The 115,343-nt window shown below is 37.7% G+C and carries 62 protein-coding genes, 3 tRNA genes and 1 pseudogene (2 of these 66 cut by a window edge); 14 read left to right on the forward strand and 52 right to left on the reverse strand.

All coding sequences use genetic code 11. From position 1 onward, the window contains the following. The 19 genes from M2372_RS21210 to M2372_RS21300 form a co-directional block, all read right to left on the reverse strand. A protein-coding gene (locus tag M2372_RS21210) for an SDR family NAD(P)-dependent oxidoreductase (RefSeq protein ID WP_185018937.1) crosses the window boundary here: on the reverse strand, positions 1 to 10,925 show its 5' portion. It extends 3,586 nt beyond the left edge of the window; 10,925 of the gene's 14,511 nt are visible here — the first part of the coding sequence; its start codon is at positions 10,923 to 10,925; its stop codon lies off the left edge, out of view. Positions 10,926 to 11,159: 234 nt separating this feature from the next. Further along, positions 11,160 to 25,085 carry an SDR family NAD(P)-dependent oxidoreductase gene (locus M2372_RS21215; protein ID WP_123321251.1) on the reverse strand — a complete coding sequence of 4,642 codons (13,926 nt, stop codon included), beginning with the start codon at positions 25,083 to 25,085 and terminating at the stop codon, positions 11,160 to 11,162. Positions 25,086 to 25,087: 2 nt separating this feature from the next. Beyond that, positions 25,088 to 30,199, reverse strand: coding sequence for a type I polyketide synthase (locus M2372_RS21220; RefSeq protein WP_123321250.1), 5,112 nt, complete (start codon positions 30,197 to 30,199; stop codon positions 25,088 to 25,090). A 5-nt stretch (positions 30,200 to 30,204) separates the two neighbouring features. Next, positions 30,205 to 30,954, reverse strand: a complete 750-nt coding sequence (locus M2372_RS21225) for a polyketide synthase (RefSeq protein ID WP_123321249.1) — start codon at positions 30,952 to 30,954, stop codon at positions 30,205 to 30,207. A 28-nt stretch (positions 30,955 to 30,982) separates the two neighbouring features. Next, complete coding sequence (locus tag M2372_RS21230; RefSeq protein ID WP_123321248.1) at positions 30,983 to 31,774, reverse strand: enoyl-CoA hydratase/isomerase; 792 nt, start codon at positions 31,772 to 31,774, stop codon at positions 30,983 to 30,985. Further along, positions 31,762 to 33,021, reverse strand: coding sequence for a hydroxymethylglutaryl-CoA synthase family protein (locus M2372_RS21235; protein ID WP_123321247.1), 1,260 nt, complete (start codon positions 33,019 to 33,021; stop codon positions 31,762 to 31,764). Before M2372_RS21235 ends, M2372_RS21230 begins: the two co-directional genes overlap by 13 nt. 327 nt (positions 33,022 to 33,348) lie before the next feature. After that, complete coding sequence (locus M2372_RS21240; RefSeq protein WP_123321246.1) at positions 33,349 to 34,587, reverse strand: beta-ketoacyl synthase N-terminal-like domain-containing protein; 1,239 nt, start codon at positions 34,585 to 34,587, stop codon at positions 33,349 to 33,351. Further along, a complete protein-coding gene (locus M2372_RS21245; protein ID WP_123321245.1) occupies positions 34,565 to 34,813 on the reverse strand; it encodes an acyl carrier protein in 249 nt (82 codons plus the stop codon). The genes M2372_RS21240 and M2372_RS21245 overlap by 23 nt, the downstream gene beginning before the upstream one ends. Positions 34,814 to 34,825: 12 nt before the next feature. Then, entirely contained in the window at positions 34,826 to 52,576 is a 17,751-nt protein-coding gene (locus M2372_RS21250; RefSeq protein ID WP_123321244.1) for an SDR family NAD(P)-dependent oxidoreductase, read from the reverse strand. Between the two features lie 407 nt (positions 52,577 to 52,983). Next, positions 52,984 to 61,263: an SDR family NAD(P)-dependent oxidoreductase gene (locus M2372_RS21255; RefSeq protein ID WP_123321243.1), complete on the reverse strand. Its 8,280-nt coding sequence runs from the start codon at positions 61,261 to 61,263 to the stop codon at positions 52,984 to 52,986. Positions 61,264 to 61,269: 6 nt separating this feature from the next. Then, positions 61,270 to 61,824, reverse strand: a complete 555-nt coding sequence (locus M2372_RS21260) for a chorismate pyruvate-lyase family protein (protein ID WP_185018935.1) — start codon at positions 61,822 to 61,824, stop codon at positions 61,270 to 61,272. A gap of 179 nt (positions 61,825 to 62,003) precedes the next feature. Then, positions 62,004 to 65,297 carry an ACP S-malonyltransferase gene (fabD, locus tag M2372_RS21265; protein ID WP_123321241.1) on the reverse strand — a complete coding sequence of 1,098 codons (3,294 nt, stop codon included), beginning with the start codon at positions 65,295 to 65,297 and terminating at the stop codon, positions 62,004 to 62,006. Between the two features lie 588 nt (positions 65,298 to 65,885). Beyond that, positions 65,886 to 66,557 carry an MBL fold metallo-hydrolase gene (locus M2372_RS21270; protein ID WP_185018931.1) on the reverse strand — a complete coding sequence of 224 codons (672 nt, stop codon included), beginning with the start codon at positions 66,555 to 66,557 and terminating at the stop codon, positions 65,886 to 65,888. Between the two features lie 155 nt (positions 66,558 to 66,712). Then, positions 66,713 to 67,996: a cytochrome P450 gene (locus tag M2372_RS21275; RefSeq protein WP_123321239.1), complete on the reverse strand. Its 1,284-nt coding sequence runs from the start codon at positions 67,994 to 67,996 to the stop codon at positions 66,713 to 66,715. Positions 67,997 to 68,189: 193 nt separating this feature from the next. Then, on the reverse strand, positions 68,190 to 68,783 hold the full coding sequence (locus M2372_RS21280) for a hypothetical protein (protein WP_123321238.1): 594 nt from the start codon (positions 68,781 to 68,783) through the stop codon (positions 68,190 to 68,192). A 182-nt stretch (positions 68,784 to 68,965) separates the two neighbouring features. Continuing rightward, a complete protein-coding gene (locus M2372_RS21285; protein ID WP_123321237.1) occupies positions 68,966 to 69,655 on the reverse strand; it encodes a 4'-phosphopantetheinyl transferase superfamily protein in 690 nt (229 codons plus the stop codon). Positions 69,656 to 69,802: 147 nt separating this feature from the next. Beyond that, positions 69,803 to 70,669, reverse strand: coding sequence for an SDR family oxidoreductase (locus M2372_RS21290; RefSeq protein WP_123321236.1), 867 nt, complete (start codon positions 70,667 to 70,669; stop codon positions 69,803 to 69,805). 200 nt (positions 70,670 to 70,869) lie between these two features. Continuing rightward, on the reverse strand, positions 70,870 to 71,685 hold the full coding sequence (locus M2372_RS21295) for a class I SAM-dependent methyltransferase (RefSeq protein ID WP_123321235.1): 816 nt from the start codon (positions 71,683 to 71,685) through the stop codon (positions 70,870 to 70,872). Between the two features lie 224 nt (positions 71,686 to 71,909). Continuing rightward, positions 71,910 to 72,416 (reverse strand): UpxY family transcription antiterminator, encoded by a 507-nt coding sequence (locus tag M2372_RS21300; protein WP_123321234.1) that lies wholly within the window; start codon positions 72,414 to 72,416, stop codon positions 71,910 to 71,912. A gap of 370 nt (positions 72,417 to 72,786) precedes the next feature. Between M2372_RS21300 and M2372_RS21305 the strand changes: the two are divergent. After that, a pseudogene (locus tag M2372_RS21305) lies at positions 72,787 to 73,336 on the forward strand (integrase core domain-containing protein); the annotation flags it as partial. Positions 73,337 to 73,360: 24 nt separating this feature from the next. Here the strand turns inward: M2372_RS21305 and M2372_RS21310 are convergent. The 24 genes from M2372_RS21310 to M2372_RS21425 all read right to left on the reverse strand — a co-directional run bounded on the left by M2372_RS21310 (position 73,361) and on the right by M2372_RS21425 (position 92,614). Then, positions 73,361 to 74,056 (reverse strand): site-specific integrase, encoded by a 696-nt coding sequence (locus M2372_RS21310; protein WP_310473130.1) that lies wholly within the window; start codon positions 74,054 to 74,056, stop codon positions 73,361 to 73,363. A 9-nt stretch (positions 74,057 to 74,065) separates the two neighbouring features. Beyond that, a complete protein-coding gene (locus M2372_RS21315; protein WP_259081180.1) occupies positions 74,066 to 74,197 on the reverse strand; it encodes a hypothetical protein in 132 nt (43 codons plus the stop codon). 570 nt (positions 74,198 to 74,767) lie between these two features. Continuing rightward, positions 74,768 to 74,841 (reverse strand) — tRNA-Asp (locus M2372_RS21320). 34 nt (positions 74,842 to 74,875) lie between these two features. Then, positions 74,876 to 74,949 (reverse strand) — tRNA-Asp (locus M2372_RS21325). A 31-nt stretch (positions 74,950 to 74,980) separates the two neighbouring features. Continuing rightward, positions 74,981 to 75,054: transfer RNA gene (locus M2372_RS21330), tRNA-Asp, on the reverse strand. 133 nt (positions 75,055 to 75,187) lie between these two features. Further along, a complete protein-coding gene (gene trxA, locus M2372_RS21335; RefSeq protein WP_047099031.1) occupies positions 75,188 to 75,505 on the reverse strand; it encodes a thioredoxin in 318 nt (105 codons plus the stop codon). 83 nt (positions 75,506 to 75,588) lie between these two features. Beyond that, positions 75,589 to 76,764 (reverse strand): cysteine desulfurase family protein, encoded by a 1,176-nt coding sequence (locus M2372_RS21340; RefSeq protein ID WP_115973550.1) that lies wholly within the window; start codon positions 76,762 to 76,764, stop codon positions 75,589 to 75,591. 2 nt (positions 76,765 to 76,766) lie between these two features. Then, positions 76,767 to 77,240: a hypothetical protein gene (locus M2372_RS21345; protein WP_123321232.1), complete on the reverse strand. Its 474-nt coding sequence runs from the start codon at positions 77,238 to 77,240 to the stop codon at positions 76,767 to 76,769. Between the two features lie 24 nt (positions 77,241 to 77,264). Beyond that, positions 77,265 to 77,852, reverse strand: a complete 588-nt coding sequence (locus tag M2372_RS21350; RefSeq protein WP_115973548.1) for an HAD family hydrolase — start codon at positions 77,850 to 77,852, stop codon at positions 77,265 to 77,267. 3 nt (positions 77,853 to 77,855) lie between these two features. Next, positions 77,856 to 78,581, reverse strand: coding sequence for an SDR family NAD(P)-dependent oxidoreductase (locus M2372_RS21355; protein ID WP_115973547.1), 726 nt, complete (start codon positions 78,579 to 78,581; stop codon positions 77,856 to 77,858). After that, positions 78,581 to 79,900, reverse strand: a complete 1,320-nt coding sequence (locus tag M2372_RS21360) for an FAD-binding oxidoreductase (RefSeq protein WP_123321231.1) — start codon at positions 79,898 to 79,900, stop codon at positions 78,581 to 78,583. The genes M2372_RS21355 and M2372_RS21360 overlap by 1 nt, the downstream gene beginning before the upstream one ends. Continuing rightward, positions 79,897 to 80,784: a decaprenyl-phosphate phosphoribosyltransferase gene (locus tag M2372_RS21365; protein ID WP_115973545.1), complete on the reverse strand. Its 888-nt coding sequence runs from the start codon at positions 80,782 to 80,784 to the stop codon at positions 79,897 to 79,899. Before M2372_RS21365 ends, M2372_RS21360 begins: the two co-directional genes overlap by 4 nt. Before the next feature lie 108 nt (positions 80,785 to 80,892). After that, the gene (locus M2372_RS21370; protein WP_089732520.1) at positions 80,893 to 81,582 is read right to left on the reverse strand and encodes an OmpA family protein; all 690 of its coding nucleotides are present in this window, start codon (positions 81,580 to 81,582) and stop codon (positions 80,893 to 80,895) included. A 25-nt stretch (positions 81,583 to 81,607) separates the two neighbouring features. Then, positions 81,608 to 82,099 (reverse strand): lipocalin family protein, encoded by a 492-nt coding sequence (locus M2372_RS21375; protein WP_115973543.1) that lies wholly within the window; start codon positions 82,097 to 82,099, stop codon positions 81,608 to 81,610. 226 nt (positions 82,100 to 82,325) lie between these two features. Further along, the gene (locus M2372_RS21380) at positions 82,326 to 83,999 is read right to left on the reverse strand and encodes a S8 family serine peptidase (RefSeq protein ID WP_123321230.1); all 1,674 of its coding nucleotides are present in this window, start codon (positions 83,997 to 83,999) and stop codon (positions 82,326 to 82,328) included. A gap of 80 nt (positions 84,000 to 84,079) precedes the next feature. Continuing rightward, a complete protein-coding gene (locus M2372_RS21385) occupies positions 84,080 to 84,697 on the reverse strand; it encodes a WbqC family protein (protein ID WP_409013150.1) in 618 nt (205 codons plus the stop codon). 57 nt (positions 84,698 to 84,754) lie between these two features. Further along, complete coding sequence (lepB, locus tag M2372_RS21390; RefSeq protein WP_123321229.1) at positions 84,755 to 86,404, reverse strand: signal peptidase I; 1,650 nt, start codon at positions 86,402 to 86,404, stop codon at positions 84,755 to 84,757. A gap of 123 nt (positions 86,405 to 86,527) precedes the next feature. Beyond that, positions 86,528 to 87,229: a 4-hydroxy-tetrahydrodipicolinate reductase gene (gene dapB / locus M2372_RS21395; RefSeq protein WP_123321228.1), complete on the reverse strand. Its 702-nt coding sequence runs from the start codon at positions 87,227 to 87,229 to the stop codon at positions 86,528 to 86,530. A 58-nt stretch (positions 87,230 to 87,287) separates the two neighbouring features. Further along, positions 87,288 to 87,929 (reverse strand): DUF5683 domain-containing protein, encoded by a 642-nt coding sequence (locus tag M2372_RS21400; protein WP_115973539.1) that lies wholly within the window; start codon positions 87,927 to 87,929, stop codon positions 87,288 to 87,290. After that, entirely contained in the window at positions 87,930 to 88,820 is an 891-nt protein-coding gene (locus M2372_RS21405; RefSeq protein WP_115973538.1) for a ParB/RepB/Spo0J family partition protein, read from the reverse strand. It abuts the gene before it with no gap. Positions 88,821 to 88,890: 70 nt separating this feature from the next. Further along, on the reverse strand, positions 88,891 to 89,664 hold the full coding sequence (locus tag M2372_RS21410; protein WP_115973537.1) for a ParA family protein: 774 nt from the start codon (positions 89,662 to 89,664) through the stop codon (positions 88,891 to 88,893). 163 nt (positions 89,665 to 89,827) lie between these two features. Continuing rightward, positions 89,828 to 90,679 carry a hypothetical protein gene (locus M2372_RS21415; protein ID WP_123321227.1) on the reverse strand — a complete coding sequence of 284 codons (852 nt, stop codon included), beginning with the start codon at positions 90,677 to 90,679 and terminating at the stop codon, positions 89,828 to 89,830. Between the two features lie 197 nt (positions 90,680 to 90,876). Further along, positions 90,877 to 91,137 carry a hypothetical protein gene (locus tag M2372_RS21420; RefSeq protein WP_148060818.1) on the reverse strand — a complete coding sequence of 87 codons (261 nt, stop codon included), beginning with the start codon at positions 91,135 to 91,137 and terminating at the stop codon, positions 90,877 to 90,879. A gap of 190 nt (positions 91,138 to 91,327) precedes the next feature. After that, positions 91,328 to 92,614, reverse strand: a complete 1,287-nt coding sequence (locus tag M2372_RS21425; RefSeq protein WP_115973534.1) for an adenylosuccinate synthase — start codon at positions 92,612 to 92,614, stop codon at positions 91,328 to 91,330. A 149-nt stretch (positions 92,615 to 92,763) separates the two neighbouring features. Here M2372_RS21425 and M2372_RS21430 point away from each other — a divergent pair, with 149 nt between their 5' ends. From M2372_RS21430 to M2372_RS21455, 6 genes are all read left to right on the forward strand, one after another. Beyond that, complete coding sequence (locus tag M2372_RS21430; protein WP_123321225.1) at positions 92,764 to 93,996, forward strand: AAA family ATPase; 1,233 nt, start codon at positions 92,764 to 92,766, stop codon at positions 93,994 to 93,996. 14 nt (positions 93,997 to 94,010) lie between these two features. Further along, positions 94,011 to 94,679: a hypothetical protein gene (locus M2372_RS21435; RefSeq protein ID WP_185018927.1), complete on the forward strand. Its 669-nt coding sequence runs from the start codon at positions 94,011 to 94,013 to the stop codon at positions 94,677 to 94,679. A 352-nt stretch (positions 94,680 to 95,031) separates the two neighbouring features. Next, positions 95,032 to 95,964: an alpha/beta fold hydrolase gene (locus M2372_RS21440; protein WP_123321223.1), complete on the forward strand. Its 933-nt coding sequence runs from the start codon at positions 95,032 to 95,034 to the stop codon at positions 95,962 to 95,964. A 148-nt stretch (positions 95,965 to 96,112) separates the two neighbouring features. Next, complete coding sequence (locus M2372_RS21445; protein ID WP_123321222.1) at positions 96,113 to 96,793, forward strand: YafY family protein; 681 nt, start codon at positions 96,113 to 96,115, stop codon at positions 96,791 to 96,793. A gap of 235 nt (positions 96,794 to 97,028) precedes the next feature. Further along, positions 97,029 to 97,292, forward strand: coding sequence for a zinc ribbon domain-containing protein (locus tag M2372_RS21450; protein WP_115973530.1), 264 nt, complete (start codon positions 97,029 to 97,031; stop codon positions 97,290 to 97,292). An 11-nt stretch (positions 97,293 to 97,303) separates the two neighbouring features. After that, the gene (locus M2372_RS21455; protein WP_123321221.1) at positions 97,304 to 97,822 is read left to right on the forward strand and encodes a HEAT repeat domain-containing protein; all 519 of its coding nucleotides are present in this window, start codon (positions 97,304 to 97,306) and stop codon (positions 97,820 to 97,822) included. 184 nt (positions 97,823 to 98,006) lie between these two features. Here M2372_RS21455 and M2372_RS21460 read toward each other — a convergent pair whose 3' ends face one another. After that, positions 98,007 to 99,596: an ABC-F family ATP-binding cassette domain-containing protein gene (locus M2372_RS21460; protein WP_123321220.1), complete on the reverse strand. Its 1,590-nt coding sequence runs from the start codon at positions 99,594 to 99,596 to the stop codon at positions 98,007 to 98,009. A 195-nt stretch (positions 99,597 to 99,791) separates the two neighbouring features. Between M2372_RS21460 and M2372_RS21465 the strand changes: the two genes are divergently transcribed. The 5 genes from M2372_RS21465 (at position 99,792) to M2372_RS21485 (ending at position 104,397) form a co-directional block, all read left to right on the forward strand. Continuing rightward, a complete protein-coding gene (locus M2372_RS21465; RefSeq protein WP_115973526.1) occupies positions 99,792 to 100,346 on the forward strand; it encodes a phosphoribosyltransferase in 555 nt (184 codons plus the stop codon). A gap of 123 nt (positions 100,347 to 100,469) precedes the next feature. After that, positions 100,470 to 101,048 (forward strand): adenylate kinase, encoded by a 579-nt coding sequence (locus tag M2372_RS21470; protein WP_115973525.1) that lies wholly within the window; start codon positions 100,470 to 100,472, stop codon positions 101,046 to 101,048. Positions 101,049 to 101,113: 65 nt separating this feature from the next. Continuing rightward, the gene (gene obgE / locus M2372_RS21475; RefSeq protein WP_115973524.1) at positions 101,114 to 102,097 is read left to right on the forward strand and encodes a GTPase ObgE; all 984 of its coding nucleotides are present in this window, start codon (positions 101,114 to 101,116) and stop codon (positions 102,095 to 102,097) included. 175 nt (positions 102,098 to 102,272) lie between these two features. Beyond that, positions 102,273 to 102,761 carry a DUF6438 domain-containing protein gene (locus tag M2372_RS21480; RefSeq protein ID WP_123321219.1) on the forward strand — a complete coding sequence of 163 codons (489 nt, stop codon included), beginning with the start codon at positions 102,273 to 102,275 and terminating at the stop codon, positions 102,759 to 102,761. Positions 102,762 to 103,095: 334 nt separating this feature from the next. Next, positions 103,096 to 104,397 carry a DEAD/DEAH box helicase gene (locus M2372_RS21485; RefSeq protein WP_115973522.1) on the forward strand — a complete coding sequence of 434 codons (1,302 nt, stop codon included), beginning with the start codon at positions 103,096 to 103,098 and terminating at the stop codon, positions 104,395 to 104,397. A 47-nt stretch (positions 104,398 to 104,444) separates the two neighbouring features. On the opposite strand, the gene M2372_RS21490 is transcribed toward M2372_RS21485, so the two are convergent. The 8 genes from M2372_RS21490 to M2372_RS21525 all read right to left on the reverse strand — a co-directional run bounded on the left by M2372_RS21490 (position 104,445) and on the right by M2372_RS21525 (position 112,665). Then, entirely contained in the window at positions 104,445 to 105,602 is a 1,158-nt protein-coding gene (locus M2372_RS21490; RefSeq protein WP_123321218.1) for a hypothetical protein, read from the reverse strand. Then, on the reverse strand, positions 105,602 to 106,372 hold the full coding sequence (locus M2372_RS21495; RefSeq protein ID WP_123321217.1) for a TatD family hydrolase: 771 nt from the start codon (positions 106,370 to 106,372) through the stop codon (positions 105,602 to 105,604). The genes M2372_RS21490 and M2372_RS21495 overlap by 1 nt, the downstream gene beginning before the upstream one ends. Positions 106,373 to 106,375: 3 nt before the next feature. Beyond that, a complete protein-coding gene (locus M2372_RS21500; protein ID WP_123321216.1) occupies positions 106,376 to 106,903 on the reverse strand; it encodes a DUF4269 domain-containing protein in 528 nt (175 codons plus the stop codon). Continuing rightward, positions 106,900 to 107,853: a GSCFA domain-containing protein gene (locus M2372_RS21505; protein ID WP_123321215.1), complete on the reverse strand. Its 954-nt coding sequence runs from the start codon at positions 107,851 to 107,853 to the stop codon at positions 106,900 to 106,902. The genes M2372_RS21500 and M2372_RS21505 overlap by 4 nt, the downstream gene beginning before the upstream one ends. Before the next feature lie 74 nt (positions 107,854 to 107,927). Beyond that, complete coding sequence (locus M2372_RS21510) at positions 107,928 to 108,899, reverse strand: polyprenyl synthetase family protein (protein WP_123321214.1); 972 nt, start codon at positions 108,897 to 108,899, stop codon at positions 107,928 to 107,930. 103 nt (positions 108,900 to 109,002) lie between these two features. Next, entirely contained in the window at positions 109,003 to 110,145 is a 1,143-nt protein-coding gene (locus M2372_RS21515) for an inorganic phosphate transporter (protein ID WP_123321213.1), read from the reverse strand. A gap of 23 nt (positions 110,146 to 110,168) precedes the next feature. After that, the gene (locus tag M2372_RS21520) at positions 110,169 to 110,807 is read right to left on the reverse strand and encodes a DUF47 domain-containing protein (RefSeq protein WP_115973515.1); all 639 of its coding nucleotides are present in this window, start codon (positions 110,805 to 110,807) and stop codon (positions 110,169 to 110,171) included. 151 nt (positions 110,808 to 110,958) lie between these two features. Beyond that, positions 110,959 to 112,665 (reverse strand): DEAD/DEAH box helicase, encoded by a 1,707-nt coding sequence (locus M2372_RS21525; RefSeq protein WP_115973514.1) that lies wholly within the window; start codon positions 112,663 to 112,665, stop codon positions 110,959 to 110,961. Between the two features lie 227 nt (positions 112,666 to 112,892). On the opposite strand from M2372_RS21525, the gene M2372_RS21530 reads away from it, so the two are divergent. Together M2372_RS21530 and M2372_RS21535 are read left to right on the forward strand one after the other, a co-directional pair. Further along, positions 112,893 to 114,203: a TolC family protein gene (locus tag M2372_RS21530; protein ID WP_123321212.1), complete on the forward strand. Its 1,311-nt coding sequence runs from the start codon at positions 112,893 to 112,895 to the stop codon at positions 114,201 to 114,203. Between the two features lie 3 nt (positions 114,204 to 114,206). After that, positions 114,207 to 115,343: the 5' portion of an efflux RND transporter periplasmic adaptor subunit gene (locus tag M2372_RS21535; protein WP_123321211.1), read on the forward strand. The gene runs 132 nt beyond the window's last position; the window shows 1,137 of its 1,269 coding nt (coding positions 1–1,137); the start codon lies at positions 114,207 to 114,209; its stop codon lies beyond the right edge, outside the window.

Here is a 115,343-nt window from a genome sequence, read left to right on the forward strand (position 1 = left end):
TGTTGAGCTACTAAAGCCGGGAACTCGATGTCATAAAATCCTTCATTTTTCATTGCCAAACTCCACATTTTAGATGACAATATCGGAGATCCTGAAATTCTCAGCTCATTGTCTTCATAGCGCCACCATCCTTCTAATAAACCAAACGTAAGGTGCGAAAATAGTGTATTGCTACCAAGTTCATTCAATAGTAATTGTCCCTTACAATGTAATACGGCCTTCGCATTTCGCAAAGACTGGCGTATGTTTTTTGTTGCGTGTAACACATTGGTGGCAATTACGAAATCGTAGCTATTGGCGGCTATTCCTTGTGAAGCTATCGGCTTTTCAACATCAAATAAACGATACTTAATATAGGAAGGCTCTGCCTCAAACGTTTTTTCGGCATAGAGTAGAAAAGCTTTTGAAATATCGGTATAGCAATACTCTTCTATGTTGTTTTGATACTTTTTCAACTTATCAAAAACAAGTATGCTCGTCCCTCCGGTTCCTGCACCAATTTCTAGTATTCTTATTTTTACCTGCGGATCTTTAGCCATTTTCGCTTCTATTAAAAGGAGCAATTGATTTGCTAAAATTTCGTTGAAATAGTCGGCTACTAAGTTATCTCGATATACTCCCTCGACCATTTTCATGGATGATTCCGGGAACATAACGTCTGTTGCAAGACGCTCTCCTTTCATTATACCGGAAAGTGCCTTTAAGGTAGTTTCTACTAAAATTACCTGGGCTTTTAAATTTGGATTTGATAGCCAGGCCTTTTTCTTTGAATCCCAGTCATTCCAAATCTTACTTGAGCTTTCTATCTCTTGCAATTCTTTTCCTGTGGGACTTAGGTAATTTCTTTCTACCAACAGGTTGATGCTGTGCTCCATCCAATGATTATATCGATCATCGACAGCATCTTCATTGCGATTAAGAAAATCGCTTTCCTTTAAAACTGCAAACAGCAGGCGCCCTAATAGTTCGTCCATTTCCATTGCTGGTGGTACCAGATTCGTTTCTATGGAGGCAATGGTATCGCGGTCTATAAAAACCGTGGCTTCTTTTTCTACCATTGGGTTTGAAGGACTTAAATATGCTGTTAAACAACCTAATGAAGTATATTCTATTAAATTGAACGGTTTATCTACAGTATCAAATTGCTTATGTAGATATTCTTCAAATTCTATTTGCTTTAATGGATCTAAACCATATTCGCTCCAGGTTGTTGATTCATCAATATCATCGATACTTACTGCTAGAAAATTGGCTATTGCAGCTTTTAGTTTACCCGTTAACGGCACTCTATTTGGACTTTGTGAGCCGCCTGTTTCGGTTGAAGGCAGGTAACTTGTAATTGCTTCATCTGTTTTCAGTCCCATTGTTCCTATCGGCCTATTTATTTTGATAAAGGCTAGCTGATTTACAGGTTCAGCCAATAGCACTTTTATAGCCTCTATACCATCTTCTGGCTCAATTGACGCAAATCCTGCCATTGCCATTCGTTCTTTATATTGTTCGGAAGCAACAATTCCGACGCTACCCCAATAGCCCCAGTTAATTACTTTAACCGGGCATGTCCATTGCTTTAAAAGTTGTTGGGCGTAGCTATCTTTAAATGTACATCCTGCTGCATAATTACTTTGTCCGGCGGCCTTTGTAAACGAAGTCATCGACGAAAAGAACAAAGCAAAATCCAGGTGTTCATTTTTAAAAATTTTCGCAATATTAATACTCACATCGGCTTTTGCGGTTAAGCCTGCACGGAAAGTAGCTTCGTCCATCTTAGCCAGCCTTTGATCGCACAAATCTATTGCTGAATGAATGACTGCATTTATGGCTGAAAACTGCTTTTTAATCTTCTTATAGGCTTCTTGTAGTAGTTTTTCGTTTGTCGCGTCTGCTGCTAAATAGATTGGTTTGGTTCCCAATTTGCCTAAAGTATCTATCTTGTTCTGTATTTCATCATCAAGTTGTCTACGTCCTATCCATATTACCTGTGCATGGTAAGTAGTTATTAAAAACTTGCTTACAATTTCACCTATACCTCCTGCGCCCCCAATGATTACATAAACACCCTTCATTTTAAGTAAATTAGGTACTGCCCCGGAAGGTATGTACGACACCAACTGGCTAGAAAGCCATTGTTGATTTCGATATAAATAGGCGTTCCCTTGTGTCTCGTATGGTAACTTAAACACCTGTTCCAGTGGGCATTCAAGAATATTTTCTACATCAACCAATCTGATTTTCCAATTGGTATATTCCTTCGCCATTGAGCCGATAAGCCCATGAATTGCCGCTTGTGCGGGATCAGCTTGTTCATCATCAAGCACTGCCTGTGCCCGATTAGTAAATATGGTCCAAGCTAAAGGCTGTGTATCGTAACCGTGTTGCAAGAGTGCTTTAATAAAGCGGAAGCAGGTAATAACCGGATTGATTTGTTCTTCTGATGTGGCAACTTCGCAGTTCAACAGCTCTGTTGTATTCCAGTAAATTATCTCCTCCACCTTAAATTCTGAGAACTTATCTACCATTTCAGTTACCGTATTCTCGCTTGATATTTGAATGAATTGGGCTTCCGGATAATACTTTTGGATTGCCTTTTTATCTGCTTCATCTATACTGACTACCAATACTTTTGATTCTTTTGTGTAGTTAACTTCTTCTCCTGTAAAGGTATCCCATACCGGTTTAAGGTATACTTTACCGCTGTCATCTAAGATTGATAAAGAATTTAGTTTACTTCCTGCGCTTGTTGCTCCCAGTTCGTTTTCCAATGACCTTGTTGCAAATTCCTTAAATTGAACACATACTTTTCCATTTTCGTCGCAGATGTCTACATCAAATTTTTGTACGTTTTGTTTTTGGTCTGTTCCTTCGCAGTACCTAACAAAGGCGAACATCTTAGAACTACACTTATGGTGGATGACGAGTTCTCGAAGTGCAAAAGGTATTTTTGGTTTTAATATGGCTCGGTTTTGTGGCAAGGATATATCTACTGATGCTAATAAAAACCCAACAATACCTTGTAGTGCAGCGTCCAATATTCCGGGGTGCAATGTATACTCGTCAAGTTGCCCTTTCAATGATTCTGGCAATGAAAGTTCCACTAATAGTTGGTTATTTCCTACGTAAACCTGTTCTATCAATCTATGGGAAACACCATAGCTTACTTCCATTTCTTCGAAAACGTCATAGCATTGCTTGCCTGAAAGAATGGTTTGAGCGCATTGTTCTTTTACTTCTGGAATCGTGATATAGCGCTCCTCTAGATTCTCCAACAAGCTTGCTGTTCCCTGACAATGAACGATGGCCTCCTGTTCGTCGGTAATCATTTCAAAGTCTATTTGATCTTCATCGTTTAGAAATAATTTCGTTCGAATTTCAGGAGCAGAAACACCTACTAACCAAGGTCTTACCCACACCACATTGTTGAGTTTTATTGCCGACCCTTTCTGGTTTTCATCTTCATCTCTCTTAACAGCGTATTCTATGGCCGTTCTAGCCATTTCAAGGTATGCCACCCCCGGAAGTACGGCTCCTTGTTGAACTTTATGATCGCTTAGAAATGGCTCATTGCCGTTAAAGGTGCTCGCAAAACATATTCCCTCTAATGTGGATGTATTTTGCTGCAGCAATGGATGTAACAGTGATGATCCTTTTTTGCTAGGTGAAATTGTTGGTAAGTCGTCGGCACTTGCCCAGTATTCCTCCCTTTCGAAAGGATACGTAGGAAGGTGAATACGACTGGGCTGCGTACCGTATAGTTCTTCCCAAGAAAATTCATATCCTTGACAATACAGCTCAGCTAATGCAAACAATCCTTCTTTATAAGTGCTTGCGTCTACATCGTTTAAAGCGATTTCTTGCATCAAGTGATGTGCATATTTATTAATAGAAACTTGCTCTACGAAATCTGGAGCACTTATACGCTGAAAAACGTTCGGTAACTTATCTTTTTTACCTACATGTTTCCATGCAGAAATAGCGCTTTCCACATCTTGAATTACAATAGCACAACGATGCGAAAAGTGTTGACGCCCCGCCTGTAGGGTATAACTAATCTCCATCAAGTCTGCATACTTTGCATCCGAAGATTGAAGATATTGAATCATATCTTGCACTCTTTCAAGCAGGGCATTTTCTGTTTTTGCTGAAAGAAGCAGCAAATAGAAGGGTTTTGTTCGTCTTTTTGAACTATTGAATAGGTCATAGTTTTCGACCACCATGTGCGCATTTGTGCCGCTCATCCCAAATGAGCTGAGTGCTCCCATTCGTTTTTTATTTACTCCTTCGGGCCATGGAGTCGTTATTTTGTTCACATAAAAATGAGAGTTATCTAAGTTAATAAACTCATTTTCTGTTTTACAATTCAAACTTGCGGGTATTTTATTTTGCTGTAATCCTTTTACCAATCCTACTAAATTAACTAAACCCGAAGCAGCAAAAGTATGTCCGAAATTGGTTTTACTTGACGTTAAGGCACAATAAGCCGTTGCAGATGTATATTTTTTAAACGCTTGGCGAAGTGCGTTTACTTCAATGGGGTCTCCTAATTTTGTACCTGTTCCATGTGCTGCCACGTGTTTTATATCTTGTGGATTAATGTGGTAACGATCGTAAATATTTTGAAGCAGATTAACTTGCGCTGCTCCACTTGGGGCAGTTATTCCATTTGTTTTGCCATCGTAATTAATTCCGCTACCCTTAATTACTGCATGAACAGGATCTCCATCTTTTAGTGCTTTTGACAGCCTTTTTAATACCAGCACCACTACTGCTTCGCCGGGAACAATTCCGTTCGCATCGGCATCAAAGGTGGCACATTTGCCATTCGTTGAAAGCATACCCGCCTCCGTCATTTGAAGGTAGGCCATTGGTGTTAAAATAAGATTCACACCTGCCGCCATTGCGGTATCGCATTCTCCGTTTATTAAACTTTGACATGCTTGATGTGCCGCCACCAAGCCTGAGGAACAAGCTGTATTGATTGTTAAATTGGGGCCATTCAAATTGAGAAAATAAGCTATTCGGGCAGAAAGCATAGCTGTATGATTGGACGTAATCGACCCTCTTCCGCTTGTAACCAACTGGTATTCTCCTTCTTCGGCTCCCACAAATAAGCCTATTTTATTTTCCTTAAGTTGCTTTTCTCCATAACCTGCATCTTCTAGTGCACCGCATGCTTCTTGCAGTAGCAAACGCTGTCTGGGGTCCATGTATTGGGCTTCTAAGGGCGATATCTCAAAAAACAGCGGATCAAATTCTCTTGTTCCGGGGATATGCCCTATCCATTTTGAATTAATTTTCCCTTCAATCTTCGTTTCACTATAGTATTGTCTCCAATCCCATCGATCAATGGGAATCTCCGTTACCGCGTTTTCTCCTTTTTCAAGGATTTCCCACATTTGATGAATATTTCTAGCATTAGGAAAGCGACCGCTCATGCCTATAATGGCGATTGGTTCATCGACTGCTGCGTACAAATTTTCAGCATTCGTTACTGGATCTTTCTGGTTATTTTCTACTGGTTTCGTATCTGAACCACTGAATAATTCACCTTCTTTGACTGATTTATTTTTTTCTTCGGAATAAAATTTACTTAAAGTATCGTGATACTCGTTTAAAAGATAGCTAGCGAAATCATCGATAGTGGTATGTTCAAAAAATACGCTTGGACTTACATCAACAGTATACATTGTGCTCAATGCCTGTGCAAATTGCGTAAGCGCTATTGAGTCAAAGCCAAAATCTATAAAATTAACATCGTTATTAATTCTCTCTCGCTCTATCCCTAATAATTGGTTGATTTGTTCTTTTAGTTCCCAATGGAGGCATTCTTTTAAATCCCATCCTTTCATTATAGGTAATCTTCTATTTTCCTCGGAATAGGTCGTACGCTCCTCCAAATTAGTAAGCGGTTTGCTCCACTGCCCTATCCCTAAAAACTGATGTACTCGATTTTTTTGCCCAACAATTATTAACTGACTCAAATCGTCGGACATCAATACTTGCTCCCATACTTTTATCCCTTGATCAATCTCCAAATACGCCTGTCCGCTTAGTTTTAGATACGATTCTTCGTGTTTGCTCTCGAAATGCATCCCTCCTGACCGCCATAACGGCCAGTTAATGGCTATAAATTTTGTTTTATTGTTCTGTTCATTTTGGTAGGTGGCATAATCCATCTGATAACGATTGGCCACAGCGTAATCGCAAGAGCCAAAATCACCTAGAATTGCCGATGAGGAAGAAAAAGCACAAAAAAAGTCCAATTCATCGTTTACAAAAGTCTCGTTCAACACTTCCGTTCCTCTCACTTTCGGCGACAAAACCTCTTGCAGATCGGCTAAATTTTTATTTTGTAAAGCGGTGTGACTTGGAACTCCAGCCATGTGTAGTATTCCATTTATTTTTATCGATTCAAGCTTTAATTTGGCTGATAGCTCTTGCATTGAATTTAAATTGCTTATATCTCCTTGAAAATAGGTTACATTTGTTTCATAGCGCTTTAATTTTTCAAGTTCGGTTTGATTTTTCTCATTCAATGGGGAGCGACCAATTAAAATAAGGTTTGCCTGGTATACCTTTGCGAGATAATCGGCAAATACCAATGCCAAACTCCCCATCCCGCCTGTAATTAAATAATAACCGTTCTGCTTAATTGCCGAAGAAGCTTGGTTCGTTAGAAAAGTGGGCTCTATAACCGACACTAGACGTGTATTCTCTTTGTACCAGATTGTTTGGTTCGTATCGAAGTTTTGTTCTTGCCAAAATTTCTCTGCCCACTCCGACATTGATCCGGCTTTCTGAAGCACTAATTTCACCTTGGTTCTCGATACTATTTGTTTAATCGATCGCTCAAAACCAATCCAAGAAGATACATAACAGTATTCTTCAAAAGAGTCGTATGCGCCGGCTATTAGAAGTCTGTCTACTTTTAATTTTGTGGTGGTGATCGCTTGAAATAGTAGAAAAATTTCTGAATACTGGTTTCTCAAAATCCTTTCTTCTTGCGGCCATAAGTACCAAATTGCATCTATTTGAGTTAAATGTTCAAGATCAGAAAACAGCTTTTCATAGGCCTGTTTTAATGTTCTATCGATACCAATGTGGTTAGCATCTATTTCTGTGCCCAGATTGTGATGCGATACAAACAGTAGATTGGGCCTATCTTCGGCAGTACAACTCGCAAACTGATTCTCAATCAATTCCTGACTTAAGGCATTATCTGCAAAACATAAGATAGTTTTCAAATGAGCAGATTTGGCATTGGGCAAGCTTTCTTCCTTCCATCTCTCTGTAAACGACAACACCTCTAAGGGCTCTATTTCTTCTACTTTTGCTTCGATCAATTGATTTACGATATTCTTAGCTTCGAAAAGCTCCGGTAATTTCTCCTCATCGTTGGTATTAGGCAACCAATAGTACTCATTAGCAAAAGGATACGTGGGTAAGCTTATATTTCGAGGAATAGCATCCCAGTACAATTCTTCGTAGTCCATATGCTTCCCTTCACACCAAAACTTGGCTAAATCATCGAGCTTTCCTTCAAAAAGATACTCATTGAGCTTTATTGCTACCTCGCCATCCGCTATTTTTTTTCGATTTACTCTACCGCTATAAAGATTAGCTATATTTTTTTCGTCCTTAACAAAAGTGGATAATTTTTCTTTTAATTCCAGGATATTATCCAGCACTATTGCCAGCCGCTCCTCCATAGCTTCACGTCGTAGCAACAAGGTATACATTATACGTTGCAAATGACTGTCGTTTAAGCCCTTTTGATTGATAGCACATAGAATTTTCTCAGCATACTTTTTGAGTGCTTCTTTATTTTTTGCCGATAATACAAAAACAACCGGCTGCGAACGTTCGGTTAGGGAAGGTTGTTCTTCTTCATCGTATTCTTCGAGAATTACATGCGCATTCGCTCCACCCGCACCGAATGAGGATACTCCTGCTATTCTTGGTAATTCTCTTGATTCGTCGTTGATTCCTTCTAAAGGAGCCGGCCAGGAAGTCAAATTTTGCTGTACTTTAAATGGCGTTTTTTCAAAATTGATATTTGGATTTAATTCAGCAGTATGTAAACTGGGCACAAGCTGTTTATGCTTCATTTGAAGAACCACCTTGGTTAAGCCCGCAATTCCTGCCGCGGCTTCGCAATGGCCAATGTTGGATTTCAGCGATCCAATGGCACAAAACTGCTTTACCAGGGTATCCTTCTCAAAAGCTTGCGAAAGACCTGTAATTTCTATTGGATCTCCCAGTTCTGTGCCTGTACCGTGTGCTTCTATGTAACTTACCGTTCTTGCATTAATGGATGCTTTATCTAAGGTTTCTCGAATGAGATCGCCCTGCGACATCGGATTTGGAACGGTATATCCATTGGTTTTTCCTCCGTGATTTATGGAAGATGCACGAATTACGGCATATATGTTATCGTTGTCTTTAATTGCCCTGGATAGCGGCTTTAAGAGGATAGCGCCGACTCCTTCTCCTGGCACAAAGCCATTTCCTCCCTTTCCGAAACTCTTGCACTTGCCATCGCTGGATAACATCTGTTGCACAGAAAAAAGCCTATAACTTGAGGGATGCAAGTACAGATTCACCCCTCCTGCAACCGCCATTTCACATTCCCCTTGTCGTAAGTGTTGGCAGGCTTCGTGAATGGCTGTTAGGGAGGATGAACACATGGTATCAAAGGCTAAGCTTGGGCCTTTAAGATTGAAGAAGTAAGACACTCTATTGGCGACCGAACTGAAAGAGGTATGAGGAAAAAGCCGTATTCCTTTTTTCCAAAGCTCTGGGCCATATAGCTCAAATCCGGTTCTGGTAATCCCGGTAAATATTCCTATACGGTTATTAAAATCGGTTGATAATCGATGGCGCGTATAGCCTGCATCTTCAAATACCTCCCAACAGCTTTGCATAAAAAGTCGTTCTTGGGGATCGATATTAATCGCTTCTTTGGGCGATATATTAAAAAACAGCGGATCAAACTCTGCAAAATTTTCTAAGAATGCACCCCATTTACTATAGCTTTTCCCTTCTGTTAATGCTTCTTGCTTGCTTTCACAATAGAAATTTTCTAAAGACCATCTCTCTGCTGGTATTTCGCTTACACAATCTTTGCCATTCTTAAGGTTATTCCAAAATTCTTCGAGATTGGCCGCCATGGGGTAACGCCCTGACATGCCAATAATTGCAATTGGTTCGTTTACATTTGCTAGTGAATTCGTGTTCGTACTTTCAAAAGACTTCTTTTTAAAGGTACGTTTGTTTTTACTTACTGAATGGCCCGATGCTTCTGTTTTAGTTGTTGCGATCGGGTTATCGTTTAATTTTTCTGTGGAATCGTTGTTGTTAAATAACCTACGCAATTCTTCTTCCCTGTTTTCGACAAAATAATTCGACAGAGCGTCGATTGTTTGATATTCGAAAAAGATCGTGTTGCTGAGCTCTTCAAAAATCTCGTTAAATGCATTATTCAATTGTATGATTAAAATAGAATCTATCCCGTAGGTTTCTAATGGTTCAAAGGAATCTATCGTATCGGCCGGAATTTTTAATGTCTTGCTAATCAGCTGCGTCAAAAATTCAACGGTTTTAGCTTGCAATAAATTCTGATTTGCTTGGCTCGATTTCTCTTCAGTTTCTAGCTGTTTTTTCGCTCTAGGCGCGCTAGGCGCTATCGGTTTAAGAGAAGACTGCTCCTTTTGCTTCACTATCCCATCGCTTTGTGCTAATACAATTTGCTGCCCTAGTTCATGTGCGCTATGCGTTGGAAAGCTCACTTGCTCGAACCCTTCTATTTCCAATACATTCTTCCAGGTATCTGGAAAAAGCCCTGGCGAGCCGGGTATACGCAGTTCTCTATCTTGTGCCAGCCACCAACCTTCGAGTAGCCCAAAGGTTAAGTGGGTAAACAAGGTATTTTGACTAATTTCGTTCAGCAATATAACTCCATTGTGGCGCAAGATTGCTTTTACATTTTCTATTGATGTATTTATGTCTCTTGTGGCGTGCAATACATTTGCGGCAATAACTAAGTCAAAGTTATCGGCTTTAATTCCTTGCGCTAAAACCGGTTTTTCTACATCAAAAATTTTATAGGTTATGTAATCGTAATGAGTACTGTATTGCTGCTCTGCGAGCGAAAAAAATGCTCTCGAAAGATCGGTATAACAATATTCGCCTATATGTTTACGAAATGGCTCTAATTTTTTAAAAATAATACTGCTGGTCCCCCCTGTACCTGCGCCGACCTCAAAAATATTAATTTTGACTTCCGAATCTAGTTCAATCCGCTTTTCTACATACGCTGCCACAAAATTGGCTAGCGCTTCATTAAAATAATCGGCTACTTTATTGTTTTTGTAAATACCTTCTACCAGATTCATCGATGAATTGGGGAAAATTACTTCTGTAGCGCTTCGTTTACCGGTTATTAAATCGGGAAGAGCCCATAATGTGCTCTCCACGAGGTTAATTTGCGCATTCATATTTGGATCTTGAATCCATTGCTTTTTTTTGTCAGCCCATCGCGATAGTATCTGATCTTCGATTGGAATAGAGTCTTGATTAACAGAATAGGTGTATCCGGATCTGGTTAAATATTTACTTCTAACAAAAAGCTCTATCGTTTCATTTAACCAGGGCGTATAAAAATCGTTGAAAGAAATCACCTCGGCCTTTAACTCGGCTAGCGTAAAGCTTTTTCGACTAAACATACCTGTTGAGCGTAACTGCAACCATAACATTTGAACCAATAACTTGTTCAGTTGTTTTGAATACACCTGACCTTCTTCTTTCATATTTTCTACGTAAGACCTATCGAAAGGCAAGTAATCATTTATCTCCTGAATAACACCGGGTATTTGTTCTGGATATACTGCTATTTTAGTATTTAAATTTATTCCAACGTTCGTACTCATATTCATGGTTTAATATCTAGTAATTGTATTTATTAAATTGTTGCAAACACTCTGTTCTATTTCTGTATATAATTGAAAAGAATAGCCTTATTTTTCGTTAGGGAAATGCCCCAATTGTAAAGGTTGATTGGGAAATAAAACATCGCAGCTGACAGACCGCTTAATTCTCGTGATTGAGGGACGGTTCGGATTGGTTAAAGGATTGGTTAGAAAAATGTATTCTTTTATTCTGTCCTAAGTGCCAGAATTGGCAGGAGAAATTACTTTTATCAGTGCCAATTGATTTAGGGGCGACATTATTAGGGTATCTAAAGCCGCCATTGCTTCATTCGGTTCAATGGTACCTATTCCTGATCTTGCCAATCGGGTTTTAAATGCTTCGGGCACCACTCCCCCAACACCTATATTGCCCCAGTAGCCCCAATTCATCACTTTAACCGGGCATGTCCATTCATTTGCCAGCTTAATGGCAAACGAATCTTTAAATGTACAACCTGCTGCGTAACTGCTTTGGCCCAAAGCTTTGCCAAATGAACCTATAGATGAAAAGAAGAGCACAAAATCGAGCTTTTCCTTGCCAAATACTTGTGCAATATGTACGCTTATATCGACGTTTGCCGATAAACCTTCGCTGAAAAGATCCTCTTCCATTTTGGCTAAACTTCGGTCTAAGGAACCAACTGCAGAATGTATTACCCCGTTAATTGTTTTGTATTGAGCTTTTATTTTTTCATACGCTTTCTGAAGCGCATCGATATTTGTGGCATCGGCTGATATATAAATTGGAGCTTTCCCATAAATGCTCAAATTTTCGCATTTTTGCCTTATCTGTTCGTCTTCTGGTCGTCGTCCTATCCAAATCACTTGCGCTTGAAAATGTTTAATTAAGTAGCTAGTCCAGACTTCGCCCAGCCCACCAGCACCGCCAATTACCACGTATACTCCATTGGTTTTATACCTGTTTTCGGACTGGCTTTGTGGCTCAATGGGTATTAGATTAAGCTGATACCATTGCTTATGTCGATATACCCATGCATCGCCCATTGCATTAACCGGTAAGGTAAATAGATTTACAGGAGGCAATTCTGTGGTTTTTGCCAAATCAATTAGCCTAATTTTCCAATTGGGATATTCTTTAGCCAGCGAACCGATTAACCCATGGAGAGAAGCATGTGCCGGATTAAGCTCTTCATTTTTTAACAGCGCATAAGCCTTAGCTGTCAAAATGGTCCAACCCAGCTCCGATGTTCCATAATTTAAGGCTAAAAGTGCCTTAATCATCCTGAAGAAGCTCATTACGATACGCTTTTGCGTCTTTATAATGGAGTTTTCTGCTGTCAAATCTTGATAATTCTCTGGGGTTAACCATACAATATGATCAATTTTCTCGGTCTTATTTAATTCAGCTAGCATTTCATCCATCTCAGCATCCACTCTGATATTTAAGGTTTTAGCCAAAGGGTATTGCGCTTTAACTACTCCTTGGATTTCATCAGCTCCGCCAACAATTAACACCTGTTTATCTTCTTCGGGATACAGTGTTCCTTCTGAAATTCTACTCTTTTCTAACATTGGCTTTAGTAACCTAGCCTCTCCGTTCAAGGGGCTAGGTTCCTCGATTGTAGTAACCGAGGAATGTCCGGCATCCAATTTTGCAACCTCGTTGTTATTCAATGAACGAGATGAAAAGCCATGCATGCTTACACACAGTAGCCCCTCGCTTGTACAAATTTCAATATCTAACTTCTGTACTTTATCTTCTATTTTGCTATTCTTTGAAAATTTTACAGTCGCCCACATTTCTTCGCTACAGCTACCGTGTATTTTCATTTTATCCATTCCAAATAGCAAAGCTCCTGTTCTGGTTGAGCTAAGCGATTCGTTCAGTGTAAATGCCAGGGAAGCGTGTACAGCTGCATCTACCATACAAGGATGCAGCGCGAATTCATTGATTGATTGCTTTAAAAACGAGGGGAGTTTTAATTTTACCAGCAGTTGATTTTCTCCTTTATATACACGCTCTATAGCTTGGTAAGCAGGACCATACTTTACTCCTAAATTCTGATATGCTGTATAACAAGTCGCTCCATCAATGCTTGACTTATTGCAAATTGTCTTTAACTGGTTAAGGTCTAGTATAACCGGAGCTTCCGGCTCGTAAATGGTTACTTTTCCTTGTACATGAAGTACTTTATCGGCTTCACTATTGCCCGTAACTTCAAAGCTAACAACATCGTCCTCATTTTCTGATAGTTCTAAATAAGTTTCTCGTCCTCCTTCTTCAATCACAAGTGGTCTAAGCCAGGATACATTCGAAAAACAAACAAGTGGAGACTCGTCCTTTTCTAAGCTAAACGCTTGATTTAAGCCTGCTCGTACCATCTCCAAGTACGCTACGCCGGGCAATATGATTGTGTCATTGACCACATGGTCTGCTAGAAAAAACTCTTTTCCCGTAAAGGAAGAAGTAAATTTAACCGAATAAAAATCTGAAATGTTCGTATGAAGTAAGGGATGAAGCTCCAAAGATTGGCTACCCTTCTCTTTTACATCCTCTATTTTATGATAAAGAGTGTTTTCAGGCTTCCAATAGCGCTCTGTTGCAAAGGAATAGGCCGGCAAACTCATCTTGTATGGACGTTCGTTCGTATAGAGACTTTCCCAATCAACCCATGCTCCCTTCAGCCACATTTTCAATACTTTCTCGTACTCTTTTTGTCCAATCCATTTAACGATTAAATCATTTAATTCCTCTTTATCCAATAAGGTTTCCATTTCCTTTTTGAATTGAACATGTCCCGTATATACTTGATTTGCGGTTTTATCGTCCTTACAAAATGCCATTAATTGCACTTCTAATTCTGAGAGGGTTTTAGCAAATATTCCTAAGCGTTCCTCCATTTCTTCTCGACCCGTTTGCAAGGTGTATGCCATAGAAACTAGCTCATCCTCCTTAATTAATCCTGCTTTAATGGCCTGCAACAGTTTTTCTACATTTTTTTTCAACTGCTTTGTATTTTTTGCCGACAAAACAATTAAAACCGGCTCAGTTGCCAAGTCGCTCCTTTCGTTTACAGGAGGAATATATTCTTCGATAATTACATGCCCGTTAGAACCTCCTGCTCCAAAAGCGGATAATCCTGCTCTCCTGGGAAGGGTTTGTGCCGTTCCATTTTTTTCTGTCCCGGTAGATTTCCAGTCCTCCAATTCCTGTTGTACATGAAAAGGTGTTTGACTAAAATCTATGTTCGGATTTGCTATTTTAGAATGAAGAGAGGGCACTAATTGTTTATGTTTAAGTTGAAGCAGTACTTTGGTCAATCCGGCTATACCGGCCGCACTTTCGCAATGCCCTATATTTGTTTTTACCGAACCAATGGAACAATATTGATAATCTGTGGTATACTCTTTAAGTATCATGGTAAGGGCAGCAATCTCGATTGGGTCGCCTAATGAGGTACCTGTTCCATGTGCTTCGATATAATTAATGGTTCTAGGGTCTATCCCCGATCTTTCGATCGCTTTCTTTATTACCGCTGCCTGTGCTTTCGGATTGGGCACCGTATATCCATTCGTTTTTCCTCCGTGATTAATTGCTGTGGCTTTTATCACGCCGTATATCTGATCCTTGTCTGCTATTGCCTGTGATAGTGGCTTTAACAATACCGCACCTACTCCTTCTCCGGGAACATATCCGTCACCATCTTTACCAAAGGTTTCACAACGCCCTTTGCTTGAGGCAAATCTGGCTTGACCGAGAATAATATATTTGTTGGGATGAATGGATACATTTACACCTCCCGCAATTGCCAGCTGGCAATCGCCTTGGCGAATACTTTGGCAAGCCAAGTGTAATGCCGTTAGAGAAGACGAACACATGGTATCAATGGTTAAGCTCGGTCCGTTGAAATTGCAGAAGTACGATATTCTATTTGCTATAGATGATGCATTGCCTGGTAACACCAACGGACGACCTTGAAGCGTTTCTGAAATACCGTATAATTGATATTCGCTGTACATGGAAGCTGCAAAAACCCCGACGTTTCCATTGAACTTTTTTGAGATTGACTGGCGTGTGTACCCTGCATCTTCGAGAGTATGGTAGACGCATTGCATAAATAATCGTTCTTGAGGATCCATCATTTCTGCTTCTATAGGAACAATGTTAAAAAATAAAGGATCAAATTCATCTACAGATTCGATAAATCCCCCCCATTTAGCATACGTTTTATTCTTTGCCTCTTTATCCTTGTCATAATACAAACTATGATTCCAACGATTTATGGGTACTTCGGTAATGCTGTCTTTCCCTTCTTTTAGGTTCTGCCAAAACAGATCTGTGTTTTCGGCGCCCGGGTATTTTCCGGCAAGCCCTATTACCGCTATATCTTCTTCTGAATGGCCATTATTTTCGGACCTTACAACCTTCTTAGAAGTATAAGGGATGCTTGAATTTCTATTTTCCACTATCCGAGTTACAGCTGGAGCGGTTGTATCGGTTGAATATCCGGTTACCTGCTGCATTAGCTCTGGAAAAGCCTCCACAAAATGTACCGCTAATTCTGCAATGGTTTGGTACTCAAAGAAAAGTGTTTTAGGCAAAGAACCAAAAGTCCGTTCCAGTTCTTTCGTTAGTTCCATCACCATCACCGAATCTATACCGTATTTTTCCATCGGCATGACCTCATCTATACGGTTGGCAGGAACATCTATCACGCTTGAAATTTGCTCCTTCAAAAAAAGAATCGTTTTCTTCATCAAAACTTTATCCAATTTTCCTTCAGGATTATTTTGCGTTAAAGGAGACTCGTCTACTTGTATGGATTGTATTTCGGAAGTGTTGTTTTGAACCGAAATCATTTTATCCACCTCGCGTATCGACAGGCCTTTTACGCGAATGCATATTTCACCGGCATCGTCGTACAAATCTACATTCAGTTTCTTGATGTTTCCCTTGTTCGAATTCGGGTCTACATACCTGATCCATGACCACATGTGAGGGGTACATTTCTTACTAATCTCTACCTCGTCTAAAGCAAATGGCAAAGTTAAGGTAACTTGATGATCGCCATCTAAATTCATAAGGCCAATAGATGCGTGTAATGCAGCATCCATTAAACCCGGATGTATGCTGTATTCTTGCAGTGTATACTCCAAATGAGGGGGTAAAACTAGTTTTGCCAATACTTCGTTGGGTGCTAGGTACACTTCATTCATTAGGCGGTAAACATCCCCGTACTCGATCCCCATTTTCGCATACGTTGTATAATAAAATGAAACTGGAACTGAGGATGGACTAAGCCGCTCGAACACCGCCTTAAAATCTGTAATAACCGCGTTATTTTCTTGTATTGAAATATTGCCTTGGCTATTGACTACCCAACTGTCGTCTTCGTCGCTTTTGCTTTTTATTTCAAAATAAATTTCGCCTTTGTCGTTTTGATTAATTTCTGTTGTCAAAAGCAATTTTTCTTTTTTAACCTCTGCCGGCCTTGCCCAAACCGCATTTTTAATCTGTAATCGGTAGGATGTTGTATCTTTCAAATGTGGGAGCGATTCGATCGCAGCCACTCGTGCCATTTCCAAATAGGCTACAGCAGGAAGCACTCCTCTCCCTTTAATTTTATGCTCGGAAAGAAAAAAATCGGAACTGTTTAGGGATGTGGTAAACCTTTGTTCATGCAGGGTTGAGCAATTTTGATGCAGTAAAGGATGCAGCGTTTCTTTAATTCCTTTCGCTAAACGCGAAGCAAATCCGGTTCCGAGTGGCACAGGATAGGTTTCTGTTGAGAATGCATACCCGGGCAAATGAAGTATTTTTGGTTGGGTGCTGTATAAACTACTCCAGTCCACAGCTGCTCCCATAACCCATTGTTTAGCCAAGTCTCCCAAGGAAGTAGTTGAAATTAACTTAGTTTGGTTTTGTGTGTATACGCTGCCTTGGTATTGATGACTAGCCGCGTTATTTTGAAGGAATAAATTAAGTTCTTTTAAACATTCTTCTGTAGAACTTACCTCAAAAGCTATACGGATTTCCATTTCCTCGCGCCCTGTTTGGAGTGTAAAAGCCAAATCTTCTATACTTACCTCTCGATGTTCTGAGATATACGCTTGTAGCCTTTGTGCAGTTGCTTTTAGCTGATCGCTTGTTTTCGCCGACAAAATAATTAACATCGGTAAAGTCATAGCAATTAACGTATCCGCTGCCGGCACATACTCTTCTATTACGGCATGAGCGTTGGTTCCGCTTATTCCTGAAGTACTTACTACAGCAATTCTCGGCTGATTCTCTGCTACCTGCCATTCTATATTGCGTGTATTTAAGCTAAAAGGAGTATCTTTAAGTTGAATGTACTCATTTAAAAATTGATGCGAAACACCCGGTATCGTTCTGTTTTTTATCGCTAATACGGTTGCCATTAAGCTAACAATACCGGAAGCTGCAAAGGTATGCCCTACCAGGGGTTTAACAGAACTGAGTGAACAAAAATTAGTTTTAGTTGTCTTGTTTTTGAAAGCGGCACTCAATGCTTGTATTTCTAATGGATCGCCAAACTTAGAACCTGTGCTGTGCGTCATAACCATTCCAATTGTTTCAGGGTTGATGTTGTATTTTTCATAAATACTTCCCATAAGTTCTGCCTGACTAACTGGATCGGGGCTCGTTAAACCGTTCGTTTTTCCATCGTAATTAACCCCAGAGGCTTTAATACTAGCGTAAATAGAATCTCCGTCCTTAATTGCTTTTGACAAGGGTTTGAGTAGCAATACCGCCACCGATTCTGCGGGTACAATCCCGGTAGCTTCCTGATCAAAAACGGCACATTTTCCATCCGTAGAAAGCATTCCTACTTTCCCTAATCCTTGATAAATAGAGGGAGATAATAGTAAGTTAACTCCGGCCACCAATGCAGCGTCGCATTCGGCATTGCGAAGCGCTGAGCAGGCCTGATGTAGCGCCACAAGCCCCGAAGAACAAGCGGCCGTTAGGGACATATTTGGTCCCTTTAGGTCTAATAAATAGGCAATACGAGCCGATAATATGGCATTTTGATTGCTGATAACGTTGTTTTTTTCATCCTTAAAAAAGCCATGTTCGCTTTCTTCTACTCCAACAAAAACCCCGCATTTACTTCCCCTAATTTTACTCCCGGTATACCCGGCGTCTTCCAGCGCATGCCAAGCCTCTTCTAAAAAAATTCGCTGTTTAGGGTCCATGCAACGCGCTTCTTTTGGGGATATATTGAAAAACAAGGAGTCAAACTGATCTACACCTGAAATAAAGCCTCCCCATTTGCAATTGCTTTTTCCTGTGGAATTATTCTCCGTTTCGTAATATTCGTGTACATCCCATCTGTTTAATGGAATTTCGGTAATTGTGTTTTTACCTGCTTGTATATTGTTCCAAAAGTCTTCTTTAGTATCAGCCCCCGGAAATCGTCCGCTCATTCCAATAATGGCTATTGGTTCGTTCGCTAAGGAAGCTTCCATCAAATTTGCTTCTTGCTTCGGAATAGCTGCTTTTTCCTCAATCGAAACCGGTTTATTTAGGTGCTGATTGCTTAACTCTTGAACAATTTGCCTGTCGTATTTTTTCAGTAATGCTTCTTTATGATTTTCTATCAAAAACCGACTAATTTTAAACAGGTTTGCATGACTAAAGAACATAGTGGGGTTAATTTCTACCTTAAAGCAGGCCGTCATGCTGTCGGCTAAATTTAATAGGCTTACGGAATCAAATCCATAATCAGCAAGCGCCACATCGGTTTCTAACTTGCTCGTATCGATTTTAGAAATACTTTTTACTAGCTCCTTCAAATCGTCTATTAAAACCCTCTCCATCGCCATTTCAGAAAGGACGCTACCCTGATAAAAATCGGAAGCGGCTTGAGTGGGCTGTGGTAAAATTTCGGGTGCTTCATTTTCGATTTTCAAAATCTGATGTATGCGTGGTGCTTTCCCTACCATAACCAAGCTTGAAGCGGAAGTGCTCGAAATCAGTTGTTCCATTAATTCCAATCCCCTTGCCGATTCCAAATACCCTTGTCCGGTAACTCCCAGATAATTTTCTACCTCCTCAGTGGCCTTCCCTCCCATTAGGCTTTCACGCCATAATGGCCAACAAATTGTCCGAATTTTTGTTCCTTCTCTTGATTCATTGCAACTGGCATAGGTGTGTTGATACCGGTTTCCAACGGCATAATCACAAAATCCAAAATCGCCTAATATGGCTGAAGTGGAAGAAAACAAGCAAATAAAATCTAAGCTCCGATTGGAGAATATTCGATCTATCACCTCTGTTCCCTCTACTTTAGGTGCAAGCACTTCCAGAAATCGATCAATTTCTTTATTCTGAAAAGATGTATACTCTTGTATTCCAGCTAAGTGCATCACACCCTTTACAGATTGAGCGAGTTTATCTACACTGTTTAATGCCTTTTGCATACTTTGCTCATCGGCAACATTACAGGAAATATAAACCACTTCGGTACCGTACGATTGCAAGTCTTTTAGCTTGTTTTCCTGCTCATAATTTAGCGTGGAACGGCCGGTTAAAATAAGATTGGCTTTATACTTTTTAATCAGATACTTAGCCACTAGTACGCCTAAGCCGCCTAAACCTCCGGTAATCAGATAGGTTCCTTTCTCCCTTAATATGGTCTTTTGGGTAGAAACTGGATGCCCTTTGATCACCGGAACAAAACTCTTACCCTCCTTGTACAATACCGTACGGCCATCGCCTGTACTTGGCGCGTTTAACAAAGGATGTATCCAATTCGAAAGTTCGGCTGTTTTTTGGAATATAAGCTGAATATAGCTTTTCCTAAAAACTTCTTTTAATGACCGTTCAAAACCAATCCAAGATTCAACGTAACAGCGCTCTTGATCATTTTCATAACAGGCCCCAATCGTTATTTTAGGAATACTAATGGTTGACTCATGAATGGCTTGAAATAAAAATAACAGCGGTTCATATACCTTCCGATAGGTTGAATCTTCAACAGGCCATAAATACCAGAGGGCATCTATTTTATCCTGAACAAGACTTGAAAATAAGCGACTATACTCTTCTTTATTTTTAGGGTTGATGAAATACTTATCTATTGAGGTATTTTCATACGTTTCGGCAGTAGAAATATAAATTACCCGAGTACTAGCTGAACAGTTGGATTGTACTTCTTTTAAAATATACGCCTGTTGCTCCCCGGAACTTAGAAAACAAACTATAGTTTCTATCTTTTGAGAGGAGCTTCGTTCTGGAAACTCTTTTATTTCCCATTCTTCGCTAAAGGTCATTAACGATAGTTCCGCCTTATGCACCGTACTTTCTAATCCATTCGCTGCCTTGGTACTTAAATTACTTAATTGATTTTTTGTTGCGGCCCAATACCGTTCTTTCAAAAATGGATATGTGGGCAAATGAATACGTTTTGGCTGTATTTCTTCGTATAGGCTTTGCCATTCAATATCCTTCCCTTTTACCCATACTACTGCCAACTGCTTAGCTTTATCCTGTTCTGTAGGTTGATTATTTATCGGTAAGTAATCGCCTTTTGATAGTCTGATTTCTTGATTTGAATTAACCGTTCCAAAATAACTGCCATCAAGCAATTGTTCATTCCGGGTAAAAGCGCTTAATTTTTCTATCAGTTCCTGAATGTTTTTTACCACAAATACTGCTCTCGCGGGCATCGGCTCTCTTCCTACTTGCAGGGTATATGCAAGGCTAAAAATATCTAATTCATGGATGCTGTTTGTCTTTTGTTGATTCGATGTATTCAGTTTTTCTGCTAAGTATTTAATGTTAAAGGGCTCAGTCGGAAAAGGAATATCTAAGACTTGATGTCCCATTTTCTGTTTGATAAGCACTTGCAGCTTGTTAAACACCACCACATCAACATTGAGTTCATTCAAATCTTGCTCCAGATCTAAGTCCTTGCTATCAAAACCGGTCACTTCTGCTACCAACGGTATCAGTTCATTCAGAAGGAGGTTATTTTCTTCCTCTTCTAGATGTACATTAGAAATTGATTCTCCTTCTTGCAAAAAACGCAATACATCCAGGGCATAAGCCTGCAAACGTTCTGGGTTCTTGGCCGACAGTGGAACGATAAAGTAATTGGGTACTTTCTCTTTCGGAACTCTCTTGCTAGCACTGCTCACTGCATATTCCTCGATAATCATGTGTACATTACTTCCATTGGCTCCAAATGAACTTAATCCTGCTCTTAATGGAGGTTTTACCTGTTCTCCATTCAATTCAATTTCCGCTGCCTCCCATTTTTTCAATGTACGTTCTAAATAAAAGGGTGTATGCTCAAATGGGATTAAAGGATTAATGGTATCGGCATGAAGCGAAGGAAAAATTTCCTTCTTTTTAAATTGTAAAAGTATTTTGGTTAATCCGGCAATGCCAGCCGCAGCTTCGGAATGCCCCATTGCAGATTTTGATGAACCTACCGCACAATATTGCTTGTCGCTTGTCCATTTTTCATAAGCTCTGGTTAATCCTTGTATTTCAATTGGGTCGCCTAATGCTGTTCCAGTTCCATGTGCTTCTACATAGCTTATGGTACGGGGATGTACATTTGCCTGTTTAAGCGCCTCTGTTATCACTTCGGTTTGAGCCCTCGGGTCGGGCACAGTGGCGCCAGAAGTTTTGCCGGAATGATTAATTGAAGAGCCTTTAATTACGCCATATATCGGATAGCCTTCTTTTTCGGCACGGGCCAAACTTGTCAACAATACTACCCCCACTCCTTCACTGGGCACATAGCCTGTGCCACCTTCTCCGAAACTTCTGCACTTTCCATCCTCTGCCAAAAATTTAGCCTTTTTAAGAAATAAATATTTATGAGGGTGTGTTACCACATTTACACCTCCGGCAATGGCGAAACTACATTCTTGTTTTCGGATACTTTCACAGGCTAAATGTAAACTTGTCAAGGCAGATGAACACATGGTATCAATTGCCATACTTGGACCGTGAAAATTTAAACAATACGAAACCATGTTCGCTATAGACGATGCACTGGTACCAAATGCAGTAGTATCACCTGTTTGGGTTAATTCGGCACCAAATAGCTCGTAATGATTCCAAAATACGCCAGCAAAAACCCCTACACTTCGTTGGCTCGAAGAAGCATAATATTGTTCGGATCGATTGTTATAGAAACCAGCATCTTCACAAGCCTTCCAAGACATTTCTAAAAAAAGCCTTGCTTGAGGATCCATGATTTCGGCTTGATGAGGAGAGATATTGAAAAACAAAGGATCAAATTTATCAACATCGGCTATAAAGCCTCCATACTTATATAGACTTTCTACATCATACGAAAAGTCGTAGCCTTCCCAACGCCCCTTTGGTATTGAGCCAATACAATCCAATCCTTTGCTAAGGTTTTCGTAAAATTCTTCGAGCGAGGCTGAATTCGGATAACGCCCCGCCAAACCTATTATCGCTATATCGCCTTGTTTGTCTATCACATCCCTATCCATTTCTTGCTTTTGATTGGAGAAAGCAGATGCCTGTACTTTCAATTTATTGTCAAGGATGGAGTCTGAATCAAAGTCGAAATTAGATTGATAATACGCTTCCAGCTCGGGTTTGTATCCATAAAGAACCACCGCCTGCGTCATTTTTGAAGCTAACAGCGCCTCCAATGTTTCTAAACCAAGTTTCGATGGAAGCGGCGCCGAACCGGATGTTTCAAACATTAAATTAGCTAGCTGTTCGCTTATCTGCATCCCTCCGCTTTCCCATAAAGGCCAATTTATAGTTAAAGTAGTTCCATAGCGCTCTCCACAGTCGACCTTCTCCTGCCTTTCTTGAACTAAAATATCCATAAAAGCATTCGCACTTGAATAATCTGACTGAGCCAAATTGCCTGTAATGGCCGAAAGCGACGAAAAACAGACAAAAAAATCAAGCATTTCATTTTTTGTTGCTTCATCTAATGATATGAATCCTTTTAATTTAGGATCAAAAACTTCGTGTACAGCTTGCGGGTCTTTTTGCAATAAAAACTGATCTCGCAATACCCCGGCACAATGAATAATGCCATTGATAGAACCAAATTCCTTTTTAACATCGTCTAAAGCAGCCTTAACCGCTATTGCATTATTTATATTTACTGAAACGTAGCGTACTGTACATCCTTTTTCTGCTATGGATTTTATTTGAAGTTCCATTTCTGGGCTTAATGCGCTCCGTCCTATCAATATTAAGGTAACCTTCGTCAAATTGGAAATGTGCTGTGCAAGGGTATAGCCCAAACCGCCGAAGCCACCCGTAATCACATATACCGAATTATTTTTAAAGTACCCGGTATTTTCTCTTTCAACGGATACTTCCTTTAATTTTTTAAGGAATCTACTTTGGCCATTCTCCGTAAATATTATTTCTTCATACCCTGTTTTAAAACATTTTGCTTGTTTGTTCAGTTGTTCTGCCAAAAAAGAAAAGGAAACGGATGCGTCGGTTTGTATTTGGATAATTTGGCTGTTAATATGGGGATTTTCCAAAAATGCCGATTTTAGTAATCCAGCATAACCTAAAATAAATTTTCCGGTTATGGAACAATCGCTCAGCACTTGAAGTAGGATAGATGCAGGCCCTTTAGCAAACTTTTGCACCTCGGAAAGTAAGCCAATAAAATTCTCCTTAAAGCATTCTACCAGTTCATTTTGAGAAGATTCTATTGCAATAACCTGTTGCTCTGGCGTATGATTTAGAATTGCCTCCTTCAATCCGGCACTGCCATTCAGCATGATTATCAATCTGGTAATCTCTCTTTGTTCAGCAGTTATTTCAATGAGCGGTTGCTCCTGCCAATAGGGCTGAAAGGTTACCATTTGATTATTTAACGCACTTTTTTCTTGAACAGCTTCTGCTTTCTTAGGGCGCTGTTCTTGCGCTAAAAAATTCGCGGAATAGTTCTCTTTAATGTACTCGGCAAGCGATTTTATCGTACTATATTCAAATAATAGTGTTGGATATAATGTTGTTTTTAGATATTGCTCTAGTTTATTGACCATGGCAATCAAATCTGTAGAATCCAATCCAAGATTGTAAAATCCATCGTTAACAACTATTTCAGCAGGCTGCTTATGCAAAATTTTGGCCAACTCGTTTTGCAAATAGGTAATAATTGCGGTCAGAATATCTGCTGTAGCCATTGTGTCCCCATCTCGTTGGTTCAAATCAAGTGTATTGATTTGAGAAATAGGTTCATTGCCTTCGGTTCCGAGTGTTTTATGCGTTGCCGATGTTTTTTCTTTCAGTTGGGTAATTAATTTTGGATGACGAATTCGCTTGGCGGTTAACTGTTCAAAAGCAACCAACAGCGCTCCTTCCTTGTTGTAGATATCGATATCGGTATAAATAATATCTTGGTTTACGTTTCCTTGAGTGGAAAAAGCATTGACGCTATGCACATAAATGGAATCTGGCAATGGGTGATATACGCATACTCTCCGTATCATGAAGGGGATATAAGGTGCCTCGTCCTGAATGTTCCCTTGTTCCATTTCTTGATGATAAAAAGATAAACCGGCGAGTGTAGAACCATCCAAAAAGGCAGGGTGCACATGGAACATATTTCGGTGCTTTTCGGCAAGATCGCTTAAATGAAGATTCATTAAAACCTCTTTTTCCTGATGAAACACCACTCCTCGGGTTTTCATGAATTCCTTATGTTCAATCCCCCCCTGCTTGGCAATGGCGTACAAATTGCTCACATCCGATTTGTTCGTGCTTTTTTCTATAAAGTTGCTTATATCTAGTTGCTTGGTTCCGATTGTATGGTCGCTTACATAAATTAGCGCCTCCATATTCTCTTCGTGTCCTTCAGAAATTGACTGTCCGTTTTTGGTTCTTTCGCTAGAAATCGTAACTCTCCAGTGCGCTGCATCGAGTATCATGGTAATGCTTAGCATTTGGTCAAAATCAACAGAAGTGATCAAGGGCTTTTTAAACAGGATGTCTCTCAGTTCAATTTGGGTAGTATTCAGATATTTCATTGCCAAACGGTAAATAATATCTATAAAAGTTACTCCGGGAAGCGTACTCGTTTCGTAAACAAGGTGATCCCGAACAATGTAATTAGTATGGGTTACTAATTGCTTAAATTTCTTAATTTTTTGAGTTGAATTTACCATTGCTAATCTTCGTCTATTATAAAAAATCTCATAAAATCATTTTCTTGTGTTGTCTTTAACGACTTGGCTTCTAGGTCTAAATCAGGCTGTTCTATGGAAGATGAAGGCCAAAAAAATCGTTTATTAAATACCACAGTTTCAGTTCTTGAATCCATTACTGCTCGATTTGTTTCCGGTATCCCTTCGTCGCTAATAATAACATGCGCATTGTTTCCTCCCAAACCGAATGAACTTATCCCTCCTCTTAAAACACCCTCTACGGTCTCCCATGGCTGATACTTGAGCACAGGATAAAGCGGCGAGTTACTGAAATTGAAACGGGGATTTGGAGTTTCGCAATGCAACGTAGGCGGTAAATTCCGATTAACTATAGACAATGCGACCTTGATAATACTCGCCGCTCCTGCAGCGCATAATAAATGACCGATATTACTTTTTACACTTCCTACACCGCAAAATTGTTCTTTTGAATCGGAGTGGTTTAAGGCCCTGGTTAAGCCCCGCAATTCTATCGGATCGCCAATTAATGTTCCAGTACCATGCGTTTCCACGTAGGTAATGGTTTTAGGGTTGATATTGGCTTTCTCGATTGCGGACGTAATCAAGTCTGTTTGAGCTTCGGGGTTTGGGGTGGTTACCCCCATGGTATTTCCATCGTTGTTAATAACCGAGCTATCTATAAGGGCATAGATTTTTTGATTGTCTGTAATAGCTTGTTCTAAGGACTTCAAAACCAGTACACCACAGCCTTCTCCAATTCCAATTCCATTTGCATCGGCATCGAAGGTTTTGCAACGACCATCTGGAGACAAAATTTTAGCATTGCTTAAGCCAACAAAAAGTCCTTCATCCAATAGAATATCGACACCTCCGGCAAGCGCTATTTCTGACTCGCCACTGAGAATACTCGCGGCAGCTTGATGAATTGCTGTTAGCGAGCTTGAACAGGCTGTATCGATAACCATATTTGGCCCTTTAAAATTGTAGATATGGGCTAAATGTGCAGTGATGAAATTCTGACCAATTCCAACGATTCGATCTTTTACACTTCCCGGATATTTCATCGCGAAATTCGACGTTCTCGCTCCGGCAAATACCCCTACTCTTGTTCCCGACAACGTTTCTTTTTCTATACCGGCATCGTTTAGCGCCTCTACACTCACTTCTAACCATTGTCGTTGCAGCGGATCTATATACGGAGCCAATGATTCCGGAATATTAAAATAGCCTGGATCAAACTCTTCGATTCTATCTAAAAAACCTCCGCTATTGGATATACTTTTCCCCGATAAATACCCTCTGGGATGATAAAATTCAGCCTCGCTCCATCGCCCCGCGGGCACCTTACTGATACTATCTTTTCCCATTTTTAAGTTGTTCCAAAACTCGGTTATGTTTGATGCTCCCGGAAAATGACAAGCCATCCCAACAATGGCCACTTTTTTCGCAAAGGTTTTAATTTCCACTTTTGCTTTTGAAGATAAAAACTGTTCCTCGATGTCTTTTGAATGGGTTTTAACCAGATACTCGCAAAAACTGCGGGGTGTAGGTTGCTCTAGGAAGGTAGTCGGATCTAAACTTATACCAAAGGTTTTATCTATTTCGGCAACCAGTTGTATCAGTATAATGGAATCGATTCCGAGTTGTTGAAATGATGTATCCAATTTAATCTTGAGCTTATCCATTTTTAGCTCTCGCGATAATATATCGACAAATAGCTCCAAGACATCTTCTAAGGTTTTATTCGCAAATGGAGCGGTGGTAGAAGGAATCTCCAAGCTATTTTTATCCATTGTCAATGGAAGGTACTTGATCGACTTTTCTAACAAGCTATCGGGATGCCATAATGAACGATCTACCATGGCCGGAAGAATTACCCCGCGAATGTTATTCGCAAGTAAAATATCCAATAGTTTAAGACCTTCTTCATTTGTTTGACTAAGCAATCCCGTTTGTAAATAGCCCTTGCTTTTCACTTCTCCAAATCCGGTTTCTTGCCAACTTGACCATTGTATGCTTAATACCGGAAATTTAGCTTGACAGGATGTAGCAAAATAATCCATGTAGGCGTTGGCCATTGCGTAATCGGTCTGTCCGGTTCCCAAAGAAGGTATGGCTGAGGCAACCGAAGAAAACAGTATAAAGAATTTTAACGTTTCCTCTTTCAAACATTCGTATATGTTGTCAAGGGCAATTGTCTTTATACTGGTTATTTCTTCTATTTCTTGTTTGGACTTGCGAATAAATGCCGGATTCTTTTTATTGGTTACACCTGCACTATGAATAAAGGCAGTGATTTTGCCCAAATTATACTTCACATCAACTAGAAACTTCTGTACCTCTTGCTTATCGGTTAACAGTACCGAGCCAACCTGCACTTGAGCTCCTAAAGCTTCCAATTCTTGAATTGCTTTCAACTTATTGGACAAAGAGCTAGTTTCATTCAAATGCAAGGACCATTCGGTACGAGGTGGAATCTTTTCTCGTCCTGTTAACACTATTTTTTTCAATCCCGAGTGCTTCACAAAATGATATGCACATTGTAATCCTATCCCGCGTGTTCCTCCCGTTATCCACAAAACATCCTCGCTAGAAAATGTTATGTTGCGGATAGCCATATCCATGTTTTGCTCTTTTAAAATGGGTTGGTAACGAATCGATTCGCGAATGCTTATTTCTGATGAATGGCTAGGGGTAAAAAATTCATCCGCAATTTGCTTGGCCAACATGGAGCTTTCTTCGTTTACTGCTACATCTAAATGAAGGCTGGCTAAATGGCGGTATTCCTGTTCTAAGGTTCGGTATAAGGCGGCCGTATCGGCTCCTGCAAAATGGCCAAACGCTTCGTCGAAAGCTTCTAAGCCTTGCGTTACGCCCATCAATTTTAGTCCTTCCCTTTTACCAAACTCCACTAATTGCTGTATCAAGGGTATCCGTTTATACGTATAATCTCTTTCTTCTCCGCAGCCTAGCACATCAATCAACCCATCAAATTCATCCCAACGGCTCCAACTTGTACAAAAATCATCCGCAAGGTTATACTCAACAATTTCTGCCTCATTAAAATATTCGGCTATCTGTTGTGCCAAGCTCATGGTTGCTGTTGAACACAGCAAAATCACTTTGTTCGCCTTTACGTTCTTTTCGGTCGTTTCAAGGGCTAGCCATTTTTTGGCCAGAAATTTCGGTTCCCTCGTGCTACTGAGTGACTGCTTTTTTTGCACGGTACTAGCCGTTTCAGTGGGTAACCAATGGCGCTCTCGTGCAAAGGGATAGGTAGGTAAACTAATGCGCTGAGGGATATCGGTATACAATTGCGCCCAATCTATTTTTTTACCCTCCAGCCATAATTGCGCAATTTTTGCTAGTCGATCGGGTCTATCTGTGTTTGCATCCCAATTGTCATCTAGGATTTCGTATTCTTTCAGTGCCGGTTCAACCATTCCTACACTAACCTGACTTACTGAATCATTTTGTATAAATGAGATTAAATGTTCAGCCACTTCATTAATCGTGTGGGCATTAAATGCCAATCGATATTCCATTTCATCTCTTCCTACCTGCAAGGTATAGGCAAGATCGCGAAGCGCTATTTCAGTTTCCTTTTTTAGAAAGCTCACTATGTTGTGGGCCTGTGTATTCAATTGCGCTGAACTTTTGGCCGATAAAATAATGAGTTCCGAATCTTGGCCTTGACCATTTTTTTTCTTGCCATTCATATACGCTTCTATTACCATGTGGGCATTGGTTCCACTAAATCCGAAAGAACTAATGGCAGCTCTCATCGGTACGTTATCATCTGTTTTCCAATCTTTAAGTTCTTTATTGATATAAAAAGGTGATTCTTTAAAATCGAAATGCGGCGTAGGGATTTCTACATTAAGTGTTGGCGCTATTTTACGGTATTTCATTGACAGCAACACTTTATGTATACCGGCTATACCTGCCGCCGCTGAGGCATGTCCGATATTGCTTTTCACTGAACCTAAACCGCAATAATTCTTTTTCTGGCTATTGGCCGTATATACGGCAGACAAGGCTTCCAACTCAATTGGGTCACCTAATTTAGTGCCTGTTCCATGCAGTTCTACATATTGAATGTTTTCGGGCTGGATATTAAACCTCGAATACACATCTCGCTCAAGTTCTGTTTGGCTTTTAACACTGGGAGCAGTAATGCCGTTAGTTCTTCCATCTTGATTAATTCCGGAGCCAATTATTACCCCATGAATGTTGTCTTTATCTCTGATTGCATCGCTTAACCTTTTTAGTACTACCGCTCCCACTCCTTCTCCGGGCACAAAACCATCAGCGCTGGTATCCAGGGTTTTGCATTGCCCATCTTTCGCCAACATGCCTCCTGAACACATGCTTATGTATGAATCTGGAGTTAAGTACAAGCTCACTCCGCCGGCCAGTGCCATATCTGTTTCCTTATTGAGTAAAGCCTGACAAGCCAGGTGAATACTGACCATTGAAGAGGAACAAGCAGTATCTAAGGCAATGGCTGGCCCCTTTAAATTTAAATGGTAGGCAATTCGTGCTGCCGCAATGGAGTAACTATTACCCATTGTGGCCGACATACCGGTACTATTACCGTGAAGCATCAGCCCATATTCAAAACTCATAATTCCGAGGTAAACGCCGCATTTCTTGTTTGAAAGGGTTTCCGTGTTGTATCCGGCATCTTCAAAGGCGCTGTAGGCTTCTTGTAAAAATAAACGGTGTTGAGGGTCCATTAGTTCTGCCTCGGCAGGCGGAATTGAAAAGAAGGATGGATCAAAATACTCAATATCGTCTACTGCGCCTAACCACTTACAATATGTTTTTCCCTTTCTATATGGAGTAGCATCGTAATAGTCTTCTATGTTCCATCGGAAAGAGGGTACTTCTTTAATCGAATTTCTTCCTGCGGATAAGTTTTCCCAGTATTGCGCTAAATTCATCGCATCTGGGTATCTACCCGACATGCCGATGATAGCGATTTTATTTTTTTCTTCTATTTTACCAGAAGCTTTTACGTCTACAGCGCTGCTGATCTGTTGTTTGGCCTCTTCTACACTAATGCTTCCAGATTGAAGAGCTTTTAATATTCTAAGGTTCTGTGCGTTCATAGTTTTTATTTTCCGAAAAAATTTAAAATTCGTTCTTTCACTTCGGGATGATGAAAAGTTATTTCATGCATGGTGAGTTCTTCGTCTATAACTTTGGAAAGTTCTTGGCGTACTTGCTTCACCAAATGATCCTTTAAGGTTACCAATGCCAATCGAGGTTTCTCAGCGAGTTGGTTCGCGAGTTGTTGTGCATAGGGCAGTACCTCAGTTCTCGGCAACACCTTAAATGGAATTCCTCTTTTTTCGAGGTCATCGCCTCGAAAGTTGCTCCCGCTTAAGAGCATTTCCTCTGATAATGCTAATCCTAATTTTTTGGGTAAAATATAGGTGGCTCCCATACCCGGAGTGAAACCGTATCGCATAAAATTAGTCGTGTATATACTTTCTCTGCTTAACACAACAAAATCGGCAAATAACCCCATCACAAAGCCTCCTCCAATGGCATGGCCTTGCATAGCCGATATTACCGGAATGGGGCAATTAAGCGCCAGGCTGTATAAATTGGAATCTGAAAATTTAATTTTCTTATCGTAGATATCGAGCAGCCCCTGCATACTCCCTCCTGAGGCAAAATAATTTGAATATCCTGTAAGAATTACGGCTTTGTATTTCTCATTTGAAGCAATGTTTTCAAATACACGGACTAATGCATCCGTTAATTCGGGTGAAAATGCATTTTTATATTCTTCATCCTTCATCACAACCTGCAAAATGCTGGGTGTTATTTCTAAGGTTTCAATCACTGATCTCTCCATATTCCGGTATTAAAATATTGTGGTGTTATTAACTCGTATTGCCTAAATTATTTTCCCATGGAAGCTTTTCATTTTGAATATAATCGGCAATAACGCTCAGAATTTTAGGGTCGGAGAAAATTGCTTGATTCGTGCTAACGGCATATCCCTGTACCTCGCTAAGAAAATTATCTAAGTCCTTTCTGTACTTTTTATATCTCCTAATTCCCTCTTTTGGTAGTTTTTCCAATCTACGCAGATGTGTTTTAAGTAATGAATCGCTGTCTGCCGCATAGGCATCCACTAGGCCGTAATGCTGAGCGACTTCTGCCGAAAAGGACTTGGTCATTAAGGTTAAATAGTGCGATTTTTGGTAACCCACTTTTCGAATAAGAAATGGTAGTACGCAAGCAGGAAACAAGCCAAATAACAACTCAGATAAACCAAATTGAGCACTATTTTTGGCTAGTACCACATCACAAGCGGCCACAAAACCTAAACCTCCGGCATTTGCTCTTCCTTCTACATGTGCCAAAGACACGTAAGGTCCTGTAGCTAACTTTAGCCAAATTGAGTATAGCTTATCGGGAATTTTATCAGACATCGGTATTTGCTCGAAATTTGATGCTATGGAATCTAAATCGGCACCCAGGCAAAATATATCGGCCCTTCCTTCGAAAACAACTACCGTACTTTTTTCTTCGCATATGGCTAATACCTGATCAATTTCATCCACCATAACTTCATCAATTGTATTTTTTGCCTCCGGCCGATTAAATTTGATAAAGCAAATTGTTCCACGAAATTGAACTTCGAGCGTTTGATACCTTAGGTTATCCATTTATAATTACGGTGAAAATTCGTTATATTTGTTAAGATAAGACGTTCAGATTGGTCGGTTGAAATTATTTCAGGTACCCTATCTAAATTAAGTTGAATATCGCGTGTTCCAAATTTTATCGTATCGCTTCCCTTCAATAACTCGTCGTATTCACTCATGGATAGCTCATATCGTTGATCGAGCTGCCTTTCAATGTTATACTGCTGAACATATTTTTGGCCAGCGGGTGTTACTACTCCGCTATAAAATTCTGAACAACAACCTGAGCCGTAAGAAAAACATCCAATACGTTTAGCACGCTCAAACGTTCCCTTTTCTATCGTGCTCAATAGCGATAAAAAAACCGTGGCCCCCATAATATTTCCCACGCGTTGACAATAGCTCAATCCCGGAACCACTCGTTCGTTGAAATCATTTTCTATATCGGAAGGCGCCGCTTTAAGCATCTTTCTCATCATGGTTCTATGTGCTCCCTTTACCATTCCACCAAATGGCGTGTGAAAAGTCAGGTATTGAAAGCTATCGCGATACGAGGCCCCTATTACTCTTTTTTGATATTCCAGAAATGCATTTTCACAACAATCTAAGTAGGCCAAAAGCGACATATCTACATCGCCGGCTTCGCCATCGGTAACGGGTCTACAGGTATCCATAATTTCATAGCCGTAATATCCGCTAGCCCCTTGATCCAATTGAAAAACATGAGGGCTATCGCTTACCAACATGGCTACGGCTCCCGCTCCACCACTCGGTTCGGCGAATGACCAATCTTGTTCTTCCAAAGAAATTCCTGGCACAATCATAAACCTGGAAATATCACTGGCAATTACCAAGGCCTTTGCACCGGGCGAGGTATTGGAGAGAATAAAGTTAACCGCCATTTGAAATCCAATCGTACCTGAATAACACGCTTGTTTAATCTCCATCATTCTACAGTTTTTACTCAGGTTTAGGTATTTATGAATATAGGTGCTGATGGATTTACCGAAATCGATTCCGGATTCTGTACAGGTGATTAACAATTCTATTTTTTGTTTTTCTTCCTCGGATAACTTATCCACTATAGGCTTCGCCGCATTTACCCCAAACGATATGGGATCTTCGAAAGGCATTGCCACTGCTTTCTCTTTCATCATTAAGTTGACGAACCTTTTAGTATCTAACTGTCTATGAAGGGCAAGCTTGTTCACATCTAAAAAAGCACTCCCTGCATAAACGTTCATGGATTCTATTCCTACATTGATCATATTTTGATTTTTTTTTATAGGTATACTCGATTAATAACTGATTAAGATTTATAGGTAGGAGTGTTCGAAACCTTACGGAGCTTTAAAAAATACCGTCTTTGCGAGGAGGTACAACGAAGCAATCTTTCATACTAAGAAATAAAAGATTAATCTAGCATGATAGGTTGCTTCACTTCCTCCCACAAGCCCAATCCTTCGGTTCGCAATGACGGCGATTTAGAGGTTTCTGCTAAAAATAGGCCTGTTGGCTATGAAGCGAAAATCCCCGCTAATAGAAAAAAGGTTTCGAACACCCCATATTTATAGGCCTTTTAATTAGCTTTTATTTCAGTTTTTTGATTCTATTTTCTGTACGCAAACCGCGGTGTTAATCCCGCCAAATCCATAACTGAGCTTGAGAGCATTTTTAATTGAACAGGGAATCGCCTTCTCTTTTACCCACTTCATCTGTGTGCTAATTGGGTCCTCTAAATTCAAAGAGGGATGTAGTTGCCCTTCTTTCATTTGCAGTAATAAGGCAATCATTTCTACCAGCCCTGCGGCAGAAAGCCCGTGGCCTATTATCGATTTTGTGGTATTGATACAAGCCTCAGATAAACCACTCTCTATAAACGCTTTAAGTTCGGTTTCATCGCCCAATGGAGATCCTGTACCGTGTGGACTAACATAATCGATGTCTTCGGCTTTTAGTTTTGCCATTTTTAGCGCATCTTTTATTACGTACAATTCGCCTTCATAAGAGGGATTCGGGTTTCTGTTTGCGTCCATCGCAATGCTCCAACCAGTAAATTGAGCGTAGGAATCTTGGCTTCTTGCCTGTGCATGCGCCTTGGATTCCACCACGATAGCACCGCAGCATTCTCCGTAAATAAAACCATCGTGTTTCTTGTCAAAAGGACGACAAGCCATTTGTGGTTCATTTTTAAATACTTCTGATCCCATTGCATTCGCAACTTTAAAAGCTTGCAACTCCATATAGGAAAGGTCCATCAATGCGCCAATTGCAATGCAAACTTCCAGGCTACCCGACTGAACTGCTTCAATCGCCTGTATCAATGCCATTTGACCACTAGCGGAGGCTCCTCCAACAGAATAAGCTCTACCCTTTATACCAAACTGTTCTGTGCACATTCCACAAACGTCTGTGTCCATAAATGAAAGTGCATAGTTGGGTTTTAAATACGGTAGTTTGTTATTGAATGACTCAAAGGTTTGCAAGAGTTCTCTTTGTTGAAAATTCGATCCGCCTACTACAAGTCCAATGTTATGGGAGTCCAGGTCTTGAAGATTTGCTTCTTCCCAAGCTTCTGCTAATGTTACGAGCGCTGCTTGTGCTGACAATGACGCGTTTCGTATTAGCCTTTTTGAGAAGCGTTCTGGAAGGATTAATTCCTTCATTTCTGCACCAATAAAAGCAGTTCCTTTTTGACGTCCCTCTCGCTCCATCACACGAAAGGCAGAGCGGCCTTGCAGTAAGTTTTCAAAAAAAGCCGATTTTCCTTGACCAATGGCCGATGTAATCCCTATTCCTGTAACTACTATCTCATGACGCTCGGTAGTTTTCATAAAACAATTGTGTTAATTCTCCGATATTTTTAACTTTTATTAATTGTGTTTGAGGAATATCAATGGATAAGGTTTCTTTAATCATAAGAACTATTTCGACACGATCCATCGAATTAGCTCCCAAATCTGTTAAGCTTTCCTCGTAGCTAAAATTATGGTCTTCTAATTCAGGTATTACCTCTATTATATGTTTGGTTATTAAATGGAATATTTCTTCTTGATTCATATCTGTTTCTATTTAGCTATTGTTCATTATTTTAAGAATTCGATCTGCGCTCTGCACATCTAATACGCCATCACTGACCTGTTGGAGCAACTCGTCAAGTGAATCTATTTTTGGAGATATTTTGGTTGTTTCGGATTTAACAGGCTCAGTTGTGGTTGTGGTTTGATATAAATAATTCGCTAATTCCTTCAGCGTAGCGTAATCGTAAAGTTTTGAAACGGTAACGGAAATCCCATAAATAGCATTGATCTCATTTACCCATTCAATTCCAACGATTGAATCCAATCCGAGCTCAACGAAGTTTTTATGTATGTCGAGTTCATCCTCCGACATAAACAACGATTTTGCCAGGGTTCTTTTTAACGTTAAAAGCATCTCTTCTTCTTTGTTATTATCCTCTATGGGTACAACTTTGGGCGTTTGTATAGTCGTTAAATTCTTTTCTGGTAGTTCAGTCTGTATGTATTGAGCAAATTCAGCTAATGTAGGGGTATCGTATATCTTCGTAGCCGGAATGGACAATTTGAAATGTTGATTTATATCGCTAATCCATTCTACGCCTACAATAGAATCGAGGCCCAGCTCTATAAATGCGGCAGTATCCTGAAGTTCATCAACATTCATAAATAACGCTTTCGCCAAACTTTCCTTTAAGTACTTTCTAATTTCTGCTAAATGTATTTGTACTTTATTTGTTTCTGATTTCTCCTTTAGCTCTTTCTCTTTAGGCTCGTTTTTAACTTCAAGGCTTGCAAAAACTTCTGGCTCTTGTTTTAAGATTAACGGTGTTAAGTTTATAGATTGACTTCTCTTGGTCAGCGTTTTCGGTTTTTCTTCGCTTAGTTCCGAAAGTTCTCTCAGTCGAATTCCTTTGGTCAAATCCAATGCTTGGATGACATCATTCGATGATTTATAACTTTTCTTATCGTTCTCTTCCCTGTTTGAAATAATCCAGTACATTTTTTGAGCAAATGGATAAGTTGGTAAACTCACACGCATCGGTTTATTTGCTCCATACAGCAGGTTCCAATTTAATTTAACGCCTTGAATCCATAATTTAATAAGCGCTTCAAATTTCTTTTCCTGTATTAATGTTTGTGTCCAATCTTCAAGAGAGGTAAAATCCTGAGGAAGAACTACTTCCATATCAAGAGCAGTTACTCTTCCTGCAAACAACTCATCTGATGGCTCATTTTTATCTAAAAACTGTTGGAGCTTGACTTGCAGATCTGAAAGTGAAAAAATGACAAAGCCTAAGCGTTCCTCCATTTCCTCACGTCCAATCTGTAATGTAAAGGCAATATCAAGCAATTGTTCTTCTTTTAATTCATCTTCTGCTATATACCTAATCAACTGTTGAGCGCATTCTTTTAAACGACTATGATCCTTGGCTGATAACAAGATTATCAGGGGTACATCATCGTGATTCATTGAAGGTTTTGGCTTGGGAATATACTCTTCTACAATGACATGAGCATTTGAACCACCGGCACCAAAGGATGACAAACCTGCTTTTCTTGTTTCTACGCTCGTTTTACCGTTTAACGTTCTTTTAGTACTCTTCCATTCTTCTAAGTGTTGTTGCACTTTAAAAGGAGTTTGAGTGAAGTTTATATTTGGATTGAGTGATTCTGAATGCAAAGAAGGCACCAATTTTCCATACTTAAATTGCAAGAGCACTTTCGTTAATCCGGCTACTCCCGAGGCACTTTCACAATGCCCTATATTGGACTTTACTGAGCCTATAGCACAAAATTGCTCCTCTTTTGTAAACAACTTAAATGCTTTAATAAGCCCGGCTATTTCTATAGGATCGCCTAAAGAAGTTCCGGTACCGTGTGCTTCAATATAACTAATATCGCGTGCCGATACACCTGCATTATCGAGCGCTTTTTTAATAACGTTGGCCTGCGCTTTAGGGTTTGGCACAGTAAATCCGTTTGTTTTTCCTCCGTGGTTGATAGCAGAACCTTTTATTACCCCGTAAATATGATCGTTGTCGGCTACCGCTTGCGACAGCTTCTTGAGTAATACCGCTCCTACACCCTCTGAAGGCACATAGCCATCTCCTCCACTTCCAAAGCTTACACATCGACCATTTGTTGAAGCAAAATTCCCTTGAGCGAGCATTAAAAATTTATTTGGGTGTACCGATACGTTTACTCCGCCCGCTATAGCCAGTTTACTCTCTCCTTGCCTTAAACTCTGGCAGGCTAAATGTAGGGTGCTTAGTGAAGAAGAGCACATGGTATCAACCACCATGCTTGGCCCATTGAAGTTGAAAAAATAGGAAACCCTGTTCGCGATTGACGACGAATTTCCGGGGAGTAATGTCGATTGTTTAGCCTCGGATAGTGCGTACAACTGATATTCGCTATACATAACCCCGGCAAATACCCCTACTTCATTTGCATACGCTTCTGATACATGCGCTCTTGTATAGCCTGCATCCTCGAACGTAGAAAAAACACATTGAAGAAATAGTCGTTCCTGCGGGTCCATTATCACCGCTTCCCTGGGTGAAATATTGAAGAAAGCAGGATCAAACTTATCTACTCCGTCTAAAAATCCACCCCACTTAGCATAGGTTTTTCCGGGGGTATTTTTATCCTCATCAAAATATACGGAATGGTCCCATCGATTCGCTGGAATTTCCGATACTGAGTCTTTCGCTTCGCAAAGATTTTTCCAGTATTCCATTGCGTTCTCTGCGCCGGGGTAAGTACCAGACAAGCCAATTATAGCGATATCCTCGTCTCGCCATGAGGAGGCTGATTCAGGCAGTTCTTTTTCCTCTTCTGAACCCTTGTAACTGCTCTGCTCTAGAATAGGCTTATCTTCGGGTATACGGTCCGAAAATGATTTTACTTTATTTTCTTGTTGAACATTTTTTCCAAATAATTTTTCCAATTGCTCTGGATAATTCTCTCTAAAAAATGTACTCAGTTCTAAAATATTCTGGCATTCAAACAATAAGGTCTTTGAAAGGGGACCAAAAAATTGTTCAAGCTGATTGGTAAACTGCACAATCATTAAAGAGTCCATACCGTAATTTTCGAAAGCAGCACTGGCTACAATTTGTTGTGGAGGAATTTTAATGAGTGAGGATAATTCGCCTATTAAGAAAATTTCGGTTGATTTTCCCTCCGGCATTTTGTTGTTTAAGCACTGCGAATGCATACCAGAAGGCATTTTATTTGAACGTGGCAGTAAAGAACCTAATACGGAATTGCGTAATTTTTCTTTATCTCCATTTACAACCAAAAGGTGATCTTGATTGCTGTTCCAAGCGGTATAAAATGCTTGTACCCCTTCTTGTGTCGACATTGCTGCCATACCGGTGCTGTATTGTAGCGCTTTTTGGGTATTATTATCCAATTGCATACCGCCTTCTTTCCAAAGGCCCCAACTAATGGACATTGTTCTGCCATTCTTTTCCCCTAACCTGCATTGCGCATTTCTATATTCAGCATAGGCATCCATGAAGGCATTCGCTATAGCGTAATCGGCTTGACCGATGTTCCCGATGATAGAGGCTACCGACGAAAAACAGATAAAAAGATCTAAGGCTTGGTATTTTGTGGCTTCATCTAAATGAACAAGTCCGCTAACTTTAGGTTCTAACACTTCTCTAAAAGTTAAATCGCTCTTATGAAGAATTAAACCATCCTTTACAATCCCCGCACAATGCAAAACGCCGTTAATTTGGCCGTAACTTGATGTAACCTGATCGACTAATTGTTGTACGCCAGACTTTTCAGTAATATCGACCATGCGGTATTCTACCACTGCTCCTTGTTCTATCAAGCGATCAATCTCATGCTGTTTTTCGCTACTCAAGGCTGAGCGGCCAAATAAAATCAACACCGGTTTATCAACTTGTTTTACTATTTCATTTGCAAAAAGTAAAGCTATTCCACCGATTCCTCCGCTGATTAAATAAACTCCATTATCCCGCCAAGGCAATGAGTTGTTTTCTACCTTTACTGCCAGCTCCCTCCACTTTAACACCAATTGTTTATCCTTCATGTATTTAACATTCACATATTCTGATTGACTTATAGGCAGTATCTGCGAACTAGGAAAGGCGTTGTCGGTTTGGATTACTTGAACTTTCAACATCGGGTTTTCCATTTCCGCCGACCTCAATAATGCCGTCATGGCAACATAGAGAGCGGATTCCTTATCAACCGAAGTGAAAAATTGTAAAAGCACTTTATTTTTTGCGCCTGTAGCAAGTATCTCTTTCACCAGTTCGAAGAGACGCAACGAGCAAGAAATAATTTTCTCCTCTAAATTATCGCCTAAAGGATTTATGATATGAATATCTGCTTGTGGTATGTGGCTAGATAATTTTTGTACGAACGTTTCAGCTACATTGCAAAACACCAAAATATATGAAGTATATGTGTGTGCCGCGTGGGTACTAATTGCTTTTTCTTCCTCCCAATACGGCTCAAAGAAGATGGTTTGCAATTGTTCTGCCGACCGATCGAGCATTCTTACTGCAAATCCTTTTATGTTAATGCAAACTTGACCGGTTTCGTTGCAAACTTCAATATTGAATGTCTTTGTTCTAGATTCGGCTACTTGTTCGGTTGCTGGTTTTATAATCGCCCACATCTTTTCTGTACAAGGGCTATATATTTGTACTTCTTCTACGGCATATGGTAAGGAGGACGGAATACTTGCTGAACGCAGATCAAAGCAAAGGGTAGCTTGTAATGCAGCATCTATAATTGCGGGATGCAACACAAAGTCATGAACGGAATTGCTTACAGAGGTATCTAATACAATCTGCGCTAATGCTATGTTGTCACCTACATAAATGTTTTTGATTGCTCGATGTGAAGGCCCGTAGTCTATATTCATAGCAGAATATATCGAGTAAAATTCTTCTGAATCGATGAAATCGTTTACACAGAGTTTTTTCAGATCTTCAATGTCACTTTTTACTGTAGGAAGTAGAATTTCTCTTTGGATACGGCCTTCGGCGTGGATTACTCGATCGTGTTCAGTAGTCCCCGAACGGTCACCAATAGTAAAATAAACACTTCCATCAGGCTTAAGAGTGAGCGCGGTTGTTAAGCTTACTGGATTACCGTTTATTTTAGTAGGTTTTAACCATGTGCAACCTGTTAATTCTATTCCCGTTGCCCCTTCTCCACTCGTATATTCGAAAGCAGCTCTAGCCATTTCCAGATATACCACTCCCGGAAGTATTTTTTCCTTTTGTATTTGATGATCCTTCAGAAAAAATTCGTTACCGGTAAACGTGGTCGAAAAAAACTGTCCTTCCGGCGATGAATGATCCTGATGTACTACCGGATGAATAACCGATAATTTTCCATTATTCTGCAAATAGCTAGTTGATTTGGAGTCTTCTTCTACCCAATACCGTTCTCTTGCAAATGGATAAGTTGGTAAGGAAACTTTGCAACAACCTTTAAATAATGGTTCGTAATTTAAGCTATAGCCTTGTACATACAGTTCGGCAACGGTGGCTAAATGCTCTAGAAAGAAACTACTCTCATCTGTAGCTGCACATTGCTGAATGCAGTCGTTACCATACTTTTTTAACAATGTTTGCTCGCGAATTTCTGTGTCGGACAAATCAGAAGTATACAATTGCGCTACTTTTTTCTTTTCTAACCATTTTCGGAAAAACTCGATCAATTCATCTTTACTCCGCACCACACAAGCTAAGCGATGCCATAAATGCTTTCGTCCTGTTAAGAGCGTATAGCTAATATCGGCCAAGTCGGGTGTATCGGAAACATCCAATGCAGTTACTAAATCGACCACGCGTTGACGAAGCTCATTTGATGTTCTACCGGAGAGTACAATCATATAGCCGGGGCGAATGGGTGCAGGTTTTCGATTTTCTATTGCTTCCTCTAGCACGAGGTGTGCATTCGTTCCACTAAAACCAAACGAGCTAATGGCAGCGCATCTTCGCTTCCCTATTGGCACCTCCCAATCTTGTAAGGTTGTGTTAACATAAAATGGACTGTTTTCAAAATCTATGCTGCTATTCCCCTTTTCATAATGCAGGGAGGCCGGAATCTTCTTGTTTTTCATCGATAGCAAAACCTTTATCAAGCCACCTACTCCAGCCGCAGCCGCAGCATGTCCCATATTGGTTTTTACTGAGCCAAGGGCACAATATTGCTTCTTATCGGTATATCTACGAAATGCATTTGTCAACGCATTAAATTCGATAGGATCTCCCAAGCGTGTTCCTGTACCGTGTGCTTCCACCATCGAAATATCAATTGGATTGATGTTAAACTTATCATAGACCATGCACTCGAGTTTTTCCTGGGATACCGCACTAGGCGCCGTGAGTCCGTTGGTTGCTCCATCTTGATTCACTGCTGAACCCTTTATAACGCCATAAATTTGGTCACCATCGGCTTTTGCTTTAGATAGCGGTTTTAAAATGATAGCACCCACACCCTCACCTGGCACAAATCCATCCGCTCTGTCGTCGAAACTATGGCAATATCCTTTGGGAGAAAGCATATCGGCTTTGTTCGCAGAAAGATAAAACCAAGGCGTGGTTTGAATGTAAACGCCACCAGCAATGGCCATCTCAATTTCGCCGGTCCATAAACTTTGACAGGCCATGTGAATGGCAACCAAGGCACTGGAACATGCGGTATCGATCGCTACTGCAGGGCCTTTTAAATTCAAATAATAAGCAATACGTGCCGGAATAACCGATCCTGCATTTCCCCACATTGCTTGCGCCGGAGAATCGTCTTTTAACAAACTTTGGTAATCGCCTACATGGCAACCCACAAACACGCCGCATGAGGTACCTTCTGTGGTATTTCCGGCGTAACCTGCATCTTCTAAAGCCTTCCAAGATTCTTCTAGAAAAAGTCGCTGTTGAGGATCCATATGGGTAGCTTCTACCCCCGAAATATTAAAAAATAAGGGGTCAAACAGATCAATTTCGTTTAAAAATCCGCCTTTATTACAATAGCTGCCTTCCGCTTTGGTAGCGGAATACGTTTCGCTCTTCCAACGTGAAACCGGTACTATTAAATCATCTCCTTCGGCCAAATGTTGCCAAAACTGTTTCAAATTATCTGATTGTGGAAATTTGCCGCTTATTCCTATAACCGCAATTGGCTCTATACTGTTTTTTTCGTTTAACCCGTTGGTTTTAACCTGATTCTCTACACCTGATCCAATCGGCAAGTGTTCTTCTGAGGTAGTTACCACTATTTTCCCGATATTACTTCTATCCTCAAGGCATCGGTAAGCCTCTTTTAATTGGTTAAAACTAAATTGTTTATAAATAGTAGCGCTAATGGTTTCATCTTTCATTAGCTCAATCATTTTTTTCTTATACCCGTCCATTAACTCCGGATCATCAATAGCCAATTGTGCTAAATTGACACTAAAAAAAGTTTGGTTCTGATTAAGAACGGACAGATCAATTGCTTTAGCCGATTTCAGCGCTGTCATGGCCAATTCTATGTAACGCCCTCCATTCGCCAAACACCTCATATTTTTCTGAATAACCTCCCCTGACAAGGTGTTAATAATTACATTTACCCCTTTTCCTTGCGTTAGTTCATTGATTTTTATCTCAAAATCGGTACTTCTATAATTTACGCAGTGGCGAACACCTAATTCCCGTAAAAAGTCGAGCTTGGCTTCTGATCCTGCTGTAGCGTATATCTCTGCACCGTATTTTTTCGCGAGTTGCAACGCAATTAATCCGGTACCACCCGTAGCAGTATGAATCAATATACTTTCACCCTTTTTTATCCGTGCTTTTTCAAAAGCATCTATCATGGTAAGTGCACAAGCGGGCAATGCGCAAGCTTGCTCAAAACTTAGGTTTTCAGGCATTGGAAGCACATACTTCGATTTACACGTGATACAGGTAGCATGGGCACCCATTGTTTCGCCAATCGTAACCATTACCGAATCGCCAATTGAAACTGAAGTTACCTGCCCACCAATATTCGTGACAATACCGCTTGCTTCGACACCGGGCGTAAAAGGATACGGCGGCATATTGGGATACAAGCCCTTAACACAAAGCAAATCTGAAAAATTTAGTGAAAAAGCTTTCACCGATACTTGCACTTCGTCTGCTCCAATATCAGGTACTTTTTCCAGAACCCTTTTCAAATCATCAATCGTTCCGGAACTTTCAATAACATACCGCGAATAGTATGCGGCATCTTGATCTTGTTGTTGCATTACAACAGAAGGGGTTAAAATTTCCGGAGATTTTTTATTCGAAGAAATCGGCAACTCTGCTTCGATAAAGGCAGCTTGGGTACTTAGAATATAATTGGATAATAGGTTAACATTATTGTAATCAAACAGTACCGAAGTTTGGAGGTTAAGCTTCGTTTCTTTATTAATTGCATTGATTAAGCTGACTGCAATTAGCGAATCTACTCCGTACTCTGAAAAGTTTTTTTCGTCTTCAATTCGCTGCTCAGGCATGGCCAATATATCTGCAATACAAGCATACACCACTGAACGAATGTGATTCACAGTTAGTTGAGCAGCAACGTTTTCATGCGATAAAGTGGATTTCGGTATATGGCTATCCATTCTTTCACTTTCTTGAAAGTCTACATCGTTAGCGTCCTGTTCTAAATTCTTGAAAAGATCACTCTTGTAGGTATCAAATATGAAATCGGCTAATGTATCTACAGAGGTATAATCGAATAATACGGCCGTTTGCAAATTCAATTGGCATCGCTTATTGATCTGGTTGATTAGGTTGACCGAAATAATGGAGTCTATACCGTAACTAGAAAAATTTTCATCATTTCTAAACTTATCGACAGATGATTGAAGAACTTCCGCCACGCTCTCGGTAATTTGGTTCTTCAAATAGTCTATCAACTGGCTTTTTGTTATTTCGGGTGCTACGCTCTTTGGTATCGACAAATTATCGCTTTTAATAATCGCCGGGATTTCATTATCCAAGGAACGAGCATCACTAAAACCTTGTACTTTCTTTCTAACCACTCCATTGCTTTCTGCCAGAATAATTTGAAAATCTAAATCCTTAGATTCGCTGACAGGGAAATAGGTATTTTCAAAACCCTCTCTTTCCAGTACTTTTTCCCACTCTTGTGTCTCCAAACCGGGGCAGCCAGGTATTCGTAAAGCCTCGTCTTCATATAACCACCAACCCTCTAATAAGCCAAATGTTAGGTGTGCAAACAGACGATTATTACACATTTCATTTAATGCGATAATACCATTTTTTTTCAGAAGCTGTTTTAAATTTCTTACCGTTGCGTGTATATTGCGTGTTGCATGCAGAACATTCGCTGCAACTACAATATCATAATAATCGGAAGGGATACCTTGCTCTTCTACCGACTTCTCGACATCAAAAATCTTATACGATAAGTAGGGAACGTATTTTCCATACTCCTGCTCGGCGTACTGCAAAAAGGCATGAGACAAATCGGTATAACAATATTCGTCGATATAACTTTCCTTCTCCTTAAGCTTCTTAAATAGAGAATAGCTTGTTCCACCTGTACCTGCTCCAATCTCCAATATCCTGATCTTTTCATTCGGATTAATTTTATTTCTTGCATCAATGTATCCAATAATAGCGTCGGCCAACACTTCATTAAAGTATTCGGCCACCATATTATTTTTATAAATACCTTCCACCATTGCCATTGAAGAGTTTGGAAAAAGTACCGATGTAATCGCTACCTTATTGGTTAGAATATCCGGTAAGCTCTTTAATGTTTCTTCGAGCAGCAGAACTCTGGGGTTTAATGTGGAGTTCTCCAACCATTTCGTTTTTTTAGTACTCCACTCTTCCCAAAGTTCATTGTGCGAAATTGACAAAAGGTCTTCTACACGATATCGAATTCCATCGTATTTTAGGTATCCATGCTCTGTTAGTGCCCGACAGCTTTCTTCCAACCATCGCTCAAAATTTGATGAGATATTTGTATTGATTAAACAATCCTTGATAGAAAAAATTGCCTGTTCAAATGAACCAAAAGATTTCAACGTTACGAAAACAAATTTTGCCAACCAGGCTTCCATGTCCAGTATTTGCGGTAAAACTTCCGCTCGAATCTTTTGCTCCTTTAAATCACTTCCTTTCTTAAAATCAGTAGCTCTATTGATTATCCGATAGTTTAAAGCAATCCAATCGGTAATTTTCTCGAGCGATTCATACTCCAAAAAGGAACTAATCGGAAATTCCATTTCAAAGCGCACAGCAATTTGTTTTAGCAGGCGCTCACGTGTGGATGTATCCAGACCAAAATCCATTAAGTTTGTCGCTGCATTCAGGTCATTTGGGTCTACCTCCAATATTTGGCTGGTAATTCCAATAATTTTCTGCAAAATATCTTCATATTCACTGGCCTGCACCCGATTATTTAAAATACTGTCGTTAAACACCGAAGGCAGTTTCTCAGGGTAACTAACGATGTATTCATCTAAACGGGTGTTGTCGGTGACTAATTTTCGCGTAGTTTTAGCAAAAGCCACTTGATCTAAGGGGCCGAACATTAGCTTTTCTAAGGCCTGCATTCCTTCTTGAGGTTCAATAGAAACAATGCCCATTTTTTGCATTCTGCTTTGGTATTCGGGACTCGCCACAATTCCGGTGCTGCCCCAATATCCCCAGTTCATTACCTTAACCGGACAATTCCACTCCTGTCTTAACTGATGAGCAAAAGCATCCTCAAAAACACAACCTGCAGCATAATTTCCTTGCCCTGCCGTTTTTGTAAAAGACATTATTCCTGAAAAGAAAAGCACAAAATCCAACGATTCTGCTTTAAAAGTTCGAGCCATTAATACACTCGTATCTACTTTTGCAGAAAGACCTTCCATAAAATCGTCTTCATTCATCCGTATCAATCCTCTATCTTTCAAAACGATTGTAGCGTGTACGATTCCGTTTATTTTACCAAATCGTCTTTTAATTTCCTCGTATGCACCCGCCAGTGCTTCCACATTGGTAGCGTTGGCAGATAGATACATTGGAGCGTTCCCTTTGGTAGCTAATCGGTCGAGTTTGGCTTGTATTTCAGCGTCCTTTTCTCTACGTCCAATCCATACAATTTGTGCATCAAAATTTTCTATCATGTACTCGCTCCAAGCCTCCGCAATTCCCCCTGCTCCGCCTAAAACCACGTAAACTCCTCTTCTTTTATTAAGTATTTTCTGTTTCTCTATCTCACAGGGAATCAATTCACGTTGATGCCATTGTCCACTTCTGTAGATCCAAGCATCTCCTTTGCTATCAAAGGGTACTTGAAATATCTGCTGTATAGATAGGTCGGCCTTTTCTTCTATATCCACTAATCGTATTTTCCATAGCGCAAACTCTTTAGCCATTGTTCCCACTAAGCCATGAATACTCACATGGGTTGGATTCACCTGATCGGTTGGATAAATAGGTTGAGAATTATTGGTGATAACTGTCCATGTTAGTTCTTGTGAGCCGTAACCTATTTGTAAAAAGGCCTTTATCCCTCTAAAAAACAGTACAACGCCTGTGTATTGTTCTTCGATAACTTCATTGCTTGTTACTGAAACCAACTCAAAATCTGGAACCAACCAAATGATATTCTTTATGTTACCTATGGCTGTTAACTTCTCCGCAATCAAGTCAATAGTAAAGTTGCTATCTAAAAATATAGTTCTCGCTTGTGTAAAATATTTACTGAACATATTATTCGCCATATGTTCCTTGCAAAAAATAACAACGTCTTCAGTAGTTATATTATCGATTTTACCTTCTTTAATTGAAATCGTTTTCCATACCGGTGTCAACATATTATAATTAATGGAAATCGCTTGGTTTGAATGGGAATTGTTATTCGCTATTGAAACGGTGTATCCACTTTCAGTTGATTGATTTTGCTCTTGTCTTCGCACCGAGAAGCCATTCAAACGTACCGCTACTTCACCGTACTCATTACAGATATCAATGTCTAGCTTTATTACATTTCCGCCTTTAACATTATCTGGACTATGTTGAATAACGACCCACATTTCTGTTGATGTAGGCTTCAACATAGTGAAACCATCTAAAGCAAATGGCATGAGTCTTCCTGAGTTTCTTAAAGGATTGAGCAAATCATTATCCAAGGCAATTGCCGATTGCAAACCCGCATCCAGTAAGCCGGGATTAAGCTTATATCCGTCGTATAGGCAAGATTCAGTTTCCGGCAAAACTAATTTCGCCAACACTCGATCAGAAGTTTTATATACCGTTTCAATGCATCGATGTGAGGGACCATACTGAAGTCCACTATTTTCAAAGAAACTATAACAGTCTGATGCAGAGAAAACGTTTTGCCAAGGCGTGTTTATAATTTCAGCAATATCATACTTATCTACACCCTTTGATTTTTCTTTCGATACATTTCCGATACAGTGTATCAGTTTATTCCCTTCTGACTCCGTAAAAACTTCGTAACTCAGATTGCCTCTATCCTCTGTGAATATTCGGGTATGTACTAAAACTTCCCTTTCCACCACTAAAGGGCGCAGCCAATTAATATTACGTAATTGAAAATCAACGTTATTTAAATCCGCTTTTTGGGCAAGGGAAGCACACAGTAGTTCCAGATAAACCGCTCCGGGTAATATAGACATTCCATTCACCTTATGATCGGAGATAAACGCTTCTTTACCTGTTAGTCGTGTATGAATTTCAAAGTCTTTAAAGGAAACTATTTCTTTGTGCAGTAAAGGATGGGCGATATTTTTTAATACGGTATTCTCTTGGCTCTTGTCCTCAGATTGATTTCTTTTTTTTCCTGCTGTAATCCAATACTGCTCAAATGCAAAAGGATAAACAGGCAATGACAAGCGAGAAAAAGCCCCTTTTCTATATAACTTATTAAAATCGAGCTGATAACCCTTGACAAATAAATTTGCTACAGTTAATAAGTGCTGACTAAAGTAATTTTCAGAAGTTTCTTTTTCACATAGGTCTAAACAGTCATTTCCTTGTTTTATAAAGTCAGTATCCCCCTTCTCGGTATTTCTTTCAATTTCCCCTGACACCGCCCGAAGATGCGCTCCTTCTATCAGCCAGCTTTGAAAAATACCCCTTAATTCTTCCATACTATGGGCAACACACGCCAACCTATGACGGAAATGTTTCCGACCAAAAATCAACGTGTAAGCGAAATCTCCGAGATCGCATGTTGCAGTAGTTGCGTAAACGAGCATTTGTTGAACCTGTTGTTCCAGCTGTTCTTTAGTCCTTGCAGAGAGCAAGATTAGGTAGGCAGGCATCTCTACCGAAGGATTTTCCAATACGGGTGCTTCTTCGATAACCATATGGGCATTTGTTCCACTAAATCCGAAAGAACTCACCGCAGCACATCGCCTACTTCCTTCGGGTACCTGCCAATCTTTGAGTTCAGTGTTGACATAAAAAGGACTGTTTAAAAAATTTATCGCTGGATTTGCTTTTTCATAATTCAGCGATGCCGGAATTTTCTTATTCTTAAGGGATAACAATATTTTTAACGTACTTGCAATTCCCGCAGCAGCCGAGGTGTGGCCTATATTCGTTTTAATAGAACCAAGGGCACAATAATTGGTTTTATTTGTAAACTTGCCAAAGGCTCTGGTCAAAGCAGCAAATTCAATAGGGTCACCGAGAACAGTGCCTGTTCCGTGTGTTTCTATATACTGCATATTCTCCGGGTTAAGATTAAAAGTGCTGTATACTTGATGTATTAGCCTTTCTTGTGAAACTGCACTTGGTGCCGTTATGCCGTTAGTGGTACCGTCTTGATTAACCCCCAGACCTTTGATAACTCCATGAATATGATCTCTATCTGCCAGAGCCTCCGATAATCTTTTCAATACGATTACGCCTGCTCCTTCACTTGGTATGAATCCGTCTGCTCTATAATCAAAAGCATGAATTGCTCCTGAAACAGACAGCATATTCGCCTTATTTGCCGCTATATAAAACTTAGGAGTGCTTTGCACGAATACCCCACCCGCTAGCGCCATCTTAGTCTCTCCGTTCCAAAGTCCCTGACAAGCCAAATGAATCGCCGTCAAGGAACTTGAACAGGCTGTATCTATTGCGATTGCCGGCCCTTTTAAATTTAAATAATAGGAAATACGTGCAGGCAGCATTGAGCTTGCGTTTCCCCACATCGATTGTGCTGGAACATCTGATCCGTCATCGATTAAATCTTGATAATCGCCTGAATGGCAACCAATATATACACCACAAGCATGTCCATCTATATCAATGCCCGCATAGCCTGCATCTTCCAAAGACTTCCAACACTCCTCTAATATAATTCGTTGTTGTGGGTCCATATAACGAGCCTCTAATTCCGAAATATTAAAAAAATACGGATCAAAACGGTCAATATCTTTCAAAAATCCCCCTCGGGTACAATATTTCTTTTCTCTAAAATCTGCTGCAACATTCCAACGTGTTATTTCTTCTATTAAATCATGACTTTGTTTGAGGTGATCCCAAAGTGCTTCTACATTCTCCGATTGTGGAAATCTACCACTCATACCTATTATTGCAATAGATTCCTTCCCAACTTTGAAGTTATCTATTGCACTATTTTCTGTGTTTATTCCTTGATCTAAGAGCAAATTTGACACGGAACTTTCTGGAGACGAAATGGAGATAGATTCTTCTTGTAAACTATGTTCATTTTCGGCAAACAAACCTTCTAATTTACTGGCGTGTTGCTCTACAATATAGGTAGCCAGCTTATTCACAGAGGTATAATCAAATAGATCGGTTGTCGGTAGCGTGAGTTTTAACTTCTCGTTCAAAAGTTCCATCATGTGCACCCCGGTTATCGAATCCAAACCATAATCGGCGAAAGGTTCCTCAACTCCAATTTGATTTACCTCTACTTTTAAGGACTTAGACAATGTTAGGATGATACTATGCCTTACCTGACCTAATAATTCATGCTTCTGAGCCTTAGGATTAGTCTCCGATATCTCTGTTTTGTCATGAACGTTACTGATATTTTTTAAAGGCTTTTTTAATTCGCTCTCGACTTTTCGTAGAACACAGCCGTTACTTTCCGAAACAATAATCTGCTGACCGAAACGATGGGCGTCTTCAGCAGGAAAAAAGTTGGAACTGAACCCTTCATTTTTTAATGCTTCTTCCCACATTCCGGGATAAAGGCCTGGGCATCCCGGGATTCTCAATTCTTCATCTTCACTTAACCACCAACCTTCCAATAAACTAAATGCTAAATGATTAACCATATTATTACTACTGAGCTCATTTAGTAACAGCAAGCCATTTTTCTTCATCGTGGCTTTCGTATTTTTCAGCGTCTGTCGTATATTTTTTGTGGCGTGTAATACATTGGTAGCAATAACCAAATCGAAATAATCATGCTCAAATAGTTGGCTTTCTATGGGCTTACTAACATCAAATATTTTGTACATGAGATAAGGATTATCTGCACCAAATTCCTTTTCTGCATGTATTAGAAACGCCTTAGAAAGATCGGTATAGCAATACTCTTTTACATACTTTTGGTATGGTCTTAATTTTTTAAAAACCATATCACTGGTACCACCGGTACCGGCCCCTATCTCTAAAATTCTAACTCCTTGAAAATTGTCGTCTTCAACTCGCTTCTTTACATATTCTAATACAACATTGGCAAGAATTTCATTAAAATAATCGGCAACCACGTTAAATTTGTAGATTCCTTCTACCAGCTTCATAGATGAATTTGGGAAGATTACTTCAGTGGCAAGTTTTTTCCCTAGTAATACATCCGGTAGTGCTTTTAAGGAGATCTCCAGAATCGCAACTTTATCTTTTATCTGATTATTAGCCAACCAGTCGGTCTTTTTATCTTCCCACTCTCGCCAAACACTATTAATATCGATGGACTTCGTATTTTCGATTCTATATCCGTTTTTATCCGGTGTTAACAAATGGGCATTTGTTAAAATTTTTAAACTTTCGCTGAGCCAACGATCGTACATTTTCACTAGCCCAACCTGCTGTTTCTCTTTTTCAACATCTACATACCGACTCTGAAAGAAGCCTATTTTATGCAACTGGCCAAAAAGTAATTTGCATAACAATGGGAGCATTTGGTTCATAGGATCCTCCACTTCGGAATCAATTTGCCGCATAAGCGACTCCTTCATGGGAAATGACTTCGGTATCTCTGAAACGATGGAAGGTATCTGTTCAGAATATTCTTGTAAAGTATATTTGTCTTGATATCCTTCAATATTTTTAGGATTCATAGACTTTGTAAAGGCCACCTGTTGCAAGTTAGACGCTAAAAATGTATCCAGCGCAACCATAGCTTCTAAAGGTTCAATAGATCCGACACCAGATAAATTTAATCGCTTTTTAAAAGAATCCGGCACTAACATTCCAGCTCCAACGGATGACCAATACCCCCAATTAATAACTTTTATTGGGTATTTACAATAGCTGGCAAAATATTGTGCAAAAGTATCTTTAAAAGCACAGGCCGCCGAATAAACACTATGCCCTCGCTCGCAGGTCAAAGAAGCCATTGAAGAAAAAAATAACATAAAATCCAGTGGCTCATCTACAAAGACCTGAGCGAGTCGAACACTAATGTCAATCTTTGCTGCAAGACCTTTTCTTAAATCATCTTCATTCAAATCTGCAAGGCTTCTATCCGAGACAACAAGTGCAGAATGTACAACACCGTTAATGCTTTTAAATTGACGTTTCACATCGTTAACAACGAACTGCAATTGAGTGAGATCTGTAGCATCAGCTTTATAGTATATGGGCTTTGGACCAAGCTTTTCTAAGCTATTTATTTGTGCTTCAATTTCTTGATTAATGTCTCGCCGCCCCAGCCATATAATCTGTGCTGTATATTTTTCAATCATGTGTTTAGTCCATACCTCGCCTATTCCGCCTGCACCTCCGATAACTAGATAAACACCCTGATGTTCATACAAATTATTGTCGTTATTTTTTTGATACATACAAGGATAATATTCTTGTTTGTACCATCGTTGATGACGATTCGCAAGCGCATGCCCTGCCCCGTCCAGTGGCAAACTAAAAATATCGATATGCGCTAGGTCACTTTCTTTTTCAAGATCGAGCAATTGAACCTGCCAATTCGGGTATTCTTTGGATATTACACCTGTAAATCCGTGAACAGAGGCATGAGTTGGATTGACTGTATCGGTTAAATTAACGGATAAAGCATTGGTCGTGATTACGGTCCAATTCAAAGCCTTCCCCCCATATGACATTTCCAGAAGTGCTTTAATCAATTTGAATATCGCAATTACTCCCTCTTCCTGTCCTGTGATAATCGATTCATCTGTTGCTTTGGAAAGAGGGTTATTAGAACCAATCCAAATGATGTGCTCTATCGGGCTAAGTTGTTCAAGCTTTTGTTGGATACTCGAAATTGTATCGCCAGGATTAATAAAAAGATACTGAAGCTTTTTGAATTTATTTAGGAGATTACTGTACTGCTTGTCAGGTGGGCAAACGACTAGCACATTGTCAGACATAGAAAGCCGAGACGTATCATCACTTGGTTCAATGATATGCCAGCATCTGGTAATTGTCAATTGATCGCTCGCTATATTATCTTTTGTGGATTCATCTATGGCGACGACCGGTTGGGCAGCACTTTTATCATCCGATTTATATTTACGTATCAAATCAATTCCCTCAGATTTACTGATACGTTTTCCTTTAATTTCATCCAAAATGTATTGCAAATAATCTTTCATTTTATGAATTCTTATTAATCAAGTGAAAATTTAATTTCATTTAGGCCTCTACTAGTTGTGCCGATTTTCTCTGTTTTTCCTCCTCAATTTGCCAGCCTGTTCTTACTGATTATAGTCGCCTTCCTTGCTAGGTTCAGCTTTGCTGGAAAAGTTTGAGAATTTGGAGTGTTCTAAATATACTTCGTCATTGCAAGGGGGCACAACGAAACAATTTTTCCTAATTTGAAGCAAAACCTTTTTACCTCGCATGAAAGATTGCTTCACACCTCCTAGCAACTCCAAATATGACCTTAAAAGGTTTCTACTAAACCATGATAGGCCCGCAGGATATGAGGCAATAATTTACCTAAAGGACTAAAAATCCTTGGTTCATTAATCTGGATTCGGAAATCCCGATTAACAAAAAACTATTCGATTTCAAACATTCCTATTTGAGAATGCGTCCAATATCTATTCTGCGCAAAAGGATATGTTGGCAAACTTATTTTTACAGGTTTGTGATTCGTATATAACTGACTCCAATCTATTTCAAGGCCTTCTACCCATAGTTCACATAGTTTTGAATAATTTCGTGTTTCTATTAGTGGGCCAATATTTTGTTTATCCGTTCGCTCATTTACTTGCGATTCAATAAGAGTATCTTTTTTAGTTCGAATATTCCCATGAAACAGCTTACTTGGTTCATTGCCCAGAAAACAAACTAATGTCTCTTTCAACTCATCGAAAGAGGATGCAACAAATGCCAATCGTTCTTCCATGTGCTCCCTGCCCGTTTGGAGCGTATAGGCAACAGCTGGAAGCATCGATTCATTGAACTCTTGTTCATCAACCGCCAGTAAAAACTGAACCACTAATTCATCCAGTCTATCGGCATCTTTCGCTGATAAAAGAATTGCATAAGGAGAGATCCGTTCATCAGAATTTGAGTCATCGCTATTAGGAACATACTCCTCTATAATGAGATGGGCATTGGCACCACCTGCTCCAAAAGAAGATAGTGCCGCTCGACGCGGAATTGCGGTCTCTTGTCCATTAATTTCTAATCGGGCTTGCTCCCATCGCTCTAAATTATGTTGAACACGAAAAGGAGAATTACTAAAATCGATATTCGGGTTTAACGTTTCTGCATGGAGGGAAGGCACTAACTGCTTATACTTCATTTGCAAAAGTACTTTAGTGAGTCCTGCAATTCCTGCAGCACTTTCGCAATGGCCTATATTTGACTTTACAGACCCTATAGCACAATATTGCCTTTCTAACGTATCTTTTTCAAAAGCACGTGTCAAACCTGCTATCTCTAACGGATCGCCTAATGCAGTACCGGTACCATGTGCTTCCACATAACTTATTGAACGGGCTTCAATATTGGCCTTTTCTAGTGCGTTAGCTACAAGTTCGGCCTGCAAAACCGGATTAGGCACCGTATAACCATTGGTTTTACCACCAGAATTTATTGAGCTTGCCTTGAGTACACCATAAATATGGTCTTTATCAGCAATAGCCTTCTGCAAGGGCTTTAATAACACTACCCCAACACCTTCGGCATCTACAAACCCATCTGCATGTTCCCCAAACGACCTACATTGGTTCGATGATGAAACCATTGTCATTTCAGATAATCCGACGAAATGTTTTTGATCTACAATTAGATTTACTCCTCCTGCTATAGCACATTCACTCTCTCCTGACCTTAAACTTTCCATCGCTAGATGAATCGCGGTAAGGGAAGAAGAACAGGCCGTGTCAACAGCCATACTTGGCCCATGAAAATTAAACAAATACGAAACACGGTTAGCAATAGACCAATATCTAGGCTCTGTGGAGTAAAGTCCGTGCATTACCCCCACAAATACACCAACTTTTCTATTTTTTGATACATTGGTTGTTGTGTAGCCCGCATCTTCAATAGCAGCATATGATTGTTCTATAAACAGCCGTTCTTGGGGATCCATTTTTTCGGCATCCACGGGTGATATTCGAAAAAAAAGAGGGTCAAATTTATCGATGTCTTTTATAAACCCTCCCCACTTCGTGTAAATGCTCCCTTTCTTACCTCTCTGCGTACTGTAATTTGCTTTCCAATCCCAGCGATCCTCGGGAACCTCAGTAATGCAATTGTTGCCAGATTTTAAGTTATTCCACAACTCCATAATGTTATCGGAATTTGCATACTTACCCGAAAGGCCAATAACGGCAATTGAATCCTTCGAAGAAGAATTTAATTCACTCTTTTCATTTGATACCGTTTGCGTCTGATTTGGTGTTGCTTTCTGCTTGGTAAGCAAGGATAAGGACCTCCCATTATTGATAGGTGTTTGAATGGCATCGTACTTTTGCTGAGGACTCTCCGACCAATAACGAGGATTTTTTTCCCTCAAATAATGGTTTAGTGATCGTAGGTTTTGATGCTCAAAAAATAAGGTTTTAGATAGTGGTCCAAATATCTTTTCCAACTGAACAGTCAGCTCAATAATCATTACCGAATCTATACCGTATTTATCCATGGGAGCATCCACATCTATCCGATCTACAGAAAGTCTTGTTACCGAAGCAACGATTCTTTTCAGCTCTGCAAGACGTTTATCACTCTGGAAATCCAAACTAAGCATTTCCGTTTCAATACTATCTTTACTCAAAGAATAAAAACGATCCTGCTGATTAATTTTTGATATATAATCGAGTATCCGCTTTTTAGTCCCCTCGATAACAAGCACCTGCTCCTGCTTATTTTCCATACACTGGTAAAGCGCTGAAAAGCCATTAGAGCTTGTCATAGGGGCCATACCCATCGTTTCCCAAACTGCCTGTTGCGCATGGGCATCCAATGTCATACTTCCATCTTTCCATAAGGGCCAGTTAATAGACAATGAGTGGCCAAAACGTTGGTTAGCTAACACCAATTGGTTTCTGTAGTGCATATACTCGTCCATAAATGCGTTGGCAGCCGCATAGTCAGCCTGACCAATATTTCCAAAACTTCCGGCGATTGAAGAAAAACAAATGAAAAAATCTAAGTTTAATAACTTGGTAGCACCATCTAGATAGAATAACCCAGAAACTTTAGGCTCAAGTACCTCTCTAACCTCTTCGGCACTTTTTTTCAAGATGAAATTATCCCGTTTAATGCCCGCAGTGTGTATAATTCCATTTAATTTTCCAAAATCATCGATGATTCCATTAATCAAATTTTGTGCACCATCTTCTGTTGTGATTTCACTTTTCCGATAAAATATACGCGTATCGTCCGTGTTCCAATATGCCGACAACTTCTCCTCAGCAAATTTTTCATCAGACCTTCCTGTTAAGATTATGGTCGCCAATGGCGCAGTCTTGGTTATTTCTTGGGCCGTCAACTTCCCTAAATTGCCAATTCCTCCAGTAATTAAATAAACACCATCCTCTTTCCAAGGAATTAGATTATTCCTCTTAACATCTAATTTATTCCACTCGCACACAACATTTTGTCCTACAATATCCTCTGTAATTATAGGTTTAGAATGATTTGATACTTGTTCGCAAATCGTCTTAAAATCATCTACCAATAAAGTCTGCACATAAAATGATGGATTTTCTATACAAGCTGTTTTCAACAAGGCCCCTAAAGCTTTAAAAAGTTGCTTTTCCTTTTTATTCGAGACAACCAATTGAAATAGCACATCTCCATTTACACCCGCTTTAATCATTTTCTGAATGTATATAATCAGTTCTTCCGAATACGCTATATACCTATTTTCCAAACTCTCACCACCAAAATTCAGCACTAGTAAATCTTGATTATCTGCTAATCCCTCTAACTCTCTGAACATGTCTGATTCTGGTTCGCAGAGGATTGCTATTTTTCTTGTATATGTTTTGGTGGCTACTGGTGTTGCAAGCGATTGAGCCTTCCAATCTGCTGCAAACAGCAACAATTCATTCTCTTGATTTTGAGACTCCTGGAACAATTGTCCGCTTATACTCCGAAGCATCAGCTTTTTCAATTGAACACATAGCAGACCGTTTTCATCAAGAAGATCAATATCAACATAGAGCGATTTTTCATCTTCTTTGATTTTTTTAACATGCGCAAACATTCGTTGTTGACATCTTTGCAGGAGAACGGCCTCTTCCAGTGAAAAAGGAATTTGTAATTTATCCTCTTCATCCAAATCCATCAATCCAATGGAAGTATGAAGTGCAGCATCTAAAATACTGGGATGTATAGTATATTGATGGAGCGTGTTCAGTATAGAATTTGGCAAAACTAATTCAGCTAACACCCGATCTTGGCTTACATACATCTTATTGATACATCTAAATGAGGGACCATATTCTATTCCCTTCGTTTTAAAATAAGCGTAATATTTTTCTGCATCTATTTCATTTAATTGATATGCATCTCGTAGTTCTGATATCGAACATCCGAGCGAATCAGTTTTATTCTCCAATAAAGCCGTCCCTTGTGCATAGATATTTTCTATCTCATTAGTATCATTAAGTGAGTAAATATCAAAGACAATTGTTTTATCCTGGGATTGCTGAAGAGCGATATGTAACCGACAACCTTGATTAGTGGCCATTAGTGGATCCATCCAATAAATATTTTTTATGACCACCACTTTATTCTGATTTTCTTCTTCAACCTGGGCCGAAAGTATAGCAGCATGAATCATTTCTAGGTAAGCTGCCGCAGGTAAAATTGCCTTTCCGTTAATCTGATGATCCGAAAAAAAGAATTCAGTACCGGTAAAAGAAGAAGAGAAACTTTGTTCATTTAAGTTTGACGTATTCGTATGCAGTAAGGGATGATGAAAAGAAGTAGGGCTATCATTAATTCCAATTTGGCTGAGCGAGTTAAACTCCTCTTGTACCCAAAAGTGCTCCTCAGCAAAGGAATAGCCAGGTAAGGGAATACGCCGACATTCTCCATTTAAATAAAAATCTCGCCAATTGATGGTTCCTCCATTTATCCAGAAATTAGCCAATTTATCTGTTCGCCCTTCCTTCTTCCATTTGGCGTTCAAAACACGAAAATCCTCATCATCAATAATATCACCCAGCTTATTCACTTTGGTTATCAACGATTTATCGGTAAGATTATTCGTTCGGATGTACTCTTTTAATTGAATCAAAAGATCCTCTTTACTCTTAACTACAAATGCTATTCGTGTTAAGAAAGCTTCTCGCCCAACTTGAAGGGTATAGGCAATATCTTGTATGAATAGTTGATCGTCTTCTTGGTGTCTTGCTAAAAATCGGCAAAGTTGTTCCGCTACCCGATATAATGCCTCAGGTGTCCTAGCCGATAAAGGAACTAGAACTCCAGAAGTCGGTTTTGTCGGCTGAAAATTAGTTTGAAGATATTCCTCTACAATTAAATGTACGTTGGTTCCCCCAAAACCAAAAGAGCTTATGCCTGCTCTCCTTGGCAGTTCTTTTCCGTCGATATCCCGCTTAGTCTTCCATTCTTGATTTTCATCCACAACGTAAAAGGGACTTTCTTCTAGGTTGATAAAAGGGTTGATTTTCTTAAAATGCAAAATACCGGGAAGCTTTTTATACTGCATAGAGAGCAATACCTTAATGAAACCGGCAATACCTGCCGCAGATTCACAATGCCCTATATTCGTTTTAATGGTTCCTAAACCACAGGTGTATGGACTAAGTTGCGGATTAATTTCATTAAAGGCCTCTTTTAAAGCTTGCACTTCTATAGGATCGCCTAATGCTGTACCAGTACCATGTGTTTCTATATAGCCGATGGTTTCAAGTGGTATTCCCGATTGCTGATAAGCGTTCTTGATTAATTGCTTTTGAGCATTTAAATTTGGAGCCCGCAAGGAATTTGATCGGCCCCCGTGGTTAATAGCTACTCCTTTAAGTACACCATAAATAGTATCTTGATCTGCAATGGCATTTGCCAATGGTTTAAGTATAACTGCCCCAAAACCTTCAGACCTAACAAAACCATTCGCAGTTTCATCAAAGGTTTTACAAAGACCATCAGGCGATAACATGCCCGCTTTATAGCTCGCTATATGTACTCGAGGCGATAAAATTAAGTTTATACCTCCTGCAATAGCTATTTTACATTCGCCCCTTTCCATAGCAGCAATAGCATGATGCAAAGCAACTAAAGAACTGGAGCAAGCCGTGTTGATTGATTCACTTGGTCCTTGAAAATCGAACCAGTTTGAAACCCTGTTCGCAATCATACTAACATGTAAGCCGGAATCTAAATAGCCACCATACACATTAGACAATTTCGGATTCGAAGAAATAATCTCTGCATAATCGTTATTATGGACTCCTATAAATACGCCCACAGACTCTCCTGCTAAATCTTTCGGATTGTATCCTGCATTTTCAATTACATTCCAAGTCAATTCCAATGTCTTTCTTTGCTGTGGATCCATACACTCTGCTTCAAGAGGTGTAATACCAAAAAAATGAGCATCAAAATGAGAAATATTATTTAAAAAACCACCGAACTTTGGAAAAGATTCATCCTTTCCAATTCCTTTATAAAATTCATGTCTATCCCTTGGAATATCGCTCAGGGTAGATTTTCCATCCATTAAAATATCCCAAAGCTGATCCACATTGCTAACTTCATTCGGGAAATTAAAACTCATTCCAATTATGGCAACATTCCCTTTTTGAGAAGTTTTGTAATCTATGTTCTCTTCAACCGGTTTATGTGATGCAGAAACACCAGACACCAAGGTCATAATGTATGCAGCCAATTCGTGAATATTCCGATATTTATAAAACAGACTTGGGGAAAAATCCATTTGAAATTTTTCCTCGATTTTCCCAGCAAAACGAACATAATCAATGGAACTAAACCCTGCTATTGAAAGGATATGCTCATCGGACATCGCCTCTTTCGAGCTTCCTAAATTATCTGTGAAAATTTCATGTTTCAGAAAACTGAATACACTTTCTTCTTCAATATTTTGACTGAGGGTAGAATCTCTTAGCTTTCCTTCTCTCGATTGGATATATTGATAATCGAGGGATAGATTGCCAGTTATATATAGCTTTTTACAGTCGATTCGCTTTATTTTACCGCTGCTGGTTTTTGGAATACTTCCAGGCTGAACCCAGTTAATTGCGTAAACAGGTAAACCGAGATTTTCGGAAATAACTTCGGCCATTGAAACACTGTCTTTTAAGTATTCTTCTTCACTGAGCACTCCGTTTATTTCCTGAACAATGTGTATCCTTTCGTACGTATCTACCTCTTCTGAAAAAACAGTAAGCGGCAAAGTTAATTTCGGAAAATTACTTCGAATACACCATTCAATATCGACAGGATGATAATTCTTACCATTTACAATGATAATCTCTTTAATTCTACCCAATATAAATAAATTATCGTGATCAACAAAGCCTAAATCGCCCGTTCTGAAAAACCCTCCCTCTCCGTTTGTATTTAAAGTTGATAAAAAATGGATATCATTATTTTTCAACAGGTCAAAATATCCGGCAGCAACAGCGGATGATTTTACCCACACCTCACCCATTTCGCCATCCTTGCAGGGAATTAAAGAATTTGGATTGACAATACGTACCTGATTTTTTTCAAACAGTTGTCCGCAACTTACTACGGCTTTACCATCTTGTTCATCCTCTATAATTTTTATTTCATTCTGAATGAACGCGGACCCGTCTAATAAAAGAAAATGAGGGACTGCTCCAGATTTCCAAGTGGTTACCGAACCTATTTCTGATAGTCCGTAATGCGAACAAAAAACGTCTTTCCGTAGACCCAAAACTTCAAATTTCCCGACAAAATTCTCATACGTCTGCTTTCGAATGGGTTCTCCTCCACAAACGATGTTAGTAATTGAATGAAGAGAAAATGAAGTTAAAGACCTGATATCAACGTTCGAACATAGGTAATCAAAAGCAAAATTAGGCGCAGCTGTGTGTGTAGCTTGGTGCTCATGCAATTTAGATAGCCACATCTCCGGCTTTTTTAAAAAACTAGCCGGGGAAAGAACAACACTTGTAGCTTCTTGCAATAAAGGTGCGAGTAAATTAAAAAAAAGTCCAAAATTATGAAATTGAGGCATCCAAGATACTACGATACTTTTATTATTCATCTCCCATTGTTCTGCACCATTTTTTGCTTGGGTCAATAAATTAGCATGGGTAATCATTACTCCTTTAGGTACTGAAACCGAACCAGATGTATAAAGTAAAACAGCGAGATCGTCGCCTTGAATCGCTTCACCCTCTAGAATATCGGTCACTGAATATCCCAATTTATCAACACAAACAATGTGACAATTCGGGAAGGCATCCTCCAAAGCAAAATGTGCTTTAAATGCCCCAATGGTAAGAATCGTGGTTGCTCCTGAATCTGAAAGTACCGACTGAAGTTTATCTATTATCAATTTGGGCGAAGATAACTCGGGTATTGGTGTAGGAACGACCACTATATTCGCATACAGGCAGCTTAAAAAAGTAAGTAAATATTCCGAGCCCTGAGGTAAACAGAGAATAGCTCTTTGTGAAGGTAAGATTCTGCTTTTCAATTGGCTTCCTCTTATTCGGATTTTCGTTTGCAAGTCTTCTCCGGTCAGCACTACGCTTTCCTCTTTACTTTCAAAACGGAATAATTCCTTTTCCTTATTCTTTCTACAGGTCTCAAGCAGATGATCTAAAAGAAACACCTTATTATTTTCCTGAACATTCATATTTCTTTATTTAAAGATTGAGATCGGAAATTTCTCTGTAATAATGCCCAAAATACGCTTATCCGTGTATATTGCATAGGTCCTAGACAATATCTCTGAGTCGTCGGATTCATTAAAATAGTTAGCAACTCTATCATTCCGTTCGAGTGTTACATCCAATATTTCCCGATAACACTCAAACTTCTCCTGCTTCCATAAGAGTCCAATCGGCGAATCACTTTCCACAAGCTTTTGTTGGACATAATCCGATAACCGGTTAAACACGAACAGCGATTCAGCATACACATAATTATTCTCTTTGCCTTGCAATAAAACGATCCTGCGCAGTACCGAATCTCCTGAAGAAAGATCAAGGAAGGTGGGCAATTCGCTTATTCTTTGCTGGCGGAGTACATTTACTGTAATTATATCTCCTGTATACAAGGCTACAAGATCTGTAACGGTTCCATCTGTTTTCATCATTACTTTCTGAAAAGTGCTTAATGAGTTCTTTTTCAAAACAGAAAGGTTTAAAGATGGTTTTAATGAGACATCATAAAGCGTCCAAGGTGCATTCGGCATATTAGTATTACCGATTTGATTAACAGTATTTTCCATATGGATTTCATTTTATACGACCAAACTATTTATAGATTTTGACAAGATGATTTTCAACAAGTGATACATTGATCAAGTAGAACGCATGTTATGCACAAGAAAACAATAGTTTTTACTTTAAGGTTGAGGAGCGTACTATCGATTTAGCCAAAGTATTTTTTATTTATAAAATCGGCTGCAGCTTCTAGAATACGGATCCCTATATTATCTACATTTCTATTATTCCATTTTTCAAGTTCTGTACCTTTCACCCATTCGTTAAATGCTCCTAACGAGGGACCGCAATACACTTGGTAATTAATTTTGTTTGAAACATTACCTGATAATGCTGCCTGAGTAGCCTGCTCCAAATACCACTTAAATACCATCGCCATTTTAAATTTAGGATGATCAGCTATTTTTTGTAACTCTTCGCTGTTACATTTTCTTTCGCATTCATAAATAATCTCTTCTATCGATTTCTTGAAATACTTATTTTCCAATTCTTTACGCAACTGAATATCAATTTCATCCAGAGAATTACATTGCTTATAAAGCTCAAATAATTTATTCGCTCGGGCAGGAAAAAATACCCCTTTTTTCAGTACCTGTACCTTAGATCCTAATTCAAACAAATAGGTAGAGGGAGCGTAAGCCATATCGTGAATCCCTATTTTTTCAATCATGTCCTTAACAGTATCGCTAATTTGTGCTTCTACAGTACATTGATTAATAGAGCCGGTAACAATAAAATCAGCTCCTTGAAAAAACGAGCAGGCAGCAGCCTCTGGCGTGCCTATACCACCAGCCGCACCTAGGTGGATATTTTCTTGGTAATGGTATTTTTCAGCCAATCGCTTCTTTAATCTAATCATCAAAGGAAGTAGAACGATCGATGCAGCATTTTCGGAATTTCCCCCTCCATCCGACACTACACATATATCAGTAGCCACAGGAACAGACTGAAGCAGTTCGGCTTGAAGAGGTGTTATCTTGTTAGCTTCTAACAAACATTGTATAAGCTGATCTGAAGCCGGGCTCAAAAAGAGCTCTGCAATTTCAGAGCGTGATACTTTCACCTGAATCCGATTCTCGGAAACAATTTTACCACTAGGCTCCCTTTTCAATCCTTGTGCACGAAAGCTTACAATTGCTTCGGTAGGTTGAAAATAGTTTGCTATCTCTATATTCTTAACTTTTTTTGCCTGTAATAAACTAAGGCACTCTTTTTCAAAATCAGGCTTATTGAGGTCATATTCTATATTAACCCCAAAAGATTCACTCCCCTGCAATTCTTCCCTGATTTTTAAAATATCTTCTTCTATTTTTTTTAATGAAAGACCTGAAGTTGCATAATAACTCATCATCCCTGCCTTATTCATGCGAACAATCATTTTTGGGGATGAAATGCCGTGATGCATTGCCCCGGAAGCGTACGCATATTTTACTTGGTAAGCCTTCCTATAAGATTCCGAACCCAGCTCCATTGCTTTTATTATTGTTTTCCCAGCAGCTGTCGGATTGAGTTTTTCAGGAAAATCTATGTCTAATCTTGGCAGAGCTATTGGCACTTCCTTTTGTTCCGAATTCTCTCGACTCTCTTCAATTAGTAATACTTCCGCCTCTACCTTTATTTTTTTAACCATGTCCATAAGAACCGTACCTCCATCGACCTGATTAAACTCTTCCACCCCTTTTCCCATTAAATATTGGATAGATTCCTGCCATTTTACAGAGCTAACCATTTGACGCTCCAATGACTCCTTTATTTTGTCCGCCTCATACAACCTAGCCGTTACGTTCGATATTACCGGAATGCTTAAATCGTTGAATTGAAATTTGTTCAAAAACTGCCCAAATTCATCTGCACTATCTTTCATATATCTAGAATGAAATGCCCCACTAACGGCAAGAGGAATGTATAAACTAGCTCCTGATTTTTCAAAAACTGGCTTGGCTGCCAGTACATCAGCTTTAGGCCCTGATATAACAATTTGAGATGGCGTATTGTAATTGGCAATATCCAATGTAAGTAAATCATTATCCTTTAGCACCTTAACAACCCCCTCTTTATTTAAACCAATAACAGCGGCCATTCCTCCACCATTTGCTTTGGCCATAAGCGCTCCCCTCTTCTTCACCAATTTTAAACCGGTATTAAAGTCAAAAGCCCCTGCTGCAAGTAAGGCATTAAACTCTCCCAGACTATGTCCAGCAAGAAAATGAGGAGGCTGACTTTTATTCAATTGCTTATAGTAGTGCATAGTATTAACCACAAATAAAGCCACTTGTGCGTTTTGCGTTTGAACAAGTTCTCCATGCGGATCAACCAGACATAATTCTTTAATTGAATAACCTAATATTTCATCGGCTTTCTCCACAATATCTGGAAATTCTTCAAAAAGCCCCTTTCCCATTCCAACCTTCTGGGATCCTTGCCCAGGAAAAATAAACGCTTTCATTGTTTTACTTTTTATTGAGTTCGTAGTGTATTGCTTTTTTGTGTGCGACAACCTATGAATCAGATTATCAATCTTATTTTGATTTTCTCCGAAAGGAGTAATGGTTGTGTAATTTTTGGAAAGAGATTGCTTGCTTAAACAATTGCTAACAAAACTAGATAGGGTACCGCTTGCGCCCAGATCTATGTACGTATAACTGCCTCTTTCCTCCAGCATCGTCACTGTTTTCTTAAAACAAATCGGACGTCTCACAATATCCCAGAGATAATCCACAGTTACTTTTGGATTGATTGTTTTATGTGCGCATGAAACAAGTACATTGTTACTATTCTTAAGAGGTATTTGGTTTAACAGTTTTTTTATCGGCTGTTCAAAACGATCGATTAACGATGAATGAAATGCTGTATTTACTGGAAGACGATGGAAATTTTTCCCTCTTACCTGTAGTCCCTTTTCGAGCTTCAAAATAGCCTTCCTATCACCTGAAACTACAAAGTGATTTTCAAAACTTTCAGCAGCAAATTCGCAATCCTCAAATATGCTTGGCTCTTCATCAAATAAACTCCGATTATCCAATACTGCCAGCATAGCGCCGTCCAACTTTTCTTTTTCAATTAAATTTGCGGCTTCGATCAACATGTGCAACATTTTATCTTCCGAACACCGTCCTGATGTTACCAATGCGATGTATTCACCTAAACTTGATCCTAAATAATAATTGGCCTCGATTCCCTTCTCGATTAAAACTTGGGTCATTGAATAGCCCAGCATAAAAATTGCAGGATGCGTAATTTGAAGTTTATCAAATGGATCACTTATCTTCTTCTGCGGATTATACAATTCTTTTACAACCGATGGTATACCATAATCCTGCGCCATTGTGTCTAGTTGCAGCATACATTTTTTGAAGGGCTGATTTTCAACAAACAAGTCGCTCGCTGCATGGTAATATTGCGAACCCTGACCTGAATACATAAATACTATTTCATTATTCATCGCATCACTAGCATATTGATTGAACTTGAAAAGAAAAAATTAAGATATACTTCGTCATTGCAAGGAGGCACGTCCAAATCTATATTTCCTGTTTTGAAACGAACTATTTTACCTCGAATATTAGATTGCTTTACGCCTCCTGCACCCCTGCCCTTCAGTTCGCAAGAACGCGACCTCGAAAGAATTTTGTCAAACTATGGTAAGGCCTTCCGGACATGAGGCGAAAACTTACTTAAAGGGTTCTTTGTTGGCCAGGATTTGCAACCCTAGCCTTCACTCTTTGGATTGAAAATCTAATTTAATTCGCTCAAAAATGCAACAACTAATTGATTATTTATTGGATGTTTTTAACATTAAAATAATTACAAACCATAGGTTCATTCATCTGAATTCAGAAATCCCGACAAACAAGAACAAGCTTTCGAACACACTAATCAGAAAATCATGTTCGAATAAAGAAGAATACGGAATAGCCTGAAAAAGTAATTAACACATCTATTTTGACAAATAATAAAATAAATGGTCTTATTACTCACAGTGAAAATGTTAAGAATTTTCAGTATTTACCACGAATTTTTCAATTTAAAATCAAGAAAAATTAAAAAGTCCGGGTTGATTCGGTCTCATTCTAAAATCCACAAAGTACTTTAAATCGTCAATTTGCAAATAGATGTTGTTTTTTAATACTTCAGAAAAAAGTAAACCTACCTCCTTTTTAAATCGATGCCCCGGGTATATCCTGTCGTTTGCATGCAACATTAACTTAATCTTCTGAAGACTGAAATACATTTCTACCGGATCTGCTCCTCTTTCGGTGCAAATTCCACACCCTTCAATAAACAAAGTATCTCCTGAAAAGAAGGAATGATCTATTAAGTAACAACAACTGCCTTTCGTGTGCCCTGGAGAAAAGACGGGTTTAACCAGAAAACTTCCAATTGCCAGCTCATCTTCTGTATGGATATAAATAAGGTTACTGCAAGTAAAATTATAGGTTTGCGCTTCAACAGCTGTGATGTAAATGCTACAATTGTAGAATTTCGCTAATTCATCAGCCAGATTCGTATGATCAAAGTGCGAATGCGTAAGCAAAATTCCTTCAACTTCAAAATTATGAGACTGTACAAAATCTTTCAGCACATTAATTTCCCAGGAAGGGTCGATTAGAAGTATCTCCTTGGTTCCCTTGAATTGAATTATATAAGAATAATTGACGATGGAACCGAACGACAATCTAAAAACATACGTGATTGTATTCATCCGATCATATTTCCTATTAAATGCCATATTCATTTTATTTGCAGCAGTACTATCTTTTCCTCAATGCAAAGTACTTTATTAACTATTTAATATGACAATTTATGGTAAGTTACTTGTTAAACATTCCTGTTATTCCAAAGGAGGATAGCCTAAAATTATAAAACTGAATGATCGGCTGTAGTAAACACTATTGGTAGTTTATCCAAACCACGCATGATACTATTCATTTTAAATTTTAATACTGTATTTTCAGCTAAGGAGAAATGGGGAAAGCGTTCCAAAAGAGTACAAATGGCTATTTCTGCCTCAACTTTACCAAGCGATGCACCTGTACAAAAATGAATTCCACTTCCGAACGATAAATGTTTATTATCCTTTCTTTCAATGTCAAATTTATCAGGCTCCACAAATTTACATTCGTCGTGATTTGCAGAACCAATACAAATCAGTACAAGCTCCCCTTTAGGAATTAATGTACCATTTATTTCTGTGTCTTCTATTGGATATCGTTCGCTCGCCAATAATACAGGGGGATCTTTTCTAAGCATTTCCTCAATAGCGCTGTGAATTAAAGTAGGATTTTGTCGTAACTTATCCAATTGGCTAGGATTTTCAATAAGCAACAAAATTCCATTTCCGATCAGATTCACAGAGGTCTCATATCCCGCAGCAAATAGTAAAAAGATAGTCGACAATAATTCCTGTTCATTTAGGTTTTCGTCTTCTTCTTGTGCCTGCAACAAGGCCGTTATCAGATCTTCTTTTGGTTGCTTACGTCGTTCATCTAAAATTTGATGAAGATATTCTGTAAAGCCCTGAATAGCACTCGGAATTAGTGTCATGCGTTCTTCTGCTGAAACGTTTGAATCAATATTCAATATAATATTTGACCATCGTCTGAACAACTCCTTATCTTTCGAAGGTATCCCTAATAACTCCGAAATTATGCTTATTGGCAAGGGCAAGGCATATTCACTGATAATATCCATGCTATCGGCGGTAGCTACCTTAACATCTATCAGATCATTGGCCATCTTCTGAATCTGAGGGCGCATCTTTTCCACTAGTTTAGGAGTAAATGCTTTTTGAATCAGCCGTTTCATTTTTGTATGTTCAGGTGGATCCATGTTAAGTAAATGGTGACTGAACAGCATGCTATTATTCATTGCAGACTCCTTGCCTTCTTGCGGCGTTACTTTACGTATGTCTTTAACAAAAATCGGATTCCTAAATATTTGTATGGCATCCTCATATTTAGTTACCATCCAAAAGGCTTGACCGTTCCCAAAACTGACCTTTTTAATCGGTGATGTTTCTCGCATGTAAGCATAAACAGGAAAAGGGTTCTGTATAAATTCGGGATTAGTGAAATCAACTTTGGGTACCTGAACATCTTTTCCAAATGGACATTTACCTTTTTCTTCATTGTTTGTTTCCATACTATTTTTAAATTAACTATATCAATTATTAACCTTTATTCAAAAGCGGACAGCTGTGTATACCTGTCAAAACAGTTCAAATTTCTTATTGGCAGTAATAAATACACGATATACCGACAAGCAGAATTTTCAGCTAGCAAACTAGTTCCAGTAGAAACAGAAACTATTTACACGTATTTAGTAGCGGCATCAATTAAATAAGCGGGAACTTCTTTCCAGCAACTACTGCCTCTAACAGTTCTTTCTTAACATGGGTATTCACACCGGCGATTTTTGTGCTGAACTCGCATTTCACTTCACCTACTCCTTTAGCAAACCAAATTATTAAGCTGTGATTGATTGGGAACAAGCCCTTTTTACTGGCTGTCGATTTTATCTTTAGACATTGTTTAAAAGTACCAGCGGGCACTTCTACATCTTCGAAACCAAGTAATGTACTACTTCCATTTATCTCACCGAAATTAAAATTGAGATTGAAAATAGAAAATATCACTTTTGAGGTGTAACCATATACTCCCCCTATTGCTACTACCTTAGGCGAAAGAGTTAAGGGGGGACTATAAACCATTTTACCGGCTTTCTTTTTAATGACATGCGTACTCAACCCGTTTTTATATTCTAACAAGACGGTAGAACCATCTGATGACTCTACTTTTTGAAGATTTACACCATTAAAAAAAACATCATCAACCACTAAATGGCTTAGTTTTGTTTTATTATTTTTCAAATACAACCAAAAATTATCTTTTTCCAAAGGATTATACTCCTCTATAAAATATTCTTCCATTTTATTTAGCTTAGATTTATAAACTGCACAGACAACTTATTTTTGAATTTTATTTAGTTTTCGGTAACCTAAAAGCAATGAAATAACCATCACGATAGCATTACCTATATCGAATTGAGTATTGGGGCAATATACCTTCAGTCTCAAAGGTATTACTTAGTATCTCTGGGAATCTTTACGATTTATACTATCCGACTATAAAGTTCTTCTAAATCAATAACTTCCCAGATATCGATTTTAATTTCTGAATAAGAAGAAACCCCCAAAGTGTAGCACTCATTGAACAGGAGTGTTTTTGAAAAAACGTTCACATTTTCAAAATTATTATGTAACTGAAATTCAAAACTATTCGATATAAAAGAGATATCTTTCAGTTTTAAATCATGATAAAATCCCTTGCCAGTAAGCTTCAAATAACTTTCTTTCAAGGTCCAAATTTTATAGAAAAAAGGTAACCGATCCGATTCATTGCTATCCAGATATTTTTGATATTCATTATTGGAAAAGCAATATTCAATAAAGTTTTCTGATTTATCGTTAATTAACTCCACATCAATGCCAATCTCCTCATTGTCGTAAGCACAAATTACCCAGTCTCCGGAATGTGATAAATTAAAATGAAAATCGGGTAGTCCTATGATGAATGGCTTTCTAAATACCCCATAACCAAATTGGATGTCTGGGTTTTTAATTCCGAAATTTTCAATAACTACTAATCTAACCAATAATTCAGCAATCAATGTCCGTTCAGCATCTCGTTTAAAAAGAAAATTGGTCAAGGATTCTTTCTTTTCCGCTGTAATTAACTGGATAAATTCAGTATATATAGTTTTAGAAATGCCATTTTTTACGGAGAGCGCTATTATTTTCATGCGATGTCTTTTCCGTTAGAAGAAAGACTTAAAAAAAGTTCTAAAAAACGAATCGTATGCTATAATAATATGGCTATTCGGTTTTAGTTATTGCTCATTTATAGTCTGAGTGCACTGTGCCTGTATAAGACCAACGAAATTAAATCGTTATTTATCTTGCTTCATTGCATTGGCTCCAAAATATACTTCCATCCTCTTGTACCAGCCTTCATCGTCAATGGCATTCCATTCTATCCATTGCTCATCACTCATAGTATTCCGCCAGGAAATAGACTGTTCTACTTCATTACCTACCGGATGTCTTAATTTCCATTCGTCACTTTCGGCAACTTCAAAAATCTTATCTGCTACAAGACAGGGAGGCGTTGGTTTTTTTAGTGATTCGTTGTAAAATATCGAAACACGTTTCGAATATGGATAAATGGACTCTTTACCTATAGTCAGATTGCGAGCCATTTGCGTATCTATAATACCGGGTTCAATAATCGAGACCCTAACATTAAAGGGGTATAGCTCTTGTGCTAAAACTTCGCTAATAGCTTCCAAAGCATGCTTGCTTGCTCCATAGGCCCCTAATGGACTATTTGCCATACGACCCGCCAAAGATGAAATGTTTATGATATTGCCCTTCTTGCTTTTCCTCATTTGGGGCAATACAGCTTTAATACACCGTAATACTCCTAAATAATTCGTATTCATTATTGCTTGAAAATCGGCAATTTCCAATTCTTCAATTGATCCATGTCGCTCAATTCCGGCATTATTAACAAGAACATCCAGCGAACCACACTGCTGAATAACGGAGTTCATACATTCCTTAACGGAAACATCGGAATCAACATCCATTTCTAAAATGGTTATATCCAAAGATTCGTCATCAATCTTTTCCTTCAACGCTGAAGCTGATTCAAGGTTGAGCATGGTAGCAAATACTTTATATCCTCCTCGGCTGAACTTTAAGGCTGCTTCAAGCCCAATTCCTCTACATGTTCCTGTAATAAGGACTGTTTTCATATTATTTAAAACTTAAAATTTAAAAACAAAGAATAGTTTTATCGATTGTCGTCTTACCATTATATCTTAAAACAATTTTCTAACAGCAATATAACTTTTTCTACAAAATATTGTATTTCAAGGTTTGTGAATGACTGTTCATGTATCATTTCAAAATTGGGGATTTATATCTATCAACAATAGGATGATTTACATTAAATCTATTTTTTTGCGGCAATCATCATATGGGGACTAAAGGAAATAAGATTTTTATCGTTCTCCGTTAGTTTAAGTAGCTCCATTAGAATTTTTTGTTTTGAAGGATTTGCCAGAGATTCGAAATAATTTTTATCTAACCAAATAAAACCTTCAACGGCAAAAATATCCAAAAATTCAAAACTGCATTCTTGTACTTCTTTTATCAAATCCTCTTGTTTATAATAGTAACCATGAGGTAGCATTCCCGGTATACTTTTAGGAGCATCGTGAATACCACTGGTTAACTCTTCTCGGCACATGCTGAAAAACTCGCCATGTCCAATCACTCCTTGTATTAAGGCAGCAATGGTTGAGGCTGTATAGTTTATTGCAAATCCAAGAAGAATCCCGCCAGGTTTCAATACACGCCTAGCTTCTTTTAAACACTCATTGCGCTTCTTTTCATCTTGAAGATGATACAATGGCCCATGCAAAATAACTATATCAGCAAAATTATTTTCAAATTTTAAGTTTCCTGCCTCGCCTTGAATGCACTCAAACTTCGCTTTTTTGGCTCTTTTTTGAGCTTGCTGAATATGCTTTAATACGGGCTCTACTAAATAAACCGTATGCCCATTTTTTGCCATCCACTCCGAGTAGATACCAGGTCCGCCGCCAACATCCAAAACAATAGATGGCTTTTGAGAAATAAATCGACTAATTAGATTTTTGTTTCTTTCGAACTCGAGCGGTCCAAGTCCTATCTGAAGCCTAGTTTCTTCAGAAGTCTTCGAATAAAAATCATCAATTTCTTTATTAATTAAACTCCTACTTTTCATATTATCATATTAAACTATTCAAAATCAAACTTGTAATGCATAAATAAAATTAATACATTTCATTATAAAAGACTACTTAATGCAAATATAGTAATCTTAAAGAATACAGAAATAAAACTACTAAAATGATTTTGATAAACCGCAGGATCTAAATGGGAAAATCACAAGCTTTAATACATCTTTCCTACAAAAATGTTGGGTAAATGTTACTATTATCAAATTTCTTAGATAAGATAATTTGAAGGAACAATAGCACTAATATTTAGTTTCAAAGATTCAATGTATACAAAAATCCTTCTTTCGTTTTCAATCTTTATTACTTCACACGTTAAACCTTCAAGAGCCCCAGAGTTAATTTTAACTAATTCACCAACTTTTGGAAGATTAACAGAGGTCTCTACGTTCGAAATACCACTATCTGTTATAAATTTTTTGATAGTTAAGATCTCACTATCACGTATTTTCGCATACTTACCACCAAAACTGATATAATTAAATACTCCATCTATTTCGAGAGCTTTTAAAAATTCATTTTTCGTACGCACATTGAGAAACACGTATGAAGGAAATAGTGGCTTATTAACTATCTTTTTACGATCTGACCATCTTTTCGAAACTTCAAATGTCGGTAAAAAAGAATCAAAATTCATTTCCCTTAGTAGGTTGTTTATTTTTTTCTCGTGTTGAAATTTCACATACAAAACATACCATCCTAGATACGAGTGTGCCATATATAATATATTTTAAATTAATTCAAAATATAAATTTCTTAACATTTAACATCCAACGCCTTTGAAACTGTTACAAGTGTAGAATGATGTGAATAGTTTATTCAAAATGCTTCATAAAAGACATCTCAAATTTAAGGTATTAACAAGGTATTCAATAGTTTTGCCAAACTAATACCCGAGGCTATTTCTTTTACAAAGAATAGGGCTCCGCCACTGCGAATCACATTTAGCTTTTCTCATTTCTTCTTGCAGTAGTTACTCAACTAATCCACGTTTGTAAATATAAGAATTAAATCCATAGGCGGTGAAAAAAAAGCAATTTTTTTTCACCGCCTATAGATTTACATTAAAATTTTCAAAATATATAATAGACCGAGTCCAGTTTGATACGTGCAAAATAGCTCCCGGTATTTATCAACGTACAGCCATTGATGATTGTTCCCATTATCAAGTTATAGATATTTATTCCCAAAGAACATCTACTAATACATTGAAGTTTATTGATAAAGTATAATAGAAGAAATGCCTTTTCCTATTCAACGAATACAAGCCGATAGAGGGAATGAATTCTTTGCTGTAAAGGTTCAGAAAAAGTTAATGGAATATTGTATTAAATTCAGACCTAATAAACCTTGTTCTCCCCCATTTGAATGGAAAAGTGGAAAGAGTACAAAAAACTGATTTACATGAATTTTATGCCGCTCACGATTAAAAAAATCAATCTTAGGGAAGAATTGGGCTATTGGCAGCATTTTTATAATTGGGAGAGGCCTCATAGTCTTTTAAAGGGGAAAACACCGATAGATGTAATTTATGAACTGAGTAATAAGACTCCTTTCTCTGATGAAGTAGAATATTTGTATAATCCTCTTCAGGAACGCATTCAGATCCAAGATTATCAAATGAATTTAAGAAATTGAAAGGATCTATATAATACTTACAATTTAACATCCTTTCTTAATAAATTTCTGTTTTAATAATATCATATCCTCACTTACTTTCTTATACAGAATTTTGGCATAATGCTGGGTCCTCTTAATATTCTTATGTCCGAGTATCTTACTTACACTTTCTATTGGAACTTCATTAGACAAAGTGATTGTTGTCGCAAAAGTATGACGCGCAATATGATATGTTAATTCCTTATTGATTCCACAAAGGTCTGCTATTTCTTTTAGATATACATTCATCTTCTGATTGCTAAGGACTGGGAGTAATCTTCCCTTATTTAGACAAGCAGGATGATTTTTATACTTCTCAATAATCTGTTCCGCCTGATAAAGAAGCGGAATATTAGAATTAGTAATGGTTTTCTGATGCTTTGCAAAAATCCATTTACTTCCATCTAATCCTATATTAATATTCTCCTGTGTAAGTTTTTGTGTATCTATATAAGCTAAACCAGTAAAACAACTGAACAAGAATATATATCTGACTTGTGAAAGACGTTCATTTTTAAAAGTGGAATCGTAATTAAGATATGGATTTTTATCTATCCAACCGTTAGCGAGGCAATTTCTGATAATTTTACCAAAGTTCATCAGATACTTTACCGCGGAATTATTCCCACAGGACTTTTCAGTTCGCAGATAAAATTCAAAATCATTGAGAAAAGCATAATCGATTTTTTTTATATCAATATCAGATTTCTAATATTTACATTCTAAAAATTCTTTATGACTTAGACAGGTTTTATAACGGGTTAATGTTCCTTTAGCAAACTCCTTCCCTACCAACTTCTCCATTCTGTTATTATGATCCTGAAAGATTGGAATAAGCATCCTAATATTTTGATCTCTCCCCAATAATCTATTCTTAAGAATTAAACTACTAACTGACTTATTCTCTCTTATCAAGTTGTGATAAGTATCATAAGCTTTCTGCTCAAATATTTTAAGATAATAATAAAAGATTTACATTTCTCTGAAACGCCTTTCATGCATTGAGCCTGAGATTTCCATTTCGATGGTAATATAGTTCGTTTTGTGCTTAGCTCAGAATTTCTCCATCTATGGTAATTCTCATACAGATGGGTACTTTTCCCAGCGTATTGATTTTAGCTTTTTTGAGATAAAAAAGAAGGCTGAATGTCTTATTCATTTTATAATGTTTTTAAAAATTCTAAACATAGAGTCATTAAAAACTTTCCACAAGATGTTCAATTTCTGAATAGGCCTATGAATAGGATTTCTTCCTACTTTTTAGTGACCTTTAGTTCTCTTTTTTTACAGGTCACTGAATAGGTCACTTTCAGATTGTGTTTTTTAGCTCCATTTGGAACTGGCACAAAACAAAAAATGCTGTAAAACATCTATTTTACAGCATTTTATACTATTTTGATTAAATAATTGCGATCCGGACGGGACTCGAACCCGCGACCTCCGCCGTGACAGGGCGGCATTCTAACCAGCTGAACTACCGGATCAATTTTTTTTTAAAAGAAATTGAGAAAACTTCTGCGATCCGGACGGGACTCGAACCCGCGACCTCCGCCGTGACAGGGCGGCATTCTAACCAGCTGAACTACCGGATCATTTTTTTAAAAGTAATGAAAAAACTTTTTGCGATCCGGACGGGACTCGAACCCGCGACCTCCGCCGTGACAGGGCGGCATTCTAACCAGCTGAACTACCGGATCTTGTTTTTTTTTGTTAAAGAACTTCGTTTCTTTTTCGTGGTTGCAAAATTACACCTTTTTTTATTACCTGCAAACTATTTTAAAAAAAAATGCCTCCCAATCATGGAAGGCATTCATTATCAAACTTATTTTTTTACAAGTGAGCGCTTAATTTTTCAGCGATAACCTCTTTTGGAGTTACACCTACTAGTTTATCTACAACTTCTCCGTTCTTAAAAATAAGAACTGTAGGGATATTTCTAATCCCATACTGCATTGAAATTTCCTGATTGTTGTCTACATCCACTTTCCCTACTACTGCTTTTCCTTCAAAATCTGATGCTACTTCTTCGATGATTGGTCCCAGCGTTCTGCAAGGTCCACACCATACTGCCCAGAAGTCAACTAAAACTGGTTTATCTGATTTTAAAACCGTATCCTGGAATGAGCTGTCTGTAATTTCTAAAGCCATTTTGTTTCTTTTATTTTAATTAATATTATTTTCTTTTTTCAATTCTATTGAGTGTTCAAAATTACGATTTTTACATCATAAGACTATCTATGCTCAACATTAGTTTTTTCTATAGTGTAATCTTTCGAAATCTCCTTTAATGCCTCTGCGAGTGCATCTATATCAGCTTTTGTCGTTAGATGACTGAAAGAAATACGTAATGGCGTACAATGATCCATTTCGTCTTCAGAAAGCACCATCATCATCACCATTGATGGCTTGGATGCTCCGGAAGAACATGCACTTCCCTGAGAAATGGCAATTCCTTTCATATCCAGCTGAAGTCCGATTAATGGGTTTTTATACGGAAGCAATGCACTTAAAACACTGTCAACACTATTTTCCATCTCACCACTTCGTCCATTGAATTTAATATTGGGAACCTCCGCAGATAATCTTTCGATTGCGTATTCTTTAATTTCTCTGATATGGGCAGCATAAGCCTCCATATTGTTGATGCAAAGCTCTAAAGCCTTGCCTAACCCTACAATACCAGCAACATTCTCAGTACCTGCTCTCAGACTTCTTTCCTGAGGTCCACCTGTAATAATTCCTTTCAAGCCGGTTGCTTTTCTAATAAAAGCAAAACCTACTCCTTTTGGACCATGGAATTTATGAGCACTGCAAGAAGCAAAATCTACAAGGATATCTGAGAAATCAAATTTCATATGAGCCATTGTCTTCACTGTATCAGAGTGATAAAGGGCATTATTCGCTTTGCATAATGCTGCAATTTTTTTAATATCAACGATATTTCCAATTTCGTTGTTGGCATGCATTAAGCTTACCAAAGTCTTTTTATCTGAAGCTTTTAAAAGTTCTTCTAATTTATCAAGGTCAATATCTCCTTTTTCATTAGGGCGGATATAGTTTACCTCTACTCCTTTTCTCGCTTTCATATCCAGAATACTTTCAGAAACACATTTATGTTCCAAAGGCGAGCTAATGATTCTTTCTACTCCAAGGTGTTCCACCGAGGATTTGATGATCATATTATTGGATTCTGTTCCACAGGAAGTAAAAATAATTTCAGCAGGAGTTACATGAAGATAGTCTGCAACCTGTCTTCTTACATTTTCAATAAGGATTTTGGCTTCCTGTCCAAAGCTATGAGTTGAAGATGGGTTTCCGAAATTCATCTTCATCGTACCAACCATTGCGTCTATAACTTCTTCTGCAAGCGGAGTGGTTGCGGCATTATCTAAATATATTTTATTCATTGTTATTTTGAATATTTTAATTCTACGGAGGTAAACTGGTAATTTGCAGGAACAGCAAAAACGAACCAAGGATTGGAAAGCACCTGAATTTCCATTCCACCTGAAGGTTCTCCAGCTGGAACTTCTACATACAGGACATTATTCTTTACAGATATCCCCTTGATCTCATTGATACTGTGGCTACCTGATCTGAAGCTTCCCAGATTGTATACAACAACCTTTTTATCTTTGGGAAATCCCGGATAATCAGCAGTGGAATTTTTTCCTTCTTCTATAAGTCCGGAGCCACTTTTAACCACAGTATGAAATTCTTTTTCATCTTTAATGATTTTGAAGCCACGCTCCTTTGTACCTCCCTGAGAACCGGATACAATAAACTCTGCTTTCTGCTGCATATCAGAAGAATTTTGTTGGGATGATGTTGTACTTGCACAGCTCATCAGGGTGGCTGCAATTGCAGTTAACAAAATTTTCATTTTTTACACTTTTATCACCCAAAATTAGTGAAAAAATTGGTAATGTCCTTCATTTGCCCATTTCAACATTGGCTTATCCCCGGAAGTATCACCAAATGCAATAATTTTATCATACCTGGAATTATTAATTTCTTCCTTTATACGCACCAGTTTTTCTTTTCCGTTACAATTTTTTCCTACAAAATTTCCTGTAAAAACACCGTTCTTAAACTCTGCCCGCGTAGAAACAAGCTGCATTTTCAGAACTTCGGCAAAAGGTTTTACCCAGATATCCAGAGAAGCTGTTACCAATAAACTCTGTGTATTATTCCTATCGATATTTTGAATAAAATCCAAGGCATTCTCTCTTACAATTTTAGGGTAATGCAATTCAAAGAACTGCTTGGATTTCAATTCTATTTTTTCCTGTGACTGTCCTTTTAAAATAGACCCGATAAAGCTTTTCTTTACTTTTTCTGTTTCTGCCAGTTTAAGCTTCAGCAGAATAAAAAGGGGTACATGTCTTAAAAATTGTATTCTATATTTTGTAGAATCATAGAATTTAAGATACATAAACATGGTATCTTTATACGTCAGGGTTCCGTCAAAATCAAAACAATACAATTTTTTCATTTCTTAAAGCTTTAACTTTTTAAATATAAATTCAGGGATATTCCTGATAATCATCATAATAATACTCCAAACCGGCAAAACATATGCCACGTTCTTCTGCTTTTTGAACGCTTTATAAATGCAGGCAGCAGCCTGTTTTGGTGTTGCTGTTAACTTAGGATTCAAAGGCAGTCCTTCTGTCATTTTGGTTGCCATGAACCCTGGTTTTACCGTCAGTACATGTACTTTTTTACTGAAAAGATAGTTTCTTAACCCACTCAGATAAGCCGTAAAAGCGGCTTTTGCACTTCCATAGATAAAATTACTCTGTCTTCCCCTGTCTCCTGCCACCGATGAAAGTCCGATGATCGTTCCTGATCTTCTGTTTTCAAATTTATGGGCAAAATAGTTCATTACCGGAATCAGCTTAGAATAATTGATATTAATGATACGTTCCGTGTTCTTATTATCATACAATCCTTCTTCTGTTCCTTCACCCAAATATCCTACGGCACAAAATAATACATTTGAATTGATATAATCAAATTTGTTGTAATCAATTTCTTTCATCAGATCAAGCTCTATCACTTCAGACTGTTGTAGAAATTTTACATCAATATGTCTTGCAAACCTTTCCGTAGTTTCTTTATTTGAGGTAAAAAGATAGATTCTTTCAAACTTTTCTCCTTCCTGAAGTGCTTTTTCCACAAAAGCCTGTGCCACTTCAGATGTACTTCCCAGGACTATCATTATGAGTTATTATTTAAGATTCTTTTGTGCTGTAAAGACACAAATTTAGGACTTCGAATGTTTTTCAGGTAATTGGTAAGCGAGGATCTGCTCATACTGTCTTTGGTGAGATAAATTCTTCCTCCAAACTCCTGAACAATACTATCCAGCTGATCTACCAGTTTTTTCAGCTTTGAATTAACTTTAAAATCCAGCGCCAATGTATACCCTTCAACAGGGAATGAATTGTAAGCCTCCGGATTATTCTTCCCGAAAAGTTTTAAAACAGCTAAGAACGAACCGTTTCCACTATTGGCAATGGTTTCAAGAATTCTCTTCATTCCTTCTTTTCCTGCTTCTTTTGGGATCACCATCTGATATTGTATGAAACCAGATTTCCCATAGATCTTATTCCATTCGTTAATGGCATCCAAGGGATAGAAAAAGGTTTCATAATCGATGAAATTCTTAACTTCTTTTTTAGACTGTTTTTTATAATAGAGCCAGTTGAAAATCTTTACTGTCAAAGCATTCAATACGAATCCCGGAAAGTAAAAAGGTACAGTTGGCTGTAATTTTTTCTTTAATCTTAAAGGATTTTTTGTCATAGTCTGCGGCAATTCATGCTGAAAAGCATGTTCTCCTCTCATCAGAATACTTCTTCCAATATTTTTTCCTTTCTGAAGACAATCGATCCATGCTACGGTATATGTCCAGCTTTCACTTTCATCAAACAGCTTAAAGATCTCATCAAGATTATCAGCTTTGATACTTTCCTGACGGATATAGGCTGATTCTATATTTTTAAGCTTAAATTTTGCTGTAAGGATAATTCCTGTAAGCCCCATTCCACCGATGGTAGCCCAGAACTTATCTGAATTCTCTTCTCTTGAACAGGTAATGATTTCCCCGTTTTCAATCATCAGTTTAAATTCAATCACATATTCTGAAAAACAACCTTCTGCATGGTGATTCTTTCCGTGTACATCAGAAGCAATAGCTCCTCCAACAGAAACAAACTTCGTTCCTGGTGTTACATAAAGGAAATATCCCTGTGGAACCGATATTTCAAGCACCTCCGATAGTAGAACTCCGGATTCGCATTCTATAATTCCGTTCAGGCGGTCAAAGCTGATGAATTTATTTAATTTTTTAGTAGAAAAAATGCTTTCACCCAATGAAGCATCTCCATAACATCTTCCGTTTCCTCTTGCAATAACTTCATTGTGATTGAGTACGAACTCTTTTATGTTTTTGAAGCTGTCTTCAGATCTCATTTCTTTTTCCACTACCGGGAAATTGCCCCAGTTTGTAACTTTCTGTGTGAAATTCGGCTTCATTTCTTAAAGTAAATTTGAATTAAAAATGTGGCCACCCAAAGTAATAAAGTAACCTGTATATAACGGTCTCTGTACACAATTTTTGTGGGAGATTCTGTTCTGTTGTACACCAGTGTCTGCTGCAGATATCTTAAAAGAGCAAATACAACGAAAACCACTGTATAAAAAACTCTTTCATGAAATCTTGCCTGTACTTCAGGTGAAAGGGTAAACATCAGATAACAAACAATAGCCAATGTAATGGAAATAGACAGAGCAATGTCAGCAAACTGTACATTATACCCATCCAGAGCCTTCCTTGTTTTACCTGAAACCTGAGCATTGATAAGCTCTCCTCTCCTTTTTCCAATGGCCAATACTAAAGCCAATACAAAAGTCAGTAAGATTGCCCATTGGGAAATACTGATCCCTGTGATATAACCACCAGCCAGAACCCGCAGTACAAATCCTATAGCAATGATAAAGATATCAATGATCGGCACATGTTTCAGTTTAAAGGTATATGCCAGATTCATCACTACATAAAAAGCGATAATGGTAGCAAATTTCCATAGCGGCTGCTGGAAATACATCTGGGCAAAACCTACAAAAACAATATCTGCAATCACCAGCCCAATAAGGATTCCTATGGCTGTAGATTTTGAGATCGCACCGCTTGCCAAGGGACGTCTTCTTTTTTCAGGATGTTTCCTATCTGCCTCAATATCATTATAGTCATTCAGAATATAAACAATGCTTGCAGCGAATGAGAAGATGATAAAAGCAAAGATACTTTTGGTAAGTAAATCAAGATTGGTAATATTACCGGAGAAAAATAGAGGGACAAATACAAAAAGGTTTTTTACCCATTGCTCCACCCGGAGCAGTTTTAAATATTTTTTCATTTATGTTATTTCGATTACAAAAATAATAAATTCAAAATTGACAGCCATAAAAATACAAAAAAAACCGCCGGAGCGGTCTTTTACGAAAATATTTATATGTTAAATTAATTACTGCCCTTGCTTGGCATCGTTAATCATTTTTTCATTTGCAGTAATAGCGAATTCAACTCTTCTGTTTTTAGCTCTTCCTTCGTCTGTATCATTGCTGGCAACCGGCATATTTTTACCTTCACCTTTTGTGAACATTCTGCTTCCTGCTAATCCTTTTCCTACTAAATAAGCTTTTACAGCATCAGCTCTTCTTTGAGAAAGTGCTACGTTGTACGCATCTTTACCTACGCTGTCTGTGTGACCATAGATATTGATATTAGTATCCGGATTATCAACCAATACTTTAGCTAATTTATCTAAGTTATTTTGTGCAACAGAAGTAAGATTTGAAGAATCGAAAGCAAAGTTTACGATACTTTCATTCATCGTTACTTTGATACCGTCTCCTACTCTTTCTACCTGAGCACCTGGTAAAGTTTCTTTAATATCTTTTGCCTGCTTATCCATTTTGTTACCGATAACGTTACCTGCAACACCACCGATAATACCACCTAGTACAGCACCAATAGCACCATTTCCACCTCTTCCTACATTGTTTCCAAGGATACCTCCTAATACAGCTCCTGAAGCAACTCCTACAGCTGTACCTCTTTGTTGGTTATTTGAATTCTGAACGGCTTCACAACTTGTCAGTAATAATGCTGATGACAAGAAAAGAGCTCCTACGTATGTTTTAGTAAATTTCATTTTTTTTATCTTTTATGTTATTCAATTATTTCATTCCGGTTCTTTCGAAGTTGTAAACAACTTTTACACTTCCACCTTCAAACGGAACGTCTTGCTGAAGAGAAAACTGATCTGTACTTTGGTTGATTACCGATAAAGTATATCCTGCAATATTCTGTTTTGCTTTTGTACCTGCAAGAACTTTTTTAAACATAAATGTATCTCCATTCTTGATTTCAAACTTGATAGGCTGTGTAATTGCCGGACAGCTTCCTCCTCCGTTCAGAGTGTAAGCACCTGTCCAGTTATTAGGGATCAATCTCCAGTGGCTTCCTACGAAACACTGTGCATCTGCCCCTTCGTCAAAAGGCTTAATTTTATACCCTTTATCGTAGTCTATGCTCACAATCTGCCAGTCTCCTTTTAATTTAAGAAACTCAGCCTTTTGATTCTGAGATGTAGCTGCGTTATTCACGGAGGAACAAGACACTGCAAAAAGTGATGTTCCTAACATCCCTGCAAGTAGTAACTTTTTCATTTTGTTGTTTATTATTTTGTTACAATAAAGTTACAAAAAACCGTGCCAAAATTGTATTTAAAAAATAAAAAAGTCCGAAAAATTTCGGACTTTTTTATTAGCTATTTAAAAATGAATATTTTAACATTTTTTTTAAAGAAAACAAAACTGCACTGTATGGCGGTTTATTCCTGATATTTCCAAGTGCTTCATTTATAAAATGGATATCATAATCATTTATAAATAATTATTTTTTAACAGCTTTAGTTGCTTTTTTAACAACAGGGGTTTTACTTCCGTTATAGAAGTTATTATAAGCATATTCAGCTGCTTTTTTCACGTCTATAACTCCTCCTGCTGCAGAGAAATCTGTAAAACCGTTCGCTGAGCTCAGATTGCTTGATTTTTTCAATGATTCAATGATCTGGTCAGGTTTAAGATTCGGCATATACGCTAACAGAACTGCTGCAGCTCCTGATACTACCGGAGATGCCATGGATGTTCCATCTAAATATTCGTATTTACTTCCTTTAACGGTTGAGTAGATTCTTTCTCCGGGAGCAAAAACATCCACCATTTTCTTATTGAAATTGGAGAAATTAGCTCTAAGGGCATTATTATCATTGGTACTCGCTCCTACTACGACCACGTTATTCACAAATGGTTTTTCATCATTAACATTCTTGTAGTTGGTAGGATACGCCAGATGTTCTGCTACGTCTTCATTTTCGTTACCTGCTGCTTTTACTAAAAGAACGCCTTTATCTTCAGCATATTTGAAAGCATCCCAAACTACATTTTTACCTGGGGAAACAGGTTTACCAAAACTCATGTTCAGGATTTTAGCACCATTATCTACAGCATATCTGATTGCATTGGCAACGTCTTTATCTCTTTCATCTCCATTAGGTACAGCTCTTACCGTCATAATTTTAGCAACTCTTGAAGCAATACCATGCTGTATTTCCTTCCCTTGTGGAAGCCCTGCAATGATTCCGGATACGTGGGTTCCATGTTCTGCATCAGGTCCTTCGTAATGGTTGTTTCCATAGTTTTTTTCAGAATAGTCATCATAGTTATCTCCTACAATTTCTTTTCTTGGGTCATATGAAAGATCATATTGTTTTGCTGCTGGTGCAAAATGATCGATAGCTTCTTTCATATCCTTTTTCATTCTGGTCTCAAATTCTGCAGAGGATTTTCCTTTAAAATCCGGACTTTGAGAGATATTACCCAAGACCTCCAGAGCAATTGCATCCTTTTGATCTGTAGGTTTCTTAATGGCTGAAATAGTTTCTGTTGTCACTGGCTTTCCTGCCAATAGCTTTACCATATTAGGAATCAGCTCATTTATCATGGAATATGTTCTGAAATTCTGCTGAGCTTCAACACTTTTCTTTGTGAAAAGGTCTTTAGCTTTCATATACATTTCAAAGTCTTCCGGCATTTTAGCCTGATTAGCTTTATTCTTTGCAGAATCATCACCTTCAAAAACGGGTTTATATTTGGCAACAACTCTTGTTACTTCCATATTATCGATATCAACATCCCCATTCTTTCCTCCAATGAAATTCCATCCGTGAATATCATCGATATATCCGTTTCCATCATCATCTTTTCCGTTTCCAGGGATTTCATTAGGGTTGGTCCACATGTTTTTCACCAATCCCGGGTGATCTACCTGTACTCCACTGTCTAAAACTCCAACGATTACTGTTTTAGGCTTTAAACCTTTTGATTCCAGATATTTATATGCATTTTCTGTATTCACTCCATAAATTTTTGAAGTTGCAAAATCCTTATGATACCACATCATCAGGTTTTTATCTTCATTCGGGTCAATACTTTTAGCTTTTGACTCCTGTGCAAAGGAGAATCCAAAACCGGTCAAAAAAACTGCAGCTAATAATACCTTTTTCATATATTGATATTTGTTTTAAAGTCATATACAGTCGTCATGTGTTTTATTTTCAATAAAAATCCGACAATGACGATCGTATATTAATGTTTTATATTTTTTATGTAAACAAGTGATTCAGGGCCTTTGTTACAGATAAGATCCAGAACCGATAAATCTTCTAAAAATCCTAATTTGTCTGAGAAGGTCTGATAATAGCTTTCCATTTCAAATTCTGAAGGAAGTTTTGCAGAAAACTTTTCTCTGAAACTGATTCCTTCTGGATTTTTGATATATTCTTCATTCAAAGAGTGTGCCTTTTCTGTTTTCAATATCTGTTGGATAACTTCTAACCCTTTAAGGTTAAAGTCCAAAAGAAACTTTTCTTTAAGATCAAAAATTTTCCTGAACTTATCTTCATAGTATTCGAAGTAAGGAGAGCTCTGATAAGCGGTTTTGATTGACTTCCAGTGGAGACCTCTCCAATCTTCTCTGTAAGAAAGTTCTATATCTTTCATCTCTCTTTTCCCGTTATGATTGATAGGAATGATCAGAGATAATTTTCCATTCGCTCCATAAATATTAGCTCTATTTCTATAGGTCTGCTTCGGAAAGTTTTCGAACTGTTCAAAAACAACTTCATTTTCAGGATCTAAAAACACTGAAAACCATGAAACCGGTGGCATATAAAATACCGGTAATAAAACATTCTTCATATTCATAATACAAAAATGAAGTATTTTTTCAAATACTTCATTCTATTTTAAGTTTAATTTTATTTATAACTCGTCTTCTGTCTTATTCTTTTTGAATAATTTCACAAAATATTCCCAACCGAAGAATAATATTAAAATCATTGCAGCAATCCACCAGTATGAAGTTTTATTGGCTTCTCCTGTATTGGTTGCTTTAAACATTCTGTCCCAACGGATCTTGAATGGCGCCTGATAGCTGGAACTGCTGTCTGCAAAAGCTCCTTGAACACTCATCCATGTAAACATCGGCTTTCCGACAATATTTTCTTCCGGAACGAAGCCAAAGAATCTTGCATCTAATGAAGCATCTCTGTTATCCCCCACCATCATATAATAATCTTGTTGAATAGTATATTGATTAGCTTCTTTACCATTGATAAAGATCTTTCCGTTCTTCTTTTCTAAGCTGTTATGCTCATATTCAGAAATAATCCACTGGAACATTGGAAGGGTTTCATTGTTGATTGCTACCACATCTCCTTTCTTAGGAATTCTTACCGGTCCGTACCAGTCTTGATTCCAAGGTTTGTTAACCGGGAAAATAGACTGTGTAGTATCGATTTTTGTTCTGGCTTCATCTCTGTAAGCTATTGCTGCTTCTCCTTTTACGGAAACATCTTCCGTTATATCGGTTACGTGAGGAAGTCCTTTAATATCTTTAGCCGTTTTATCTGTAAGGCCCTGAAAAGCATAAATAAATCCTCCGTTATTCTGCTGCTGTTCTACTACCGGTAAAAACCCGTAAGCTTTATATAGTGTAGGAATATCTAACTGGCTATCAGTAGTCACAATATATCTGTGCTGTACTTCCTGATCTCCCAAAACAGTTTCCGGCTTTCCGTTTACAAAAAGTCTTCCGGCTCTCATTTCAAAAGTATCTCCGGCTGTAGCCACACATCTTTTTACATAAGGGTCTTTTCTGTCGATTGCTGTATGAACAGAATCCTGAGGATAGTTGAAAACAACTACATCATTTTTCTGAGGTTTACTGAACTGTAATATTCTTGTATAAGGTAATTTTACTCCGTCTACATAGGATTTCGGGTCATCTTTTGGGTTTCCTTTCTGTCCGGTATCCATGATCGTTCCCTGAAGGAAAGGTATTGCTACAGGACGCATCGGAAGTCTGTATCCGTAGCTCCATTTGTTTACGAAAAGGAAGTCTCCTACCAATAATGTTCTCTCCATGGAACCTGTAGGAATCCCGAACGGCTGCGTTACAAAAACGTGAATAATAGTTGCAAATACTACTGCAAACGTAATAGAACCCAAAAATGTATCTTTCTTTTTTGCTTCTTTTTCTTCATCGGTAAGAAACAGCTCATTGGCATTTTCATCTTCTAATTCTACATCTTTGGAATAGTTGATTGTTGCCATATAAATGAACGGAAGGATTACAGTAAGAATCTGATCCTTGAAAAGGGTTTTCCCGAATTTCTTTACTAAATAAAGATGGAAAACAGACATCATGATAGGTCCTACAATCGGAAGATAGGAAAGGATTGCCCACCATTTCGGATGTTTTGTTTCTTTCAGGATAATGAAATAGTTATAAAAAGGTATAAATGCAAATAAAGGGCTATACCCCATTTTCTTGAACAACTTCCAAGTTGAAATCCCCATCAATACGGATAAAATGAGGACATACACTGTATAAGTTAAAAAATAATTCATAATTTTTTTGTGCCTGTTCTAAATATATAAATGATAAATGATGAGTAATAAACGATTACAGCGCGCTGCTATTTACTATTCATCATTTTCATATTGGTCTGCAATTTACAGAATTTGTTACAATTAAAGCCCTAAAACGTCCTTCATTCCGAAGTTTCCTTTTTTATCTTTGATCCATTCGGCAGCGACTACTGCTCCTAATGCAAATCCATTTCGGTTGAATGCAGTATGTTTGATCTCAATTTCATCCACTTCACTTCTGTAGTAAACGCTGTGAGTTCCCGGAACTTCATCTTCACGAACGGCGAAAATTCCAAGCTGTTTACCTTCTGTTTCTTCCAGTTTCCAGGCTTCAAATTTCGGATTATTATGAATGATTCCTTCTGCAATAGAGATTGCAGTTCCGCTTGGGGCATCTTTTTTATGGATGTGGTGAATTTCTTCCAGCTGACAAGAATATTCATTTACATTCTTCATCAGATCAGCTAATTTTTCATTTAGAGCAAAGAATAAATTGACGCCTAAACTAAAATTAGAACCATATAAAAAGGCTGTATTATTGTCTACAGCAAGTTTTTCTATTTCATCTTTTTTCTCCAGCCAGCCTGTTGTACCACAGATTACAGGGATCTTATGTTCAAGACAAGCTTTGATATTATCATAGGCAACTTCCGGTAAAGAAAATTCAATAACAACATCCGGATTGTTCAGATTTTCAGCAGTTGGGGTTTCCTTCAGCCGGGCAACCACTTCATGACCTCTTTTCTGTGCGATCTCATCAATGATTTTACCCATTTTACCATAACCAACTAATGCTATTTTCATGTAATCTTTTTTATTTTATTGTTACATTCAACCTTTCGGCTTCTGTATGTATTGTCTATTAAAATCTATAACTTAAAGCGAATCCTGTTTTAGGTGTATCAAAACCATATTGATCCTGGATCATTGAAGGCTTAAAGGTTAAATCAGGATCATGGCGGCTCTCATAAAGATGGGCATCCACTACTGCATCTACAATATTTAAAATATAGATCAATCCTGTAATGGCAATCGCATAATCTCTTTGTCTTTTTGCCCTGTCCTGAGCATTCCCTAAGGCTTTCTTGTCTAACCACGGGCGGGCATCCACAAATTCATTAGGGGTCCCGTTTAATTTGGCTACATAATATTCGCGGTATTTTCTGTATTGATTATCATTCCATACAGCAATACCTACTCCCGCTCCAACAGCTCCCCAAACAATTGGAATTTTCCAGTATTTTTTATTATAAAACTGGCCTAATCCCGGCAATACTGCAGAATACAGTCCTGCTTTGGTTGGATTAAGCTTTATTGTTTTTCTGGTAGGCCCATTGGCTTTTTCAAGATCTTCAATGATCTTGGCTTCTGTTTTGGTAGCAGGTTTCGTCAAACGAAATTCCTCTTTCGGAGGTGTCTGTACCCGAACAGTATCAATAGGCGCAACTTGTGAGTAAGCTAATACAGCAATACACAAGAAAAATGTGAAAAATATTTTCTTCATTTATTTAATATGGGATAAAATATATTCCAGCTCTTCTTCATTTTTGAAGTCCAGAACAATCTTACCTTTTTTACCATTTCCAGAAGCCTTGATCTCCACTTTTACATCCAGGATGTCAGCGATGGTCTTCTGGGCTCTTTTATAGTTATTGGATAACTCGGCATTTACTTTTTTAGCAGCCTGAGATTTTGGGTTTTTCAATGCAGCGGCAGCCTGTTCAGCCTGACGCACATTCAATTTTTCTTTAATGATCAGATCAAACAAAACCTGCTGATCTTCTTCACTTTCCAGACTGATGATCGCTCTGCCGTGTCCAGCGGAAATCTCACCACTTCTGATAGCATTCTGGATATCCGGATTCAACCTTAACAATCTGATTGAATTGGTAATAGTACTTCTATCTTTCCCTATTCTCTGGCTCAGGTTTTCCTGAGTCAGACCGATCTCCTCCAAAAGCCTGTGATAAGTAAGGGCAATTTCGATGGCATCAAGATCTTCTCTCTGGATATTTTCTACAAGAGCCATCTCAAGAAGCTCCTGATCGTTTACCAAACGAATATACGCAGGAACAGTCGCTAAACCTGCAATTTTACTTGCTCTGTAACGTCTTTCCCCTGATATGATCTCGAATTTCTCACCGTCTTTTCTTAAGGTAATCGGCTGGATTATCCCTAAGTTTTTAATAGACTGTGCTAATTCTTCTAATGCTTTTTCATCAAAATAAGTTCTCGGCTGCGTCGGGTTCGGATATATATCTTCAAGCGCAACTTCTACAATATTTCCCACAAACTTATCTGCTCCCTCATCTGTAGCGGAATTGACAGTTGCTTTGGATTCTGCACTTAAAATGGCGCCCAAGCCGCGTCCCATAGCTCTTTTTTTGTCCTTCATAGATATAATTGATAAATGATGTTTGCTAAGTGATGATTACCTCTCACCTATTGGCCATTTATTATTAAATTTAATTCTTTATTAAGTTTTCGTTCTTTAAAAGAACTTCTTCAGCTAACTGAATATACTGAACAGCCCCTTTACTTTCTGCATCATAGTTCAGGATACTTTCTCCAAAACTCGGTGCTTCGCTCAATCTTACATTTCTGCTGATGATGGTTTCAAAAACCATTTCCGGAAAGTGAAGATTGACTTCTTCCACTACCTGATTAGAAAGTCTTAATCGGCTGTCATACATCGTTAAAAGAAGACCTTCTATTCCAAGATCTTTGTTATGGATCTTCTGAACATTTTTAACGGTATTCAAAAGTTTCCCAAGTCCTTCTAATGCAAAGTACTCACATTGGATGGGGATAATCACAGAATCTGCTGCGGTAAGAGCGTTTACTGTAATCAGACCTAAACTTGGCGCACAGTCTATGATAATATAATCATAATCATCTCTTACACTGGCCAGAGCCTTTTTCAGCATATATTCACGATCTTCTTTGTCTACCAATTCGATCTCCGCTGCTACCAGGTCAATGTGTGATGGAATAATATCCAGATTCGGCGTTGCCGTTCTTTTGATACAGGTTCTTGTATCTGCACTATGCTCCAGTAGATTATATGTGGAATACTGAACATCTTCTACTCCCAAGCCAGATGTAGCATTGGCCTGAGGGTCAGCGTCAATGATCAATATTTTCTTTTCCAATACTCCTAATGCTGCTGCTAAGTTTACAGCGGTAGTAGTTTTTCCTACCCCACCTTTTTGATTAGCAATACCTATGATTTTTGCCATTATTAGAACTTTAAGTTTCAAAAATACACTTTTTTCTTTGCTCCCGATAGATAGAGAAAATCAAAATTGAGTTAAAATACTGTTAATAAGCAATTTAACAATAAAAAAAATTATCCACAAAAAAAAATCTTTGTGGATAACTATTAAAAATTGATTTTTGATATTAATTATCAAACTTCATGGAGATTGGAAATTTGAAGTAACTTCTTACAAATTCACCTTTTTTGTTTTTGGCAGGAATCCAGATTCCTTTGTTTGAAATTGCCTTCACTGTTCTGATTGCCTCATTATTAAAATCGGCGTTGGTTCCGTTAGCTTTTACCCCTGAAATTGTTCCATCCATTTCTACAATGAATGTAACCGTAGTTTTTATTATTTCTTCTGATTCAATTCCTGAACCGTCGAAGCTGTTCATGACTTTATTTCTGAAAGAATCTATCCCTCCTTTAAAATTCGCTTCCACTCCAAGATCGCCTGCATCTACGATTTTGCTTTTATCTACCGGCTCTGAAATTACTGGCGGTGGAGTATTGATTACCGGCCCTGATCCCACAGGTGCCGTTGTTGGCACATATGTATTCGGAGCGACTACATCTCCTTTAAAATGATCTGTAAAGCCTGCCACAGCATCATCAGGAACAACATCTTTTTTCACATTATCCGGATCCTGTGCTGTACTTGATGGTATAGGCACTGTACTGTCAAATGTTCTTTTATCGGGAGCAGTTGTTGGTTTTATAATTTCTACAGGAGGCGCTACTTCTGGAGTATCTACATTTTGAATATTAATCGGACCAATATCACAAGAAGTGTGCAAAATCTCCGGGCCTTTAAAAGCTGATATTACAACTGGTGTAATAGAGACGGCAGCCATTAAACTTACTCCTATAAAAAGTGCTTTGGTTAATATTCTATCTGATTCGTTTCTTAATACATAAGCACCGTATTGCTTATTTCGGTGCTCAAAAAGGACTTCGTTAAAACGAAACTCCTGGTTTTGGTTCTGGTGTTTCATCACTATTACTATTTAAACTGTTAAAAAAATGTGATTATTAGTTTGATTAGTTCTTATCGATAAGCAATGTTTCAATATCAAAATATTTGCCAGAATTTTACCAAAACAACATAATATTATAAAATTTTATGAAAATGTTTAAAATTTAACATTTCAAATAGTAAAAATATACGCTTAAAATCGTTCAAAGTATTGAATTATGTAAAAATCATCAGCAACATTATCAATGGTATTAATAGTCCCAGTGCATTGATAATAATGAGAATGACCGAACTGATCTTTACTTCCTTATAACTTTTAGCAGCAAAATATATAGCAGCAACACTAAACAGTAAGCTGCAAACAACAAATAACATCAGCAAAAAATTACTGCGGATATTTATTGGAAATCCTAAATAAACACTTAGTAAAACAGCATATGCAATGGTAAAGTATAAGCTAATTACAATTTTGTTCATGGCAGATTGAGGCAATTTATTGTTTTCCATCCGATTATATATAAGACTAAATATAAGAGTTTTCAATAACTTTAATATTTAGAAAATACATAATCATCCATGTCAAGGTTTAAAACCCTGACATGGATAGCAAACAAAAAAAAGAGACCATCAAATCTGACAGTCTCTTTTTATATATGTTCTAAGAATATTAGAATAATTCTTTTCTGATGATGTTCTGACTTCTTTCAGGACCTACAGAAACTAAGTATACATTAATTCCTAAATATTTTTCGATAAACTCAATGTATTTCTGAGCGTTATCAGGAAGTTCATCATAGCTTCTAGCTTTTGTGATATCTTCCGCCCAACCTGGTAAATCCTGGTAGATTGGCTCATAGTTGTACAGCTTCTCTGTTGACGAAGTAAAGTAATCGATAATTTTTCCGTCTTCAGTTTTGTAATGCGTAACGATTTTAAGGTTTTCAATTCCTGTAAGAACGTCAAGTTTAGTAATCACAAGGTTATTGATCCCGTTGATCATACAAGCATGCTTTAAAGAAACAAGGTCTAACCAACCTGTTCTTCTTGGTCTCCCTGTAGTAGCTCCGAATTCACCACCGATCTGTCTGATCTTTTCTCCTAATTCATTGTCTAATTCAGATGGGAAAGGTCCGTTTCCTACTCTTGTACAGTATGCTTTTGCTACACCAATCAGGTTTTGAAGTGATGTTGGTGGAACTCCTGCTCCTGAACAAACCCCTCCTGTAGATGGAGAAGATGAAGTTACATACGGATATGTACCGAAGTCGATATCAAGCATTAATGCCTGTGCTCCTTCAAATAAAACATTTTTACCGTCTCTGATTGCCTCGTTTAGCTCTAATTCAGTATCAACGATTCTGTCCTGAAGCTGTTTTCCGATTTCTAAATATTCGTTATAGATTTCTTCAACGTCTAATGTCGGTTTTCCGTAATATTTTTCAAAAAGAGAGTTCTTAACTTTTAAGTTTTTCTCAATTTTATCTCTTAAAATTTCAGGGTTCAATAGGTCAACCATTCTGATTCCGACTCTTGCAATTTTATCTTCATAGCAAGGTCCGATTCCTTTTTTGGTTGTTCCGATCTGAGTTCCGCCGTGTTCCTCTTCACGGTAAGTATCCAAAAGGATGTGGTAAGGCATGATAACATGCGCTCTTCTGCTGATAAAAATGTGATCTGTTCTCAAGTTTTTGCTCTCGATCTGACCAACTTCTCTAATAAAAGACTTAGGGTTTACCACTACTCCGTTCGCAATGATACATTTCCCTTTGCATTGAAGAACTCCTGAAGGAAGAAGGTGTAGAACGAATTTTTCTTCACCAACATATACCGTGTGACCTGCGTTGTCTCCTCCCTGGAAACGCACTACATAGTCTGATTTTGCTGATAAAACATCCGTGATTTTACCTTTACCTTCATCTCCATACTGAAGACCTACAACTACATAAGTTGACATATTTTACTTTTGTTTTAAGATTCGTGCAAAATTACTTTTAAAAAATTGGGTGAGCAAATTTGAGGGTGATTTTATTTTTGGGTGGGGTGAAAATCATTGGATTGAAAATCTAGGATAATTATGTATATTTGATTATTAAGTTTAATAAAATGGCTGAAAACTTTATTACAAATATTTTTGTTGAAAAATCTAGAAATGTTAACAATTTCGAAATTCCTTTATCAAATTTAAAAAGACAACATCTTATCCTAACTGGAAAAAATGGAAGCGGAAAAACAAGTTTGTTAAATGAGATAAATAAATATTTAAGTAAAATTGATAATGGCGAATATGAAAATTTAGAAAACAATCAAAAAAATTACACAAATTATACACAAACAATTAAAGAAGATATCTCGGAAAGTGATAGGATACAATATCAAAAAGCAATAAAAAATCTACATGATTGGTTTGAGTCATTTGGTGGAACAAAAATTAGTTTTTCTGGAATTAAAAATGACATTTGTGAAAAAGTAAGTTATGGCAGCTTTATTTTAGCTTTTTTTGATTCTAAACGACATATTTCTCTAAAAACCCCTGTTGGCATCAATAAGATAGATATTAAAAAAAAATATGGACTTACAGAAAAGGCAAATCTTAATTTCATCCAATATATTGTTAATTTAAAAGCCGACCGTTCATTTGCTAGAGATGATAACGAAGTAGAAACTGTCAAAAAAATAGACGATTGGTTTAATAGATTTGAAAACAGCTTGAAAGCTCTATTTGATATAAATCATCTCGAACTTAGATTTGATAGAAGGACATATAATTTTGATATTATTACAGATAATAATGAACCATTTAATTTTAATACATTATCTGATGGATATTCTGCAATAATAAGTATAATTACAGAACTTCTCTTAAGAATGGAAGCTCATGAAGTAAAATCTTATGATTTAGAGGGCATTGTAATTATTGATGAAATTGAAACACATTTACATGTTGATCTCCAAAAGAAAATACTTCCATTTTTAATTGATTTTTTTCCAAAAATTCAATTTATTGTCACAACACATTCTCCTTTTGTTTTATCTTCAATTTCTAATGCTACAATCTGTGATTTAGAAACGAAAATTATTACGACAGATTTATCAAGTTATTCATATGATGCTTTAATAGAAAGTTATTTTAGAAGTGATAAGTATTCTGAAGAAGTAAAAAAGAAAATTTCTGATTTTGAAAATTTAATAATAAAGGAAAACCTTTCTGCGCTACAAAAAGACTATTTAAGAGAACTTCGTAATTATTTCACTCATTCACCCAAATATCTTTCTACCGAATTAATGGTAAAATTACAGGAACTTCAATTAAAAGAAATAACAAATAAAAAAAATTAATCGCCTTCTACATCATGGTATACTTTGAAAAATCTCAACCTTCTCCAGACTGTCTAGATATTGAAAAAGCTAAAAGTAGTGGAGATTATAAATGTGGAGATGTTTTAACAAGAATTAAAGATGATTTCAAAAATAAATGTTACATATGTGAGTATAAAGAACCTATAACAATTAACATTGAACACTTTAGACCTCATAAAGGAAATTTAAACTTGAAATTTAAATGGGAAAATTTATTTTGGTCATGTGGCCATTGTAATAACATCAAACTTGATAATTTTGAAGATATTATTGATTGTACAGATATAGATGAGAACATTGAAAACCGCATAAAATTATCAATGAAACCCTACCCAAAAGAAAAGGTTATAGTTGAAGCACTAGATACTAATTCGTCAACTCTTTCAACTGTAAAATTACTTGAGGATGTGTTTAATGGCACAACTAAACTAAAAACAATAGAAGCTAGTAATTTAAGAAATAAAGTTCTAGAAGATATTAAAGATTTTCAAAAGCACCTAATAAATTATTATACAGATGGGTTTGATACTGATGATAAAAACTATTTTTTAGCGGAGATTAAAAGGCATTTAAAAAAATCTTCGAATTTCACTTCTTTTAAAAGAAATATAATAAGAGATAATGATGAAATGAGAACTGATTTAGAAAAATACTTTGATTAAAATATTTAGACATAAAATGTAAGATTTTCATTCGCATTATATGATTTTACAAACAAACCTTATCACTCACTCCAATCTCTTTCAAAAATACGTCATTATACAAAATCACTAGTAAACTTTTAATAGAGTTCGTAAGAATCTCTACTAAATTATTCATCGGCTTATCAGGAATAATTATATTAGGTATTTTCTTATTGTTAGAAAGTTCAATAAATTTTTCATCACAGCCACCTTTCCTAAACAAAAATCTTGACTGTAATGACACACATTGTGAATTTACAATTTCTGAATAATTTAAAAAAGCTATTTTTTTATATATTCCGTATCTTTAATTGTATCTAAATTAGTCCTTATGTCTAGATTTAAAACATCAGCATATTTATCTTCGAAGGCAAATAGCAAATCTCACCTTTTCTGCAACCTGTTTGCCCCAGATACCCCAAAAGCCACTCTCCTCATCGTTCACGGCATGCAGGAACACAGCGGAAGATATGCTGAAATAGCAGAATATTTTGCCAATCACGGAATTGCAGTACTGACTTATGACCATCTAGGCCATGGCAAATCTGTAAAAGAGAAAAAGGATATCGGGTTCTTCCAGCTTGAAAAACCGGATGAAAGATTGATTGCTGATGCAGAAATGATGGCAGATCACCTTGCTGCACAATATCCGGATGTTCCCCATTTTATTTTGGGACATTCCATGGGATCATTTATTACGCGTTGTCTACTTCAGAAGGCCAGTCATAAATTTGCAGGGGCAATCATCACAGGAACTGGTGGACCTTTACCGGGAATTGCCCTATTAAGAGGATATTTATCTTTGGCTAATGCCATAGCTCCACGACATCGTACTTTTTTAAATTCTGTTTTTACCAAAGTAAACAATAAGCATTTTAAAGATGATAAAGACTTTGGTGATACAAGCTGGCTTAGTGTTAATCCTAAGAACAGAAAAAATTTCGAACAAGACGAGCTGTGTGGAATTCCTTTCACTCACAATGCTTTTTATACTCTGTTTACGGTTTATAAAAGAGCAACCTCAAGGGATTGGGCTACTGCTATTTCTCCGTCATTTCCTTTTCTGTTTGTAAGCGGACAGAATGATCCGATTGGTGATTTTAGTAAGGGAGTGATGGTTACTGTTAACAATTTAAAAGCTGATGGCTTTCAGGATGTAAATGTGAAGATCTATCCAGAAATGCGTCATGAGATTTTAAATGAGGAAATATGGGAGCAGGTACTGAACGGTATTTATGATTGGATCTTGAAACATTGTAAATAGGCTCTCGCAGATTATACAGATTTTGCTGATGCCTGTGGATATATTTGCAAGATCTGGGAGAACTTGTATGTACTGAGGTTGCTGCGCTGCGCTCGAAATGGTCACCATATTCAATAATTTTATATTTTTGAATCTCATGCTTTAAATAATGAACAGAATTGACCGACTGATTTCCGTGCTTACCACCCTGCAATCTAAAAAGTTTGTAACCGCTGATTATATTGCTGACAAATATGAAATCAGCATCAGAACGGTTTACAGGGATATTAAAGCTTTGGGTGAAATTGGAGTTCCTATTGATTATGAACCGCAGAAAGGCTATACCGTTTTGCAGGGCTTCTTTCTTCCTCCTGTTCTTCTGACCAGTGATGAAGCCAATGCTTTAATTATGATTTCCAAACTTTCTGAGCGTTATACAGACAAAACGATACAGAAGAATGTTGGCAATGCAATAGACAAGATAAAATCGGTCTTACGATATAGCGAGAAGGAAAAAGCTGATCAGTTACAGGAAAAGATCGGCATTTATGTTTCTCCTGATACCGACCATAGCAAGAATTATCTTACCATCATACAGAATGCTATTGTTGATAAGCAGATTTTAAAAATAAGCTATCTCAACAATTCAAACGAAGCCAGTGAAAGGGAAATTGAACCTATCGGTATGAGCTTTTACACTAACCAATGGCATCTGATTGCATGGTGCTGGAAGAGAAAGGAATACCGGGATTTTAAGGTTTTGCAGATTCAGAACTTGAAGAATACGGATCAGCCATTCAAAAAAGAGAAGCATTTTACCCTTGAGGAGTATATTAATTCTTTGGCGTAGTTTAGGATGGGAGCAGGAAGAGGGATGCTGGAAGTTTCTCCCAGGTGAATAACTTCTGAAAGCCTTTGTAATTATTCTTAAAAATAAACTGAATAAATAGCTACATACATCTACTCCCGACCTCCGGCTTCCACAACTTCCATCTCCCAGCACCCAACTACCTTTCAAATAAAAAAACAGACTGACATAGGGTTGACAGTTGCCTCATTTACCTTTGTCCAAAATATAATACAACATGGATAAAGTATACAAAAATTGCCAGAGCTGCGGGATGCCTCTGAAAAAATCACCCAACGGAGGCGGAACCAATACTGACGGTTCTATCAGCACAAAATATTGTGATTATTGCTATGAAAAAGGACAGTTCAAACAATCAAATATCACAGCACCGGAAATGCAGGAATTTGTAAAAAATAAAATGAAGGATATAGGGTTTCCCGGTTTTCTGGCCAGTTTATTTTCAAAAGGAATTCCTAAATTAGAACGCTGGAAAAATTAAAAATCAACACCATGACTATAGAAGAACTTTTTAAAGACAAGACTTCCAAAGCAAAGGAAAAAACAGAAATCATCAGCAAATGGATTATTGATACTTCTCTGCCAACAGATGAACTGATTGCTTTTGCTGAGAAAGCAAAAGACCCAGTAAAAGGGACCTGCATAGAAGCTATGGAATATGCTACCAAGCAAAATCCTAACCTGGCAGACGAAACCGTATTCACTTTTGTCACCAATACCCTTACTGAAAAAGCTCCCAGAATAAAATGGGAAAGCGCTAAAGTGATTGGTAACACCGCTCAGTTATTCCCTGAGAATCTGGACATGGCCATCACCAATCTGACAGCAAACACTGAGCATGAAGGAACTGTTGTCCGTTGGAGCGCTGCTTTTGCATTGGGAGAAATACTGAAACTGAAAACTCCACACAATAAGACTCTTCTTCCAGCACTTGAGAACATTAGTGAAAAAGAGGAAAAGAACAGCATCAAGAAAATTTATCTGGATGCGATTAAGAAAACAAAAAAATAATTTTTTGAATTGATAGATATAAAATATCCTGGAAACTATTTCCAGGATATTCTTTTTGTAGGTTTGGGCTAAAGCCCGCTCCTATTGAATTTATACAATATAATCTCTCGCTGATCTTGCAGATTACGCAGATTACACAGATAAAATAGATTCATGAGGATCTGCGAAATCCGTGAGAAATAAATTATTCCAGCATGACTTCCCTACCAATTCCAATCTCTTCAAGAAACACTTCATCATGCGAGATCACCAGCAGCGTCCCGCGATAATCTTTAATAGAGTTGGTCAGAATTTCTACATTCTGCAAATCCAGATTATTGGTAGGTTCATCAAGAATCATCATATCCGGAGCTTTATTACTGATGGAAAGCCCACAAAGAAGCAGTCTCAGCCGTTCTCCCCCACTTAAAACACCGCATTTTTTATCCCACATTTCCTTACTGAATAAAAAACGTGACAACAAGGTCTTCACTTCCGATTCCTGCAAAGTGCTGTCATTGAATGTTTGTACAAAATCATATAATGTGAGCTCATTATCAATCAATGAATATTCCTGATCGATATAAATACTGTTGAACTCAGTAATACTGATATTTCCGATGGAAGGTTTTATACTTCCCAAAAGAAGCTTTATCAAAGTAGTTTTTCCTGAACCATTGGAGCCTTTAATTGAAATTCTGTCTCCACTTCGTACTTCAAGATCAAGATTCTCTTTCCAGAGCTTTTTTTCACCATAGCTAAAGTTAATATACTCTGCTGTAATTAAAACCTTCCCGGAATGCAACCCGGAATCATTGAAATTAACCTTCATCTGATCAGAATTTCTTACAGAAGAACGCAAATCTCTCAAGTCTCCTGAAATACCACTGATCTTTTCCGTATGGACACTTTTCAGCTTTGAAGTATTTTTCTCAGCATTGTTCCGAAGCGTATTCATCATAATTCTGGCCACACCGGATTTTTCCTGTTTCTGTTTTCCTCTGGCATCAAGCTTTTGTTTTCGTTCCAGAGTTTCCCGTTCTTTTTCTTTTGCTTTTTTCAATGCCCGTTCTTTGGCATGAATATCATTTTGTAAAGCTTCATCCTCCACTTCCTTCTGCTCTGTGTAGAAATCATAATTTCCGCCATAGGTAGCAATTCCCTGATTACTTAGTTCAAAAATTGTATCGACAAGGTTCAGCAATGTCCGGTCATGGCTTACAATAACAACGGTAGCACTTACTTTTTCAATCAGGTCATACAGGAGTTTTCTTCCTTCCAGATCCAGATGATTGGTAGGTTCATCCAAAATAATAATCTCAGGCTGATTGATCTGAATTCCGGCAAGAAAAACCTTGGTCTTCTGTCCGCCACTTAATCCCTCTAGTTTTTGGTTTAAGTCAAAATCCTGAAGATTCCAATACTGTAGTGCATTCTGACAGCGTTCTTCAATATCCCAGTCGTCATTCAGCAGTTCAAAATATTGTTCATCCACTTCCCCACTTGTGATTTTTTCAAGGGCAAAAAGCTTTTGATCTATATTCAGACACTCTGCGATGGTTAAATGATTAAAATTTCCGAACATTTGGGGAACATAGAAAATTTCACCCTGAATGTTTATACTTCCCTCTAATGGCTGTATTTCATTTGCTATAATTTTCAGCATGGTAGATTTTCCCATGCCGTTGCTTCCTACCAAAGCTGATTTGGTATGAGATGGTACTGTTAAATTGATATGATTAAAAAGGAGATCTCCTCCCGGAAACCCAAAGGATATATTTTGCAGTAAAATCATGATTTCTTTCTTAATAAAGGTTAAACACCGGTAACTCATGGGCTACCGCTTCATTGAATCTGAAAGAAATTATATCCTACATGTCTGTATTTATGGGTTTGAAAGAACAAATATAGTATAAAACGGTGATTAAACACAAAAAGATTTTAATGAAAAATCTAAAATCCGTAACTTTGCCAACTACTAAAATTTTTTATGGAAAGTATTAAAGTTCACGACAAAACTTTCGTTCCTTATTTAAAGGATGCCGAAATTCAGGAAATTGTAAAAGAGACAGCATTAAGAATTTATGAAGATTACAAAGACGAAGTTCCTGTTTTCATTGGTGTTTTGAATGGGGTTATCATGTTCTTCTCAGATCTTTTAAAATATTATCCTGGGGAATGCGAAATCGCTTTCCTTCAAATGAGTTCTTACGTAGGAACTGAATCTACAGGGATTGTTTATCAAAAAATGGAACTGACAAAAGATGTAAAAGACCGTCACATTATTCTTGTAGAAGATATCGTTGATACAGGAAATACGGTTGAAAGTCTGTTCAAATATTTTCAGGAAACACAACGTCCTAAATCTGTAAAGTTGGCTAGTTTCTTACTGAAGCCTGAGATTTACAAGAAGGACTTCAAACTGGACTATATTGGAAGAGAGATTCCAAATAAATTTGTTCTTGGTTATGGATTGGATTACGATGAATTGGGAAGAAACCTACCTAATTTGTACCAATTAGAAGACGGACAAATTAATCATTAAATGCCTATAGCTATCAGCTACTGGCTTTTAGCTTTAAATATTAAATCGAAATAAAGTAAAATATTAACTAAATAAAGCTAAAAGCAAGAAGCAGTTGCCAATTGCCGGAAGCGAAACAACATTATGATAAACATTGTTCTGTTCGGCCCTCCAGGAAGTGGAAAAGGAACACAAGCTCAGAATCTAATCGAAAAATTCAACTTAAAACAGGTTTCAACAGGTGATCTTTTCAGATACAACATGAAAAATGACACCGAACTGGGAAAACTGGCTAAGTCTTACATCGATAAGGGAGAATTGGTTCCGGATCAGGTAACAACAGATATGCTGATTGATGAGATCAGAAAACCTACCGACACTAATGGTTTTATCTTTGATGGATATCCAAGAACTACTGCTCAGACAGAAGCGTTGGAAAAAATCGTTAAAGAAGAACTTAATGATGATATTGACATTTGTCTTTCATTAATCGTAGAGGATAAAATTTTGGTGGAAAGACTTCTGAAAAGAGGGGAAACCAGCGGAAGATCAGACGACAGCAATGTAGAGATCATTGAAAACAGAATTAAAGAATATTATACTAAAACAGCAGAAGTAGCCGAACTTTACAAGCAACAAGGTAAATATGTTGAAGTAAACGGTGTAGGTGAAATTAACGAAATTTCCCAGAAACTTTTCGCTGAGGTAGAGAAAATTAAATAATCGAGATTCGGGATACGGGATACGTATTTTTCGTCCCGTAGCTCGCAACTCGTAACAAATACTATATGTCTAACTTTGTAGATTACGTAAAAATCCATTGTAAAAGCGGACACGGAGGTGCTGGTTCTGCCCACCTTCGCCGTGAAAAGTATATTCCTAAAGGTGGTCCCGATGGTGGCGATGGAGGTCGCGGTGGACACGTCATTATGAGAGGAAATGCTCAGGAATGGACTTTACTTCCGCTTCGATACACCCGCCACATAAAAGCTGAGCGTGGTGAAAACGGAGCCAAAAACCAGCTTACCGGTGCTGATGGTTCTGATATTTATATTGATGTTCCTATTGGAACGATCGCTAAAAATGAAGAAGGAGAAATTATCGGCGAGATCCTTGAAGACAAGCAGGAAATCATTTTGATGGAAGGAGGAAAAGGAGGAAAAGGAAACGAATTCTTCAAATCTTCTACCAATCAAACTCCAAGATATGCTCAACCAGGAATGGATAGCCAGGAAGGCTATGTAGTCTTTGAGCTTAAAATTTTGGCCGATGTAGGATTGGTTGGATTCCCGAATGCCGGAAAATCTACACTTCTAGCTTCTGTTTCTGCAGCAAAGCCTAAAATTGCTAACTATGCCTTTACAACCCTGACTCCAAACCTTGGAATTGTGGATTACAGAAATTACAAATCATTTGTAATGGCCGATATTCCGGGAATTATTGAAGGAGCAGCAGAAGGAAAAGGATTAGGACACAGATTCCTGAGACATATTGAAAGAAACTCTATCCTGTTGTTTTTAATTCCTGCAGATTCTGAAGATCACTTCCAGGAATTTAAGGTATTGGAAAATGAATTAAAAGAATATAATCCTGAGCTTTTAGATAAAGATTTCATTATTTCTGTTTCAAAATCCGATCTTTTGGATGATGAACTTAAAAAGGAGATTGCAGCGGAGTTCCCGGAGAATAAACAGCCTTTATTCTTTTCAGGAGTTACCGGAGAAGGTCTTGTAGAACTGAAGGATGCTATCTGGAAACAGCTACACGGATAATTTCAGATTGAGAATTTGATTTAAAAAAATATTAATAAAGAGGAGCAGTTTTGTTCCTCTTTATTTTTTAGCCTTTAATGATACTCTTTTATTTTTCACCGCATGAAACCAATTTTATTTTCCGGATCTTTTAGATTGGAATGGTTATTGAAAGTGTCTAAAGAAATTGTAAGCTATGAAATATGTACTAGGCCTTTGTGCTTTTATATTTTTATTTTCCTGTACTTCTCAGAAAGTCAATTCAAAATATTCTAAAATAGAATATCAGGCCACCCCGTGTTTTGGGTTCTGCCCTGTCTTCACCATGACCATCAATCCGGACAGAACAGCAGTTTTTGAAGCGGAACATTTTAATTTCACCGATAAACCTTCAAAAGACGAATTCTCCAAGCCCAGAGAAGGAACTTTTAAAGGAACCATTAAAGAGGCAGATTACAATAAGCTCATCAGCTTACTGGACGGTTTAGAGGTAAAAAATTTAAATGACAAATACGGAGAAAAAAACATTACTGACTTACCTACCTCTTATTTAAGAATCAATTTTGCAGATGGTACTTCAAAAAATGTGGAAGATTATGGGAAACGGGGAAGCGAAAAGCTTTCAGAAATATATCACTTTTTTGAGGATCTGAGAAAGAGCCAACAATGGACCAAGGTGAAATAACCACTCATCTGATACAATAAATATAAATGGCTGCCTTAGATTAGGCAGCCATTCTTTATATAAAATAATCGTATTTATTTTTTAATAAACTGTTTTGTAACCGAACCTTTTTCAGTTGTAATATTGATAATCTCATTTAAGAAAAAGCCATTAACTATAATTAAATACATTCACCAATTAACAAATATGGGTATGAGCCTTATAATGAATTAATCAGGGCAGATAAAGCCTACTTCATCATTGTGAAAATCTTAATTTTTTTTAACCTACCTTTGCAAAATGTAATTCTTTCAAACAGAGGGAATTTTTTATTTAAAATTTTAAAATAATTCATTTGAATTTTACAGACTTAAACTTAATAGAACCTATTGCCAAGGCAATTCAGGAACAGGGATATACGACTCCAACACCCATTCAGGAAAGATCTATTCCTGATATTTTACAAGGCAGAGACTTTTTAGGCTGTGCACAGACAGGAACAGGAAAAACAGCAGCATTTGCTATTCCTATTTTACAGAATCTATCTAAAAATAAAATACCAAATAAAAATATTAAAGCTTTAATCCTTACGCCTACCAGAGAATTGGCGATCCAGATTGAAGAGAACATTAATGCTTATGGTAAATATCTTCCGCTAAAGGAACTTGTTATTTTCGGAGGAGTAAAACAGGGAAATCAGGAAGCTGCTTTAAAAAGAGGGGTTGACATTTTGGTGGCTACACCGGGAAGACTTCTTGACTTTATTGCTCAGGGTATTATCAGCTTAAGAAATCTTGAAATATTTGTTCTTGATGAAGCGGATAGAATGCTTGATATGGGATTTGTGCATGATGTAAAAAGAATCATCAAACTTTTACCACAAAAAAGACAGACTCTGTTCTTCTCTGCAACGATGCCCGTAGAGATTCAGAAACTGGCTAATTCCATTCTGAACAACCCGGTAAAAGTAGAGGTGACTCCGGTTTCTTCTACTGCAGATACCATTAAGCAATCCGTTTACTTTGTAGAAAAGGAAAACAAGCTAAATCTGTTATCTCATATCCTACAAAATGACATTTCAGACTCTGTATTGGTATTTTCCAGAACAAAGCACGGCGCTGATAAGATTGCAAGAAAACTTCAGCAGGACAATATCTCTGCTGAGGCGATTCATGGGAATAAATCTCAGAATGCAAGACAGAACGCCCTTAATAATTTTAAATCAGGAAAAACAAGGATTCTTGTCGCTACAGATATTGCAGCAAGAGGTATTGATATTGATGAATTAAAATTCGTGATCAATTTTGAGCTTTCTGATGTTTCTGAAACGTATGTACACAGAATCGGAAGAACAGGAAGAGCGGGAGCTGAAGGATCTTCTATATCTTTTGTAGATGGTCTTGATCTTACGAACCTGAAAAACACAGAAAAGCTGATTGGAAAGAAAATTCCTGTCATCAAAAATCACCCGTTCCATACGGATAATCTTATAGCTCAGAAAAGAGATTCTAATAACAAACCGGCTTCTGCGGGTACCGACAGGCCCAGAATTTCTAATAACAGTAACAATTCCAGACCAAATAAAAAGAAACCGGCTGGAGGAGCTTCGGTTGGGTTTAAAAAACCTAAGAACAAAAATTTCACCAGAAAAAAATAAATAGTAAACCCCCTTTCAAAATGAGAGGGGTTTATTTTTTATTGAGGTTAATCTATTGCGTCTGATTCTTTCCGCTTTGTGTAGCAATATCCGATAATACAGAAAGGCAAACAGGCTGCTAAATATGTGGTAGAAAAGAAATTACTCTGAAAAGAAAATCCTAAAATCAGATATTTCTCAGTCACAAAGCTTACCATCACTAAAAAAGTGATATAAGCTGAAAAATAAAACACCATTTCTATTCTTTTAGCATACAATGAGGAAATGATTGCCAGTACAATGAAAAATAGCATCACGTATTTGTTACTTTGTCCCTGGAGTGTTAAGGGGTTATAGTGTAACAAGTGATCAAGGCTTTTGGCAGGCAGAAAGACCGTTGCTAGTAATATTCCTACTGTTAGTAAAAAACTTATCCCAAACTTTATTCTCTTTTCCCAGCGAGTCAGTAAAAAAGGTCTTAACAGAAAAATAATTAATGGAATAATCACTACACTTCTTGTAAGACACAGAATGCCTATACTTACTCCCAGCAGAAGAGGTTTCTGAAAATAATCATGTTTAAATCTACTATGCCATAAGAGCATAAACGCAGCAACAGCAATAAAAGAAGCAATAAAATCACTTTTACAGACCACATCATAAATATAGGCCAACGATACTCCCAGCATCAATACTGCTATAAACCGAATGAAATTGCTTTTAAATTCCAGGCAGATCGTATATGAAAAGAGTAAAAAAGCACCCACCTGAAGGTATCCTACATTTCCTAAAAAATAAAATATACTGGAAATAAGCAGCTGCCCCGGAAGGTAAGAGGACAGATTCCCCATAAAGTTCGGAGTATCATAAATATATTTTCCTTTGATCCAGTATTCTAAAGAAAACTCTAAAGTCTGCCATCTGTCTATATTCATTTTGTAAGGATCTTTCATCACATGGCACATGGCAATATAAGCAACAGCAATGCATCCTATCAGGATATAAACCAGTTTTGCCGACATTATTTTCTTAAACCCCGACCATTTCCCTAAAAAAAACATCACTGCGTTTCCTACAGCGAAAACAGCCACTAAAATACTGAGAGGTATAAAAGACTGCCTGATCCCATACTTTGTCAGGAATAAAAGATTAATAACAAAATAAACAGCAAACAGGATAATACTATTGAGCCGGTTATCTTTTACAAACTTTAGAATTCCATTCATTATACCTCGGTTTTAAAAAGATTCCGTGCATTTTCGGTAGTGATTCTGTCTATTTCAGAGAAGTCTTTACCGTAAATATTTACCAGCTTTCCGGCTACCAGATCAAGATATGAACTTTCATTTCTTTTTCCTCTGTGCGGAACCGGAGCTAAATAAGGAGAATCTGTCTCCAATACGATTTTATCTAAAGGGATTTCGCTCAGAAACTGGTCTATTTTTCCGTTTTTGAAGGTCACTACTCCACCGATCCCCAAGATAAAATTCAGGTCTATTGCGTGCTGTGCCTGCTCCAGATTTCCGGAAAAGCAATGAAAAATTCCTCTTAATTTAGGATGTTTCTTTCTTTCCAGCACCTCGAATGTTTCATCAAAGCTTTCTCTGGTATGAATAACGATAGGAAGGTCTTTTTCTATCGCCCAGTCGATTTGCTGTTCAAAAGCTTTTACCTGAATGTCCAGGGTTGTTTTATCCCAGTACAGATCAATACCGATCTCTCCTATTGCCGGAAAATGCCTTTGGTCAAGATAACTTTTAACGATCTCAAGCTCTTTCTCCCAGGATTCAGGCTTTACATAACAAGGATGTAACCCCATCATTGAAAAAATCTGTCCCGGATATTCTGCTTCCAGTTCAAGCATTTTCCCATGGGATTCGGAATCAATTGCCGGAAGATAAAACTCCGTAATTCCTTTATCTAAAGCTCTCTGAATGGCTTCTTTTCTGTCTTCATCAAATTCTTCTGCGTATAAATGGGTATGTGTATCAATCATTTTTTATAATTTTAACAGATCTTCATAGGGATTTTCCAGATGCATCAGTATTCCGAATGCCGGTTCTGTTTTGATTCCCTGTTTCTTAAGCTCTATTATTTTTTGTTTAAAATCTTCTCCTTTTTCCTGTAATATTTTGTGTTCAGCAACCATATGCCGATAAGCATTCTGTTCTATTGGAGGCTTATTCTGACCGAAAATCTCAATAGAAAATTCTTCCAGCATAAAGTTCAGTGTAATACTTTCTTCTTCGTTTATAATCATTTTTTCAACGAAAACTCTTATATCGGCGGGTATAAGTTCTGTGAACATAATCTCCTTTAAAAAGTCTTCTTCAAATCTCAGATCCACCTCACAGATAATATCCAGATCACTGTTTTCAACATCAATTTCAATCGGAATTGTTCCTGCTAGTAGTGGAGAATATTTACTCAGCTTTTCAAAGATCTTATATTGAGTAAGGACTTCATAGGCTCTTTTTTGTCTTCCGTTTCCCAACTTTAAGTATTCAATCTCCGTAAAGTCAATCATTTGAATATTGTATGTTTTACTTTTGTACGCTGATTTTCTATTCTCTGATCCAGTTTCTCCCTGAATTCTATAAACTTAGGATCTTTCACATCATTGGTTTTGTGTTCCAACGCTCTCATGATCTTAAAGTTTTCTTTGATAAAGTCTTTGGTTTCCCCTGAAAAATAAGAGTCTCCAAACTTATCAAAAATATAATTAACGGCCTGGGCACTCGGATGAATCATATCTTCTTTATAGAAACGGTAATCTCTCAGATCATCCATCAAAATCTCATAAACCGGAAGATAATGACAGTCTTCAAACATAGATATAGACTCATGAATGGCTGTAATCAGCTTAGATTTACTCAGCTGATTCTCCACCATTCCGTCTTTGGTATGCCTTACCGGCGAAACAGAAAACAGAATCTGAACTCCTTCTTTACAGATATCTTTAAGCTCCAGAATGGTATTGTAAATAGAACCTGTAAGCTCCTGATGGGAAAGCAGCCTTTTTTCAAAAAACTTCTGTGGAATCTTATGGCAATTGGCTACTAATTTATTCTTGGGTACGAATTCGTAAATGAAGGAAGATCCATAGGTAATAATGATCCAGTCTGCTTCCTGTAGAAAGGCATTTCCTTCTTCAATGGCTCCATTGATCTTATCCAACGTCTGGTGAATATATCTTGTATCAAAGCTTGTATGGTGATCCAGCGAGATATATTCTTCATTATAGACAATCAGCTCTTCCTCTACATAAAACTCCGAATCATGGAGTCTTTTTACTGCATTATTGATAGAAAAGGGGTTAAAAATCGTCCCAAAAGGATTGTTGAGGGTCTGAAGCTGGCCCTCTTTCAACAGTTCTGTCATTTCAGAGGCAAAGCAGGAACCGATTGAAAATATTCTGTCTTCAATCTCAATCTTTTTCTCTGATTTCGGAATATCGACTTCTGTTCTGAATTTCATTGTATAGATTTTAGGTGGCAGGTAATAGGCAGCAGGCAACTCTGCGACCTACTACCTATCATCTGGAACCTTATTTAGCTTTCTCTTCTTAAAAGATAGTTTGCCAGCTCAATGAACGGCTTTTTCTTTTCTTCCGGAATATCAATTTTCTTAAGATAGCTCTGACCGATTTCGTTGTGTTTTTCGATCAGACGAAGTGCTTTTTCATCTACTTTTGTTCTTCTGAAGATCTTTTCAACTCCGTAGACTTTATCAATATTGTCTGTCTTTTTAGAATACCAGTAATCCAGTTCTTTTCTTTCTTCATCTGTAGCATGTTCTCTTGCTAACAGGTAAAGAACTGTTTTCTTGTTCTCATAGATATCTCCGGCATGTTTTTTCCCAAACTGTGCCTGATCTCCGAATACATCAAGATAATCATCCATAATCTGGAATGCAATTCCGATGTGTTTTCCGAAATTGAAGATTGCTTTTGCATCCTTAAAATCAGCTCTCGCGATTAATGCTCCGATCTCAAAAGAAGAAGCACTCAATACTCCGGTTTTGTAGGTAATCATTCTAATGTAATCATCAAAGGTTACATTTTCCTGAGTTTCGAAATTGATATCATACTGCTGTCCTTCACATAAAAGAAGTCCAGTATGGGTAAATATTCTGATACAAGCCTTGAAAATTTCAGGTTCAAGGTCTTCAAAGAATTTATAAGCTTTAAGCATCAATCCGTCCCCGGAAAGAATTCCCACATTGATCCCGTGTAGTGTATGGATGGTAGGTTTATTTCTTCTTAAAGGAGCCTCATCCATAATATCATCATGGATCAGAGTAAAATTATGGAAAAACTCGATTGCTAAAGCCGGCTTTATAGCTTGCTTCAGGTCTCCACCAAACAGATCACAGGCCATCAGCACCATAATGGGACGAAGACGTTTTCCACCATGGGAAATGATATAGTTCATCGGATCATATAACTCCGTAGGCTTATCTTTAAAAGTGTACTTATTGATGGCTTCCCCAACAATCTGCTGGTATCTGTCTAAAAATTCCATAAAATCTTATAATTTGAACAAAAATACAATTTTTCAAGGCTTTATAAAACAAAAAACTTTGCCCAAATGGACAAAGTCTATATGATAATTGTGATTTTTTATCTTAAAATAAGAAAGTTACAAGAAGATAAGTGATACCAGCTACAATTGCTGAGATCGGAATGGTTAATACCCAAGCCCAAAGTAAGCTTACTGTAATACCCCATCTTACTGCTGAAATTCTTTTCGTTAATCCAACTCCGATGATAGAACCTGTAATCGTATGTGTTGTAGATACAGGAATACCGAAGTGGTCTGTAATGAATAAAGTAATAGCTCCTGCAGTTTCTGCACTCACACCTTCCAATGAAGTTACTTTAGTGATCTTTGTTCCCATTGTTTTGATGATCTTCCAACCCCCACTCATAGTTCCTAGAGCAATGGCAATAAATGAAACTAAAGGAACCCAAATATAATGTTGTGCAAAGTAATCAAAACGTCCCGCAGAAGGAATATTCAAATACTGTGTATCCTGAAGCATATTAACGTGATAGTAAATTACCGCCGCTCCAATGATTCCCATTACTTTCTGAGCATCATTCAGACCATGTCCTAAACTGAACAAGGCTGAAGAAACCAGCTGCAATCTTTTGAAAGATTTGTCTGCTTTGTGTGGGTTTGATCTTTTATAAAGGTGTACAATAATTAATGTAATAATGATTGAAATAATCATCCCTATGATTGGTGCCATGAAAATGAACAAGAAGATAGGAATAACTTTATCAAACTTCACTACACCTTGATGAGTTACCTGAATGAAAGCTTCTTTAATAGTTTCCCACATCCCAAGTCCTGGCTGTGCTGCCGCCACATCATGGTAATCCATCATAAAAGCATGCGTTAAAGCTGCTCCCAGGAATCCTCCGATCAGTGTATGCGACGATGAGGAAGGAATCCCAAACCACCATGTCAGAAGGTTCCAGGCAATAGCTGCCATCAAACCGGAAAATATAACTTCAAGCGTGATAAAATTCTCGTTAACTGTTTTGGCAATTGTATTACCAATTTTAAATTCTCCAATAATGTAAGCAGCAATAAAGAAAGCTGCAAAGTTCCAAAGTGCTGCCCAAAGTACAGCCTGGAATGGAGTTAAAACTTTTGTAGAAACGATAGTTGCAATCGAATTGGCTGCATCATGAAAACCATTGATATAATCAAAGATCAGCGCCAACGCAATAATAACTATCAGTAAAATCGGAAATTCCATTTTTTGCTAGGTATTGTTATCTTTTAGGCGTATTTAATCATGATGTTCTCAATTGTATTGGCAACATCTTCAGCTTTATCAGTTACGATTTCAAGATAGTTCAATACAGAAGAAACCTTAATGATGTTGATGGCATCGTTGGTTTCAAATAACTCTACCATTGAGTTAGAAAGCAGGTCATCTGCAATGTTCTCAATAGAGTTTACTTTAATACAAGCTTCCTTCACCTGCTCCATGTTCTTGAATCCTTTAAGGTTTTTCATTGCATTCTGGATTTCAAGACATGCCTTGTGAATCAATAGAGAGAAATCTGAATACGCTTTCATCTCAGGAGATTTGTATAGGAAGATATATTTTGTAGACGCGTAGATATAATCAGCGATATCATCTAAACCTGTTGCCAGTGTGTGAATATCTTCACGGTCAAAAGGAGTGATGAAGTTTTTTCCAAGTTCTACGAAGATTTCGTGAGTAAGCTCGTCATTCTTATGTTCGAAATCACTCATTTTTTTCAACATTGAATCGTCATTAAGATCGAAATCCTTGATTCCAGCGTTGAAATCTTCAGACATTGCAACTAGATTTTCAGTTACCTTTTCAAAAAGTACAAAGAAGATTTTATCTTTTGGTTGAAAAGCGTGGAAAATATTACCAATTCCCATTTTTTAGTATTTATAATTCGAGTGCAAATTTCCTAAAAAAGGATCGCACGTGAAACTATATAACATTAAGTTTTGTTAACATTCGCTTACCTACTGATTACCAAATAAAAAAACCGGCATTACTGCCGGTTTTGTATAGTATAAAAAGGGATTAGTTAGCTACTTCAGCTCTCATATCTTTCCCTTTGAATTTCATCGATTGAATGTTACTTAAAACATTATCTTTAAAGGATTTTTCAACTTCAAAGAAAGAGAATTTCTCTAAAATCTCAATATCACCGATTTCAGCTCTTCTTTTGCTTTTTCCATCATCAGTTGCCTTATTGATAATATCTAAAACATCAAGTTTCTTCAAATGATCTTTTTTTCCAAGATTAAAGAAGAATCTAACCATGTTTTCATCTCTTCTTCTTGGTTTGCTGCTACGATCTCTATCTCTTCCGCGATCTCTGTCTCTATCACGACCTCTGTCTCGGTCTCTGCTATCCCTGTCACGTCCTCTGTCTCTTCTTGAGTAATCATCATCTCTGCTGCTCAATTTCTGCTCAGTAAGATCATGCTTGTCTTTGTAATATAAAGCAAGGTCTTTCAATTGGAATTGCAGTAACTGGTGTACCAATTCTTCTTTTGTGAAATTGCTCAAATCCGGGATTAAGCTATTATCAAATTCGAAAATATCTTCGTGCTCCGTCAATAATTTTTCGAATACACCTCCTACCTGAGCTTTGATAATATCTTCACCTGTAGGAATGAATTTTTCGTTAATTTCAATTTTTGTTGCAGATTTAATCTGCTTCAGTTTTCTGCTTTCTTCAGGCTTGATTAAAGCCATAGAAATACCATTTTTTCCAGCTCTACCTGTTCTACCACTTCTGTGAACAAATACTTCAGGATCATCAGGTAAAGAGAAATGAATAACGTGAGTCAAAGAGTTTACATCCAATCCTCTTGCTGCAACATCTGTTGCTACAAGAATATCAATGTTTTTCAATCTGAATTTCTTCATTACCGTATCTCTCTGCGCCTGAGAAAGGTCTCCATGAAGGGCATCAGCTGCATAACCGTTCTGCATCAAGAAATCAGCCACCTCCTGAGTTTCCATTCTTGTTCTACAGAAAATAATGGAATACTGATTCGGGTTGGCATCAATTAATCTCTTTAATGCTTCTTTTTTCTGACGGTACCCTACCACATAATATTCGTGTGTAATATTCTTCTTCACTTCGTTGATAGAACCTACTGAAATACGGTGTGGCTTTGTAAGGTAATTTTTGGAAATTCTTTCCACTTCTTTATTCATCGTAGCCGAGAATAAGAAAGTTTGTTTAGTTTCCGGTGTTTCTCTTAAGATGGTTTCCAACTCGTCTTTGAATCCCATAGAAAGCATTTCATCAGCTTCGTCTAATACTAACCAATGAATAGCAGAAAAGTCAAGTGCTTTTCTGTTGATAAGATCAATTACTCTACCAGGAGTTCCCACAATAATCTGTGGTTTATCCTTTAAAGATCTCATCTGATCTACAATACTACTTCCACCATAAACTGCTGTAGTTTTGATGTCTTTCATGTACTTAGAGTAATTCTTTATGTCTTTAGAAATCTGAAGACATAATTCCCGTGTCGGACAAAGCACCAATAATTGGATTTTGCGACTCGTATCGTCAATCATATCCAAAATCGGAAGCGAAAACGCTGCTGTTTTGCCTGTCCCTGTCTGCGCAAGTGCGATCAAGTCGCGAATATCTGAAAGAATAAAAGGGATAGTCTGTTTTTGGATTTCTGTTGGGCTTTCGTAGCCCAGTTCGCCAATTGCCTTAAGGATATCAGGACTTAAATTGGTTTCCGTAAATAAATTCATTAACTATTTTAAAATTTTTGCAAAGATACAATAAATATTTGACTTGTTTTTGAATAAAGTTTTAAATATACAAAGTTAAATTCAGAATCTTATAATACTTTTTTAATATTTGAAAAAATAAACATAAAAAAACAAGCCTTATATTAAAAAACTGTTAAACATTAGTTTTTTTTATTAAATTGGATTGATTTTTTCTGGATTATTTATGAATTTTCAAAAACAAAACTATGAAACGCAAATTTTTCTTTTTGATATTCTCATTGATAACGCTTGAAATATTGGCCCAGACACCTAATTATCCCGCCCGCTGGACCCTGGATAAATGTATTGAATATGCAAAGGAAAATAATATTTCTATCAATTCATTAAGGCTTTCTAAAAATTCGGCCCAACAGGATTTATTCCAAGCTAAAGAAGCAAAATACCCTAACCTCAACGGAACGGTTTCACAAGGACTTTTTGCACTGAATAGTAACGATGGTCTTCATGTAACGGGTGCACAAACCCAAAGCATTGGAGCCAATTCTTCCATGACGATCTATCATGCCAATTATATTAAAAATAATGAAGCATCAAAAAACCTGCTGGTCCAGATGGCTGACTTATCTGTACAGGAATCCCAAAACAACATCACCCTAAGCATCACACAGGCTTATCTGAATATTCTGATGAATGAAGAAAATATCGTTTCCCTGGAAAATGTTCTGAAAACAACCCAAACTCAATTAAAACAGGGAGATCAGCTTTATAAAGCAGGAAGCCTGTCAAAACTTAATTACCTGCAGATTCAGTCACAGGTTGCTCAGGATGAGTATAATCTGACTTCAACTCAGAATAATTTACGGACTAATATTGTTAATTTAAAGCAACTCCTGCAATTACCAACCAATTATGACTTTCAGATTGCAAAACCTGACAGCATTATTGTAGATGATCAGCTAAAACCATTACCGGACGTTCAGAATCTCGCTCAAAGCCAACGTCCGGAGGTCAAATACGGAGAATTGAATGTGGAAAATTCGAATACCAATCTTAAAATGGCACAGGCTTCTGTTCAACCAACCTTAAGTGTGGTAGGAAACATTTCAACCAATTATTCCAACGGAAATGGAAATTATTTCAATCAATTGGGTAACAATTTCTACATGCCTATCGGATTAAGCCTCGGAATTCCAATTTACAACAACAGAATCTACAAAACTCAGATTGAAAAATCGAAGATTGCCATAGAACAGGCCAATCTTGATCTGCAAAACACAAAAACAATTCTGAACCAACAAATCGAGCAATCATATATCAATCTACAAAATGCCCTGTCACAATTCGATTCCGCTTCCAAACAAATGAACATCAGTAAACAGAGCTATGATATTGTAAATGCTCAAATGAAAATAGGCAGTATCGACTATGTGCAGCTTCAACAGCAGCGATTGCTTTACATCCAATCTATTCAAAATTATCTGCAGGCAAAATACACTGCAGTTCTTAATAAACAGATCTACGAATTTTACGCAGGTAACCCTATAAATCTAAAGTAAACTATGAAAACAAAGAATAAAAAATGGTTGTATTGGGTTGTAGGCGGCATCATTGTTTTAGGTGCAGTCTGGTTTTTCTTCATCAGAGAAAAAGAGATAAAAATCCAACTGGAAACTGTAAAACCCGAAATGGGAGAAATATCCAATTCTATTACAGCTACAGGAACTATTCAGCCGGTAGATACCGTTGCTGTAGGGACTCAGGTATCAGGTATCATCAAAAATATTTATGTAGATTTTAATTCTACAGTGAAAAAGGGGCAGCTTTTAGCTACTCTGGATCCGGATCTCCTCAAGTTTCAATCTGAACAGTACCAGTCTAATCTACAAAATGCAAAAAGTAACCTTGCCTATAATGAAATCAATATCAACCGACAGTCACAGCTTTATAAAGTAGGTGCTATCAGTAAGGCGGATTATGACAATGCCACCAATCAATATAATATAGCAAAAGCACAGGTAGGTACTGTAACTGCTCAGCTTTCTACCGCCAATAAAAATCTTTCACTCACGAACATCTATTCTCCGATAGACGGCACGGTTCTTAACAGGAATGTAAGTGAAGGACAGACTGTTGCATCAAGCTTCAGTACACCTACTCTATTCAGTATAGCAAAGGACCTTACGAAGATGAGGGTTCGCGCCTCAGTAGATGAAGCTGATATCGGAAATGTGAAAGTTGGGCAGAAAGTTACTTTTACAGTTGACGCTTTTCCTGACGAAACATTTGACGGTGAAGTTGCCGAAGTCCGGCTCCACCCTACTGTCTCCTCGAATGTTGTAAACTATACAACCATTATCAATGCTGATAATCCCGAACTAAAATTAAAGCCGGGAATGACAGCCAATATCACAATTTATACGCAGATTATAGATAATATAATGAAGATTCCGGTTGCTGCAACCAGTTTTAGGCCCGACAGCCTTGTTATTCAGAAATATAAAATCAACTCTCCTTTTGCCAATGGCAAAAAACATGAAAAAGGACAATGGAAAAAGCAGAAAACGAAAGGGATGGATAAAAAGAATGAGATGGGTGTATGGGTCATTGCCAAAGACAGTACGATATCCCGTAAAAAGATTAAAACAGGAATGGATAATGATACTGAAATGCAGGTAATTTCAGGCTTGGATAAAAAT

Origin of the sequence: Chryseobacterium sp. BIGb0232 (assembly GCF_024810195.1) — a bacterium.
GTDB lineage: Bacteria > Bacteroidota > Bacteroidia > Flavobacteriales > Weeksellaceae > Chryseobacterium > Chryseobacterium pennae.

Bases quoted from the DNA above. Each gene is read 5' to 3' on its own strand.
- lepB (WP_123321229.1), bottom strand. From the start codon at position 86,404: ATGAATTATTTTTTAACTTATACAGTGTATGTCCTCATTTTATCCGTA.
- M2372_RS21275 (WP_123321239.1), bottom strand. From the start codon at position 67,996: ATGGAAACAAACAATGAAGAAAAAGGTAAATGTCCATTTGGAAAAGAT.
- M2372_RS21520 (WP_115973515.1), bottom strand. From the start codon at position 110,807: ATGGGAATTGGTAATATTTTCCACGCTTTTCAACCAAAAGATAAAATC.
- M2372_RS21420 (WP_148060818.1), bottom strand. From the start codon at position 91,137: ATGAACAAAATTGTAATTAGCTTATACTTTACCATTGCATATGCTGTT.
- M2372_RS21295 (WP_123321235.1), bottom strand. From the start codon at position 71,685: ATGAAAAGTAGGAGTTTAATTAATAAAGAAATTGATGATTTTTATTCG.
- M2372_RS21365 (WP_115973545.1), bottom strand. From the start codon at position 80,784: ATGAAAAAATATTTAAAACTGCTCCGGGTGGAGCAATGGGTAAAAAAC.
- M2372_RS21455 (WP_123321221.1), top strand. From the start codon at position 97,304: ATGACTATAGAAGAACTTTTTAAAGACAAGACTTCCAAAGCAAAGGAA.
- M2372_RS21410 (WP_115973537.1), bottom strand. From the start codon at position 89,664: ATGGCAAAAATCATAGGTATTGCTAATCAAAAAGGTGGGGTAGGAAAA.
- M2372_RS21430 (WP_123321225.1), top strand. From the start codon at position 92,764: ATGGCTGAAAACTTTATTACAAATATTTTTGTTGAAAAATCTAGAAAT.
- M2372_RS21500 (WP_123321216.1), bottom strand. From the start codon at position 106,903: ATGATTGACTTTACGGAGATTGAATACTTAAAGTTGGGAAACGGAAGA.
- M2372_RS21425 (WP_115973534.1), bottom strand. From the start codon at position 92,614: ATGTCAACTTATGTAGTTGTAGGTCTTCAGTATGGAGATGAAGGTAAA.
- M2372_RS21370 (WP_089732520.1), bottom strand. From the start codon at position 81,582: ATGAAATTTACTAAAACATACGTAGGAGCTCTTTTCTTGTCATCAGCA.
- M2372_RS21245 (WP_123321245.1), bottom strand. From the start codon at position 34,813: ATGAATCAAGAAGAAATATTCCATTTAATAACCAAACATATAATAGAG.
- M2372_RS21530 (WP_123321212.1), top strand. From the start codon at position 112,893: ATGAAACGCAAATTTTTCTTTTTGATATTCTCATTGATAACGCTTGAA.
- dapB (WP_123321228.1), bottom strand. From the start codon at position 87,229: ATGAAAATAGCATTAGTTGGTTATGGTAAAATGGGTAAAATCATTGAT.
- M2372_RS21375 (WP_115973543.1), bottom strand. From the start codon at position 82,099: ATGAAAAAGTTACTACTTGCAGGGATGTTAGGAACATCACTTTTTGCA.
- M2372_RS21460 (WP_123321220.1), bottom strand. From the start codon at position 99,596: ATGATTTTACTGCAAAATATATCCTTTGGGTTTCCGGGAGGAGATCTC.
- M2372_RS21400 (WP_115973539.1), bottom strand. From the start codon at position 87,929: ATGAAGAAAATATTTTTCACATTTTTCTTGTGTATTGCTGTATTAGCT.
- M2372_RS21270 (WP_185018931.1), bottom strand. From the start codon at position 66,557: ATGAATACAATCACGTATGTTTTTAGATTGTCGTTCGGTTCCATCGTC.
- M2372_RS21445 (WP_123321222.1), top strand. From the start codon at position 96,113: ATGAACAGAATTGACCGACTGATTTCCGTGCTTACCACCCTGCAATCT.
- M2372_RS21465 (WP_115973526.1), top strand. From the start codon at position 99,792: ATGGAAAGTATTAAAGTTCACGACAAAACTTTCGTTCCTTATTTAAAG.
- M2372_RS21350 (WP_115973548.1), bottom strand. From the start codon at position 77,852: ATGAAAAAATTGTATTGTTTTGATTTTGACGGAACCCTGACGTATAAA.
- M2372_RS21525 (WP_115973514.1), bottom strand. From the start codon at position 112,665: ATGAATTTATTTACGGAAACCAATTTAAGTCCTGATATCCTTAAGGCA.
- M2372_RS21470 (WP_115973525.1), top strand. From the start codon at position 100,470: ATGATAAACATTGTTCTGTTCGGCCCTCCAGGAAGTGGAAAAGGAACA.
- M2372_RS21235 (WP_123321247.1), bottom strand. From the start codon at position 33,021: ATGATCAATGTAGGAATAGAATCCATGAACGTTTATGCAGGGAGTGCT.
- trxA (WP_047099031.1), bottom strand. From the start codon at position 75,505: ATGGCTTTAGAAATTACAGACAGCTCATTCCAGGATACGGTTTTAAAA.
- M2372_RS21230 (WP_123321248.1), bottom strand. From the start codon at position 31,774: ATGGATAACCTAAGGTATCAAACGCTCGAAGTTCAATTTCGTGGAACA.
- M2372_RS21385 (WP_409013150.1), bottom strand. From the start codon at position 84,697: ATGAATATGAAGAATGTTTTATTACCGGTATTTTATATGCCACCGGTT.
- M2372_RS21340 (WP_115973550.1), bottom strand. From the start codon at position 76,764: ATGAATAAAATATATTTAGATAATGCCGCAACCACTCCGCTTGCAGAA.
- M2372_RS21495 (WP_123321217.1), bottom strand. From the start codon at position 106,372: ATGATTGATACACATACCCATTTATACGCAGAAGAATTTGATGAAGAC.
- M2372_RS21280 (WP_123321238.1), bottom strand. From the start codon at position 68,783: ATGGAAGAATATTTTATAGAGGAGTATAATCCTTTGGAAAAAGATAAT.
- M2372_RS21450 (WP_115973530.1), top strand. From the start codon at position 97,029: ATGGATAAAGTATACAAAAATTGCCAGAGCTGCGGGATGCCTCTGAAA.
- M2372_RS21380 (WP_123321230.1), bottom strand. From the start codon at position 83,999: ATGAAAAAGGTATTATTAGCTGCAGTTTTTTTGACCGGTTTTGGATTC.
- M2372_RS21435 (WP_185018927.1), top strand. From the start codon at position 94,011: ATGGTATACTTTGAAAAATCTCAACCTTCTCCAGACTGTCTAGATATT.
- M2372_RS21240 (WP_123321246.1), bottom strand. From the start codon at position 34,587: ATGAAAACTACCGAGCGTCATGAGATAGTAGTTACAGGAATAGGGATT.
- M2372_RS21220 (WP_123321250.1), bottom strand. From the start codon at position 30,199: ATGAACGCACAGAACCTTAGAATATTAAAAGCTCTTCAATCTGGAAGC.
- M2372_RS21415 (WP_123321227.1), bottom strand. From the start codon at position 90,679: ATGAAACACCAGAACCAAAACCAGGAGTTTCGTTTTAACGAAGTCCTT.
- M2372_RS21300 (WP_123321234.1), bottom strand. From the start codon at position 72,416: ATGGCACACTCGTATCTAGGATGGTATGTTTTGTATGTGAAATTTCAA.
- M2372_RS21355 (WP_115973547.1), bottom strand. From the start codon at position 78,581: ATGATAGTCCTGGGAAGTACATCTGAAGTGGCACAGGCTTTTGTGGAA.
- M2372_RS21440 (WP_123321223.1), top strand. From the start codon at position 95,032: ATGTCTAGATTTAAAACATCAGCATATTTATCTTCGAAGGCAAATAGC.
- M2372_RS21480 (WP_123321219.1), top strand. From the start codon at position 102,273: ATGAAATATGTACTAGGCCTTTGTGCTTTTATATTTTTATTTTCCTGT.
- M2372_RS21260 (WP_185018935.1), bottom strand. From the start codon at position 61,824: ATGCCGAATGCACCTTGGACGCTTTATGATGTCTCATTAAAACCATCT.
- M2372_RS21315 (WP_259081180.1), bottom strand. From the start codon at position 74,197: ATGCTTATTCCAATCTTTCAGGATCATAATAACAGAATGGAGAAGTTG.
- M2372_RS21285 (WP_123321237.1), bottom strand. From the start codon at position 69,655: ATGAAAATAATAGCGCTCTCCGTAAAAAATGGCATTTCTAAAACTATA.
- M2372_RS21405 (WP_115973538.1), bottom strand. From the start codon at position 88,820: ATGAAGGACAAAAAAAGAGCTATGGGACGCGGCTTGGGCGCCATTTTA.
- fabD (WP_123321241.1), bottom strand. From the start codon at position 65,297: ATGAATAATGAAATAGTATTTATGTATTCAGGTCAGGGTTCGCAATAT.
- M2372_RS21290 (WP_123321236.1), bottom strand. From the start codon at position 70,669: ATGAAAACAGTCCTTATTACAGGAACATGTAGAGGAATTGGGCTTGAA.
- M2372_RS21250 (WP_123321244.1), bottom strand. From the start codon at position 52,576: ATGAAAGATTATTTGCAATACATTTTGGATGAAATTAAAGGAAAACGT.
- M2372_RS21360 (WP_123321231.1), bottom strand. From the start codon at position 79,900: ATGAAGCCGAATTTCACACAGAAAGTTACAAACTGGGGCAATTTCCCG.
- M2372_RS21215 (WP_123321251.1), bottom strand. From the start codon at position 25,085: ATGGTAAATTCAACTCAAAAAATTAAGAAATTTAAGCAATTAGTAACC.
- M2372_RS21515 (WP_123321213.1), bottom strand. From the start codon at position 110,145: ATGGAATTTCCGATTTTACTGATAGTTATTATTGCGTTGGCGCTGATC.
- M2372_RS21345 (WP_123321232.1), bottom strand. From the start codon at position 77,240: ATGAAAATTTTGTTAACTGCAATTGCAGCCACCCTGATGAGCTGTGCA.
- M2372_RS21255 (WP_123321243.1), bottom strand. From the start codon at position 61,263: ATGAATGTTCAGGAAAATAATAAGGTGTTTCTTTTAGATCATCTGCTT.
- M2372_RS21505 (WP_123321215.1), bottom strand. From the start codon at position 107,853: ATGAAATTCAGAACAGAAGTCGATATTCCGAAATCAGAGAAAAAGATT.
- obgE (WP_115973524.1), top strand. From the start codon at position 101,114: ATGTCTAACTTTGTAGATTACGTAAAAATCCATTGTAAAAGCGGACAC.
- M2372_RS21510 (WP_123321214.1), bottom strand. From the start codon at position 108,899: ATGGAATTTTTAGACAGATACCAGCAGATTGTTGGGGAAGCCATCAAT.
- M2372_RS21225 (WP_123321249.1), bottom strand. From the start codon at position 30,954: ATGGAGAGATCAGTGATTGAAACCTTAGAAATAACACCCAGCATTTTG.
- M2372_RS21490 (WP_123321218.1), bottom strand. From the start codon at position 105,602: ATGAATGGAATTCTAAAGTTTGTAAAAGATAACCGGCTCAATAGTATT.